Source organism: Modicisalibacter sp. MOD 31.J (assembly GCF_020147985.1).
In the GTDB taxonomy this organism is placed as follows: Bacteria; Pseudomonadota; Gammaproteobacteria; order Pseudomonadales; family Halomonadaceae; genus Modicisalibacter; species Modicisalibacter coralii.
On the sequence record NZ_JAGXFF010000002.1, the window covers coordinates 390,180 to 502,172 of the forward strand.

General features: G+C 59.4%; 117 protein-coding genes and 5 pseudogenes. 100 read left to right on the forward strand and 22 right to left on the reverse strand.

The genetic code is table 11. The features are described from left to right. Positions 1-321: 321 nt before the first annotated feature. From KGR00_RS07410 to KGR00_RS07490, 17 genes are all read left to right on the forward strand, one after another. A complete protein-coding gene (locus tag KGR00_RS07410; protein WP_224424275.1) occupies positions 322-1,182 on the forward strand; it encodes a ribonucleotide reductase N-terminal alpha domain-containing protein in 861 nt (286 codons plus the stop codon). Between the two features lie 252 nt (positions 1,183-1,434). Beyond that, entirely contained in the window at positions 1,435-3,396 is a 1,962-nt protein-coding gene (locus KGR00_RS07415; RefSeq protein ID WP_224424276.1) for a hypothetical protein, read from the forward strand. Between the two features lie 475 nt (positions 3,397-3,871). After that, positions 3,872-4,750: a PD-(D/E)XK nuclease family protein gene (locus KGR00_RS07420; RefSeq protein ID WP_224424277.1), complete on the forward strand. Its 879-nt coding sequence runs from the start codon at positions 3,872-3,874 to the stop codon at positions 4,748-4,750. Positions 4,751-4,985: 235 nt separating this feature from the next. Further along, on the forward strand, positions 4,986-5,498 hold the full coding sequence (locus tag KGR00_RS07425; protein ID WP_224424278.1) for a hypothetical protein: 513 nt from the start codon (positions 4,986-4,988) through the stop codon (positions 5,496-5,498). A 115-nt stretch (positions 5,499-5,613) separates the two neighbouring features. Continuing rightward, positions 5,614-6,564 carry an AAA family ATPase gene (locus KGR00_RS07430; RefSeq protein WP_224424279.1) on the forward strand — a complete coding sequence of 317 codons (951 nt, stop codon included), beginning with the start codon at positions 5,614-5,616 and terminating at the stop codon, positions 6,562-6,564. A gap of 10 nt (positions 6,565-6,574) precedes the next feature. Next, positions 6,575-7,306: a hypothetical protein gene (locus tag KGR00_RS07435; protein WP_224424280.1), complete on the forward strand. Its 732-nt coding sequence runs from the start codon at positions 6,575-6,577 to the stop codon at positions 7,304-7,306. Between the two features lie 244 nt (positions 7,307-7,550). After that, entirely contained in the window at positions 7,551-8,606 is a 1,056-nt protein-coding gene (locus KGR00_RS07440) for a DUF3150 domain-containing protein (protein ID WP_224424281.1), read from the forward strand. Positions 8,607-8,697: 91 nt separating this feature from the next. Beyond that, positions 8,698-10,374 (forward strand): VWA domain-containing protein, encoded by a 1,677-nt coding sequence (locus KGR00_RS07445; RefSeq protein WP_224424282.1) that lies wholly within the window; start codon positions 8,698-8,700, stop codon positions 10,372-10,374. Positions 10,375-10,619: 245 nt separating this feature from the next. Next, positions 10,620-10,916, forward strand: a complete 297-nt coding sequence (locus KGR00_RS07450; protein ID WP_224424283.1) for a hypothetical protein — start codon at positions 10,620-10,622, stop codon at positions 10,914-10,916. Between the two features lie 312 nt (positions 10,917-11,228). After that, positions 11,229-11,987 carry a hypothetical protein gene (locus tag KGR00_RS07455; protein WP_224424284.1) on the forward strand — a complete coding sequence of 253 codons (759 nt, stop codon included), beginning with the start codon at positions 11,229-11,231 and terminating at the stop codon, positions 11,985-11,987. A gap of 171 nt (positions 11,988-12,158) precedes the next feature. Beyond that, complete coding sequence (locus tag KGR00_RS07460; protein ID WP_224424285.1) at positions 12,159-13,268, forward strand: toprim domain-containing protein; 1,110 nt, start codon at positions 12,159-12,161, stop codon at positions 13,266-13,268. Beyond that, a complete protein-coding gene (locus KGR00_RS07465; RefSeq protein ID WP_224424286.1) occupies positions 13,268-13,579 on the forward strand; it encodes a hypothetical protein in 312 nt (103 codons plus the stop codon). Before KGR00_RS07460 ends, KGR00_RS07465 begins: the two co-directional genes overlap by 1 nt. Before the next feature lie 983 nt (positions 13,580-14,562). Beyond that, positions 14,563-15,123: a FlhC family transcriptional regulator gene (locus KGR00_RS07470; protein ID WP_224424287.1), complete on the forward strand. Its 561-nt coding sequence runs from the start codon at positions 14,563-14,565 to the stop codon at positions 15,121-15,123. 52 nt (positions 15,124-15,175) lie between these two features. Next, the gene (gene traF / locus KGR00_RS07475) at positions 15,176-16,198 is read left to right on the forward strand and encodes a conjugal transfer protein TraF (protein ID WP_224424288.1); all 1,023 of its coding nucleotides are present in this window, start codon (positions 15,176-15,178) and stop codon (positions 16,196-16,198) included. Beyond that, entirely contained in the window at positions 16,195-16,725 is a 531-nt protein-coding gene (gene traF, locus KGR00_RS07480; protein WP_224424289.1) for a conjugal transfer protein TraF, read from the forward strand. Before traF (KGR00_RS07475) ends, traF (KGR00_RS07480) begins: the two co-directional genes overlap by 4 nt. Then, entirely contained in the window at positions 16,719-18,170 is a 1,452-nt protein-coding gene (locus KGR00_RS07485; protein WP_224424290.1) for a conjugal transfer protein TraH, read from the forward strand. Before traF (KGR00_RS07480) ends, KGR00_RS07485 begins: the two co-directional genes overlap by 7 nt. Before the next feature lie 43 nt (positions 18,171-18,213). After that, positions 18,214-21,528, forward strand: a complete 3,315-nt coding sequence (locus tag KGR00_RS07490; RefSeq protein ID WP_224424291.1) for a conjugal transfer protein TraG N-terminal domain-containing protein — start codon at positions 18,214-18,216, stop codon at positions 21,526-21,528. Between the two features lie 106 nt (positions 21,529-21,634). Here the strand turns inward: KGR00_RS07490 and KGR00_RS07495 are convergent, their stop codons facing one another. Next, entirely contained in the window at positions 21,635-22,003 is a 369-nt protein-coding gene (locus KGR00_RS07495; protein ID WP_224424292.1) for a hypothetical protein, read from the reverse strand. 375 nt (positions 22,004-22,378) lie between these two features. Here KGR00_RS07495 and KGR00_RS07500 point away from each other — a divergent pair, with 375 nt between their 5' ends. The 4 genes from KGR00_RS07500 to KGR00_RS07515 all read left to right on the forward strand — a co-directional run bounded on the left by KGR00_RS07500 (position 22,379) and on the right by KGR00_RS07515 (position 24,975). Further along, a complete protein-coding gene (locus tag KGR00_RS07500) occupies positions 22,379-23,011 on the forward strand; it encodes a hypothetical protein (RefSeq protein ID WP_224424293.1) in 633 nt (210 codons plus the stop codon). Between the two features lie 112 nt (positions 23,012-23,123). After that, entirely contained in the window at positions 23,124-23,738 is a 615-nt protein-coding gene (locus KGR00_RS07505) for a hypothetical protein (RefSeq protein ID WP_224424294.1), read from the forward strand. 182 nt (positions 23,739-23,920) lie between these two features. Beyond that, a complete protein-coding gene (locus KGR00_RS07510; protein ID WP_224424295.1) occupies positions 23,921-24,121 on the forward strand; it encodes a hypothetical protein in 201 nt (66 codons plus the stop codon). 347 nt (positions 24,122-24,468) lie between these two features. After that, positions 24,469-24,975, forward strand: a complete 507-nt coding sequence (locus KGR00_RS07515) for a hypothetical protein (RefSeq protein ID WP_224424296.1) — start codon at positions 24,469-24,471, stop codon at positions 24,973-24,975. A 118-nt stretch (positions 24,976-25,093) separates the two neighbouring features. On the opposite strand, the gene KGR00_RS07520 is transcribed toward KGR00_RS07515, so the two are convergent. Together KGR00_RS07520 and KGR00_RS07525 are read right to left on the reverse strand one after the other, a co-directional pair. Next, positions 25,094-25,375, reverse strand: coding sequence for a hypothetical protein (locus tag KGR00_RS07520; protein ID WP_224424297.1), 282 nt, complete (start codon positions 25,373-25,375; stop codon positions 25,094-25,096). 2 nt (positions 25,376-25,377) lie between these two features. Further along, positions 25,378-26,367, reverse strand: a complete 990-nt coding sequence (locus KGR00_RS07525) for a ParM/StbA family protein (RefSeq protein ID WP_224424298.1) — start codon at positions 26,365-26,367, stop codon at positions 25,378-25,380. A 735-nt stretch (positions 26,368-27,102) separates the two neighbouring features. On the opposite strand from KGR00_RS07525, the gene mobI reads away from it, so the two are divergent. The 5 genes from mobI (at position 27,103) to KGR00_RS07555 (ending at position 31,029) form a co-directional block, all read left to right on the forward strand. Then, complete coding sequence (gene mobI, locus KGR00_RS07530) at positions 27,103-27,597, forward strand: conjugative transfer protein MobI(A/C) (RefSeq protein WP_224424299.1); 495 nt, start codon at positions 27,103-27,105, stop codon at positions 27,595-27,597. 324 nt (positions 27,598-27,921) lie between these two features. After that, positions 27,922-28,206 (forward strand): hypothetical protein, encoded by a 285-nt coding sequence (locus KGR00_RS07535; RefSeq protein ID WP_224424300.1) that lies wholly within the window; start codon positions 27,922-27,924, stop codon positions 28,204-28,206. Beyond that, positions 28,206-28,685 (forward strand): hypothetical protein, encoded by a 480-nt coding sequence (locus tag KGR00_RS07540; RefSeq protein ID WP_224424301.1) that lies wholly within the window; start codon positions 28,206-28,208, stop codon positions 28,683-28,685. The genes KGR00_RS07535 and KGR00_RS07540 overlap by 1 nt, the downstream gene beginning before the upstream one ends. Positions 28,686-29,695: 1,010 nt before the next feature. After that, positions 29,696-30,289 carry a DnaJ domain-containing protein gene (locus tag KGR00_RS07545; RefSeq protein WP_224424302.1) on the forward strand — a complete coding sequence of 198 codons (594 nt, stop codon included), beginning with the start codon at positions 29,696-29,698 and terminating at the stop codon, positions 30,287-30,289. A 428-nt stretch (positions 30,290-30,717) separates the two neighbouring features. Then, positions 30,718-31,029 (forward strand): hypothetical protein, encoded by a 312-nt coding sequence (locus tag KGR00_RS07555; RefSeq protein ID WP_224424304.1) that lies wholly within the window; start codon positions 30,718-30,720, stop codon positions 31,027-31,029. A 170-nt stretch (positions 31,030-31,199) separates the two neighbouring features. Here the strand turns inward: KGR00_RS07555 and KGR00_RS07560 are convergent, their stop codons facing one another. Beyond that, entirely contained in the window at positions 31,200-31,490 is a 291-nt protein-coding gene (locus KGR00_RS07560; protein ID WP_224424305.1) for a hypothetical protein, read from the reverse strand. A gap of 322 nt (positions 31,491-31,812) precedes the next feature. Between KGR00_RS07560 and KGR00_RS07565 the strand changes: the two genes are divergently transcribed. The 20 genes from KGR00_RS07565 (at position 31,813) to KGR00_RS07660 (ending at position 42,521) form a co-directional block, all read left to right on the forward strand. Continuing rightward, positions 31,813-32,073 (forward strand): hypothetical protein, encoded by a 261-nt coding sequence (locus KGR00_RS07565; RefSeq protein WP_224424306.1) that lies wholly within the window; start codon positions 31,813-31,815, stop codon positions 32,071-32,073. Positions 32,074-32,092: 19 nt separating this feature from the next. Then, positions 32,093-32,326 carry a hypothetical protein gene (locus tag KGR00_RS07570; RefSeq protein ID WP_224424307.1) on the forward strand — a complete coding sequence of 78 codons (234 nt, stop codon included), beginning with the start codon at positions 32,093-32,095 and terminating at the stop codon, positions 32,324-32,326. Positions 32,327-32,382: 56 nt separating this feature from the next. Beyond that, the gene (locus KGR00_RS07575; RefSeq protein WP_224424308.1) at positions 32,383-32,742 is read left to right on the forward strand and encodes a hypothetical protein; all 360 of its coding nucleotides are present in this window, start codon (positions 32,383-32,385) and stop codon (positions 32,740-32,742) included. A gap of 14 nt (positions 32,743-32,756) precedes the next feature. Next, the gene (locus KGR00_RS07580; protein WP_224424309.1) at positions 32,757-33,017 is read left to right on the forward strand and encodes a hypothetical protein; all 261 of its coding nucleotides are present in this window, start codon (positions 32,757-32,759) and stop codon (positions 33,015-33,017) included. A gap of 853 nt (positions 33,018-33,870) precedes the next feature. Next, positions 33,871-34,377 carry a hypothetical protein gene (locus KGR00_RS07585; protein ID WP_224424310.1) on the forward strand — a complete coding sequence of 169 codons (507 nt, stop codon included), beginning with the start codon at positions 33,871-33,873 and terminating at the stop codon, positions 34,375-34,377. A gap of 502 nt (positions 34,378-34,879) precedes the next feature. Next, positions 34,880-35,416, forward strand: coding sequence for a hypothetical protein (locus KGR00_RS07590; protein ID WP_224424311.1), 537 nt, complete (start codon positions 34,880-34,882; stop codon positions 35,414-35,416). A 51-nt stretch (positions 35,417-35,467) separates the two neighbouring features. Then, positions 35,468-35,857, forward strand: a complete 390-nt coding sequence (locus KGR00_RS07595; RefSeq protein ID WP_224424312.1) for a hypothetical protein — start codon at positions 35,468-35,470, stop codon at positions 35,855-35,857. A gap of 167 nt (positions 35,858-36,024) precedes the next feature. Then, a complete protein-coding gene (locus KGR00_RS07600; RefSeq protein ID WP_224424313.1) occupies positions 36,025-36,951 on the forward strand; it encodes a recombination-associated protein RdgC in 927 nt (308 codons plus the stop codon). A 190-nt stretch (positions 36,952-37,141) separates the two neighbouring features. Then, on the forward strand, positions 37,142-37,903 hold the full coding sequence (locus KGR00_RS07605; protein ID WP_224424314.1) for a hypothetical protein: 762 nt from the start codon (positions 37,142-37,144) through the stop codon (positions 37,901-37,903). Then, the gene (locus KGR00_RS07610) at positions 37,900-38,343 is read left to right on the forward strand and encodes a CFI-box-CTERM domain-containing protein (RefSeq protein ID WP_224424315.1); all 444 of its coding nucleotides are present in this window, start codon (positions 37,900-37,902) and stop codon (positions 38,341-38,343) included. The genes KGR00_RS07605 and KGR00_RS07610 overlap by 4 nt, the downstream gene beginning before the upstream one ends. Next, the gene (locus KGR00_RS07615) at positions 38,340-38,939 is read left to right on the forward strand and encodes a PD-(D/E)XK nuclease family protein (RefSeq protein WP_224424316.1); all 600 of its coding nucleotides are present in this window, start codon (positions 38,340-38,342) and stop codon (positions 38,937-38,939) included. The genes KGR00_RS07610 and KGR00_RS07615 overlap by 4 nt, the downstream gene beginning before the upstream one ends. A 76-nt stretch (positions 38,940-39,015) precedes the next feature. Beyond that, on the forward strand, positions 39,016-39,216 hold the full coding sequence (locus KGR00_RS07620; protein WP_224424317.1) for a hypothetical protein: 201 nt from the start codon (positions 39,016-39,018) through the stop codon (positions 39,214-39,216). Continuing rightward, positions 39,213-39,683 carry a hypothetical protein gene (locus tag KGR00_RS07625; RefSeq protein WP_224424318.1) on the forward strand — a complete coding sequence of 157 codons (471 nt, stop codon included), beginning with the start codon at positions 39,213-39,215 and terminating at the stop codon, positions 39,681-39,683. Before KGR00_RS07620 ends, KGR00_RS07625 begins: the two co-directional genes overlap by 4 nt. A 113-nt stretch (positions 39,684-39,796) precedes the next feature. Next, a complete protein-coding gene (locus KGR00_RS07630) occupies positions 39,797-40,204 on the forward strand; it encodes a DUF411 domain-containing protein (protein WP_224424319.1) in 408 nt (135 codons plus the stop codon). 101 nt (positions 40,205-40,305) lie between these two features. Next, positions 40,306-40,626, forward strand: a complete 321-nt coding sequence (locus KGR00_RS07635; protein ID WP_224424320.1) for a hypothetical protein — start codon at positions 40,306-40,308, stop codon at positions 40,624-40,626. A gap of 237 nt (positions 40,627-40,863) precedes the next feature. Further along, positions 40,864-41,088, forward strand: a complete 225-nt coding sequence (locus KGR00_RS07640; protein ID WP_224424321.1) for a hypothetical protein — start codon at positions 40,864-40,866, stop codon at positions 41,086-41,088. A gap of 53 nt (positions 41,089-41,141) precedes the next feature. Further along, positions 41,142-41,381, forward strand: coding sequence for a hypothetical protein (locus KGR00_RS07645; RefSeq protein WP_224424322.1), 240 nt, complete (start codon positions 41,142-41,144; stop codon positions 41,379-41,381). Positions 41,382-41,590: 209 nt separating this feature from the next. Further along, positions 41,591-41,803, forward strand: a complete 213-nt coding sequence (locus tag KGR00_RS07650; RefSeq protein WP_224424323.1) for a hypothetical protein — start codon at positions 41,591-41,593, stop codon at positions 41,801-41,803. Beyond that, on the forward strand, positions 41,796-42,158 hold the full coding sequence (locus KGR00_RS07655) for a hypothetical protein (protein ID WP_224424324.1): 363 nt from the start codon (positions 41,796-41,798) through the stop codon (positions 42,156-42,158). The genes KGR00_RS07650 and KGR00_RS07655 overlap by 8 nt, the downstream gene beginning before the upstream one ends. A 6-nt stretch (positions 42,159-42,164) precedes the next feature. Then, entirely contained in the window at positions 42,165-42,521 is a 357-nt protein-coding gene (locus KGR00_RS07660; RefSeq protein WP_224424325.1) for a hypothetical protein, read from the forward strand. Positions 42,522-42,647: 126 nt separating this feature from the next. Here the strand turns inward: KGR00_RS07660 and KGR00_RS07665 are convergent, their stop codons facing one another. Next, complete coding sequence (locus KGR00_RS07665; protein WP_224424326.1) at positions 42,648-43,337, reverse strand: SOS response-associated peptidase; 690 nt, start codon at positions 43,335-43,337, stop codon at positions 42,648-42,650. A gap of 247 nt (positions 43,338-43,584) precedes the next feature. Between KGR00_RS07665 and KGR00_RS07670 the strand changes: the two genes are divergently transcribed. The 35 genes and pseudogenes from KGR00_RS07670 (at position 43,585) to KGR00_RS07840 (ending at position 74,007) form a co-directional block, all read left to right on the forward strand. Then, the gene (locus KGR00_RS07670; RefSeq protein ID WP_224424327.1) at positions 43,585-44,361 is read left to right on the forward strand and encodes a hypothetical protein; all 777 of its coding nucleotides are present in this window, start codon (positions 43,585-43,587) and stop codon (positions 44,359-44,361) included. Beyond that, the gene (locus KGR00_RS07675) at positions 44,361-44,588 is read left to right on the forward strand and encodes a hypothetical protein (protein ID WP_224424328.1); all 228 of its coding nucleotides are present in this window, start codon (positions 44,361-44,363) and stop codon (positions 44,586-44,588) included. Before KGR00_RS07670 ends, KGR00_RS07675 begins: the two co-directional genes overlap by 1 nt. Before the next feature lie 2 nt (positions 44,589-44,590). Then, the gene (locus KGR00_RS07680) at positions 44,591-45,292 is read left to right on the forward strand and encodes a hypothetical protein (protein ID WP_224424329.1); all 702 of its coding nucleotides are present in this window, start codon (positions 44,591-44,593) and stop codon (positions 45,290-45,292) included. A gap of 16 nt (positions 45,293-45,308) precedes the next feature. Further along, complete coding sequence (locus KGR00_RS07685) at positions 45,309-46,100, forward strand: hypothetical protein (RefSeq protein WP_224424330.1); 792 nt, start codon at positions 45,309-45,311, stop codon at positions 46,098-46,100. A gap of 367 nt (positions 46,101-46,467) precedes the next feature. Then, positions 46,468-46,698 carry a hypothetical protein gene (locus tag KGR00_RS07690; RefSeq protein WP_224424331.1) on the forward strand — a complete coding sequence of 77 codons (231 nt, stop codon included), beginning with the start codon at positions 46,468-46,470 and terminating at the stop codon, positions 46,696-46,698. 180 nt (positions 46,699-46,878) lie between these two features. Then, positions 46,879-47,514: a hypothetical protein gene (locus KGR00_RS07695; RefSeq protein WP_224424332.1), complete on the forward strand. Its 636-nt coding sequence runs from the start codon at positions 46,879-46,881 to the stop codon at positions 47,512-47,514. Positions 47,515-47,739: 225 nt separating this feature from the next. Then, on the forward strand, positions 47,740-48,603 hold the full coding sequence (locus tag KGR00_RS07700) for a hypothetical protein (RefSeq protein WP_224424333.1): 864 nt from the start codon (positions 47,740-47,742) through the stop codon (positions 48,601-48,603). Further along, on the forward strand, positions 48,600-48,794 hold the full coding sequence (locus KGR00_RS07705) for a hypothetical protein (protein ID WP_224424334.1): 195 nt from the start codon (positions 48,600-48,602) through the stop codon (positions 48,792-48,794). The genes KGR00_RS07700 and KGR00_RS07705 overlap by 4 nt, the downstream gene beginning before the upstream one ends. A gap of 204 nt (positions 48,795-48,998) precedes the next feature. Further along, the gene (locus tag KGR00_RS07710) at positions 48,999-50,117 is read left to right on the forward strand and encodes a hypothetical protein (protein WP_224424335.1); all 1,119 of its coding nucleotides are present in this window, start codon (positions 48,999-49,001) and stop codon (positions 50,115-50,117) included. Beyond that, positions 50,110-50,802 carry a DUF2786 domain-containing protein gene (locus tag KGR00_RS07715; protein ID WP_224424336.1) on the forward strand — a complete coding sequence of 231 codons (693 nt, stop codon included), beginning with the start codon at positions 50,110-50,112 and terminating at the stop codon, positions 50,800-50,802. Before KGR00_RS07710 ends, KGR00_RS07715 begins: the two co-directional genes overlap by 8 nt. A 77-nt stretch (positions 50,803-50,879) precedes the next feature. Beyond that, a complete protein-coding gene (locus tag KGR00_RS07720) occupies positions 50,880-51,398 on the forward strand; it encodes a cytochrome b/b6 domain-containing protein (protein ID WP_224424337.1) in 519 nt (172 codons plus the stop codon). 136 nt (positions 51,399-51,534) lie between these two features. Beyond that, the gene (locus KGR00_RS07725; protein ID WP_224424338.1) at positions 51,535-52,098 is read left to right on the forward strand and encodes a hypothetical protein; all 564 of its coding nucleotides are present in this window, start codon (positions 51,535-51,537) and stop codon (positions 52,096-52,098) included. Further along, on the forward strand, positions 52,095-52,778 hold the full coding sequence (locus tag KGR00_RS07730; RefSeq protein WP_224424339.1) for a metallophosphoesterase: 684 nt from the start codon (positions 52,095-52,097) through the stop codon (positions 52,776-52,778). Before KGR00_RS07725 ends, KGR00_RS07730 begins: the two co-directional genes overlap by 4 nt. A gap of 56 nt (positions 52,779-52,834) precedes the next feature. After that, on the forward strand, positions 52,835-53,035 hold the full coding sequence (locus KGR00_RS07735) for a hypothetical protein (protein ID WP_224424340.1): 201 nt from the start codon (positions 52,835-52,837) through the stop codon (positions 53,033-53,035). 939 nt (positions 53,036-53,974) lie between these two features. Next, entirely contained in the window at positions 53,975-54,391 is a 417-nt protein-coding gene (locus KGR00_RS07740) for a hypothetical protein (RefSeq protein ID WP_224424341.1), read from the forward strand. Further along, on the forward strand, positions 54,388-55,014 hold the full coding sequence (locus KGR00_RS07745) for a hypothetical protein (protein ID WP_224424342.1): 627 nt from the start codon (positions 54,388-54,390) through the stop codon (positions 55,012-55,014). The genes KGR00_RS07740 and KGR00_RS07745 overlap by 4 nt, the downstream gene beginning before the upstream one ends. A 205-nt stretch (positions 55,015-55,219) precedes the next feature. Continuing rightward, the gene (locus tag KGR00_RS07750) at positions 55,220-56,458 is read left to right on the forward strand and encodes a phage Gp37/Gp68 family protein (RefSeq protein ID WP_224424343.1); all 1,239 of its coding nucleotides are present in this window, start codon (positions 55,220-55,222) and stop codon (positions 56,456-56,458) included. A 188-nt stretch (positions 56,459-56,646) separates the two neighbouring features. Beyond that, on the forward strand, positions 56,647-56,904 hold the full coding sequence (locus KGR00_RS07755) for a type II toxin-antitoxin system RelB/DinJ family antitoxin (protein WP_224424344.1): 258 nt from the start codon (positions 56,647-56,649) through the stop codon (positions 56,902-56,904). Further along, positions 56,904-57,176, forward strand: coding sequence for a type II toxin-antitoxin system YafQ family toxin (locus KGR00_RS07760; RefSeq protein WP_224424345.1), 273 nt, complete (start codon positions 56,904-56,906; stop codon positions 57,174-57,176). Before KGR00_RS07755 ends, KGR00_RS07760 begins: the two co-directional genes overlap by 1 nt. A gap of 377 nt (positions 57,177-57,553) precedes the next feature. Then, positions 57,554-57,814, forward strand: a complete 261-nt coding sequence (locus KGR00_RS07765; protein ID WP_224424346.1) for a hypothetical protein — start codon at positions 57,554-57,556, stop codon at positions 57,812-57,814. Then, positions 57,811-60,060, forward strand: a complete 2,250-nt coding sequence (gene dinG, locus KGR00_RS07770; protein ID WP_224424347.1) for an ATP-dependent DNA helicase DinG — start codon at positions 57,811-57,813, stop codon at positions 60,058-60,060. Before KGR00_RS07765 ends, dinG begins: the two co-directional genes overlap by 4 nt. Next, a complete protein-coding gene (locus tag KGR00_RS07775) occupies positions 60,053-60,463 on the forward strand; it encodes a hypothetical protein (protein WP_224424348.1) in 411 nt (136 codons plus the stop codon). The genes dinG and KGR00_RS07775 overlap by 8 nt, the downstream gene beginning before the upstream one ends. Continuing rightward, the gene (locus tag KGR00_RS07780) at positions 60,460-61,194 is read left to right on the forward strand and encodes a hypothetical protein (RefSeq protein ID WP_224424349.1); all 735 of its coding nucleotides are present in this window, start codon (positions 60,460-60,462) and stop codon (positions 61,192-61,194) included. The genes KGR00_RS07775 and KGR00_RS07780 overlap by 4 nt, the downstream gene beginning before the upstream one ends. Continuing rightward, positions 61,181-61,921 (forward strand): hypothetical protein, encoded by a 741-nt coding sequence (locus KGR00_RS07785; RefSeq protein WP_224424350.1) that lies wholly within the window; start codon positions 61,181-61,183, stop codon positions 61,919-61,921. The genes KGR00_RS07780 and KGR00_RS07785 overlap by 14 nt, the downstream gene beginning before the upstream one ends. A gap of 144 nt (positions 61,922-62,065) precedes the next feature. Further along, the gene (locus tag KGR00_RS07790; protein WP_224424351.1) at positions 62,066-62,662 is read left to right on the forward strand and encodes a hypothetical protein; all 597 of its coding nucleotides are present in this window, start codon (positions 62,066-62,068) and stop codon (positions 62,660-62,662) included. 15 nt (positions 62,663-62,677) lie between these two features. Next, positions 62,678-63,778 (forward strand): annotated as a pseudogene (locus KGR00_RS07795) (DUF6094 domain-containing protein); the annotation flags it as partial. A gap of 173 nt (positions 63,779-63,951) precedes the next feature. Beyond that, positions 63,952-66,177, forward strand: a complete 2,226-nt coding sequence (locus KGR00_RS07800) for a DEAD/DEAH box helicase (protein WP_343232825.1) — start codon at positions 63,952-63,954, stop codon at positions 66,175-66,177. 238 nt (positions 66,178-66,415) lie between these two features. Next, positions 66,416-67,330, forward strand: coding sequence for an MBL fold metallo-hydrolase (locus KGR00_RS07805; protein WP_073434293.1), 915 nt, complete (start codon positions 66,416-66,418; stop codon positions 67,328-67,330). Between the two features lie 58 nt (positions 67,331-67,388). Beyond that, positions 67,389-68,639 carry an FAD/NAD(P)-binding oxidoreductase gene (locus KGR00_RS07810; RefSeq protein WP_224424352.1) on the forward strand — a complete coding sequence of 417 codons (1,251 nt, stop codon included), beginning with the start codon at positions 67,389-67,391 and terminating at the stop codon, positions 68,637-68,639. 61 nt (positions 68,640-68,700) lie between these two features. Then, positions 68,701-70,494 carry a sulfate permease gene (gene sulP, locus KGR00_RS07815; RefSeq protein ID WP_224424353.1) on the forward strand — a complete coding sequence of 598 codons (1,794 nt, stop codon included), beginning with the start codon at positions 68,701-68,703 and terminating at the stop codon, positions 70,492-70,494. 41 nt (positions 70,495-70,535) lie between these two features. Beyond that, positions 70,536-70,976 carry a TIGR01244 family sulfur transferase gene (locus tag KGR00_RS07820; RefSeq protein WP_224424354.1) on the forward strand — a complete coding sequence of 147 codons (441 nt, stop codon included), beginning with the start codon at positions 70,536-70,538 and terminating at the stop codon, positions 70,974-70,976. A gap of 71 nt (positions 70,977-71,047) precedes the next feature. After that, entirely contained in the window at positions 71,048-71,506 is a 459-nt protein-coding gene (locus KGR00_RS07825) for a YeeE/YedE family protein (protein ID WP_224424412.1), read from the forward strand. After that, entirely contained in the window at positions 71,503-71,934 is a 432-nt protein-coding gene (locus KGR00_RS07830) for a DUF6691 family protein (protein ID WP_224424355.1), read from the forward strand. Before KGR00_RS07825 ends, KGR00_RS07830 begins: the two co-directional genes overlap by 4 nt. A gap of 58 nt (positions 71,935-71,992) precedes the next feature. Next, positions 71,993-72,670, forward strand: coding sequence for a response regulator (locus KGR00_RS07835; protein ID WP_224424356.1), 678 nt, complete (start codon positions 71,993-71,995; stop codon positions 72,668-72,670). Then, positions 72,667-74,007 carry an ATP-binding protein gene (locus tag KGR00_RS07840; protein ID WP_224424357.1) on the forward strand — a complete coding sequence of 447 codons (1,341 nt, stop codon included), beginning with the start codon at positions 72,667-72,669 and terminating at the stop codon, positions 74,005-74,007. The genes KGR00_RS07835 and KGR00_RS07840 overlap by 4 nt, the downstream gene beginning before the upstream one ends. 68 nt (positions 74,008-74,075) lie before the next feature. On the opposite strand, the gene KGR00_RS07845 is transcribed toward KGR00_RS07840, so the two are convergent. The 4 genes from KGR00_RS07845 to dsbD all read right to left on the reverse strand — a co-directional run bounded on the left by KGR00_RS07845 (position 74,076) and on the right by dsbD (position 78,306). Then, positions 74,076-74,702, reverse strand: a complete 627-nt coding sequence (locus KGR00_RS07845; RefSeq protein ID WP_224424358.1) for a class I SAM-dependent methyltransferase — start codon at positions 74,700-74,702, stop codon at positions 74,076-74,078. Positions 74,703-74,752: 50 nt separating this feature from the next. Next, positions 74,753-75,538 (reverse strand): thiol:disulfide interchange protein DsbG, encoded by a 786-nt coding sequence (gene dsbG / locus KGR00_RS07850; protein ID WP_224424359.1) that lies wholly within the window; start codon positions 75,536-75,538, stop codon positions 74,753-74,755. A 66-nt stretch (positions 75,539-75,604) separates the two neighbouring features. Continuing rightward, positions 75,605-76,429 (reverse strand): prolipoprotein diacylglyceryl transferase family protein, encoded by an 825-nt coding sequence (locus KGR00_RS07855; protein ID WP_224424360.1) that lies wholly within the window; start codon positions 76,427-76,429, stop codon positions 75,605-75,607. 2 nt (positions 76,430-76,431) lie between these two features. Further along, positions 76,432-78,306, reverse strand: a complete 1,875-nt coding sequence (dsbD, locus tag KGR00_RS07860; RefSeq protein WP_239032089.1) for a protein-disulfide reductase DsbD — start codon at positions 78,304-78,306, stop codon at positions 76,432-76,434. Positions 78,307-78,763: 457 nt separating this feature from the next. Here dsbD and KGR00_RS07865 point away from each other — a divergent pair, with 457 nt between their 5' ends. After that, positions 78,764-79,078 carry a DUF1153 domain-containing protein gene (locus KGR00_RS07865; protein ID WP_224424362.1) on the forward strand — a complete coding sequence of 105 codons (315 nt, stop codon included), beginning with the start codon at positions 78,764-78,766 and terminating at the stop codon, positions 79,076-79,078. 108 nt (positions 79,079-79,186) lie between these two features. On the opposite strand, the gene KGR00_RS07870 is transcribed toward KGR00_RS07865, so the two are convergent. The 4 genes from KGR00_RS07870 to KGR00_RS07885 are packed head-to-tail and all read right to left on the reverse strand — an operon-like array spanning position 79,187 to position 87,057. Then, positions 79,187-80,455 carry an ISL3 family transposase gene (locus KGR00_RS07870; RefSeq protein ID WP_224424363.1) on the reverse strand — a complete coding sequence of 423 codons (1,269 nt, stop codon included), beginning with the start codon at positions 80,453-80,455 and terminating at the stop codon, positions 79,187-79,189. A 4-nt stretch (positions 80,456-80,459) separates the two neighbouring features. Beyond that, the gene (locus tag KGR00_RS07875) at positions 80,460-83,717 is read right to left on the reverse strand and encodes a type I restriction endonuclease (RefSeq protein ID WP_224424364.1); all 3,258 of its coding nucleotides are present in this window, start codon (positions 83,715-83,717) and stop codon (positions 80,460-80,462) included. Beyond that, complete coding sequence (locus KGR00_RS07880) at positions 83,717-85,033, reverse strand: restriction endonuclease subunit S (protein ID WP_224424365.1); 1,317 nt, start codon at positions 85,031-85,033, stop codon at positions 83,717-83,719. The genes KGR00_RS07875 and KGR00_RS07880 overlap by 1 nt, the downstream gene beginning before the upstream one ends. Next, positions 85,030-87,057 carry a class I SAM-dependent DNA methyltransferase gene (locus KGR00_RS07885; RefSeq protein WP_224424366.1) on the reverse strand — a complete coding sequence of 676 codons (2,028 nt, stop codon included), beginning with the start codon at positions 87,055-87,057 and terminating at the stop codon, positions 85,030-85,032. The genes KGR00_RS07880 and KGR00_RS07885 overlap by 4 nt, the downstream gene beginning before the upstream one ends. Before the next feature lie 320 nt (positions 87,058-87,377). On the opposite strand from KGR00_RS07885, the gene KGR00_RS07890 reads away from it, so the two are divergent. Beyond that, a complete protein-coding gene (locus KGR00_RS07890; RefSeq protein WP_224424367.1) occupies positions 87,378-87,935 on the forward strand; it encodes a DDE-type integrase/transposase/recombinase in 558 nt (185 codons plus the stop codon). A gap of 53 nt (positions 87,936-87,988) precedes the next feature. On the opposite strand, the gene KGR00_RS07895 is transcribed toward KGR00_RS07890, so the two are convergent. After that, on the reverse strand, positions 87,989-88,372 hold the full coding sequence (locus KGR00_RS07895) for a DUF1232 domain-containing protein (RefSeq protein WP_023007037.1): 384 nt from the start codon (positions 88,370-88,372) through the stop codon (positions 87,989-87,991). A 69-nt stretch (positions 88,373-88,441) separates the two neighbouring features. Then, positions 88,442-89,497, reverse strand: a complete 1,056-nt coding sequence (locus KGR00_RS07900) for a DNA-binding protein (RefSeq protein ID WP_023007038.1) — start codon at positions 89,495-89,497, stop codon at positions 88,442-88,444. Between the two features lie 194 nt (positions 89,498-89,691). On the opposite strand from KGR00_RS07900, the gene KGR00_RS07905 reads away from it, so the two are divergent. Continuing rightward, complete coding sequence (locus KGR00_RS07905; RefSeq protein ID WP_063091982.1) at positions 89,692-90,681, forward strand: tyrosine-type recombinase/integrase; 990 nt, start codon at positions 89,692-89,694, stop codon at positions 90,679-90,681. A 161-nt stretch (positions 90,682-90,842) separates the two neighbouring features. Here the strand turns inward: KGR00_RS07905 and KGR00_RS07910 are convergent, their stop codons facing one another. Continuing rightward, complete coding sequence (locus KGR00_RS07910; protein ID WP_223305241.1) at positions 90,843-91,055, reverse strand: hypothetical protein; 213 nt, start codon at positions 91,053-91,055, stop codon at positions 90,843-90,845. 57 nt (positions 91,056-91,112) lie between these two features. Further along, positions 91,113-91,541, reverse strand: a pseudogene (locus KGR00_RS07915) (Tn3 family transposase); the annotation flags it as partial. Between the two features lie 460 nt (positions 91,542-92,001). On the opposite strand from KGR00_RS07915, the gene phnC reads away from it, so the two are divergent. Genes phnC through KGR00_RS07950 form a run of 7 tightly spaced genes read left to right on the forward strand, consistent with a single transcriptional unit; the run spans position 92,002 to position 97,499 of the window. Beyond that, positions 92,002-92,820 carry a phosphonate ABC transporter ATP-binding protein gene (gene phnC, locus KGR00_RS07920; protein WP_224424413.1) on the forward strand — a complete coding sequence of 273 codons (819 nt, stop codon included), beginning with the start codon at positions 92,002-92,004 and terminating at the stop codon, positions 92,818-92,820. Then, positions 92,817-93,680, forward strand: coding sequence for a phosphate/phosphite/phosphonate ABC transporter substrate-binding protein (gene phnD, locus KGR00_RS07925; RefSeq protein ID WP_224424368.1), 864 nt, complete (start codon positions 92,817-92,819; stop codon positions 93,678-93,680). The genes phnC and phnD overlap by 4 nt, the downstream gene beginning before the upstream one ends. A gap of 10 nt (positions 93,681-93,690) precedes the next feature. Next, entirely contained in the window at positions 93,691-94,521 is an 831-nt protein-coding gene (gene phnE / locus KGR00_RS07930; RefSeq protein WP_011784781.1) for a phosphonate ABC transporter, permease protein PhnE, read from the forward strand. A gap of 9 nt (positions 94,522-94,530) precedes the next feature. Continuing rightward, on the forward strand, positions 94,531-95,541 hold the full coding sequence (locus tag KGR00_RS07935; protein WP_062363463.1) for a phosphonate dehydrogenase: 1,011 nt from the start codon (positions 94,531-94,533) through the stop codon (positions 95,539-95,541). Beyond that, positions 95,535-95,975, forward strand: a complete 441-nt coding sequence (locus tag KGR00_RS07940; protein ID WP_224424369.1) for a LysR family transcriptional regulator — start codon at positions 95,535-95,537, stop codon at positions 95,973-95,975. Before KGR00_RS07935 ends, KGR00_RS07940 begins: the two co-directional genes overlap by 7 nt. Then, positions 95,909-96,925, forward strand: coding sequence for an IS30 family transposase (locus KGR00_RS07945; RefSeq protein WP_035410980.1), 1,017 nt, complete (start codon positions 95,909-95,911; stop codon positions 96,923-96,925). Before KGR00_RS07940 ends, KGR00_RS07945 begins: the two co-directional genes overlap by 67 nt. Beyond that, on the forward strand, positions 96,900-97,499 hold the full coding sequence (locus KGR00_RS07950; protein WP_224424370.1) for a LysR substrate-binding domain-containing protein: 600 nt from the start codon (positions 96,900-96,902) through the stop codon (positions 97,497-97,499). The genes KGR00_RS07945 and KGR00_RS07950 overlap by 26 nt, the downstream gene beginning before the upstream one ends. 384 nt (positions 97,500-97,883) lie before the next feature. Here the strand turns inward: KGR00_RS07950 and KGR00_RS07955 are convergent. Further along, positions 97,884-98,576, reverse strand: a pseudogene (locus KGR00_RS07955) (transposase); the annotation flags it as partial. 28 nt (positions 98,577-98,604) lie between these two features. After that, positions 98,605-98,747, reverse strand: a pseudogene (locus KGR00_RS07960) (mercuric transporter MerT family protein); the annotation flags it as partial. Between the two features lie 73 nt (positions 98,748-98,820). Between KGR00_RS07960 and merR the strand changes: the two are divergent. After that, positions 98,821-99,285 (forward strand): Hg(II)-responsive transcriptional regulator, encoded by a 465-nt coding sequence (gene merR, locus KGR00_RS07965; RefSeq protein WP_063091985.1) that lies wholly within the window; start codon positions 98,821-98,823, stop codon positions 99,283-99,285. Here merR and KGR00_RS07970 read toward each other — a convergent pair. Next, positions 99,269-99,547, reverse strand: a pseudogene (locus KGR00_RS07970) (MFS transporter); the annotation flags it as partial. The gene merR and the pseudogene KGR00_RS07970 overlap by 17 nt on opposite strands. Positions 99,548-99,800: 253 nt before the next feature. On the opposite strand from KGR00_RS07970, the gene KGR00_RS07975 reads away from it, so the two are divergent. Next, a complete protein-coding gene (locus KGR00_RS07975) occupies positions 99,801-102,773 on the forward strand; it encodes a Tn3 family transposase (protein WP_063091986.1) in 2,973 nt (990 codons plus the stop codon). Between the two features lie 244 nt (positions 102,774-103,017). Here the strand turns inward: KGR00_RS07975 and KGR00_RS07985 are convergent, their stop codons facing one another. Both KGR00_RS07985 and KGR00_RS07990 read right to left on the reverse strand, forming a co-directional pair. Then, positions 103,018-103,515 (reverse strand): hypothetical protein, encoded by a 498-nt coding sequence (locus KGR00_RS07985; protein ID WP_224424371.1) that lies wholly within the window; start codon positions 103,513-103,515, stop codon positions 103,018-103,020. After that, positions 103,493-104,989 carry a class I SAM-dependent methyltransferase gene (locus KGR00_RS07990; protein ID WP_224424372.1) on the reverse strand — a complete coding sequence of 499 codons (1,497 nt, stop codon included), beginning with the start codon at positions 104,987-104,989 and terminating at the stop codon, positions 103,493-103,495. Before KGR00_RS07990 ends, KGR00_RS07985 begins: the two co-directional genes overlap by 23 nt. A 466-nt stretch (positions 104,990-105,455) precedes the next feature. Here KGR00_RS07990 and KGR00_RS07995 point away from each other — a divergent pair, with 466 nt between their 5' ends. The 7 genes from KGR00_RS07995 (at position 105,456) to KGR00_RS08025 (ending at position 111,142) form a co-directional block, all read left to right on the forward strand. After that, the gene (locus KGR00_RS07995; protein ID WP_224424373.1) at positions 105,456-107,057 is read left to right on the forward strand and encodes a class I SAM-dependent methyltransferase; all 1,602 of its coding nucleotides are present in this window, start codon (positions 105,456-105,458) and stop codon (positions 107,055-107,057) included. 80 nt (positions 107,058-107,137) lie between these two features. Then, complete coding sequence (locus KGR00_RS08000; RefSeq protein ID WP_224424374.1) at positions 107,138-107,425, forward strand: hypothetical protein; 288 nt, start codon at positions 107,138-107,140, stop codon at positions 107,423-107,425. Further along, the gene (locus KGR00_RS08005) at positions 107,426-108,058 is read left to right on the forward strand and encodes a hypothetical protein (RefSeq protein WP_224424375.1); all 633 of its coding nucleotides are present in this window, start codon (positions 107,426-107,428) and stop codon (positions 108,056-108,058) included. An 82-nt stretch (positions 108,059-108,140) separates the two neighbouring features. After that, the gene (locus KGR00_RS08010) at positions 108,141-108,761 is read left to right on the forward strand and encodes a hypothetical protein (RefSeq protein WP_224424376.1); all 621 of its coding nucleotides are present in this window, start codon (positions 108,141-108,143) and stop codon (positions 108,759-108,761) included. Beyond that, positions 108,758-109,357: a hypothetical protein gene (locus KGR00_RS08015; protein WP_224424377.1), complete on the forward strand. Its 600-nt coding sequence runs from the start codon at positions 108,758-108,760 to the stop codon at positions 109,355-109,357. The genes KGR00_RS08010 and KGR00_RS08015 overlap by 4 nt, the downstream gene beginning before the upstream one ends. Before the next feature lie 430 nt (positions 109,358-109,787). Beyond that, the gene (locus KGR00_RS22495) at positions 109,788-110,630 is read left to right on the forward strand and encodes a Lar family restriction alleviation protein (RefSeq protein ID WP_224424378.1); all 843 of its coding nucleotides are present in this window, start codon (positions 109,788-109,790) and stop codon (positions 110,628-110,630) included. Then, positions 110,627-111,142 (forward strand): DUF1643 domain-containing protein, encoded by a 516-nt coding sequence (locus tag KGR00_RS08025; RefSeq protein ID WP_224424379.1) that lies wholly within the window; start codon positions 110,627-110,629, stop codon positions 111,140-111,142. Before KGR00_RS22495 ends, KGR00_RS08025 begins: the two co-directional genes overlap by 4 nt. The last annotated feature ends 851 nt before the right edge of the window (positions 111,143-111,993 follow it).

The window sequence follows — 111,993 nt, forward strand, 5'->3', positions numbered from 1 at the left end:
CTTAGCAGATTCAGGATAGCGCCTCGTTCCACCGGGACGCTGCGCTGAGTTTGCAAGACGAGCCCGACAGCATCTTGAAAGTCGAGCCGCCGGCACGCCGGTAGATGCGCTCAAACTCACCCATTCGACCCATCCGGGTCGCATTCTATCCCGTCGGGAGGCAGCGCCAATCCTCCCGTAGGGGAGTCGTTGGCGTTACCTCCGTGGCGGGTTTTCAACCCACCGATACCGTGACGGGCTCTCGCCAGAGCGCGCCGGTACCGGGCGTTCCGGGAGGGTCCGACGCGGACCATCCCTACGCTCTTACTGGAGGTAGCAACGATGACCATGAAATCACTCTCTCCGCAGTCCGTTAGTTTGGAAGTGCTGCTTGAGAAGTACGCCAAGGCCGGAGAAACCTCATTTGATGATGTCTACGATCGGGTTGCTCAAGGCCTGGCTGCCAATGAAGAGGTGCCCAGCGATTGGGTCTCCGTTTTCCGTAATGCGCTAACTTTGGGTTTCGTGCCGGCCGGGCGGATCATGTCCGCGGTGGGTACCGATATCCAGGCCACGCTGATCAACTGCTTCGTGCAGCCGATCGGCGACTGCATCGACGGCTTAGACGCCGATGGAAAACCCGGGATCTACACCGCCCTTGCAGAAGCTGCCGAGACAATGCGTCGCGGTGGTGGTGTTGGCTATGACTTCTCGGCCATTCGCCCCAAGGGCGCATTGGTCAAGGGTACGCATAGCAAAGCGTCTGGGCCGATCTCGTACATGCGAGTGTTCGACCGCTCGTGCGAAACCGTCGAGTCGGCAGGAGCCAGGCGTGGCGCCCAGATGGGCGTGTTGCGCGTGGATCATCCGGACATCGAGGCCTTCATCGACGCGAAGAATGACGCAGGGGAGCTGACCAATTTCAACATTTCGGTCGGCGTCACCGAAGCGTTCATGCAAGCCGTCCGTGACGATGAGGAGTGGGAGCTTGAGCACTCGGCGGAGCCGGCCGTCGATACGGATGAAACGTACAAGCGACGCGATGGAAAGTGGGTTTATCGCTGTGTCCGTGCCCGTGATCTATGGGATCGGATCATGGCCTCTACCTACGACCATGCCGAGCCAGGCGTGCTGTTCATCGATCGGATGAACAGTGAGAACAACCTCTACTACTGTGAAAAGATCGAAGCCACCAATCCGTAGCCATGCGGCCTATCCGTGAAAGCGGGTATGGAAAAACCCAATCTGATCGACTTGGAGGCCCCGGCGGGGGTGACAGGGCGGAACCCGAAAGGGACCGTGAACGACTGAGTGATTGGGCGCCCCACGGGGCGGTGCGACAGTCTGAACTCCCGTATAACGCAAGAGCACGAGTAAGCGGGAGAGGAAACCTGAAGCGGTTTCCCGCCAGCCCAGGGCTGGTCACCAAAGTAACAGAGTGGTGGAGAACAGCCGTTGCCGGCCTATGCCTGCTGCGACTTGGGTTCGATCAACCTCACACGGTTCGTTCTAAATCCGTTCCAGAAAAACGCCTCGTTCAACTTCGACGCCTTCCGTCTGCTGATTCCGGCGGCGGTGCGCATGCTCGACAACGTGCTGGACGTAACGGTCTGGCCGCTGGAAAAGCAGCGTGACGAAGCGATGGCCAAGCGCCGCATCGGCCTCGGGTTCCTGGGGCTGGGCGATGCGTTGGTCATGCTGGGGCTTCGCTACGACAGCGATGAAGGACGTGCGATGGCATCGAAGATCGCGGAGGTCATGCGTGATGCGGCCTATCGCGCGTCGATCGACCTGGCGGCGGAGCGTGGCTCTTTCCCGATGCTGGATACCGAAAAGTATCTGGAGTCGGGGTTCGCCAAGCGGCTTCCTGAGCGGATTCGCAAGGCGATCGCCAAGCATGGCATCCGCAACTCGCACCTGCTGAGCATCGCGCCCACGGGCACGATCTCACTGGCGTTCGCGGACAATGCCAGCAACGGCATCGAACCGGCGTTTTCCTGGAGCTACAACCGGCGCAAGCGCACCGAGGATGGCCATAAGGACTACACCGTCGAGGATCACGCCTTTCGCGTGTTCAGGGAACAAGGTGGTGATACGGACAATCTCCCACCGGCGTTCGTCAGTGCCCTTAGCATTCGTGCCGAGGACCACGCGAAGATGATCGCCGCCGTGATGCCCTACATCGACACCTCGATCTCCAAGACGGTGAACGTTCCGGCCGACTACCCCTTCGAGGACTTCAAGGACCTCTACATGCAGGGGTGGAAGAGCGGGGCCAAGGGCCTGGCGACGTTTCGACCCAACGCGGTAACTGGGTCGGTACTGAGCGAGACCCCGAGCCCGACGCCGGAGGTAACCTCCGACATCGACGAGAGTGACCCGGATCGCCGGGTGCAGCTCAAGGAGGTGCCGGAGCCGCCGATGGCGTCGCTTCGCTGGCGCAAGCGTCCCAGCCTGCCGTGTGGGAATCCTTCCTGGACGTACATGTTGGAGCATCCGCATGGCTATCGCTTCGGCGTGTTCGTTGGGCATGTGCAGAACGGATCGGCACAGCCCTTCGAGGTCTGGGTCAATGGGGCCGAACAACCCCGAGGACTCGGCGCGCTGGCGATGTCGCTGTCCATGGACATGCGCTCGGAGGATCGGGGCTGGCTCAAGGCCAAGCTCGATTCTCTGGCCATGGCTCGTGGCGATGATGCGTTCCACCTGGCGTTGCCGCCGGAGGGTGAGATGACCCCGGTGCCCAGCCTGGTTGCAGGGTTCGCGCGCGTGTTGCGTGCTCGCTGCGAGCAGTTGGGTGCATTCGAGGTCGTAGGCCCGACGCCGGTTCTCGATGCGCTGATGAGCCCGAAGGAGCCGAAGACCGGCCCCGACGGCACCATGGCCTGGAGCGTCGATGTCATGAACTCCATGACGGAGGATGACTTCGTGCTCATGGTCAAGGAGCTGACGATGCCCGATGGCACGCGCCGGCCGTACTCGTGCTGGCTTGCTGGCGAGTATCCGCGCGCGCTCGATGGACTCTGCAAGAGCCTGTCGTTCGACATGCGGGTGCTCGATGTGGGCTGGATCGGCGGGAAGCTCTCGCAGCTTCTCGACTACGCCGAGCCCCGCGGGGACTTCATGGCAAAAAGCCCGGGGGAGGACCGTCAAGCGACGTATCCCTCCACCGTGGCCTACGTCGCCCGTCTGCTACTGCATCGCTACGCGATGCTCGGCCTGCTCGATGAGCAGGGGGCGCCGGTCAGTGCCATGGGATTGATCGTCAGCGAGGAAGCCAGCGAGACCGATGTGCCTGAGCCGCAACAAGCAAAGGTCACCGGTCGGTTGTGCAAGGAATGCAATCACCGTGCGGTGATTCGGCAAGGGGGCTGTAGTCACTGCACCGCCTGCGGCGCCGTCGGTGATTGCGGTTAAATCCACCTAACCCTCCACGGGCCGGTCGCGCGAGAGCGCGGCCTGTTCGTGGGGGCCTTTGATTGAGCGTTCTTCTGCGACGCCATGGTCAGTCGTGGCGTGGCGCAAGGACGATTCACTCGGTGCCTGGTTTGATGGGTGCCCATAAACGCAAGCTGCGCGTTTCCAAACAACCAGCCTTAAACCAATCCGACCAAGGGACACGTCCCAGGAGAAGGATATGCAAGTGAAACTCTGTTCAGACTGGAGGAGACGCTCGAACAACCGCTCGATTCCTTGTCGGCGGTGAAATACCCGAATCACTCGCGGTGGCAGAGGCCTGAAAGGGAAATATGCCCTTGGTGAGTGGGGGTTGCGAGCTATCCATCTCCACCTGAAACGCTAACCTCAACCCTAAATCCCCGTCTGGGGCGTACGCGCCCCGTCGGGGGAGTGGTGCGCCTCCCGTCGGATAATTCCCATGAGGAGGTACCCAATGGATGTCAGTTTTTCACAGCTGCATAAGTACGAAACCTGCGGTGCGGCGTACCAGTTCCACTACGTCCGCCGCCTTCGAGCCGAGGAAGTCTCTGCCAACCTGATATTCGGCAAGGTGCTGGATAAGGGGATGAGTGAGTTCATCCGGGGACATGCCCTTGGCGAGTACGTCGACCCACTGCCGATCTTCGAGCAAGAGTGGGATCGGGCGTTGAGCGAGACGATCGTCGATTTCTCGGCGACACAGAGCCCCAAGGATCTCCGAGAGACGGGAGCCGAGTTGGCCAGACAGTTCCCGGAATTCTGGGACAATTCAGGGCTGACCGCGCTCATTGGGCCTGGTGGCGAACCGATGGTGCAGCAGAAGCTCACCGTCCAGGTTGCACCCGGGATCAACCTGAGATGCTTTCTTGATGTGGCTGTACTCACTGAAGAAGGTGAGTCTGCGATCATCGACCTCAAGACAGCGCTTTCGCCGGCTCCAGATGCGGTTCTCCTTCTAGGGGAGCAGTTGACGGACTACCAGATCGCCGCTGAGGCCAACAAGGCAAAGCTTGGCATCGAGTCGATCAGCCAGGTGGGGTTCATAGAGCTGCTCAAGCGAAAGATCCCGAAGGCTAGCCAAGGCAGAGGTCCAGAGATCATCGGGCCGAGCCTCACGCCAGCCCGCTCCGAGGCTGTCATGGCTGAACGGCGCGCGAAGATCGACCACTTGGTCACACTGATCCGCAAGGGCGTGTTCTTTCGCAATCCAGGTATGGCGTATAACTCGCCTTGCTCGATGTGCGACTTCCAAAACCTGTGCTTGCACGGTGATATGGAGGGGCTGATCGAAGCCCCGAAGGGAAAGGCTCAAGCCAAACTCGCCGTTGCTTAATGCACCTCAATCCGCCTCGCCCCTAATGGGCGGGGCTTTCCAGGCGCTCCAGATCTTTCTTGGGACGCGTGGAAAGCCCCGTTTCACCCGTGTTCTTTGCAGAGCACACCAACGGTAGCTGGCCGTACTCAACCAGCACTCAAGTCTCAGTAACTCAACCCACCCCAGCCGGGGCCAGTCCCGGCGTGGGCTGCCCTTGGCTTATCAAAAAACCACCGAGAGGAGGGTCGCCAAGATGGCAGCACTAGCGGAATCGGTGAGCGGGTCGAAGGGGCCGCCACCGGACCAGATGGAGCTGGATCTTCCGGTGCTCTTCCAGGGCTACCGGCCAGCGAAAAAGCGAGCGCGAATGAAGCGTTCACCGTACAGCAGTGCTGATATGGCTCCGGAGCAGTTGGACCTATCTGCGTTGCTGGATGAGCTGATCGAAGAGGAAATCCTCGCCGAGCAGTTGGAGCGTGAAATCAATGCCGCCCAAGGCGAGCCGGAACTCGAACCGTGGACCCTCGACGACATTCGTCGCCTCCACGCTTTTGTTCTGGACCGCTCGTTGGAGGTATTGGCTGATACCCGCACCGGTCACGCGACGGTTCTGGAGATTCTTCACTGGATTAGCCAGTCCACGCGTAGCGGTGAAAGCGGCATCGCGTTCGTCACTTGTTGCGAGCTTCATGGCTACGACGCCAATGAGCTTAGAGAGCAAGTGTTCGCCGAAGTCGAGCAGCTTCGCGGCATCACGATCACGTAGCGGCTCAAACTAAAACCACCGACCCCAACGGGGGGCACACTCCCCGTATAGGGCGGGGTGTGCCTCCCATTTCTCAGACGATTGGAGGCAATAGAAAATGACTCAGGCAAAACACGTGCAGTTCGATATCGGTGAAACCTTCGGCATCGAAGAGGCAAAGGGTGCTGTCATCAACGGCCACGAGGATACGGGCAGCCCGTTCGTTCCTAAGGCCATCAATGGATACATCCACCGGCGTGAGCTGCTATCCGACATCATTGCCTGGCTGAAGACCGGTGAGGGTGAAGGATTGCTGCTCGTCGGACCAACCGGCTGTGGCAAGACTTCGGGGCTCACGCAGGTTTTCGCCGGACTTAACTGGCCCACTCAGCGCCTGACGGCTCATCGTCGTTTGGAGATGGCGGATTTCACCGGGCACTACACCGTGATCGATGGCGACATGGTGTTCGTGGATGGGCCGCTGGTCAGTGCTATGCGCTACGGCCATGCCTTCCTGCTCGATGAGATGGATATGCTTGACCCCGGTGTCGGAGCGAGCCTGAACACCGTCGTCGAGGAGGGCATGGTCGTCATCCCCGAGAATGGCGGTGAAGTCGTCCGGGCAGCCCCGGGTTTCAAGTTCATCGCTACCGCCAACACGGCAGGCAACGGTGACCGAACTGGGCTCTACCAGGCGACGTTGCGTCAGAACGCGGCGTTTCTTGATCGCTTCTGGGTCGTCGAAGTCGATTACCCGACGGTCGAGCAGGAAGCCCCGATCCTCGCCAGTGCTGCTCCGTCCGTACCGGACTGGGTGCGCGGGAAGATGATCGAGGTTGCCGGCGAGCTGCGTGGGCTATTCATCGGCGAGCTGGATGGCCCGCAGATCGAACTGCCGATGTCCACGCGCTCATTGGCGCGCTGGGCACGATTGACTAGTACGTTCCAGGGCGTGCGGAAAAGCGGGAAGGACCCGGTTCTCCATGCGCTTGATCGGGCGTTCCTCAATCGGGCACAACCCGAAACCCGGGAAGCGGTGCATGGCATCGTGGCTCGAGTGATCGGTGATGACGTGAACTTCAAGTAAGGGGGTATCCATGCACGGGTACGAACTTGTCTATGAAGGCGCGGACTCACCGAACGGGAAGATCTGGCGGGTCATACCAATGGCAGACCGGTCGGGCCTTCGCATCGAGTACGGGGCGATGGGAGCGAAAAATCTTCGCTCCACGTTCGTTCCGGCGGCTCGGTGCGAGGACCGTAACTGTCTGACTGAAATGCGTCGTCGCGTCAGCAAGAAGCTTGGCGAAGGCTTTGTCGAGGTTCGCAATGACCTTGATCCGGCAGAACCATTATCGCAGACGAACGAAGCCGCCCCCGAGTCAGGCCCCGAGGTGCTTGCGCATGTCGCGTATCGCACCCTCGGCCAGTCCGACTTTCAAAGGCTGGCGGGTGAGTACCGCGATGAACTCGTCGAGATCGTAGAGGCGGCCGCTGTGGGCGCTACGCCCGCGACCGTCACTCAGCTCGAACCGGGGATGTGGACCGTTCGCGGTCCGCTCGCCGGGCAGCCAGGGACCATTGAGGAAACGGTGAAAATGAAGCTGGGGCAAGAGATCGAATCCAACCAGCGAGTGCTGGGCCTGATGATCTCTGCGCTGGCGACACGCTTCCCTGACCTGGTGAACCTGAGCGACGACGACGGTAATTCGATGCGCCCGCGTGAGCTGGCCGAACGCATCACCACGGACGCGGATGTGTTGGAACGCTACGGCATTACCCGGTCCATAAAACTGGGCCATTCTCCGCTAGGAGATTGGTTCTTCTGAAAAAGGAGTAAAAGGCTTGGTCCCGGGATATCCCGGGGCCTTTCCCAGCCGTCCTCGACGAGGGCGTCCCGGAAAGGCTCTACCACGTCTTCGTGGCACGGCACCGCCGACCGTGGCCCCCAGCAAGCGGCACTCAATCACCTGATGCGCGGCAGCGCGTATCTGGTCCCGATCGCGGGGAACGTTATTCCCCGGTGGGGAGGACCGTTCCTCGCATTCCATCAATGAATAGGAGGAACGGTCCATGACCGAGCAAAGTAACGTGACTACCCAGACACTCGACTCTCTGGTCTGCGTCGTTCTGGATATTCACCTTTGGACGGGGCGGCGCAAGCTCACCCCGAAAGATCTTCAGAAAGTCGCGCCGGAGAACCTGCCACCGCAGGATCTTGCGTCGCTCGGCTCAAAGAAAATCTGCGATCCGGACGAACTCAACGAGTTCGCAAAGCTCAAGCGTCGCGCCGAACGGCTGCTTCTGGAAGCCGGCTACCGTTTCCTTGGTGGCTACGGGATTCCTGAGGAGAAGCTCGCTGAGGTGCGACGAGAGCTGAAGGGCTTGCAGGACGAGTTCGGTACTTACAAGAAGGGCTTTCTGGCTCGCTACGACCAAACGGTCGAGCAGTGGATCGCTCGTCACAAAGAGTGGGAGAGCATTATCCGGAAAGCGGCAACGCCGGTGGATGAGGTGGATGCCCGCCTGCGATTTTCTTTCCGCGTCTTTCGTGTCGCTCCGGCGGCCGTTCCCCTTGACGGGGAGAATGAGGCCGAGGAATCGCTGCTGGAAGGCTCATACCGGGGCATTCTCCGAGAGGTCGCTCGCGCTGCGGGTGAAACCTGGGAGAGATCCTACAAGGGAAACTCGGTCGTGACTCAGCGGGCATTGAGTCCGATTCGCAAGATGCGGGATAAGTTGAACGGGTTGAGCTTCATCGACGCGCGCATCTATCCCGTTGTCGAGCAAATCGACGAGACGCTCTCCGAGTGTCCCAAGGCGGGCAAGATCGAGGGAGCGCCGCTTCGCGGACTCAGCGCACTGGTGCTATTGCTCTCGGATACCGAGCGCATGGTCGCCCATGGCGAGGCAGCGATCGGCAACGTCAACGCCAGCGCTCCAGCAGAGATGCTCGCCGGCGTTGATGAGCCCGCCGGTGAGCCGGAGGTGTCGGAGTCCGACGCGGCGCCCATGGAGGACGCTGCTGAAGTCACCGCCATCGATGAAGTTGAATCGCAAGAAGACGAACCGGAGCCGGTAGTCCGTCACGAGGAGCACGCGGTCTCTAACTCTGGGTTGTTCTTCTAACACGATAATGATCTATCCCCACCGACCTGGGGCTGTGCAATCCCAACGCACACCCCGGTCGGGGGGTGTGCCATTTCGTGAGGTGACGAGAATGGCGAAGAACAACCTGAAGACCTTCATCGGTGCGCTGCCCATCATTGCCAAGGCCATCGGTCGGCGCTACGGCGTCAACGTGACCATTGGCGGTAACGGCGCCTACACCGATGGGAAAACCATCAACCTGCCCGCTCTGGCGGCGGATGACCCGGAGGTCGAGGTTCTGGTCAATGGCTATCTCGATCACGAGGCAGCCCATTGTCGGTTCACCGACTTCGATGCCCAGCGATCCAAGGATGCCTTCACGAATTGGGTGGAAAACGCCCTGGAGGACATTCGTATCGAGGATCTGATGGGGCGGCTCTACCCGGGCTGTCGGAAACACCTGGCAGCATTGCAGGAGAAGCTGATCCACGACGGCGACGAGGCCCCACTGGGGTCTGATGCCCCGGAGAATGCGGTGCTGTCGGCGTACATGCTGCGCCGCCTGCGCTTCGAGGTGCTGGGCCAGGCGTCGACGGAAGCACTGGCGCTACAGGCGAGCGAACGTTTCGAGGAGATCTTCCCCAAGGGCCTCGCGACCAAACTCACCACCATGATGGCGAAGGTAACCGAGACCCGTTCAACCCAGGAGGTGATCGACCTGGCGGCGCGCATCGTCGCGTTGCTCAAGGACGAAAGCGAGGAGCCTGAAGAACCCGAAGATTCGCAGGAGTCCAAGGGTTCCGGCGGCCAGGATGACAACCAAGGTGGTGGTAGCCCACAGGCGGGTGATGGCAGCCAGGACGGTAGCGGCGGAAACGACTCGGGGCAAGGTTCCGAGGCGGATCGTCGCAAGGCACTGGCAAATGCTCTCCAAGGTGACGCGAAGGATCTGGCGAAGGATCAAGGCCAGAAAGTCGCTGACAAGCTGGGGCGTCATGCTGATCCCAAGGCCGCGACCATCGCTGAGGCTGACGATGCTTCTGGCGGCGGCGGTGCCGGCCACGGTTCGGGAAGCCTCGGCTTTGGCGCGACGATCGACGAGTCGATGGTTCGTCAGGCCAGCGCACGGTTGCGCTCACGGCTTGCCGGGCTGATCCAAACGGAGACCCTGGCACAAACCTCGCGTGGTCGCTCAGGACGGCGGATCGACCGTCGGATGCTGCCGCGTCTCAACCACGGGGACCCGCGGATGTTCCGCGTGGAACTCGAGGGAGAGGAGGTCGATACGGCGGTGACCGTGCTGCTCGATCGTTCAGGCTCAATGAACGGCCGGGAACTGAAGATCGCACGGGAAGCCTCGCTTGCGGTGACTTATGCGCTCGATGAGATCCAAGGGGTCAACCCGAGCGCCTTTGCTTTCCCCGGTGCCGGTGGAAGCAAGCACCAGGTGAAGACCTTGCATCGTCGAGGTCAGCGCGTCCAGGCCGATCAGTTCGGTATCACCGCCGCCGGCGGAACGCCGCTGACGGAGGCAGCCTGGTTCGCCGGTTGGGATCTGCTGTGTGCCAATGAGCCACGAAAGATCCTGATCGTCGTCACCGATGGCGGGCCGGACGACCCGAGGGGCGCACAGGATGTGATGTCGAGACTGCGGAGCGATGGTATCGAGACCCTGGGTATCGGTATCGCGAATAAGATTGCCCCGGCACTCATCCCCGAGAGCCGAACCATCCGCGGTGTGGAGGAGCTGTCCTCTGCGCTGTTCGAGATGCTGGAGCGAAAGCTGGTCAGTCACCTGGCCGCTTGAGCATTCAACCCATCCCCCTGTCGGCCGCCTCTGGGCGGTTGGCAGGGGCCTTTCCAGGCCGTCTTCGTCCAGCGGGCGAGGGCAGCACGGAAAGGCGCTTCATCCGAGTGTTCTACCTGAACGCTCCCCACGGTAGCTGGCCGAATCCAGCCCTCAACTGGCCTCAGGCCAACCCAAACCCTTGCATCAGGGAGATACCAACGTCGCCCCGATGCTATGGGGGTGCGTACGCCTGGAGGATACAAATGTTCGATTTCATCGAATCTGTCGGGCTAACGCTCGATACGGAGCTGGTATCGGGAGGCGCGTTCTACACGACGCTACTCGATGGCGATTCCTTCGAGCTGGCTGCTCGCCTGCCGAAAGGGTTCGTCGAGAGAGCGGATTGGGCGGACGGCAATGCTCGCCGTGTGTGGGTGGACGCTGATTGTTACGCGATTTGCACCTACTGCGAGCACGATCTCTTCCTGGAGATCCACGGCTCGTACTCGGCATTCATGTCTTCAATGAGTAAAGCTGACGACTTCTACCTCACTCATTGACCTCAATAACCAGAACCCATCGCATTGGGTTCGACCGCAAGAGCGCTGCCCGAAGAGGTAATAGCACCCCTTGGAGGGAATATTACGTGGCTTGCCAGCGGCTGTGCGGGCTCACACTCAAGTCCTAATAACCTTCGCGCTCAAAGCCGGTGTCCGTATAGCGGGCGCACTGCGCGACCAGCCTCCGGGCTGGCGGCTTTACCGCAATCGCCGCGTCCTACCCGGACAACGGCCCATCAAACCAGCCCATGGGGTGCTCGTTCGCCCCAAGGGCGGCGTGCGCCTCGGCGGCTACCACCGGAGGTGCAAATCATGGAACTACTGAACTGGTACTTCGAGCGCTGCCTGGAGTCCTGGGGCTATGGCGAGTGCCGTCTCGGCTACCGCCTGAGCTACTGCCAGGGTGACGGCGTGGCCTGGTACGGGAAGTTGGCTGAGGCTGATTTGCTCCGGATGCTGCCGCGTCTGGGGCTCAGCGCCTCGGAGACTGCCGCCATCCAGCGTGTGGTCGACGACATCAACGTCACGATCTCAGACATCAACCATCACTACCACCACTGGAACTCTATGGAGGTGGACGTGGAGGTGCTCAATGAGGATGAGATGTCGGGCGCGGAGACCGAGGCGGTCGATGCGCTGCTCAAGGCACTGAAGGAGGATGTGGTCGCAAGATCCAGAGAGCTGGAGTCGGAAGGCTACAGCCTCATCGAAGCCTCTCCGTATGAGCCCGAGATCCTTCGTCTCTACGAGCGAGAGAATCTCGTTGTCGAGATCCGCAAGCAACCGGTCGAGGATGCTGGTGATCCGATCCTGGGTTACATGGAGCCGTCAGATGTCTTTCTGCTGGCTCGGCGGATGATTCGGGGCGAAATCGAGCGCTATGAGCTTGAGGTGCGCGCCACCTGGTGGGGCAAGGAAGAGTCGATCTCGATCGGCCCGACTGACGACGCTCCAAATGGTCGCCACTGGGTACAACTCGCACGGGAAGCTCTAAGCGATATCGCGTCAGAACTGCGACCGCAAGTACCGCACGCGGCGAGACCTGCCGCTTTGCAAGCGAGTGCAGCATAAGCCTGACCGAAACCCTCGCTCACCATGCCGGTATTCCGCGCCTGCCGCCGGGGCCACCCGACTACGGTAGATGCATGGTTTGCCGGATATACACCAACCCTGGCTGGGGCGTGCACTCGCCCCTCTGGGGGCAGGTTGCGCCCGGCCTCCACGTATCTCTGGAGGAACTGAATGGACGAACAACCCTCGGACAAGATCCTGCGGCTAGCCGCTGGACGCTGGGAGGCAATCTATAGCCATCTGGCATCGGTGGAGCTGGGCGCAGCGATGGAAAAGGCACCACGTCATGTGGCCTGTCCGATCCATGGCAGCAGCGGGTCCAACGATGGTTTCCGGATGTTCAGGGACTGGCGCGAAAACGGCGGAGGTGTGTGTAACACCTGCGGTGCGTTTCACGATGGTATCGGCCTTATGGCCTGGCTGAAGGGAATGACCTACAAGGACACTCTCAAACTTCTCCTCGAGGAGCTTGAGGGAGAGGGTGGAGGCGCTATCCCACCGCCCGCGCCACGGCGCGAGGCCGACATCGAGCGTGAAAGAAAGGCAAGGGCAGAGGAGGATCGACAATCGGCCAACCGGATTCGCTCCGTCTGGCAGAGTTCGCTCCCCCTCGACCATCCACGTGCCGAGCCGGCGAGGCTGTATTTCGCCCGGCGCGGTCTCAAACCCTATCTAGACCCTCGTGTGCTTCGTTTTCATCCTGGGCTTCATTACCTTGACGGCGACAAGATGCTGGGGACCTTCCCAGCCCTCGTTTTCAGGGTAAGCGATGGCCAGGGCCGGTCGGTCACGCTGCATCGCATCTATCTCGATTGCGAAGGCAACAAGGCGCCGGTGCCAAAGGTGAAGAAGCTGATGGGCTACCCACGAGGAGCGCGCACCCTTACAGGTGGTGCCATCCGGCTTGCGCCGGCTGGTCGCCTGCTGGGGATCGCTGAAGGACCCGAAACGGCTTTGGCCATCATGGAAGCGACCGGCATGCCTGTCTGGTCGGCGATATCTACTTCACTGATGCGTCAGGTTCAGTTGCCTGATCACGTGGAGAAGGTCGTCGTTTGGCTGGATAAAGATGCTAACGAAGCCGGACGAATTGCGGGCCAGACGCTGTGTGAGCGTATGTGGGCCGAAGGACGGTACACGGGCGCGGTGCTGCCAGGCTTGCCCCTTGCACATGGGCAGTCCTCGGTGGATTGGCTGGATGTGTGGAATCGACTCGGTTACGCGGGCTATCCGCAGTGCTACGTCGATCCCGCCTCGGATTATCGAAGGAGGGCAATGTGATGAACGACATTGCATATAAGTGCTATGGCGTGATTGATCTCTCCAAGCTCGATACGACGCCAGGGGGGTACGGCCCCTTGGCGCCGCCGGCCGGTTGGACGGGAGATAAGCAAGCGTACCTGCACCTTATGCGGTGTCGGTATAAAGACATGGGTGCGCGACAGCACTTACTGTTTGCAGCTCGCCTTTACGCAGGATCACCAGATATCGTTTCTGTGACCGGTCCATTTAGTGATGCGGCACTGACCGTGCTGAACGGTTTACGCCCGCTACGATTCGAGGGGATGTCGAGCAAACCCGCCAAGGGTTAGCCCGATAATCGCTCAACGCATGACACCCCGTTAGCTTCAGGCTGGCGGGGTTTTTTTGTGCGTGAAGCATACTGCTTCACGCCGTGGTGCACGAAACCATCGCTACGCAGGTGGGTATTTCGAGATTTATTAAGGCTTTCGCACTTTAGCATGATCGCTACTGGCCGAATAAGGCGGTTCGCGTAAGGCGCGTGTCGCTTTTACTTAGGTCTTGTTGCTTAGTCAATCAGAAGGTTGGTTTGGGCTTGCTGCTTTTCACTTTCGCGATAACGTCAAGCGGCGCGCTACGAGCACATGAGGGGTCACATGCTAGAGACACCAAATCTAACACCAAATTCAGCTTCGGCAGGCAGTACGGCCGTTATATTCGAGATTCGCGAGATCGCCGAAACCGCCGCTGCTATAGCAGTGCTGGACATTGCTCGACTCGACCCGGATCGGATACCTCACGGCGTCATGCCGCAGAATGCGGCAATACAAAGCACCCATCTTGATCACGTCGAGCGCGGTAGGTTGGCGGCAGCGTCGAAGGGTGTAATGCGAAAGGGCAACGCCCGTTCTGCTGCCTGGTGGCGCAGGGCTATCAACCGGGTGCGCCGTAGACCGCTGCCCAAGGAGGGGGAGCATGGCGAAGATGTTGCCGACAAAAACATAGAGGTCGCATCTATAGCCCTCACGTCTCTGTTCGTGGAAATATCAGTCCGAGCCATGGCCGTTAGGCGTGCACCTGACCGTCCCCCTGCCGTTCCTATCCATTGGGAGGTGGATCAGTTGCTGGCGGGGCTAACCCGCCTTGAGCGTATCATGCTCGCTCACATATTAAGTCGAGAGTGTGTCGTACTGCCGACTGACCGTGACCATGCGTGGTGGTTGTCGCGTATTGAGGAAGCAAAGCAAGTTGCCATCGGGCCTAAGGATTCTGGAGAAACAGAGCGTTTAGTGAGGACACTAAGTGTACGGTGCATGGAATGAGGAACATGGTTATGTCGAAAGACGCGAATGGCGGGAGCCATAAATCACTTCTGAGCATACGCGAGCATGAGCTTGCTCGAGACCTGATACGGCAGGGGCTGCGAATCGCCGCTATTCAAAGCTTATTGCAGCACGTTTATCGAACAGAACTATCCAGAATATGGCGTGAAGTGTTTCCGGGGGAGAGCCCGCCGGCAGGGCGTTTACCGAGCGGCAGTGCCAGTGTAATCAAGACGCCGCTAGACAGCGCCCTGGCTGCCTTCATGTTAAACGAATACTTGGCGATCGCCGTTGAGCCTGATCTGCGAGTGGATATTGAAGCACTGAGTGCAGCATGGGAATCATGTCAGGACTTTCTTGGTGGGCGTAACGACTATGCCAATCGAGAGATACGTCTGGAATTCTACAACATTAATTCACTCTGGTTGTTGGCTCGAGATTATCTTGCACAGAAGGTTCAATCTGAGCGGTGTCAGAACTGCGGGAGCAGGCGTGTTCGCTGCATCGATTGGGATATCCGTAGCAAGCTACAACGATGCCCTCACTGCACTCTGCGTGAAATGGGTGGCTAAAGGGGAGTGATTTCGGCGCTTGTCGCATGTTGGCTCTATATAGCATGCAGGCATGACCACACGAACACTCAAAAGCGTCCTGGTCGCGGGCGGATTGGCCGCATTGCTTTCGCTCTCAAGCGACCCGACGCTCGCCGCCACCTCGTCATTTTTCGGCTCTGAGCCGCCTGATGGCTGGTTCTGGTACAGCGTCACACCAGATCCAGAACCACAGTCCGAGCCTAAACCCGAAGCAAAGCCTAAGTCTAAGCCTATGCCGGCCCGACCCCCGGCGTTGAAGAAGGCCGTAGCACCTGACCCCAAGGAGCCGACAGCCTACTCAGCAGTATGGATTCGCGAAAACCTCCCAAAGTATCTCAATCGTGCCATCGATAATCCGACTCGTAAAAATGTGTTGGCGTATATGTACCTGCAGCGCCTCACGATTGATAAGTCGCAGCGCTTCGCTGACGCCGTGGAAGTTGCGGTGAAGACCACGCCCGCACTGGATGAGAATAACCGTCGGCCAATTAGTTCGATGGGCGCTCGGCTGGCCAATAGAGGCGCCGATCGGGCTACGAAGCGAGCGATGACTGAACTCAGCCAACAGCTCGGCGTCTGGTTCTTCTATTCGAGTGGATGCGACTACTGCGCCTCGCAGTCGTCCGTTCTGAAGGGGGTTGAGGAAATCTACGGGATTCCGGTAACAGCGATCTCCATGGACGGTGGGGCGCCTCCTCCCGGATTTGCCAGTGCGCGATCCGATGAGGGGCAGGCCAATCGTCTGGATATCGACGGCCCGATGGGGTTGGTGTTGGTCAACCCTAAAAGCCGAAAAGTAGTTCCGCTCTCCCACGGACTTTTGGCCAGGGACCAATTGGTCTCGAGAATATTGCTCGCCGCAAACAAAGCAGGATGGATCGATGAGGATGCGTACAACCGTACGCGACCGATGCGTGCCGACCAGCTCCTTTCCGCCGGGTTCGCGGGCTCTGCTGAGAAGGGCGCACCCACCACAGATAATCTGCCGGTTAGTCCTGACGATGTATTGGAACGTCTGGTCGGACAATTGGAAGGAGGGGGTACGCAGCGATGAATCGCATCCTTTCTCGAGTGGCGGCCGGGGTGGCACTGACTCTTGGGCTAACGTCCTTCACATCCGTCGCAAACGCCCAGCCGACTCTGGACAGCCAGCTCCGAAGCCTCTCCGGCCAGGTGGGTATCTGGTATTTCTACATGTCCACTTGTCCCTACTGCCAGAAGCAAGAGCCGGCGCTAGCCATGTTCGACGAGCGTTACGGTATCGAAGTGACGCCTGTCTCGCTCGATGGCGGACCCCCGCCGGGGCGGGAATTCGAGGAATACGTTCCGAATAGGGGGCAGGCGGCTCGGCTGGGGGTAGAAGTTACCCCGACTCTCTATCTTGTGCATCCGGCGACTCAACAGACGACCCTGCTCGCCATTGGCCTGAGTCAGCCTCGGGAGCTGGCAGTACGCATTATAAAGGCCGCCAAGGCTGCTGGCTGGCTTGAACGCCCGAAGCCGGAGTCCACCAACACCGATCGCGCAATCCCCGGAGCCATCGCCGGGCGGGATCGTGGCCAAGGAGATTCATCATGGTAAACAAGCTTCGTTCGGCATTGCTGCCGTGCGCATTGGCCGCCGGGCTATCCTTGGGGTTGGCGCCAACACAGTCACATGCGGGACTTCAGGATCAGATGGACGAGATGTTCAATTCGATGTCGAACGTCACTGATCCGACCGCAGTCATGGGGCAGCGCCGGGGTGTCCTTGCCGGTGGACGCTACTCTATGCGTACGAGCGCGATGGATGTACAGGTGCTGAGCATCCTTCCTCCAAGCGTCAACTCCGGGTGTAACGGCATCGATATGTTTGGCGGTTCTTTCTCGTTCATCAGTGCAGACCAGTTCATCCAACTATTACGAACAATCGCCTCCAATGCGAGTGGCTACGCATTCAAGATGGCGCTCCAAGCGATGTGCCCATCTTGCGACGCAGTGATGAGCAAGCTCCAGGGGCTGATTCAGAAGATGAACAGTCTCTCGGTGAACTCATGTCAGGCCGCAAAGGAGCTGGTGGCTGGCGCCGCGGCGATGACACCGGATGGGATACGTACCGCAGCGAATAACGCCGCCGCTCCCATCGCGACGAGCATCGGTGCGGCCGTCGACTCCGTGTCCTCAATGTTTCCTTCCGTCGGTGGCGGTGGCACCTCGCTGTACAAGGTATCGCAGACTAATGCCGGTCGCGAGCAACTGGAAAACGAAGAAGTGCTAGGCAACGTGGTGTGGTCCTCGCTTCGTGACTCGAATGCCGCGGCCTGGTGGTCATCAGGGGATGAATCCCTCATGGAAGCGGTCATGTCAGTGACAGGTTCGGTGATCGTGCGCCCGCCCGAGGAGCAAGGAGGGGACCCTGCTATCACTGTGCTACCGCCGATCCTCGATATCAGAGATTTCATGAACGGCAGGGATAGCGACGCAGACGTTCGTCTCTATGAGTGCGGGAGCGATCAGTGCTACAACCCTGATGATGCTCCGGGGACGCATACCGATCCCGGTATCCAGACGGTCTCTATCGAGAGCTTCACGGCCCAAGTCTCTGAGATGGTTCTGAGCTTGGTGTCCAAGTTCGCCTCTCCCTCGGCAACGCTGACCAGCCAAGAGAAAGCCTTTATGTCATCCGCGCCGGGCGCTGTAGGCGGGATGATCCGGAACCTTTCACGTATGTCACCCGGGTTGGCACAGCTCTATGCCAACCAGGCCGGTCCAACTATCGCTCAGATCATGGCCTCGGATCTCGTTCTCGACATGGTGGACACGGCGCGCACGGCCATGGCCTCGTCAACCTCGCCATCCGCATCACAGATGCGCGATCAGCTCAATGACGTAGCCAGCGCCATGCGAGATCAGGCGCGGAATATCCAGGGGAACCTAGCCTCGCTGCAAGGGATGGTTGAGACATACAACGGCCTTCGCCAAGCGACGATCAAGCGGCGCCTGGGAATCAATGAACTCTCTCGAGGGGTCGGCCTGAAGGTGCGGTGATGCGCGCGCCTTGGGCTCCTCCTGACAATGGCGGAGAGCTGCTGTGACTTATGACATCTACTCTACCGGCGATGGTGCATTCCTAGCCGAGATACTCAACGCCGTGTCCATGCTGATGGGCAGTGACAGCACCACGCTGATAGCGATGATTGGTGTGTTGCTGGGTTTCCTGTTCGTGGTCCTGAATTCTGTCGCTGAGGGCGGCCGGCGGCTATCAATGGGGGGCACGGTCATGGCTATCGCCATGTACCTGGTACTGTTCACCCCTCGGGTGGACGTTCTCGTCCATGACCCATATTCGTGGACTGCTAGGCCGGTAGACAATGTGCCGCTGGGTGTTGCCGCGGCGGGCATGACGCTGAGTAGCATGGGGCTCGTCATCACCGAAGAATTCGAGACGGCCTATTCGCTCCCCGGAATGCTCGATACTGGCTATGGTACACCTCTGGAAATGCTTCTCTCGGTGCGAGGTTCAGGGCTGGGGACAGCCAACAGTGTGGCTGGGCATGATAACTTTCTACAGACGTTGACAAATTACATCAATGACTGCACCGAGACAGGAATCATGCTCGGTTGGAATGACCCCGCGGCTATCGTCACAGCGCCGGATCTATGGCAGGCGGTGAAGATGACGGATACCGATTACACCACCAAGACATATCTGCCAAGCGATCCTTCAGGTGGCGCTCAGCGTACATGCGCGAATGCCTATTCGGCGATTACCGCGCAATGGGGGCAGCGGCTCAACGCCTGGAACAACTACCTCTCCGATAGCTATGACGTGGCTGATGCCCGCACAGTGATCCAAGGCGGGCTCGATAACTTGGTAGGTATGGGTAACCATGCGAACCAGTACATGAAGAACGCACTGGTGGCCAACGTCATTCGTCGAGTGGCCAGCGGTAATTACTCGGAGAGCAGCTTCGCGTCCACAGTCATCACCACACAAGCTACCGAGCAGTCACGGGTACAGTTTGCCGCTGAGGCATCGTTGTTCGCGCGTTTCGCCCGACCGCTGATGACGTTTGTGGAGGGGTTTGTTTATTCCATCGTGCCGTTCATGGTGTTTGCGATCGGATTCGGTATGGCCGGGTTCAAGCTGGTCGGGCGGTATGTGCTCATTCTTATGTGGGTTCAGCTTTGGATGCCGATCATGTCGGTCACAAACCTGTTCATCAGCATGGCCTTCGTCCGTGAGATGGATTCCCTGAACAACATGGTTACCTCCACGGGCGATCCGTTGAGCCCGCTGTCATTGCTTGGAATGCAGACGATGCAGGCCGAGGCTGCTGACTGGATCGCGGTTGGGGGCAATCTTATAGCCGCAGCGCCGGCGCTTGCCCTGACGGTGCTCTACGGCGGTGCGTACACGATGGTGAATCTCTCCAGCCGTATGTCCCCGGGGGATGCGGTCGACGAGAAGCAGTCATCACCGGATCTTTTCTCTAATCCGGGTGTGTTGTCCATGAGTGCGCAGAATACCCACGATCCGACGATGGGGACACGCACGTCTGGTACCGAGGGTTGGACACCCAGCTTGTCCATGGGGGAAGTGGCCAATAGGCAGCTCACATCAACGGAGCAGGAGATGCAGGCGGCCCAAGCTGCCTATGCGACGAGTGTCCAACAAGGCATCAGTTCCATGGAGAAGGGCGGCGTCAGTTCAACCGATCTTCAACAGTTGGGTCGCAACGTCACCGGGAGCGATGCAAATTCCTATACCCGGTTGGTTGAGAACGCTCAAGAGTACGCCCAGGCGAATGGGTTCAGTAACGAGCAAACTGAAAGGCTCACCGGCGCGATCACTATGGGAGCTAGCGGTTCAGTCGGTGCCTCATTCTTTGGCAACGGGGCCACAGCGAGTATTAGCGGAGAGTCCTCAGCGGCAGACACCCTTGGAGAATCCGTAGAGATGTCCGATCAGCTTAGGGAAATGCTCAAAGAGTCCACATCCGAACAGGTGCAAAGCTCTTTCACAGAGACCGTCTCGCGCTCCGCAATGAATACTGAACAAGAAGGATGGGAGAGGGTTGCTCAGGAGCAAAACCAAGCGAATTTCGATGAAAGCCGTCAGCGCATGGAGAGTGCAAGCCAAGCCTACTCTGAAGCCCAGCAATTCCAGGCAAGTGTTGGTGCAAATCAGGAGGTCGATTTCCTCACCATGTCCAAGGACATTGCCGCCAACGAGGAAGCTTTCCAGAATCTCACGGCCCGTATGTCTACCCATGATGAAATGGGAGCGGACTGGCAGAACCAGACTGAGAAATTATCCCAAAGTGGAAGCCTTGGAGATCCAAATATCGAGGCCAATGAGCGTCAATACATGGCCATGGGTGCATTAATGACTCTCGGCGCGAACCTCGATAATGCCGATGCACGCGGCATGCTCATGGACATGGCCTACGCCACAGGTAAAGTATCAGAAGGAGCGGGGCCGGCGCACGTAGACTACGACGCATATCAAGGTGCCTCCGGCAATGTATGGAACGACACCGCCAATGTGAAGTCCGAGGTCAGCGCTGCGACAGGGGAAGCGGAAAGCAATTTGGAAGATGTACCGGAACGTATCGATCAGGTTAGCCAAAGCACCCAAGGAGGAGTTGGTGAGTTCGACATGGACGCAAAAGACATTCGGGAAGAGCACAGCAACCGAGTACAAGGAATTGATCATTTAACGGGCCAAGCGGGCGAAGCCGCGGTTGATGATGCGTACGCACGTCTTAAAGACGCACCCGATGTGTCGTCTTCGGCATACTGGGACGCGTATAAGTCCGCTTGGGGGCGCGCTTTAGGAGCGGACGCAGATCTCGAGGATCCATCACAGAGCGCGTCAGGACCATCCGCGCTGCAAGCCAAGATAATAGAGGCATCTGATTCAAGCGATGATAATCAGGATCAGATCAAAGAGGAGCGCGAGAAGGTTGCAAGCGAAATTCGGGCAGATGCACGCCAAAATGCTCTCGCTGGTGGATTGACACCGGCTCAAGCTGGCATGTTCGCCGAGGCTGCTGCCACAGCACATCTGTCGCCTAATAGCGAAGGAATGATTGGTAGCGACCTTTCAATGACAGGGATGATGGATAGGTTCCTCGCCGGTGAGGACGAAGCCGCAACGAAGGATGAGATGCTCCAGAGTAGCGGCTACCGTGAGGAACTACGCAACCATCACTATAATGCGATCAAGGCGGAATACATGGAGAAGTTCAACGGCAATGAAGAGAAAGCTACGGAGTACGCCAACTTAACTTTCGACCGCATTGCCGAAGCCGGCACTGCGGGTGTAGAAAACGGTATGAACTACCTGGGTCGTCTAAGCACCCTAAATGCGGCGATAGGTGAGACACCTGATAGAAATTGATTCACCTTGCAAGCCACTTTGCCGCAACTGAAAATGGCGACCCGATGGTCGCCGTTTTTCTATGTGGTACGCCAGGAATTGAAGGGCCCTATCGTCACACCCCTTGCTAGAATTGATTGCCTTTGCTGGTAAGTCCACTGTCATTGATGTAGATATCACCATCAGGTGCTACTGATCCAACTGGCTTTATTATTCCTTCTGGGCTCCCTCGCCTTTTTGCCTCATCAACATCAATGTCGCCATCGTTCCGGCGGGCAAGCCATGCCCCGAAGCCATACGGCGCGCGCTTCTTGAACCGACCGACGACGAACATCAGGACCAGCGGAATAAGCACCAATCCACCTAGCGGCACGACCGTGAACAGGAAAACGAAGAAATACTGCCGGAAGATCGGCCGGTACGGCATGATCAGCGATATGAGGGCGATCAGGCCACCTATCAGGCCGAAGGCTACGATGCCGAAGTGCATATCCATGGCTTTATCCCCTTGGCTTGTTCAACTGGTTCCTATGCTAGCAGAATCGTCGAAAGCAGCACGGCGGCTGGCGGGCGCGAAAAACCTGCCTCACTCACCAGCCATTAACCCCTCGTGCCCCTGGCCGGGAGTGGTAAACTCATAGTCTCAATCGAGCATTCCGTGCTCGCGTGGCTTGGTCTCCCACGTCACCAAAGGGATTTGCCGTTGGCTCGACTTTGCTCGCGTCTTCGGCCTGTCGGCTTCGTCCGATAGACACCTATCCTGGTTGCGCGCCTCCCTGGTGCCTTCCAGTTACCTTCCAACCCTGCCATGGGGAACGCTCCCCATGCCTGGGGTGCGTCTCCTCGTTTCCAAGCAAGCAAGGAGAACGTTATGGACCTCGCATACTGGGTATTACCCCTTGGTATTGTCTTCGCGGCATGCAAGATCCTGTTCGATTGCGGTCGCATGTTCCAAAAAGTGACAGTGAACCTGCGCAAGATGAGCAACGCGAAGGTGGAGAAACCCGAGTCTGCCAAGCCAGCGGCTCAGGCGCCTCAAACCCAAACCAAGACAGAAGTGCCGAGCGATGCGGCGACGCAGGCGCTCAATGACGATCCGCATGTGGTGATCCCGTTTCGTGGCCCTGTCCCGAAAGGTGACATCATGGCTACGGCCCAAATGGCCGCCAACGACACTGCCTCAGTGCCTGAGGAGGCGTCCGATGCCGATGTGGCTTCCGCGCCCGTGTCTTCGCAGGCGGAGATCGACCGCAAGTGGGCATTCTACGATACGCCACCGGTACTGCGTCGTAACCCTGACTGGAAGCCGCACTTTGTGGAGCCAGTTGAGCCTGCGGAGCCGGTACAGCCGGAGCCGGTGGATGTAGCTGAAGCGCTTGATCCTGCCGTTTCCAGCGGTCTCTGGGATGACTACGCCTCGATGATGCGCACTGACGACGGTGGACTAGTGCCCATCATCGATCCTGCCATGCAGAAAGAAAACCTGTCGCTCATGCGGCACTGAGCGTAACCGGGCACTCCCTACAGGGCAGTGCTCGGTCGCTTCCCACGTTAAACCCCAAGGGGGATGCCATCCTCCTTGGGCGGTATCCCTCGCATGACCTGGAGGGAGACCTATGCACCAGATAACCGACTACCTCACCGCTGACGATCGCCACTTCCTGCGCATGCTTAGACAACAGGCGCAAGACAGCTTGGCGACGTTTTTTGATGAGATGTTTGGCACGTGCACCCGGGAAACCGTTGGCCTGTCGATCGTCATTGAAGGACATGAATATGCCGACATGTACGACCATGCCCCAGGTTTCGCGTACTACACGCGTGACGCCCGCACAGGAGCGCCGGCACCGGCCTATTCAAACCTTGATGCCGTGAAGGAACAGGCTGAAGGCTGGTTCGATGAGCTGTCCAGGGATGCGTTTGTTGCCCAGGACAAAGCTCAGTCACTCGACGGTCTATTCCACCCTTCACGGGCCAAGCTCGTGAACCAGGAGGGGCGGGCTATCGCCCTGTATAACGGCCGCTGCTGGTTCGATCAGCGCCTGGAGCCTGGCGACTGGGACGCGACTAGAAGCGAAATTGCGAATCTGCTTCGTGAGGCCTCTTTCGAGGCTGGATGGGACAACTTCAGCACAGCGCGAAGGCTGCGCGAAAAAGCCCATCTACTCGCTGTACAACTGGAAGTTTCAGAAGACTTCTATGCACGCGAGAAAGATTGCGTTCCGTTCTGATCAGTCGCCCCCCGGGGTATCCCTGACAGCGGCACGTAACTACTGAGCACACACACCCGATCAGGGCAGACACAAGCTGCCCTTCGGGGTGGTTTCGTCTGCCTTGTCCGGGGCCGTTCCCGGACCGCCAATCCAGGAGCGTTCATTCAACCCTGGCGTGGCGGCCAGAAGGAGCGATAACGATGATGCGATTCAACAAGCGCGTACGTGAGTCCATCGCGATCGAGCTAAAGCGTGTGGCCTGGTCTGGTAGTGCCGTATTCGGCGTGCTGGGCTGGACCGCCAGCAGTGGCTGGGTCGCAGCAGGAATGGTGATGTGGTGGGTGCTTGTCCAAAGCGCTGCACACCTGGTCCTTGCAGTTGAGGATACCGACACAGGCTGATGTACGGACCAATTTGTCCGAGCAGTGAGCAACCTTTATACTTGACAGGAAAGATGACCGCATGGAGGTCTCTACTATGTCTCTTGAAGCTGGAACTCTGATCGGGATGGCCATCGGTATGGTGGGCGTAATCGGTCTCGCCGGGTTTTCAATTTGGTCAAAGCACCAGGAAGACAAAGAGAAGCATCAGCGCGGCGGTTAACGCCAAGCGCTAAACAAAGATCGAGGGGCCGGCATATTGCCGGCCCTTCTCGTTTACGTCAGGTGCCTGCCTGGCATCGTATCCAACCCAGACGGGGCCATGTTCCCGTCCGGGGCATGGTCTCTTCCACTGAAGGGAGTGCATCATGCAGACACAACATGCCAGCAAGGTGTACCCGGATCTGGCGCATTACAGTGCCCTGTGCGAGCTGGGGCGAGAGCTGGAGCCGGAGTATGTCGAGTTGCTGGAGGAGAGTCTCGCGTCCGCGAGGGCTCAGAACCGGGCCTGGCATCTGCTGCTTGATACCTGTCAGGGCGATCCGGTCGGCCTGGAGCTGAAATCCCGCCACGAGCAATATGCCTTGATCCTGCCGGACGCCAGTGAGTCTGGCCGGTTCCGGGCGCAGATGTTCGATGCCAAAGGGTTTTTCGCTCACTCAACCCGCGACACGGCGCTCGAGGTTCTTGAGCTGCTGGTCACTGAGGGGTACACCGAGTTGGCCACTGGCGCCCTGGAGCAGCTCAGTCAGAGCACAGACTGGAAGCTGGGAATGTTCCAGACCAACCTGATCGCGGAAGTGAATCGAGGCAGGCTTTCGTACCCGGCCATGCTGAAGCGCCTGGCGGGAGGCGAGTCGGAAATTTCGGTATAGAAGAGCGCTTGAAGCGCTTGGTGGTTGGGCCAGTGATGACTGGCTCGATCACCACCACAAAGCAAAAGGGCTGGCGTTTGCCAGCCCTTTTTTATGTCAGCAATCTGCTCGTCTTCTACTAGTCGTCGTCCCACCCCCCGCCATCCATACTCCCAATCAATCCTGAGCTGACCTTGGAGCGCTCAACGCCATTTGCCTGGCCTGCTACCGCACTGGTTGCGCCTTCCGAGCCTGCGGGGACCAATCCGCCTCGCATGGCGAGTACACCTAGCGTAGCCAGCGTGCGGATGCGCTCGCTTCTGTCCTCTCTGGGCATCGCACTGAGATCTTCGTACAGCTCTGGGCTGGCGCCTTCCTTCACTGTGGTCACGATCCGGTACTTGCCGAGATCCTCCTCCATGCTCAGCCCTCCGCGAGAACCAGGAAGCCATCCGCGTTGGCCATGGGTGCATTCTCCACAACAATCACGTGTGTCTCGGGGAAGGCCTGCCGGACAGCCGGCGCGTAGAGTGACGCCCCCCCGCCAGCGACGAGCACGATATCGAGGTCGAAGTCCAGGCCGCGCACGCTGGAGGTGATTTTCGCTAGCGCCCGCTGCCCAGTATGGTCCGCCGCGCGTTCAAGGAAGGGCAAGGCATCGATGTCACGCACGCCACAAGGGATGTCAGTGCGGCCATCACGCAAACGCTCCTCAAGGGTGGCTTTGAAAAGTCCCGGCGTGGCAGTGGCGGATTTGTGGCGCTTAGTGATCATCTCGTCGGCCCGCTCGAGCAGGCGCGACATCGCCTCTGTGGACGTAGTTGCCGCGCTCGGGTAGGGGCGGTTGTGTCGCATGACCACGCTATCAACGCTGAAGAACCCGGGGTCGATCACTAGTGCCGCGCGGGTACTCATGAAGCCCTCCCGGTCGGAAGCGCCAGACAAGTACGAGATATACGTCCCCGCTGGTTGCGGGTAGACCTTGGCCTCACGAACCTCGACGACTCGATCCGGCGTTACCTGGTGTCGCCCCTGGAGCTGCTCCACCAGCTCAGCGCGCAGCTCAGCGTTGAAGAACAGGTTTACCGGCAGGCCCGTGGCCACTCGTTCGATGACCCGCGCACCGCTACTGGCCAAAGCAGCGTGGTAGAGGGCTCGGTACTGCGGTGTCCGGGTGTAGTTGCGATCGAGGGTGCGGGTGTGATCGGCCGCCATGTGCGGTTGCACGCCGGCGACGTAATCTTCGCCGTCGACGTTGACCAGAACCCCTGAGCCTGCATCGCCAAAGTAGTTGCCGTCGCCATGGTCCGCGCGGCTGACACCCACGGGCATGGTCAGATGGTGCGGCTTCTCCCCGGCATGGGTAAAAGCGACTTTCAGGCTGGAATATCCGATGTCGAGTCCAAGGTGCATGTACTAATTCTCCAGAGTGATGTAGATCGTCTCCGCTTCTGTGGTCGCAGAAACCCTGGCGGTCGCTTCCAGGTGCATGTCAGCGGAACTTCGGGGCAATGCTGGAAGCGGGGTGTAACGAAAGGCGTCTGCCCGTTACACCTTGCCGCACTACGTAGAATCGCACCCTCGAGGTCCCGGGTAAGGCCGAAATACCTATCCGCAGCAGTGTGATTAACCCGCCCCCCCTCGGTTGATGCAGGCTGGCTGAATAGGCGGCATACGGCCACAGGCGGGAGGCCTGGTTTGCCCAATGATCTATTTGTCAAAGTGATGGGTCAGGGCAAATATATTTGTTGCTGCCGCCTTGTCGGCAAAAAACCCGTCGAGCGCCGGGTTTGCCCAATGAATTATTTGGCAAATGCCCAGCCGCCGCTCAATTAATTTGGCAAACAACTGGCCAGGGTTAAGAGGCGACGGAAATATAGCCCCTTCCATGGCATGTTTCGGCCATTCCTCTGCGGTCGTGACGCCTAGACTGCGAATCACGTTGACCAATGCATTAATTGGGAAAACGGAGAGACGCAGACAAATATATTTGGCGTATTGGTGATGTTTCGGTGGGTTTGACGAAAATGCCGTTTAAATCAGCAGGTTACCTGTCAGGTAGCTATGAAGTTCACTCTCGCCCCCCTATTTGTCAAACGGGGTGCCTTTGCCAAATAGATAGTAAATTTGTAAAGACCTGGAGCATTTATGAAGCATGAAGAGTACATCTCTGGCATCGATGCGCAGCTCGAGTGGATAGCCCAGGCGAAGGAAATGTTGAGAGACGAGGCGAAGGAAGGGGTAGATAGCTACTGGGCACATCACTTCAAGGCGAACGAGGGGCTCGATCTCTGGAAACGGAGCACTCTCGGGGCGCGCGTGAAGAAGGGGGCTGGGAGGGACTTCTACATTCAGTGGTATTGGAACCAGTGGTACAAAGACAAGCGAGGAAACAAACACCCTTTGTCACAGCACATCCGAAAGGGCAAAGGGTTCTCCTACCCCGAAGCGACACTGAAGCGCTACGCCAAGGAATGGGAGATGGATCTGGTAATGAGCCTTGAGGGTGACTTCGCGGAGATCCGCAAGCAGGCACGAGAGCTTAAACTTGCCGAGCAAGCACTGCGCCGGTTGCGGGCCGTTGTCCAAGATACTGCATCTCCCGACAACGCAAACGATACCGAAGCCGAGGCAGAGGAATAGTCTCTCGCGCCTGAGTCGACTTAGGCGGCTCAGGCGCTCTGGTGATGCTCGCTGCGCCGAATGGCGCTCTGGTGGCGATTTTGGCCGGCTCCGTCCGGCCCAGGTTGAGTCTCCAGCTCTTGTTCCTGTTTCGATTTTCGTCGGCCCGCCACGGCTCGCCGTGGTGGGCTCTGGCCACCTCCCGCCTATCAGGCCCTGGGGGCCGGGACACCGCTACGGACGCTCTCCCTAGTCTGCTGGTGAGGCCGCTTGCTGCTTTTCGATACTGGGGCAGCCTGTAGGTGAACCCGGGGGACCGCTCCGGCCCATGACAGGAGAAAGACCATGAGCAACGCCGCGATCATTGCAGCACCCGCCACCCTTGATGCCGAGTCCGCGTGCAACGACGAAACAGGCACCCAGACCGATCCCCGTTGGGAGGAGGTCTACAAGCTCTGCCGCTTCGCGGAGGAGGGGATCTCACTCGAGGCCTTCCTTGCCGCCCCGTGGCGGGTTCTGAGCGAGCAGGGGCAGGAGGGTGCAGTCGAATCTATTCGCAGCGGCCATCAGCCGCTACTCCCTAAGCAAGCCCGAGTAGCCCGTCGTCTGCGGGCGGAGGGATTTCACTGATGAACAAAGCCTTCGCCAAGCAAGACTCGACTCGTCTCACCGAGACGATGACGCAACCCACCCGCGAGGGGGTGCTGGCAAGTGCCCACCGGCTAGGCGGTCTGATAGCACAGGCGAGCAAGTCCGACGCTGAGCGCACCGAGCTGCTCCTCCATGCGGGACGCCTGATTGCCTCCGGCAGCGACTCGTTCGGACACGACGCTGGCGCACCGACGTCCGACTTGAACAGTGAGCGCGCCGATGTAAAGCAAGGCCCGCTTGAGGAGGTTTACCGCCTGATCCTGGAGACGGTCCGCGGCCGGGACGCTCATACCCTCGAGCAACAACTCGATGCGCTGGCGGTTCACCTGGGGGCCCTGGTGGCTAGCGGATGCACCAATGATGCTGAGCGGGGCGGAGCGCTGCACCGGATCGAATCCCGAATGTCCCACGCCTGCCTCAAGACGTCCCGGATACTGGCGGCAGATCGAGGTGAATAATGGTGGGGCAGGAAGGCAATATCACCGTTGGGGGCATCGTGCGAGACATGCTGGCGTTGCTGATGGCTTGCATGATCACACTAGGTGTGGGGGCGTTAGGCATTTACGCAGCGAAGAGTGGGGAGGCGGCCGCCAGGGTCTCGCAGGTTACTGTTAAGGCGCCTCCTCAGGCTCAGCTAGTGCTCTCGTCCATGCCTGTTGTCCTTCCCGTCTCACGCGGTGAGGAAGGGTTCGACCCGCCCCGTATTTGGCACCTGTGATGAGACTTGTCGAGAACGAACCCGCGTCTCACCAGGACGACGGAAATTAACGGCAGGAGCACGATGATGACGACGACCGCAACCCCGCCCAATCTGACACAGGCTGACATGGAGGCCATGGCTGAGATGCCGAAGAAGGGGTGGTTCGATCCCGGCGGATTGCTGACTCGGCGGCCCTGGTACCGCTGCAAACGGCTGGAGAAGGCGGGTGTTCTGGAATGGAGGGTTGTAGGCCGATACCCCCACTTGAAATCGGAGTACCGTCGAATCCCCGAGTCTCATCAGGACGCGAATGATTGATTGATAGAGCTGGAGGAGGGAGAAGATGACAGCCCCCACCCCAACACGCAGGCGGACGCGGAGGCTCTTGAGCAGACCCCGGCTGATCACTGGGTCGAACCTGCGTTTTTGATGATCCGGCGTTCTTGGTACCGCTGCGCACTCCTCGAGCGGGCTGGCGTGCTTGAGAGGCACGTATTGACCGTCACTAGCGGGAGTATCGACGCATTCCAGCGTCCCGCTCGCACAAAGGGGGTTGAGTAGGGGAAGGTCCGACCCAGGTCGTACTGATCGCCCATCCTGCCCATGTCGGCGTCTGAAGCTCACGACTCCCGCTGACCGCCCCTGCCAGCGTTCCAGTTCGACCCACCCAATCCACGCCCCTCGCCATTGCTCTCCCTGGTCACGATCTCTTGCTGCTTTGGCGTTTTCGGGCAGGGTCTGCGTCAGCGTCAGATAAACACGAGGTAGATGATGACCCAGGCATATCCCTTGCAGTGGCCCACCGGCTGGCCACGTACCCGTAAGCCGCAGCGCAGCCGCTTCGACACCACCCTGGCCGTGGCCCGTGATTGCCTGCTCGACGAACTGCGTCGGCTGGGTGCTGGGGACGTGGTGATCTCCACCGACATCCGCACCCGGAACGATGGGTTGCCCTATGCCAATGCCCGAGAGCCGGTGGATCGCGGTGTCGCGGTGTACTTCACCCGTCATGGGCGCCAGCAGTGCATCCCCTGTGATCGCTGGGATCGTGTTCAGGACAATCTCCAGGCGGTACGAAAGACCATCGAGGCGTTGCGCGGGCTCGATCGGTGGGGTGCCCGCCAGATCGTCGATGCCGCCTTCACCGGCTTCGTGGCCCTGCCGGAGAGTCTCCCTGATGACTGGCGCTCGGTGCTGGGTGTGCCGCCCGAGTGCAAGTCGCTGTCCGAGGTCCGGGATCGTTACCGTCGGCGCCGGCGGGAGTATCACCCTGACCATGGTGGGGACCCCGAGATGTTCCATGCGGTGCAAAAGGCATGGGAGCAGGCGCAGCAGGAGCTGAGCGAGACCGGCTCGGCATGAGTGTCCGGGTCGGACGCCACGATGACCCCGGTGCAGTCTACATCGGCCGTGGCAGCCCGCTGGGCAATCCCTTCGTGATCGGCCGGGATGGTGACCGGGACGCAGTGTGCGATCGCTACGAGGCCTGGTTCGCCGAGCGGGTGGCGACACGAGATCCCGCTGTCCTCGGAGAGCTTCGACGGCTCTACCGGCTGGCGAGCCAGGGTGAGCTGGTGCTGGGCTGCTTTTGCTCGCCGCGGCGGTGTCACGGTGAGACCATTAAGCGCTTCCTGGAGTCACACTTATCCGGCGGCCGGTGCCGTCTGGGCGAGACGAGGGCGAGCGATTCCATCAACCGAAGATAGCGTTGGAGCAAAGGAGGAGCGGGCTTGGGCTGGCCTCGGCCGGCGTGCTATCCCCCTGGTGATGCCGGGTGCCTGCGAACGACCATGAAGACCACACAGAAGACCGTCACGATCCATCACGAGTGGAACAGGGAGCGCAACACGCACATACTGAATGTCTGGGCTGACGGCCAAGTGGTCGACCACCAGATGAGCATCGTTCACCTGGATGACGACATGGCTGCCGCCGTCAACGACGACGGTCAGGATGTCACCCCAGGCTGGTGGATCGAGGGGGACGGCCAATACTTCGAACGGCTTCACGACGGCGAGGACAGCGGGCCGCTGGATGCACTAATCCGGCGGGAGCACGACGGCAAGCTGGCGGAGCTGAGGGGAAGGCTGGCTGGGCAATGATACTTGCTGGGACGCATGTCCTCGCTGGCTTCGGGCTTACCAATGCCAGGTTGAGGGCTTCCGTACATCAAGCTGCCCTCGGTTGCAGCGAGCACCTGAGCCGAGCGTTATGACTGGGCGTTCTACTCGAACGCCCAGGTAACAGACGCCCTCACTGGGGCCTGTCGGTACTACTGGTCAGAACCGCAAAAGCAGCAGGTTGTATCGAGGGCGATCTGAACCATGATGAGTCCGTCTTCGGGCGGGCTCTTTTTCTCACTGGGGCTTAGGTTCTCCTGGTTGATCTCGACCTGTTCGGGAGTGAGGCCGATCCAGGCATCTCCCTCCCCGTCTAGGACGGCTGCAATCTGCTCATCGGTCAGTCCGACCAGGGGCAGTCCATGCGTCATTTCGCCCACGCACTCAGGATCTGTCCCGTCGGCACACGGGAGTGTTACTTGGATGGGTTCTTGCAGTTCCATGGTTCGCTCTCCTCGTTTGATCCGGGCGCCCCCGAGGCCCCGGGCGCTCAGTGTAGCGGGGCGTTCGTTTACGACACCAGTCAGGACGCATGCCGCGCTGATATTTCCTCGTCGGACCCGAACACCGCTCGCGTGAAGGTTTCCCACTTCCGGCGTCCGAGTCAGCCTTGGCGATCAGGCTTGCCGCCCCGGCGTGCCGTCGTGATGAATCATCCCCTTGGCCGCGAAGCCCCTTCCGCCACCCGGCTGGGACCGGCTTGCTGCTTTGACGATCTGCGGCACGCTAATTACTCAACGACGCACATTAGCCGAGGGAAGCCAAATGCCCACTAAGAACGCACCTTACTATTCTTGTAAAGCTGGTCGCCCCGAGACGCTCAAAAGTCACCGCCAGCGCCATGCTGCGATGAAAGCTGCTGGCGAAATGGGGCAAATCTGGATTACAGCGGATAACCGCCAGCGCCAGGTCCATGAGTCATCATCCGGGGGGTGGATGACTGCCGAGCCGGAGAAGTTTCTGGCGGTCGATCTGAAGCCCCTCCTTCTAGAAGAAGGCATGATTGAAGACGGCAAACCCAGCTAATTGAGGAAAGGGGCAGCACGTGAGCGAGCAAGTCGATGAGAGCTGCTACGAAGATGAGCAGGACCACCATCTAACCTGTCCAGGTTGTGGAAAGCCTTATACCGTTACCATCGAGGTTCCCGTCGCATATTCAATTCTCTCCCCCCAGAGAAAAGGGAGGGCAAGCATGATCTCCATAAACGACATCGATCCACAGAAGCTGTGGGTCAGCGCGTCGGGCAGGCGTATCGACACCGTGCAGCCGGACACCTGATTCGCAGGGGGTCCAACTGAAAAGCTAGCGTTTGACTATGTAGAGGACGAATCAAGATGACGAAATTGACGGGTTGGCAGCTCATAGCCAATGAGCGTAAGCGGCAGATTAAGGAGGAAGGCTGGTCACTTTCCCATGACGATCAGCATGGTGCAGGTGTTTTGGCATCCGCCGCTCTCTGCTATCGGGACGCAAGCGGTCCTGATAGCGTGATGCCGCACAACTGGCCATGGGATGCCACCTGGTGGAAACCCAAGAGCCGAGAGCGCAACCTCGAGCGTGCAGGCGCCCTTTACCAAGCGGCGGCTGAAGTGGCGGAGCGAGCACAAGAATATCGTGTTCGCGATGATCTGCGAGAGCATGTGGCAAGCTGCGCGAACCTGCTCGATAGCATTCTCGAAATCGAAGCTAACTGATCGAGGAAATGCCCATGGTAGGTGAGCTAGAAAAACGCGAGTTCGATTACTCGGCACACACGATGGTTTGTTCTGCCCAGGCAGGCGACCTGCTATTGGAGGTGTACGTGGTCGATGCGGGCTATCATTGGGAACTGGTCGACCAATACGGACGAACTCATGATTGTGAAGATGCCGACACCATTGAAGCGGCCTTGAGCGCTGGAGCTTCTGCGGCAGGGGAGCCACTGCTGATCGATGATGACCTGGAAGACGAGGAAGGAGAAGTCAGCTAGAGAAAAGAGCAGTGGCTCGAGACACCTTCTTCAATAATTGACAATCAGGCTTATGAGCTTTGATTGGTTACAACCACGGATGCATGCCAGCCGCCATTGCAACAGGTGATGTAGTTAGCCTAAAGAGCAACATGTTCGAGAAAGGATCAGCACATGAGGGGGAAGTTGGTACAGCCTCAACTTTGGGAGAGCACCAAGTATATATCTTGGCCACATACGCATGACCAGCCGATCGTCCGAATTCCTAGGCCATCCGGTACACCGGAATCAAAAACAGTAAGACGGAAACCTGGCGAGCAGGAGCGGGAATTATTCGATCGGTGTGTCTCATACCGGGATCAACGTGGACCTGAAGTTTGGGGCGAGAAGCGCTGGCACGAACTGCTTAATGTTCCTAGGCGCTCGGTTGCCAAGCATAGGCGTCAGCAGGTAGGTCCTATGACAGGGGTCTTCCACTATGAGCGACCTAGCGGCACGACGGAGTGGATAGCCACCTGGTATGAACAGCGTGCGGATGGAACTCGGCGCAAACGTAGCAAGCAGTACAGCTACGGAACGCCTTCATCTCGATATTCTACCTCTCAGCAGGCCAAGGCTGCGGCGGTACAAAAGCGGCAAAAGGAAGAAGCTCGTTGGTATACGACGAGCGGTCATGGTGAGCGCCGTCAAGCCAACCGCCTGGAAAAGCTCGATGGCTGACTAAGTGCTCAGACGGCGCGGCTTACTGGCGACGGAGGCTCCATCTCAGCGACCCTGGGGCGCGCTTGCTGCATTGCCGGCTCTGGATACGATGCTGCATGTCAAGCGATGCAAATCTCAGACGTGTTACACACCAGAGCCCCAGGAGGCCGCTATGCACCTCACCAAGACCCTGATCCTATACGCTGCTCTTGTCACGATGGTAGTGATGTCAAGCACGGCTGCGGCTCGCAGCTACGCCCGCAGCTACAGTTCCAGCAGCAGCTCGGCGGTAACCGCGGCGGTCGTCGCGGGGGCGTTGGTCGCGTCCAGCGGTGACAGCAAGGCCAACGTCGCAGCTACCTGCAAAATGCCGGAGGAGTCGCACCCCGACACTCTCTACAAATGCCTCTCCTTGAGCAAATCGCGCATGCGCCTGGTCGATGGAAAGCTTCGATATTGCCCTGGTAAAAATGGGTTCCGGAACTATTATCCCCCCGGAGAACAATGCCGAGCATCCAGCGGAGGTATCCTCGGCTTCATCGGCTTTACCCGCAAAGCCGACACGCTGTCACTGGATCATGCGCTCGATAAGCTTGTGGGCGAGGATGCCCAACTTTATAGCGTGGTAGACCGCGGCGGCCGGTATCACTTGGCTGTATCCCTGCCGCTGTCCGAGTAGTAGCCACCTCGCTGAACACCAAGGCGATACTCCTCCAGCACAACACTCCGATTCGCAGCGTCGAAACTCGACGCTGCGCACCACTAAACCCCGCCTAGGGGTCCCCCATTCACCGCTTGCTGCATCACCGTTCTCGGGCAGGATGTACCTGCAATGCGCCAACTGCGGGCAGACCTATCCCAACTCAGAAGACAAAGGAGTCCTTGTGGACACCACCTTCATCGTCACGGTCGTTCTTGCCGTGCTGGTAGGCGCCACCCTGGCCAAGGCCGAGGCGAAGTAGAAAGAGGAGATCCTGCTGGCGAAGGACCGCATTGAGGCCTGGATTGGGATCGCCGCGTCCGACTCGAGCAACAAGATCATCGTGCCCTACGAGGCGAGCGAGCTGCTGGGCAGCTAGTCCGTGGTCCAGAACCTCCTGGGCCAGCAGATCGGCGGCAAGTAACCGCCAGAATTCACCGGCCTGGGCGTCTGCCTGGGTCTCACCTTTGGGAGGACAGCCATGTCTTTGGAATGGTGGTTACTCGTCGCGATCAGTGTGCTGCTGATCACCGGGGAAATCTTCATCGGCGCCTTCGTCGTTCTGTGGTTCTGGATCGGCGCCGTGCTGGCGGTACTGCTGACATTGCTGGCGCCGGAGCTGAATGCCGGCGTGCAGATCCTCCTCACCGCCCTGACCGGAGGCCTGCTGCTGTACTTCTTCCGGCATTGCTGCGTCGCCCAAGACAATGAGGTCGGAGAAGGGCTTTACACGTTCAGTGCGGGACGTGGCGTGTTGAGCATCAGCGACGACGGTCAGGCCGCGGTCTCTGCGCGCGGTGTCTGCTGGGGCGTCGTCAGCCTCGACGTATTGCCCGAAGCGGATCGTATCGACGGGAAGACCGTCGAGATCGAGCGGTTCGAGGGCAACCGAGCGGTGCTGGCCATGCCGCGGTTCACTGGTCGAGGCAAGACGAAGTGCCATGAGGCCGTGATTACTCCCGCTGCCGCCGTTCTCAAAGCCGACTCGTCGCAAGATGGTGGAGGAGGTGGGGCATGAAGCCGAGGACACCCCTGTGTCATACCTAGACATTCACAACGGAGAGACTTTATGAGTGGTCAATATGACCGTACCAACTTCATTGTCGCGATGAAGCCCGCCATGCTGGTGTCCTTGGTCATTGCGTGGGTATCCATGCTCTACCTTCGGAGCCAATCATTCAGTGAACCGAACCTTGCAGAGAGCGTTGCGCGGCTGACGAGCCCAATGCCACTTGCGGTGACGTCAGTCGTGTTCTTACTCTTTGCGATCTTCTCGCCCTGGCCAGACAAACGGGAATCGGCCGCCGGCCTCGCCGCAATGACAACGGCTGTATTGGGAATGTTCCTGGCCTTTTGGCTCGCCTCGAGCAGTCTCGTTGGCATCGTTCTGATTCTAATGGCTGCCTGCCTGCTGTCGTGGGCCAGTTACTGCGGGGTGCTCCGTCACTGGTCGCAATGAGTCCATTCGGGCGTCCGACCGAGACGCCCGACTTGCCATCCTACCCAACCCCTTACCCCTACAGGGTGATTCAGCGCTCGCTGGATAGTCGTTCCCGCACAGAATGACGTCACCGATGCGTTCCATCGGCGCGTGTCCGTGTGCGTTTCTTTATAGGAATATCGTTTATGTGGTTCAAGCACCTACACCTCTATCGTCTCCATGACGCTTCAGTAATCGCGCTTGAGGCCCTGACCAGGGCCATGGCCGAACATGCCCACCGCCCCCTCGGGAATGTCGAGGCCCGACGCCTCGGCTGGGCGGCGCCTGCCGGACGGGGCAGTGAGCAATGTGTCCACGAGATCAATGGTCAGAGGCTTCTCTCGGCTTTGAGCCAGGAACGCCTCCTGCCGGCCTCGGTGGTCAAGGAGGAAGTCGAAACCCGAGCCGCCGATCGTGAAGTCGCTGAGGGTCGGCCACTGCCCCGTGTAGAAAAGCAGGCCCTTAGGGAGCAGGTCTACGAAGAGTTCCTTCCTCAAGCTTTCGTGCGCACGCAGCGGATCGATCTGTGGTGGGACACACGGCGCCATCTGATCGGCGTCAACGCGTCGAGTCGTAAGCGCGCGGAGGAGGTGTTGGACTTGCTGCGCCAGACCCTGGGCAGCCTCAAAGTCACACCGTTGTCAGCCAAAACCACACCGACTCAAACGATGACGGAATGGCTCGTCAACCCGGGCCAGCGCCCCGACTGGCTGGCAATTGGCGATCAGGTAGAGCTGAAGACCGCCGGAGACGAAAGCGTGCTGCGCGCACGCCAGGTGGATCTCGACAGTGAAGAGATCCAGGTCGCGCTCGACGCCGGCCGCCAGGCCACCCGCATGGCTATCACCATCGACGAACAAGTCTCACTCCTGCTGAACGATGACCTGACCCTCAAGTCGCTGCGTTTCAGCGATGACGTGCTCGATGAGGCCAGACAGGCCGACGACGATGATGATCCTGTACTCCGCCTGGAAACCGACTTCGTGTTGATGGCCGGTGTGCTGGCGGGTGCCATCGAAAAGCTGATCGACGGGCTCGGCGGTGAAGCCGATCTGGCGGCGCCCGAGCCATAACCCATCCCATCCCGAGAGTGTTCGGGCGTCCATCCGCGACGCCCAGCTTTCCCGGTGAGCGCCGATCCCTGCGTCGAACCCAGACACTGAAATCCGCTGAATCCCTACCCAGCCGCGACCCGTTACCCCGCTTGCTGCTTTGCCTTTCTCCGGCACGATGGGTGTAAACCCACGATCGGACACCGGAACGATGAACATCCGCGCAAGCTGGCCGCTCAAGGATTGGGAGGTACCTCGCATCCTCGACGGCACAAAAACCCAGGCGAGACTACTGGTGAAGCCTCAGCCGGAAGGGGCGCGCGTTATAGCGCTGCCCGATGGATGGGGCTTTGATGTCGTTACCGATCGGCCCGGCCAACCTACCCGGACCCACGGCACGATCCGCTGCCCGCATGGCAAGCCCGGCGATCGGTTGTGGGGGCGTGAGAATTACCTCCAGCTCATGCATGGCCCGGTAACTGCTGGCGACGTGAAATATTGCGCCAGCCTCCCCCCATCCGAATCAGGTCAGCCCAAAAACCCCGGCTGGTGGTGGAGAAAGCGCCCCTCCATCCACATGCCCCACTGGCACTCGCGGATCACGCTTGAGATCAACAGCGTTCGCGTCGAACGGCTACAGGACATCACCGAGGCCGATGCCGTGGCCGAAGGAATCCAGCCCGCTGATTACGCCAGGGGCCCGATCGGAATCAACCTCGAGGCCTCGTGCTGCAACAACTGCGGCCAGCCCCGCCGGAATCATATCGGCAACGCGCAGGTATGTTTCGGCGGCTGGGGGACAGCTTGGGATGGCGAAACAGCCAAGGGTGGTTACGCCTACCAGTGGGAACAAACCCACGGGCTCGGGGCCTGGAGTGCCAACCCCTGGGTATGGGTCCTCGAGTTTTGGTTGATCGGTCACTGCGCGGCCGTCGCCCCGCGTTCCTCCTTGATGCCTGGGGCGTTACCGTGAACCGCCGCCAGCGCCGCGTCAGCGCCACCGACCTCGCCGCCCTGGGCCGCTGCGAGCGCCAGGCCATGTTTCGCTTCCACAAGCGCCCGGAGCGAGTGGATGCCGTGGTCAAGGCGGCGCGTAAGCGAGGTGAGGCCGAGCACAATCGCCGGTACCGGGATGTCGTGTCCGGTCGCTCCGCGCCGGCGGGGCATCACAGCGGGCCGTGCTTCATCGCCACGGCGGTCTATGGGGGTGACGCATGGCAGACCGAGCGCCTGCGCGACTGGCGCGATCGCTCGCTTCTGGAGTGCCGGTGGGGGCGAGCGTTCGTTGCCGTGTACTACCGGGTTTCCCCTCCGATCGCCGCCTGGCTGGCGCACCGTCCCGGTGCGACGCGGCTCGTGCGGCGATTGCTTGACGGGCTAGTACGCCGGCTGGGCCAAGGGGGTGGGGCATGAACGGCGAATGGCTGCTGAGTCTGCTTCTGGGGCTTATAGTGAAGGCGTTGTCGAACCCGGTGTTCCTGGTCTGCTTCGCCGTAGGCATTGCCGTCTGGGAGATTTTGCGACGCCGGCCGCGCCGCCAGCAGGGTGATTACCCGGCTGAGCTAGCCAGGGCAAAGCTCGTCATGAGTGAACAGGACATCCTGGCCGACGTTCCTATACCACTGGCCGGGCGCCCTGACGAGGTGTATCGCCAGAGCAGTGGACATCTGGTGCCGGTGGAAACCAAGACGCGCAATCGGGCGAAAGTCCATCGCGAGGACCTGATTCAGCTCTCCGTTTACCGCGTTCTGCTGCAACGCGCCAAACACAATGGGCTGCCCGGACGGCCAGGCCGCCCGGTAGCCGGTTACGGCTTCGTGCGGATCGTCACCCCCTCGGGGGTGCGCTGGCGGCGGGTCGTCCTGATGTCCGAGGCGGAAGTCGTTCAGCTCTACGAGCGCCGGATCGCGCTGGAATCGGGGCGTGTCTGTCCGACGGTCGCAAAGCATCCCGCGCTGTGCCAGCGGTGTGCCTATCGGGATACTTGCGGGCCAGGGCGCCCCGGATGACGCATTGCCGGTGCGTTTGCTGCTTCGGCGGTCTGGGGCACTCTGTCGGCGTGATCCATCTTGAGGAACCCGCCTGATGAGTACCTGGCACCAGAATCGCAACCGTTCCGCGCTCGCCGCTCTGTGGCAGCCGCTGCCCGACCAGTACAAATGCGTCAGCGACAAACCTGGGCAGGCCGCAAGCTGCATGATCTTCGCTGATCGCGCCGCCGCCGAACGCTATGCCGAGCGCACGGGCGGCGTGCTGATTCCGTCCAGCGCCGAGGCTGCCTCATGAGCCAATCCGATAAGCCCCGATTCGTCACCATGATCACTGACGCAAGCCATTGCCCGCACACCAGAGCGACCGGCTGGGCCGTCTGGATCAAACACGGCGCCCCGGCTGAGACGATCCGCGAGTCCGGTGGCCTGACGGGGCCGAAGGACTCGCATCAGGCCGAGCGTCACGCGCTGGATCGGGGCGTCGAGATCCTCAAGGAGCGCGTGAGCCTGGACGATGTGATCCTGGTGGTCCAGTCCGACTGCCAGGGCGCACTCAACAAGGTTGGCGTGGCGCAGCTCAAGGCGCTGGGTGCGCGTTACGTGAAGCTCAAGTGGGTCAAGGGGCATCAGGGCGTGAAAGATCCGCGATCGGCAGTAAACACCTGGTGTGACAAGGAGGCCAAGGCCCAGATGCGCCGCCTGCGGGACCAGATGTACCTTGATCGCGGAGTTGAACCAAGCATCTATGCGCCGAGCGCCTGAGCCTCCGGCTGGCGTTTTACGACACCACAACCGCGTCGAACATCGACGCCCACCGACCAACATAAGGAATCTCGATGCAAAGCCCTCTCAAGTCGCTGCTTCGGAGCAGCATCATGATCGTCTCGCTGGCACTGCCGATGTCCGCTTTTGCCGCCGGCAACATGAAGGTCTACAAGAGCCCCAACTGCGGCTGCTGTGATAGCTGGGTCGACCACATGCGCTTCAACGGATTCGAGGTAGAGGTCGAGCATCACCGTGATCTTCACCAGGTCAAGGAAGCCCAGGGCGTCCCTCGTGACCTGGCCTCCTGCCACACCGCGGTAATCGACGGTTACGTTATCGAGGGGCATGTCCCGGCTGCGGACGTGAAACGCTTGCTGGAAGGCGAGATGCTCGTTGCCGGCGTGGCCGTACCGGGCATGCCGATGGGCTCGCCGGGCATGAATGGAGCGACTGCGCAGCCCTATGCCACCTTGAGCTTCACCGATGACGGCGGCTTCACCGTTTTTGCCCGCCACTGACTTCGCTGCGTCCGTCGACGACGCCCGACCCCTCGTCGCGCCCCGGGTTGCTGCGCCGAGCCGGGACGGTTCTTTACCCAGTCCGACGCCAAGGAGAGATGATGCGAGCGCTACTGATTGATCAGGGCGAGGTCTGTGCAATCGAGTTGCCAGGAACCGACGGCCCCGAGATGCTGGAGGCGATGTACCGGGCCATTGGCTGTAATGGAATTGCCGTTGTTGGGTATCCCGATCCCGGCCACGTTGCTTGGGGTGATGAGGTCGGCGTGCACGCCCGGCCCACACAGGTTCATGCTGTGCGATGGTACGCCGAACCTCTGGTGGGCCGGATCGTTGTCACTGGTTTCGATGCCGAGGGCTCCACGCAGGCAGCGACGATGGATGTTGCCGCATTGCGTAGCATGGTGCGCCATATCGGGTAACCACACACGGTGAGCCTGGCGCGACTCACGCGCTGCGCAGGCGTCTACACTGCCAGGCCCCCCGCGTCGAACCCGGACCCTGCAACCCACTGAATCTCTGCCCGGCGCCTGCTGATTCCCTGCTTGCTGCTTTGCCAATGTCCAGCACGATAGCGGGAAAGCGCAACTGCCATGGGTGAGGTCGAGGTGATGCGCTCGCTTGATTACGAGATCCGCATTGCAGGGAAGGAGTAGAAGATGTTCACGATCCGCAGTTTTGGTCAACGCCGCCATTGCGAAACAGCGGCAACCTTGCACGGGGCCCTGGCCAGCGAGTACCGGGGCCGGTCGGTTGCCGTCCAGTTCAGGACCCCGCGAGGCCTTAAGCGCAGTGTTTTCGTAGACGTGACCGAGGATGGCCTGATCGTCGAAAGCTACGGCGAGCGGCGCGCTGTCGATTTCGAGCAGTGCGTCGCGTACTAGCGGCGCGCGGCTCAACGGCCCCGCCGGCAACGTTCTCAACTAAGGAGCCCAAGATGCCTGAACCGAATGAGCGACACCCGTACACCAATCGCCCCAATAGCGACTACGTGACCGTCGTACTCGAACGCCTGCCGCTGCGCACGCCGGACGAGGCCAAGAGAGGTGCGCTGTACGACTCACTGCGCGACGGTACCGAATGCGCGGCGCTGCCTGGCTACCGGGTCACGGCCATCGCCGTGGGTGATGAGCTATCCGAGGCCGAGATTGAGCAAGAGGAGGGGGATGACGACTGATACTGCTTGTTCCTGCCACGCAGCGCCCCGGCCTGCCTGTCGAACCGGGACGCTCACCCAGCCTCACGGAGCCCCATTGGCCGCGTCCGGAGCGGACACCTGAAGCACCCTTGTACCGCACTAATCACCTGCGTTTTCAGTCGCTTGCTGCGTTGACGATATGCGGCACGATGGGCTTTCACGATCAACGCACCCGGAGGGATCAAGTCATGAAGGTGAGCATCGAGTTCGGCGTGCTGACCCGTGTGCAATACACGCACGAGATCGAGATGCCCGATGACGCCACCGAGGATGACATCCTCGACAGGGCCGATGAAATCTATGGCGACTTAGACGGCGGCGAGTTCATTGACGATCCCGATTATTGGGAACGTGGCGCGACGCTCATTCACTACCACGAGAAGGGCGACCAAGATGGCTAACGAGAACTGTCTGGCGGGCATCCGGTGCCCCCACTGCGACAATGAGAAGGAATTCGAGATTACCGTCGAAGCCTATGCACGCGTGGTCGACGAGGGGGTGCATGACCTGACAAGCGAGAATGACTGGGACGACGACAGCCGTATCATGTGCATGGCCTGTCGTGCTCGCGGCACCGTAGGGGAGTTTAGCACCATGCCGAGTGCTGATGTTCTCCGCTCCCGGCACGGAGTCTGGGGAGAACACCCTGATTACCCTGCCGACGATTGGCGTTATGAGGTGGGCAATGATGATACCCGTCAGGGGTACTGGGAGTGGGTTGCGTCAAGCATTGAGCGTGATATGGCACAGGAGTGAGCGAAGATGACGGAACTGGTTATGAACCCGGACAACTGGAAGGGATTTGCCCCGGACCCACGTGAAACCGGCGAACCTGAGGCTGTCCGCTGGGCGCAACGCGACGTGATGTATAGCCCGGACTGGTCGAAGTGGCATGCAACCGACGGCAAAGCCAGTCACACAGCATGCGGACGAGTTGTCGTACCGTTCGGGGTAGATGACTCTCCCCAGTTCGCGGCGCTCGAGCAGGTCGACTGCAAGCGCTGCTTGGCGGCCATCGCCGCTGGTCGTCGTTACGCTCACCGCCACCCACTTGGAAGCTACCTGCGGCGGGATAGCTACCCGGAGGCCCCCAAGAAGGACACTAACCTTGGTGGTTAATTCTCTGAGCTGGCGGACTCAGCCGAGATAGGTGGCAGTACGAGGTTGGGATCTACCGACTTCGCCGGTATGAACGGGGCACTGAGCGGAGAACGAGTTCAACCTACCTAGCTGATCGACGAGACCCTACTCCAGCGGCACAACGCATTGCGGATCGTCATTTGCTGGCCGATTGACATGCCGCGAGACAGGGTAGGCCGCCATCGCCTCAGAAGGGTATGGCTGTAGTAGTGATTTCAGGTCTTTGGCTCGGGTCACCTGTGGGTCGATCCAGCGGTCGTAATGCTCACGCGGCAGGATCACCGCCAGCCGATCATGGATCGGGCGGATCAGCTCATTCGGTGGGCCGACGATGATCGAGCAGCTCTCGATTACCTCGCCGGTAACCCGATCGGCCCACCGGTCCCATAAGCCCGCGAAAGCGAACACTGCATGGTCCGTAAGATGGATGTAGTAGGGCGTCTTGGCTGGACGCTGCCATTCGTATAGTCCGTCGGCGAGTATCAGTGCGCGCCGATCACGAAATGACGCTCGGTAAGCAGGTGCTGTATCTACCCGCTCGACCTTGGCGTTGATGGTGTTGTACTTGAGCGTTCGTTCCTTCGACCAGCGGGGCAGGAGTCCCCACCGCAGGCTGACCAACTCCAGTTGTCCGTGGTCTTCGGAAGCCCGCACAGCAAGCACCTGCTGGCTGGGCGCGATGTTGTAGCGCGGGCGCCAGCGATCAAGTAGGTCCAGGCTGGTCTCGGTCACGCGCAGTTCTTTGAGGTATTCGCGCGCCCTGTCGATGTCGCGCAGCGTGTAGCGCCCGCACATGAACCATTCTCCGTGTTCCGATCCGACATTCAGCTTAGCAGGAAACCGCTTAAATCCCCGCTAGCGCAGCGGACATTAAGTCATTGCTGGTTTACTGGTATGTGAGATATTGACCATTCAGTTCCCTGCGTACCTTCCTTTCACCCGCCATTGGCGGGTCTTTTTTTGCCTGAATGCCAGCGCTTGCTGCTTTGCTGATCTAGGGCACGATGCCCCCTGAAACCCGTCATTAACCGAGGGAAGTTCCATGACCAGTCAGCAGACCATTGACCAGCTCACCAGTGCGAATCAGAACCTCGTTGAGGCATTTAAAGCGGAGAGGATGCGGGCTTTTCGTGCCGAACGCCGAGCGAAGGGCCTGGAGAAAGAGCTGGCAAAGACCTGTGCACGCCGCGACCACTGGTTCAAAGAGCGCGAGAGGGAACTCGATAACAACGAGGTGCTGCAAAAGCGGATTCGCGAGCTTGCAACCGCCAATGAGCAACTCCGCGCCAAAATGGCGACGGCAAATCCCAACGGCGCCGGCCTGCATAAGGTTTATGAAATCGACCTGCCCGGTTATGAGGATGCGGCCGGTGAAGGCATGGATGGTGTGTTGTGGATGGTGCTGGATGAACAGGAAGCCGAGGAGATCGAGAGCCGCGCCATTGACCTGGGTAACGCCCGCTTCGTCGAAGTTGAAGGCCACGATCCTGACGGTGAAGGCGGTATCGACTACGACAGCCGGGAGCCGGGCCAGATGGATGCCCTGATCAAGCGCATGGAGACGGAAATTGAGCGAGGTCGCTATCCCGTCGGCACCCGGCTAATCTCCCTTACCGCCGAGAGGGATGACGATGAAAACGGTGAGGAGCGGATCACACCCGCAGGCAGCGAGTGGATCGTCACTCGCCTGGAGCAGAGCAATGGTGCACAAGCCCGGCACTTGGGAGGCAACGCGACCGGCGCCTGGGTCATTCCCTCAGTCAGGGACATCGAAAAGCAATTCACCGTGAAGCCCAACATCGGCGGGGAGAACGCCTGATGCAGATTCCCACGCGGCTGAAAATTGTATTGCTACGGCGCCGGCTGCGGCGCCAATACCTCGCCTATCAGAACCTCCGCTCAGGGGATGGCGGTCGCCACATCACCAATATCATTACCGGCGGTCGGGTCGATCGCTGTGCCCGTCGCGTGAACGAAACGCTGGATCGACTAAGCCAGCTCGATCCCGCCGCGCCCGCGGAGCGCCTGGAAGTGGAAGGGGGTTGATCATGTGGCAACAGATTGACGGATATATCGCCTTCTACGTGGTATTCGGCGTGCTGGTCTACACCATCTCCTCTGTGGAAACCATCGCGCGGATGAAGCCGATGAAGGGAACGCTGGCGCACGCCTTGTTGTTTGTCGCCGTTGGCCCCTTGGTGACGCTCGGGGTGGTTGCCAAGGCCCTCGTTGTGGAGGTGGTCGACGCGACGAAATGCTGGCGCCGCCTATTCCGGCGCAATTGCGGTACCGAGGAGGTGTTACTGGGCACCCTCTGGCTGTGGTGCACCGTTGATCTGATCTTGGTGTTGGGGCTATACGGCTTTGCACTCATCACCGGCCTGACATGGCTCTGCTTGTGGCAGTCGGCCCGGGCCATGCAGAAGCTGCACGAGATGCCAGCAGAGAAGCACCTGAAGGCCAGAGGCGCGCACGATGCCTTCCTGGAGCTGGCCAGGGGCATGGCCAAGCGCGGCCAGGGCAGTTACGTCACCGAGGCCGGTATCCGCCAGCTCGCCCACGAGTACCTCCAGGAAGCACACCCGACTCCCTCTCCGGATGTCCTGGACAAGTACCAAACGCTGCGTGGCGAAGTGGTGCCGGCCCTTGCCCGCGATGCGCGTGAGCAGCGCGGCCTCTTTCACCGGCGGACGCTCCGCGAGGTCCGCGCGCTTGGCGGCATCATCCGTGCCAGCCTGGAAACCAACTAAGACGAGAGAGCTGACCATGCCGAAGTTCAAGACGATCACCATCACCCGGTCGAACAAGGCCGGCGAGGAGTACAGCGAGAAGTTCGAGACCCACGTCGATCCGGATGGGTACTTCTACACCGCGCCCTCGGAGGAGGTGCTGGAGGCGGCGCACTCGCTCACCATGCGTCATGCGGCTTACCTCAAGACACCTCGGCGCAATGCCCGTTGCCGGCTCGTCTGCCCTACCTATGAGGGGCTGGAAGAAACCCTCAAGGAAGCGATCGACGAGATGCTGGCGGTCGAGGTCATCACCGAGCGGGTCATCGTTTATGCGCGGCAGGCCGATGTGTCCGTCTGGCAGGATAAGGATGGCTCGCTGCACGCCAACGGCTACGTCGGTAACGACCGGCGCGAAGAAGGCGGCGGCTGGTACGACGCGGGCGCCGGCATCCATGCGAGCAATAAGCCCAAGTTTTTCAGCATCGGCCTGACCGCCTGCGTACTCGACAAGATCACGTACCGCCGGCCCAACTCTCAGCGGGTGGAGTTCGAGCAGCCGGAGTGGGGACACCACCACCTCGACTATCCCACGTGGGGCGCCAAGCTCAACGGCTTCGTGGTGGGTCTGCCCGACAAGCCCGAGAAGCTGGAGAGCATGCCCTACACGGAGGAGGCCGCGAAGTTCTTTTATGACGCCCTGATCGGCATCGCCAGCATGGGGATTCGCCTGCACGAGTTCTTTGCCGACGAGGCCAGGGTTCAGCGCGCGATCGAGCATGGTGGGATGCCGCTGATGGCTCAAGCTGGGGGAAGCCAAGATGGATAGCTTGGGTCTAGGTATTGCTGTCGGATGTGGTCTCGCGATCGGCGTGGCGCTGTTCGTTGTTCATTGGGGAAGAATTCGTCGCTGTGATCTTCGACTGCGAAGCCGCTGGGGGGGCGGCCTGGGTGAACTCGCGATATTGCTTTTGGGGTGGGCGCTTCTCGCAGGGTTTGTCTGGTGGGGCCGAAGCATAGATCAGGCTGGCGTTCCGTACGAGTATCACTCGCATTCGGTCTTCTTGCTGAGCTGCATCCTAGCTTTTGTCACGTTGCTTCTGCCTTTTCTCGGCAGGCGCTCCCGTAGGCGCCTTCATGGCCGTGGAATGTCACGGTAAGCCACGGCCCTCCTGTAACTGACAAGGAACATCGCCATGAGTAATCTGGCGCAGGAGGTCGAGCAATTCCTCGCTGGCAGCTCCCATAGCGTCGCGGAGGCCGCCACAGTGTTCGACACCGACGAAGAGCGCGTCATCGAGATCATGATTGAGGCCGAGCAAGATCTCTGCGCCACGTGCGGGTGGTGGTGCGAGAGCCACGAGCTGGAAATTGTCGATGACGAGCAGGTCTGCGAGGACTGCCGGGAGAGCGATTCCGACGACTGATCCATCCCACGGCCCTGTCGGAGTTCAACGCTCGCGCAGGGCCGCAGGGGATCGCGCGAGATCGGGCTGTTCTCGAGCCAACAGTCCCTGTGCTGGCTCCCTCGGTCGGCCGCTTGCTGCTTTGCCGTTCTACGGCACGATGGCCCTATGTTCAATAAAGCCATCAGCCGGAGAGCCCCAATGAAGTCCCACACCTATACCGTCGAGTGCCGCTACGACAGCGAGTGCATGCAGGTCGCCGAGTTCGTCCGCTTCGAGGTCACCGAGCAGGATTACCGCCGATGGAAGGAACTCAGCGAGATCGCCCGGGACAAGGGCCTGTTCAGTGTGGAGATCTCGGACTACCGCTGCGAGTTCCTGGACGAAGGCGAGAAAGAGGGGGCCTATATCCCCGTCGATTTCAGCCAGGCCACCAGCCGGGTGGTGATCGACAGCACCGATGTCTGGTTCGCCGGCTTCGAGACGAAAGGCGGCCCCACCAGCGAGTGGGAGAGCGCGCCGATCAGCCTGAGGGATATAGCGAGTGACTTGGGCCTTGAGGAAGCCGAAGCCGAGGACGAGGACGAGATCGAGAACAAGCCATTCACCTTCCAGAACATCGATTTTCTGTTCGGCGAAGCCACCTACCTGCGCGCCCAGGGCATGATCCACACTGCCGCCGGGCTGTTCGGTGATGGGGCGGGTGTCGACCTTGGCGAGAACCCCGAGTACGAGCGCGGCATGGCTGAGCTGATCTGCGACGGCTGCGGTATACCAATGTATCTCAAGGAAGAGGTCATCGCTGAGATCCACGCGACCGCGCGGGCGGCCGCCTAAAGCCGGGCGGCCATGTCGCCAGCGAATCGCCCACGGCCCTGTCGGAGTGCAACGCTCCCGGCGGGGTCGCTGCGAGGTGGCCCGAACGTGCCCCTGTCACAATCCGACCGCGACACCGCCGACCCCTGAAATCCCTCCTGAACACCCACCGATTGCCCGCTTGCTGCTTTGCCGTTCTCCGGCACGATGCCCTCGCCCAAACAGATCGATTCCAAGGATTATGAGATGACTCTCCAGCCTACCCCGATTCCCGTGCGCCTCCAGCGCCTGAATAACGTTTCCACCAGCGACGCTGCGCCCTCGTTCGATGGCCCTGTGATCATGGTCGAGGTCGATGCCCGCGTTGGTGCGAAGGAACTTCACTCCAGGATGATCAAGGCCAGCGGCTGGCCCGAGAGTCTTGATGCCGTTGACATCGAGCATGCCGCGATCCAGTGGGTTGGCCTGCAAGCGTGGGTGATGGACGCTCCGCTGCTTGCTGGCCCAGGCACCGAGATCGATGCGCCACTCTCGGTGCTGCGCACCCGAACGCTAACCCTGGTTGACGAACCGCCCTCCACGGCGAGCGATGAAGCCTCCAGCCCCGAGCCCTTCCGCGCCTGCTTTGGCATTGAGGTGCCGGTGCCTTCCGGGTATCGCGTCAAGCCTACCGGCCAGGATGGTTGGGCTTGGAGCGCCGATGGCGGCGCGGCAGGGGAAGGAAGTCGCTTCGAGAGCCATGCCGACGCCTGCATCGCCGCTTGGCTTCACACGTTGAATCGGGCCGGAGCCCAGTCAGTGAGCGCTGAGTTCTCGTCTGGCCTCACGGGAACCGATCCAGGGGACGATTTCCCCAATGCCCGGATCACTCACCATCGACAGGAGGAAGACTGGGAGGGACGCATTGCTGTGTATGGCGATGACGAGGCCGATGCGGAGGCCCTGCGCGAGCGAGTGCTCGAGGCCCTGAATTCCCATGCCGAGATCGAGCGCAAGGTCGCGGCCTACGAGCATGAGATCGAGCGGCTCAACGGCTTGGTGATGAAGCTGGCCGGCGAGCACGGTGCCGTCCTGGAGGAATCTGTCCGGGCCGGTGGAGAAGGGCGATGACCTGCGCGGTTGATGCGAAAGCCCTGGATCGCGCGGAGTCGCCCGAAAGCAGTGCCGATTGGCTCGCCCAGGAAATGGCCGAGGCCGGTTTCGTCCAGTGCCACGCCTGCGGCTGGTGGTATCCCCCGCCCAAGGTGGCGAAGGTCCAGGGCGAGCCGCGCTGCGCGGAGTGCCGCGAGGCTGGCGCATAGGTCGCCCTCGAGCCACCTTAGGGCCGGATCGGGGTCCGACGCTCCGGCCCGGCCGCGTCGGCACTTCCCTGACCGCCACGATTCCCGCGTCGAACCGGAACACTCCTTGTTATGCCGCCTCGCGCCCAGCCCTTTGCCGCCTTGCTGCTTCGACGCTTTGGGGCACGATGGCGGCGAACTGACCACTGATTCCAAGGATCACCGATGACCCACCAGCATATTCCTGTGCGCCTGAAGTTTCTCGGCACCGCCGAGGCTGGCGCCATAGCACCGGAGCACTACGCCATAAAGACACGCGTCGATGCGCGCACCGATGTCTCCGATCTCAAGGCCAAGCTCACCTGCGAGGAGAAGTGGCCGAAGGGGCTGGATAGAGGTGAGATCCAATACGCTATCGCCACCCTGATCGAGCAAGAGGGGTGGCAAAACACAGCCCACCCATTCCCCGATATCGGTCTCAGCGAGCCCTCCGAGGGCTATGTCGTCAGGCGCCAGCCCGGCCGAGAAGGATGGCTGTTGATCGAGGTGGAAAGCCCCCAGGGGTTCTGTGATCCCGTATCGGCTTGGTCCACGGAGAAACAGGCCATCTGCGCCTCCTGGGACGGTATCGAAGGGATCAAGCCTGCCTACGCCTACTTCGTCATTGAGGTGCCGGAGCCGGAGGGATACACCCTATTCATGCACGAGGGAAGCTGGTGCATGGAGGAGACCTGGGGTGCAGGCTCTTATGGCCCTTATCCCACCGAGATCGACGCCCGCATCGCCGCGTGGCGCCACAAGCTGAGCCAAGCCGAAGCTGAGCCGGTCGAGGAGGCGCCGGAAACTCGCTTTGCTAAGGGCGATGTGTTCAGAAGCGATAGCGTGCTGTTCACAGCGGGCATTCATGTCTACGACACCCCTGCGCGGACAGGTAACCCCATCACCAACGGCATCGAATGCCACAGCGAGAGCAAGGCCGGCGCCAAGGCCCTTCGCGACCAGGTGCTTGGCGCCCTGAATGCGTCTGGCGCGAACGCCGCGGCCGAGGAAGTCCGCTATCCCATGCAGCCGATCGGGCTCGACCCTCACGGCCGGCCACGCTTCGAGCCGAACCCCATCGTCGATTACCTGGCTTGCACGGTGAGCGATCTCAACCACCTGGCTGTGTGGTGCGCTGAGAACGCCGTCGATCCCAAGTACCAGGAGCAACTTGCCCAGCTCATTGGGTATTCGGTGGATGGCTACGGAACGCTTAGCTACGTCAGCGACGAAAGCCACGAGCGCGCGGCGGCTCAAGCCGAGCGTCTGGTCGCTTCCCGCGAGGAGACCATCACCGATGGATAACCGCACGCTCGAGAAGATCAAGAAATGCCTGGCCCTGGCTGAGAGCGACAATCCCGGCGAAGCCGCCGCCGCGCTGCGTCAGGCCCAGAAGCTCATGGCCAAACACAACGTCACGTCCAGCGACCTGCGCTTCTCCGAGGTCGGGGAGAGCCAGGCCAAGAGCCATGGCGCTCAGAATCCGCCCCGCTGGGTGTGGTTCTTGATGCACACGATCAGCGACGTGTTCTCCGTCGAGAACCTGAACTCCTACGTCAGTCGGTATGGGCGCACCGAGAGCCACGCGGTGTTCATCGGTCTGGGCGACGCCCCGAACGTCGCGGCGTATGCCTACGAAGTCCTGTATCGCCAGCTTGCGACCGATCGCCGCAGGTATCTCGAATCCCTACCGAAGCGGCTGTTGCGCAAGACGAAGACACGCCGGGCGGATCTCTTCGCCGAGGCGTGGGTGCGCGCGGTGCGCTGCAAGGTCGAGGCGGTGGCCATGTCGGACGAGGACAAGGCGCTGGTCAAGCGCTGGAAGGAAGCGGAGTACAGTGAGATGGAAAAAGCCAAGCATCGTTGCCATGAGGGGCTCCGGGATGGCGATCTTCCCGCCCTTCGTGCCGGCGCGGAGGCGGGGAGCAAGGCCAGCATCTTCCGTGGCGTGTCGGCGCGCGAGGCGGACGCACAGCTCGAAACTCAGTGATTCGCTGGGTCGAACCCGGACGTTGAGCGTCTGCTCATTCACGCAATGACTCATCCACTCATAAGGAATGTTTACTCATGATCGGCAACGCGAAGTATCGCTACGGCTTCACCAGCCGCTGCCTGCACTGGCTCGTCGCCTTCCTCATCGGCTGGCAGATGCTCAAGCTCACCGACTACATCGCCGACGGCGAGCACTGGATCGGGCAGACGCTGGTGCCGTGGCACGTGTCGATCGGCACGCTGCTGCTACTGGTGATCGGCCTGCGTGCGGTCTGGGCCTCGCGCTATCGTAGGAGGACCAGGTACCTGCGTACGGGAAGGGACGTGCTGATATCGGCGGGCCATCTGGCGCTCTACGCCACGATGCTGCTGATGCCGCTCACCGGCATTTTCAAGATGATCGGCGGTGGCCATGGGTTGGCGGCCTTCGGGGTGGTGCTGATCCCGGAGGCGCCGGAGATCGCATTGGCGGCCAGCCTCGGTGAATGGCATGCGCCGCTGTCCTGGCTGCTGCTGGCGCTTATCGTAGGGCACATCGGGTTCGCGCTCCGACAAACCAGGGCTCACCAAGGTGCGGGGCACAGTCGCACCTGAACGATGGCCTTTTATCTATGCCCGATACCCGGCTATTTCGCCTTGCTGCTTTTCCGATCTGCGGCACGATGAGCCGGACACCGGCGAACCGCCGTACACACACCAATGCCGGGGCCGCCCGGATAGGGATTAATCGATGAGCAGCATCCCGATCTTTCTGCTGGAAGTGGGGGCCGTCAAAACCCTGGAGTTTGGCAACGCCTGGCGCGGGGCGATGTACGTCTGGAATTACGTCGCCACCGAATACTGCGGCCTCCCGGTATTCCCGCCTGGATTCTCCGAGGAGGGAAAGGCCGATCAGATGAAGGTCTGGAACTACGGCAACAACAATCCGGATATGCCGGAGCACGAAGCGATCGTCCTGCTCAGCACGATGGACCACGCTCTGCTTGATCCGAGCCAATGGGAGCGTCTGGTCGAGGCATACGAGAAGTTCGGCGAGGAGCATCCCAATAGCAGCTTCGGCGAGCAGGCCAAAGCACTGCGCGATGTCATGGAATCCGGCGAGGACATGGAGCTGCTCGGCATCGGCTGGAATCAGAACACAATCTGCCCATCGAAGTGGGTGTCCTACGACGACGATGGCGTCATGCGGGTCTACGACCCTGCGCGGGAGAACAGTCACTTCTGGATGATGGAACAGCTCGACGAAGCCCGCCGGTCTGCTGCTGAGGTTGAGGCGGCTGGAGGTGGCGCGTGATCGTCAGACACGAGGCCAACACCGATGGTCGGGATTTCTTCGTCGGCGACATTCATGGCCAGTACCGATTGCTCCAGGAAGCCATGCACCGGGTCGGCTTCGACAAGGCCAGGGATCGCATGTTCTCGGTCGGGGATCTGGTCGACCGCGGGGCCGATTCCCTCGAGTGCCTGTCGCTGCCTTTCGAGCACTGGTTCAATGGCGTCCGCGGGAATCACGAGATGCTCGCCCACGAGGCTCTCTCCGGCGCCGGCAGCTTCGAGCTGTGGATGGTCAACGGCGGCACCTGGGCGCTGAGCGAGAACCTCGCCGAGGTGAAGCAGATCGTCGGCGAGGCGCTGCGACACCTGCCCTACGCCCGAGAGATCGAGGTAGCCGGCCGACGAATCGGCATGGTTCACGCGGAGCCGCCGGGCGACTGGTCGCTGATCGAGCTAGCCGGCAATGCCTACAAGCAGGAGTTGGTCTGGGGGCGCAGCCGAATCAAGAGCGCGGATGAAACGCCGGTCGATGGCATCGATGCCGTCGTGGTCGGACACACACCCATCGAACAGCCCGCCTGGCTGGGCAACGTGCTCTACATCGACACCGGGGCGTTTCGCACGGGAAACCTGACGCTGCTCGATGCCAGGGAAGTGGTTTCATCACTCGAGGCTGGTTCGAGCCCTCGATATATCTAGCTCAAGTCGTTGGACCTGGACGCGTATCAGCACAAATTATTCGCAGGAGAAGATATATGAACGATAAACCTGATACATCAATGCCACGCACGCCGCTATGGCGTGTCATCTTTGGTTGTGCCAAGAGCATACTCTTCTTGATCGTCGGAGTCGCCATCCTTTTTGCGGCTTTTGCGGCCATTAACTGGAGTGCTCCATATGGCTGGGCATTGTGGCAGGCGCTGGCGAAGGGTATGAGTTCCTGGCTGGGGATATAATGGACTTGGCAGTTAGGATAAAACGGGCCAAACGGAGGTAAGTATGGATATGGGCGGCGTTTATCTCGCTATGGCTTATGTGCCCGCTATTGCTTCAACTGTTGGCTCCTGCGTATGTTTTTGCTCTGGTACTCAGGAAGGCGCTGATGCACAGAAGCAGCAAATCGAGGAAAGGGCGATGACCGCTCAGCGCAAGAGGAAACCCCGATAGATTCGGCAAGCACTGCCCGGCCTGTGGCACCGACCTGGACGAACTGGAAGCAGAGATGCAGCCAGCTTCTCAGCACACCGACGAGCAATAGGAAAAGGCTTGTCATATGCCCCCTTCGATTCAAAATGCGCGCGTTGCTGCCAGCCAGTGGCGATCTGAACATCCGGATCACCAGGGTGGGGTAGTGCTCGTATGGGATGGCCAAGCCTATGGATGGAAGGATCGGCTGAGGGATGCTGGCCATGAGCGGCCTAGAGCATATGCAGTGGATGCCGATGGTCATGTGTTCGTTGCCGAGGGTGGCGATGATTACAACGGTGCCAAATGCTGGGTAGCCGAACCCCGCAAAAACTGATCGAGGAGAAGCATGGAAAAGCGAAAGGCCGAACCGCTAGCAGGATGGCGCCTACACCCAAAGGCAGCCTATGTGTGTGTATTCCTGATTTTTTTGACCAGTATGATTGGTCTTTTCGGAGAAACGCTAGGTTTGACAGGTTCAGCACGGACATTGGCGATGATGCCCGGAATCGCGTCAGCGATTCTTATGACGTTCCAGCACGCCGCTATCTGGCAGCGGGTCGATAACAAATAGATCAAGGAAACTCCCGCCTGCTCCCCACCAATACCTCGCTTGCTGCTTTGCCGATCTCGGGCACTCTGAGCGTGTTTTCCGGCGATCCGCCGCACACTGATCGACATCCGGGCGCTGCCCGGCTGGGGAGGAGTAAGTGACAAAGAGAGAGCTGGAGCAACAGCGCCTGGCCAACGCCAACAAGTTCATCCGCAAGATAGGCGATTGCGGCCGGCGGTTCTTTCATCACGAAGGCCGCTATGCCGAGCTGTCGCTGGATGGGCGTGGGCGGGTCTGGTTCACCGACGAATATAGTGGTCGGAGGATCTACACCCACCGCGATGGACGCTGGCAGGGGTTCACCCACGGCGGCACGCTGAAAATTCTCGTGGAAGTCTTCCGCGACCATATCAAGAAAGGCCGACAGCTCCACCACCTCTATTTCGACCCCGACAGATTCAGGGGCTTTGGCACGCATCCGTGGGGGTACCCTGACGGCGAGCTGATCCTGCTAAAGCATGCGGGCCTGACGCTCGGAATCGTCGCGCCTGCACCCGGGGAGGACGCATCATGACAGATCGATTCTATCTCCAGGATAACCGCTCCAACCTTGGTGATCGCCTGATGTTCTGGCGCGAGGGCGGCGGCTATACCAGCAACGTTCGCGAGGCCGAGGTGTTCACCCGCGAGCGGGCTGTGAACCTGCACGAGAACCGGGAGAGCGACATTCCCTGGCCAGCCGACTACGTGGACGCGCGAACTCACAGCGCGGTCGACATGCAATACGTCGATCGTTCGGCGTTTGGCGCGATGCCGTTGGGGGATGCCCAGTGTCTGATCCAGGTGGCGCGCCGTTACAACGGCAATGACATCGTTTGGCTGCTTGCCGATGGCGGCCGCGGCGCCAACCTGGACGATGCCCGGGTCGTGAGCTGTGAGGAGGCGCGCGAGCTGTGCATGGCCAACGAAAGCTATGTCGCCTGGAACAACGCCTATATCGACCAGCACGTGCGGCAGGTGGTCTCCTGCGCCGATGTCAATCGGGAGGAAGCGCTCCGCGGTACCGGGATCAAGCTGGTGAAGCCGCGCCGGCCGCGAAAGGAAGTGGTCAACTGCCACGGCTGCGGCCAGTTCCTTTCCCGGTTTCAGGTCTATGGGACCGACTGCCCGAACTGCGGGGCGGACAACCGCCCGTGACGAGCCCTGGGCGTCGTCGGCACCCGCGCCGGCGCCTGTTTCTCGAGTCCAACCCCGACGCTGCACTCTCCCCCCGGAAATCCCCGCCCGATACCCGCCGATACCTCGCTTGCTGCTTTCCCGATCTCGGGCACTCTGACCGCATCGCCGGCGAAAAGCCGACATGCACAGCGACCGCCGGCGCCTGCCGGCTGAGGAGAAGACAATGGGCGACAAGACGGGGATTGAATGGACGAGCGCTACCTGGAATCCACTACGGGGCTGCTCTCGCGTTTCCGACGGCTGCCGGCACTGCTACGCCGAGACCCAGGCCGCGCGGATCATCGCCATGGATCGCGGGCGGGGCGTGCCCGAGGGCGAGGGCGCCTACGACGGGCTGCTGGCCAAGGGCGGGCAGTGGAACGGCAAGATCAAACTGGTGCCCGAGCTGCTGATCCAGCCTGTTCGCTGGACGAAGCCGCGCAAGATATTCGTCAACAGCATGTCGGATCTCTTCCATGAGAACGTGCCGTTCGAGTACGTCGCCGCTGTCTTCGCGGTCATGGCGAGCACACCGCGCCACACCTACCAGATCCTGACCAAGCGCCCGAAGCGGATGCGTGACTTCTTCGCCTGGCTGGCGGAGAAAGCCGACGGCGCCAATGAGCGCTACATCAACAGCGAACAGCATCAGGCTGGCGTGAAGGCACGGCAGGCCCTTCGCGATCAGGGCAAGGCATCGCTAGACGAGCCGGCACCGCCAACCGAGATGCTGCGGGGTCTGTACGACATCGCCGCGCCGATCGTCGACGAGCACATGGATCAACAGGCTCGCCGGCATCATCTGAAAAGCCTCGGTCAGTGCCACTGGCGCAACTGGCCGCTGGACAACGTGTGGTTGGGCGTGAGCGTCGAGGATCAGGCCACGGCCGATGAGCGCATTCCGCTGCTGATCGAAACGCCGGCCGCGGTGCGCTGGCTGAGCATGGAGCCACTGTTGGGTCCGGTATCGCTGCGCTGGATGGCCGCGTGGCCGGAGAACCCGCCGTATACTGCTCAGAACCCGTACAACGAAGGTGTTACCGACCACTTGGACGGGCTGCGGCGCCTGGATTGGGTCGTTGTCGGCGGCGAGTCGGGCAAGGATGCCAGGCCGATGCACCCTCAGTGGGCCTTTGATCTGCGGGATCAGTGCGCGGAGGCCGGCGTACCGTTCATGTTCAAGCAATGGGGTGAATGGGTACCCAGGAGTGCCTGCTACCACATCCTTGAGGACGGGACCGCCTGTTCCAATCGAGACCCCGGCGCGGTGCAATGGCCCAGCGTCCGGCTGACGGAAGCCGGGAACGACGGGCATCGTCTGGAGCATGCGGGAGATGGGGGCGACGTCTACATGCAGCGCGTGGGAAAACGGGCTGCCGGTCGCCGGTTGCAAGGCATTCTGCACGACGGGTATCCAGCATAATCGCGCATAGACGCTTACTGGCACCCTCGGGGCGCTAGGCGGTGCCAGTGTCACGGTACCAACCCTCATGTGGGATGAAAACAAAGTGTCATCCTTGAAAATAGAGAGTCATCCTCCGGTGATGACAAGGTGGCGTAGCCCGGTTATAATGTAGCTACATCGTAGCCACGAAAGAGAAGGAGAAAATCATGAGTGCTGATACCGTGGTCCGAGCCCGCATCGACAGCGAAACCAAAGAGCGCGCCACCGCCGCCCTGGAGGCCATGGGCCTGTCCGTGTCCGACGCCATCCGCCTGCTGATGCTGCGGATCGCCGACGAAAAGCGCCTGCCGTTTGCCGTGCAGGTGCCGAACGCCACCACGGCCAAGGCTCTGGAAGAGCTGGAAGCCGGCAAGGGCAAGCGCTTTGATAGCGCGGATGCGCTGTTCGAGGACCTGGGCATCTGATGCTGACCCCAGTCCGTTCCAGCCAGTTCAAGCGAGATGTGAAGCGGGTCCATAAGCGCGGCAAGGACATGGAAAAGCTGCGGCGCTTGCTGGGCCTGCTGCTTGAGCAAACGCCCTTGCCGGATGCATACCAGGATCACTCATTACGGGGAAACTGGAAGGGCTACCGAGATGCCCACATCGAGCCCGATTGGTTGCTGCTATATCGCATAGTGGATGACGAGCTGCACTTGGCTCGTACTGGTAGCCACGCTGATCTCTTCCGAGAATAGGCAAGGCAAGAAAGGATGATACTTTACCTTGCCGGTATGGCTGCTCCTGACCATAAATCAAAGGGTTATACCCCACCATAGGATGATATTCTTTTTTCATCCCACACCTCACGCATTCGACGCGGCCATGCCGCGGGAGCTTTACCGATGGGGCCGATTCAACTGATCGGCCCCGACAGACTTTGAAACTGAGTCGGGGCGTTTCGTTGATGCTCAGGCGCTGATTTAAGGCTGCATATCCTTGCCTGCCGTCTCACGTCGACGCCCTTGATCAATCCCTAATCCCTTCTGTGCCCCCCCTGATTACGCGCTTGCTGCTTTTTCGTTCTGAGGCATGGTGGCTGCAAATTACGCCACCCCGAAGCCAGGAGGGAAGCATGCGTCATAACGATCACTGGTTCGCTCGGCACTTCGCCACCGACGATTTCACGACGCGTGAACACGTGCAAAAGACGCTTATACCGCGGTGGCAGGCCGCAATAGCTGAAAACGAACAGGCCGCCGCATATTTGCGAAAAGTCGGGCGCGACGAGACAGACCCTCTGCTGGCCACTGTGGTGGCTGAGACCGCTACGTTGCAAGGCAACATCGAGGCGGCAACGAAGCGATTGACCGAGACAGAGAGGGCGGCGCAATGAGCATCCCCGCCGAGGAAGTCGGTGCCTCAGAGCCTGTCAAGGAACCACCGGCAGGTTTGCTTGAGGATACCAAGCAAACCATTCGAGAGGCGCTCTCGAGGATGTCGGCCACGCCGGGGTTTCGTTCCCGGGCTGCGCAGCGACTGATGATTGCTGAGGTCTCCAAGACCCTGGCGGGCGAGTATCCCGGCGAGCGTGTGGTTAGCATTGAGGGGCCAACCGGTACCGGCAAGAGTCTGGGCTACCTGCTCTCTGCTATCCCCGTCGCGCAGGCCCGCGGGAAGACGCTGGTGATCGCCACCGCAACGGTAGCGCTACAGGAACAGCTCGTCACGAAGGATCTGCCCGATTTGCATGCACGTGCGGGGCTGGAGTTCAGCTTTACGCTGGCGAAGGGGCGTCGCCGTTATGTCTGCGATCGTAACCTTGAGCCACTCGCAGGAGCCAACGAGGATCAAGGTCTTCTCGACTTTGGCGACGGTGAACAGGGTCAGGGGACCTGGGCGATCAAACCTGCCGAAGGCGAAACCGATGAAGTGGAGGCTATGTGGGCGAGTCGCTCCAACGGGAACTGGAGCGGCGATCTTGACGAATGGCCCAACTCGCTGCGTCAGGAGCTGCGTGACGAAATCACCACAGACAAAGCGAGCTGCACAGGCGCCAGTTGTCGGTACCGGTGGCGTTGCGCATTCTTCAAGGCACGGGCTGAAAACGAGAAGAAGGATGTCGTCGTCGCAAACCACGCGCTGGTGATGTCGGACCTGATGCTCGGGGGCGGCGTGGTGCTGCCAGCGCCGAAGAACACCATCTACGTCTTTGACGAGGGCCACCATCTGCCGAGCGTCGCGGTCGAACAGGGCGCGGCGAAGGCACGGCTTGCCGCGGCAAAACAAACACTCAGCGAGTTGGCAAAGCTGCCAGGCAAGGCTGCGCCGGCACTCGCCGGCCAGACGGAGCTGGTCAGCGGCGTCAAGGAACTGGGTACCGAGCTAGCGGGGGAAGCTCGCGCGCTCGTGCGCAGCCTGGACGACACCTATCGTGCCCTGGAGAACGTGCATCCTGCAATGTCTGAGCCCCAGGCAAAGAGAGGCCGTGGTGGCCGGTATGCACGGGGCAGTCGTGAGCCTGACATGACCTGGCGCTTTCCCATGGGCGAGGTGCCTGCCGACTTGTGCGACCTGTTTGAGCAGGCGCGCGTGGCGACGGGGGCGGTCCACTCGCTGGCGCGGCGTCTCGGCGACCGCTTGAAAAAGGGCGCGGAAAACGACCCCAACAATCGTGGCATAACCACACTTCAGGCATCTGCCCAACGGCTCGTATCACGAATCGACACCATGGAAACCGCTTTCGCTCAGCTCGCCGCGGCGCCCTCTGACAATCCCGCCGATCCGCCGGTAGCACGTTGGATCGAGGTGGTCGCCGACGGGGGCGACTTTGAGTGCTGTGCTAGCCCCACCTCGGCCGCTGGACTGCTGCGCTCGCTGTTGTGGAGCCAGTGCGATGGTGCTGTGGTCACGTCGGCGACACTTGCTGCGCTCGGTCGGTTCGACCGGTTTTACGAGCAAGCCGGGCTGCATGAGCGGCATGGCAATCGGGCTATAAAGCTCGATTCTCCGTTCGATTATGCAAACCGGGCCGAGCTTGTTGTCCCGAACGTTATCGCAGATCCCAAAGATCATGATCGGCATTCAGACGAGATAGCGACGCGCTGTAACGCTGGGTTGATTGCGCCGGGAACCGGGACACTGGTGCTGTTCGCCTCCTACCGTCAGATGCGCGCGGTACTCAAGGCCCTCAATCCGGAGCTGGCCGCCAAGGTGCTGATGCAGGGGGAGGCGCCGCGACACGAGCTTCTGGAAAAGCACCGTCAACGGATTGAGGCCGGTCAGGGCAGCATCTTGTTCGGGGTGGCGTCGTTCTCCGAAGGGGTGGATCTGCCCGGCGAGCAATGCACTCACGTGATCGTCGCCAAACTGCCGTTCGCGGTACCGGACTCCCCCGTCGAGGCAACGCTTTCGGAATGGCTAGAGTCACGCGGGCGCAACCCGTTCATGGAGCTGTCCGTGCCGGATGCGAGCTTCAAGCTTATCCAGTCCGCCGGACGGCTGCTGCGCACTGAGACGGACTATGGGCGTGTCACTGTACTTGATCGGCGCTTCGCCGACCGCCCGTACGGGCGCGCCATGATGAATGCATTGCCACCGTTTCGGCGGTTCATCGAGGGTAGAGGTGGATTTCATGGGTGACCTTATGTGGATCGGAATATTTGTGGGCATCCTACTGCTGTTGCTGACTGCATGGTATGTGAGCTGCTACTTGGGGTTTAAGCCTGGACTCTCAGCAACCTGTGTCATAGCGACGTTGGTTGTGGTGTCAGCCCTTAGCGCACTTCTGGGGCGGCATATCATGGGGGCGGAAGTGGGGGAGCATTTTTCTTACCGCCAGATCCACCGCTGGGTAGAACAAAACCCTGCTCTTGCCTCCCGCGTCGAGTCTTACTTGGAAGACGGCAAAATCAGTGTTGGTGAGGCGAGCCGGATCCAGAGAAAACGGGAGGAGTTGCTCGAAGAGGGCTCTGCCGCTCGTGAAGCCCTTAAAGCGGCGCTGAAAGACACCCCCGCTGATTCCAATAAGGAGAGCGATTCATGATTCCCCTCTATCTCTATGCCCTGTGTAGGCGCTTTCTCGCGCGAACGCTGAATTTGTCGGCTACCGTGCTGGCTCTCGCCGGAAGCGTGCTCCTGGTAAGTGATTTCGTTGTCATTTATCAGCTCAAGTGGCCGCCGATTGATGCCGGCGCCTGGCGAGTCGCCAGTGCCTCGATCGCGCTCACCGCCGCATGCGGCTGGTTGGCGCTGGTGTTAGCGCTAAAGCGCGCACCACGGCCCACAACATCGCCTGACGCACCCGATTCAACTCCCTTTCCCTCGTCCTACCGCGACATGCTCATCGAATCGGCATGGATCGTATTGCGCCGTCTGGCGTGGGCCGTGTTCGCTGGAACTGGGTTGCTGATCGTGCCGGCGGCGGTCTTCGATCTGGTCGCTCCGCTGATCTCGGGTGTCCTTCCAGACCTGCCCTGGTACTCCTTTACCTCGCACAACTTTTACGCCATGGCGCTGCTGGCCACTGAACCAACGGTACTCGTCTTCCTGGGGGTGCTGGTGCTGCCTATGTCGCTGATCGATCGCAGCCGGCGCTTCTGGCCGGCCAGTGATCAGGACCAGAAATACCTGGCCCTGGCGTCCATCGCAAACCCCACCGTTCGCCGCTACCGCGCCGAACTCCAGCGCCTCGGTCGCCGGATGCTAGTCGAGGATGTGGAGCGGCTGGGGGCCGAGATCTGGCTCGACAGGATGACGGAAAATGCACACCGATAATATCCAATATCTCGCCGAGGGCGAGGCCATGAGTCGTGATGCCTGGCATCAGTTGTCCGAGCATCTCCGCGAACGCGGCAAGCCGCTCGATCATCTGATGCCGATCTATCATGTCGGCGGAGTATGCGACGTGCCTTCCATGTGCTGCGTCCACTGCGAACAGGATCTTAGCTATGCCGACTTCACCGCAGTGATCAATCGTGTGCGCGACAGGCCCTGGTACCTCAACCTCAATGCTGTGTGTAGCTGCCCGGACTGCAATGGCAGCACTCTATTCGCCCAGACTTATGCGCCGCCGAAGGACCGTCGGCTGGCATACATGTCCTTGCGCCCTCCGATGCGCGAGGTGATCGAGGCGCCCTGGGCCGAGGCCCCGGTCTCGCAGCCAGTGCATGCTGATGGGATTCCGGTACCGGTGTTCGACCTGGTGGCCCGCGCGCGCGGGATCGTAACCCAGCGCCGCGAACCTTTTCCCCATCGCACCAGGCCGATTTCGGAGCGGCTGGTGCGTAGGGTCATGGCGGGCGGCGGTCAGCGCTCGCTGTTCGTGTCCACGCTCATCGCCTTGGTACTGCATCGGCCCGAGGGGTGGGCGGACCCGTCACAGTGGGGCTGGAGCCTGCTGTGGTCGACCTATATTGAGAGCGCTCCGCTGGCACTGGTCCTGTGGGCCGTCTACGAGATCGGCGTGCTGTGGGCGTCGGCGACAAAGGAGAAACGATCATGAGCATGGCAACCTGCATTTACTGCGGGCACAACGTGAAGTATGGCCCGGGTACAAACTTCACCCAGGGGCAAGCCTACCCTCAACCCCCGGGGGCGATCACTGCCCCTGGGGTAGCTCGCCCCCATTTTGTTTGATGGAGGCAGCATGTCGACTTCTACCCCGCTCTGGCGTCTCGAAGAGACGCCAGAGCTTTTTCTGGACGGCTACGTCGCCGATGACGACCGCGCTGTCTTTCTTTCTCTGTGGGGGCGGGATACCGCCATTCACGAGCTGATGGCAAAGCTGACCCTGCCGATCGCCGAAGGCGGCTGGAACGGGATCACGCTTCAGCGGGACGATCAGACGGTCGCCCTGCAACTGGATCGTGATCGCCTGGCGAAACGCACGACGCGGACCTATCGGCAGACGCGGTTCGGCAGCCTGCTGAATCTCTGGCTATTTGATCAGCGCTGTCAGGATCCCGATCGGGCCAACCGTCAGTGCTATGCCATCTTCAACGAGCGCGATTCACGTCAGGACAAGAGCGCGATGCTCTGGTCGCGACTGCGTGATCTCGCCGCGTTTCCGCTGCTCGACCACTGGCGACCCATGGTCGTTCAGCTGCTCCTCGAGCACGGTGCGATTCGCATGCTCGATCGAACGTCTGAGCGCCTTTCCGGCGTCTGGATCGATCTCTCGCTGGCCAGCGTTCAGGACGCCATCGGTCAGCTCATCCACTCCGGCGATCTCGCCACGCAATGAACCCGGGAGGCCATCATGGCTCTGATGTTTCCACGCCTGGCGCGCAACTTTGCCAAGAACGGCTACTACCCGACCGACGAGGACACGATTGATCGTGTCCTCCAAGCACTGGGTACCTCGCATGACCAGCGGGTTCGAATCCTGGATCCGTGTGCCGGCGAAGGCCATGCGATTCTGGAGAGCGCCCACCGGCTGGGCCGCGAACGAACCGACGCCTACGGCATCGAGTACGATCTCGAGCGAGCACGGCACATGCAGAGCCTGGTCGATGTCGGCATCCAGTCGGATCTGATGGATACCGTCATCTCACCGCGCTCGTTCGGCATGATGTTCTTTAACCCGCCCTATGGCGATCTCGTCAGCGAGACCGGCGGCAGCAAGGGGTATGCCGGCAAGGGCCGGCAGCGGCTGGAAAAGCTGTTCTACCAGCGCTGTGTTCACCTGCTGCAGTACGGCGGGATCGTGGTGATGATTGTCCCTCACTACGTCTTCGACGGTGAGCTGTCGAGCTGGGTCAGCCAACACTTCGATCGCGTCACCGCGTTCAAGGCTGCGGTCGATATATTCAAGCAGGTCGTCGTCTTCGGCGTTCGCACGAAGCGCAATGCACTACTGGCCAACGACAGGGCCAAAACGATCAGGGGGATGTTGCAGCAAATCGGACTGGGAGAGTTCAAGCCCGAGCCGCTGCCTTCGATCTGGTGTGATGGACCCTATGACGTGCCGCCGGCGACGAGCAGCACGCCACACTGCTACCGCGTGTCGCTGGAGCCCGAGCAGCTGAGGCAGGAGATCGATCAGTTGGGCGGGCTATGGACCGACTTCAATCTGGCGTTCTGGACCGATGGGGTCACGCAGCGACGTCCGCTACGCCGGCTCTCGAGCTGGCACCTTGCGCTGTCGCTGGCAGCGGGTGGCATATCGGGCGTCGTGACCTCGCGATCGGGGCGTCAGCTGGTCGTGAAGGGCGACACCTTCAAGGAGAAGTCCTCGAAAGTCGAGTTCGACGAAGACGCCGATGGCAACATCAGCGAGCGTCGGATTCTGACCGACCGTTTCGTGCCGGCCATCATGGCCTGGGACGTGACACCAGACTCTCCCGATAAGGGAAGGCTGTTCAAGATCACGTCGACGCCTGCGCAGGATGCGCCGGCACAACCTGAACCTACCGACTCGGACGCCGAGACGGCATAACCCAACCACGATCGCTCTCCGGGGCGATCCACCCCCCTACGGGCAGACACGCCGCCCGCAGGGGCGAGTTCTGCCCATTTTCATTGGAGATGGACATGAACATGCCATGTACCACGCCGGCTAACGTCATCGCGCTCAACGATTTCATCGATGAGTTCGGCGATGGGCTTCTAGATACGCTCAACCACACCCATCCCCCGGTCTACGACGGTCGAGGCAGCCCGGCTCGCAAAGTGGTGATGGATGCCCTGGCACGCAAGCCGTTTCCGGCACAGGCGGATGTCGTTCACGCGATCTGCGCGTTGCTGCTGGATCAGAACGAACGCGCCGGCGTCATCAACGCCGAGATGGGGACCGGCAAGACGATGATGGCGATCGCCGTCGCCGCCGTGATGGCGACCGAAGGCTATCGCCGATCGTTGATCGTTTCTCCGCCGCACCTGGTCTACAAGTGGCGGCGCGAGATCCTCGAGACGGTACCCGAGGCACGGGTATGGGTACTCAACGGACCGGACACGCTGGCGAAACTGCTCAAGCTGCGTGAGCAACTGAGGCAGCCAGATGATGGCCAGCCGGAGTTCTTCATCCTAGGGCGCGTACGAATGCGGATGGGGTTTCACTGGATCCCGGTGGCCACCCCGAAGCGCACGCTTTCCGGTCGCTTCGCGGCGTGCCCGGACTGCGGCCGCATGATCCTCGACAACGACAATGAACCGATCTGGTTCGAGTTGTTTCAGCAGACCGAGCGTCAACAGCGATGCGCGGGATGCGGTGGCCAGCTCTGGACTCTCATACGACAGCGGCGACCCGAAGGGGATGCCCGCCGTCGTTCGGTGCTCAAGGCGCTGCAACGCATTCCGACCATCGGCAAGGTGACATCGGAGAAGCTGATCGACCAGTTCGGGGAGGCATTTCTCTCGTCGATGCTGGCCGACAATGTGCACGAGTTCATCAATTTGATGGACGAGAACGGCGACCTGGTGTTCAACGATCGACAGGCGACGAGGATGGAGCGGGCGATGGCGAATATCGAGTTCGGTTTCGGCGAGGTCGGTTTTCAGCCGAGCGAGTTCGTGAAGCGCTACCTGCCCGATCAGTTCTTCGACCTGCTGATCGTCGACGAGGGGCATGAGTACAAGAACGCGGGGTCGGCCCAGGGCCAGGCCATGGGCGTACTGGCAGCGAAGGCTCGCAAGACGCTTTTGCTGACCGGCACGCTGATGGGTGGTTATGCCGATGACCTGTTCTATCTGCTCTTCCGGATCCTGACGCCGGTGATGATCGAAGACGGCTACCGTCCCCAGCGCAATTCTCTGGGAGCGGCGTCCATGGCCTTCATGCGTGAGCATGGTGTCCTTAAGGATATCTACTCTGAGCGCGAGGGTGCTGGACACAAAACGGCGAAGGGCCGAAAAACCTCGGTGCGGACAGTCAAGGCACCAGGCTTCGGGCCGAAGGGCATACTGCGTTACGTGCTGCCCTTCACGGTGTTCCTCAAGCTCCAGGACATCGGCGGAGATGTGTTGCCGTCGTATGAAGAGGAGTTCGTGGAAGTACCGATGTCGTCAGAACAGGCCAGTGCCTATGACAGGCTCTCCCGGGAGCTGACACAGGCGCTCAAGGAAGCGCTGGCACGCAAGGACACCACCTTGCTGGGCGTGGTGCTCAACGTGCTGCTGGCGTGGCCTGATTGCTGTTTTCGGCCTGAGACGGTCAAGCATCCGCGCTCGCGGGAGCTGATCAGCTTCGCGAAGTCGATCTTCGACGAGACGTCGACGATGCCGAAGGAGGACGAGCTGGTCGAGCTGTGCCGGACAGAGAAGGCCGAAGGCCGCAAGGTGCTGGTCTACTCCACCTATACCGGCAAGCGCGACACGACGAGTCGCCTGAAGCGCGTCCTCGAGCAGGCGGGGCTGAAGGTAGCCGTGCTGCGCTCGAGTGTCGACACCAGCCGTCGTGAGGACTGGATCGCGGACCAAGTAGAGAAGGGCATCGATGTCCTGATCACCAATCCCGAGTTGGTGAAGACGGGCCTGGATCTTCTCGACTTCCCGACGATCGCGTTCATGCAGACCGGCTGGAACGTCTACACGCTGCAGCAGGCGGCGCGACGGTCCTGGCGCATCGGTCAGCACCGGGCGGTGCGTGTGGTGTTTTTTGGCTACGCCGAGACCTCACAGATCGCCTGTCTGCGACTGATGGCCAGTAAGATCGCCGTGGCGCAGAGTACATCAGGGGACATCCCTAAGTCAGGGCTTGACGCGCTCAACAGCGATGGCGAGTCAGTCGAAATGGAGCTGGCCCGTCAGCTGGTCGCTTGAGGCTTCATTCACTTCAACCTAACCCCTCTTCGGAGGGGTTTTCTATTTGAACGGCGTATAGGAATAAGGCAGATATCCAGTTCTCGTCTGGTTGTTGAATTTGCTTGTCCCTAGCAAATGAAACTTATGCGCTAAGGACATAGAAAAACCTTCGTAGTTATTAGGTATATTCAAAAAAGATCTAACGTTAGAATAATTTCTAAGCTACTCTGAAGGCATGTTCTTTCAAGGAGCCCTCATGAACACCCACGCTCTTGCACGAGGCAATCAGGATGGTGACCGGCCCGACGTCGCCGGTTTTTTCGATCCTCGCACCTTCAGTATCCAGTACGTCGTCAGCGACCCCGCCACGCGGCATTGCGCGATCATCGACCCGGTGCTCGATTACGATGAGAAGTCCGGCGCCACGGCAACCTTCCAGGCCGATGAGCTGCTGGCCTACATCGAGCGCGAAGGGCTCGAGGTCGAGTGGATTCTGGATACCCACCCGCACGCGGATCACTTTTCCGCCGCGCGCTATCTGCACGAGAAAACCGGTGCACCTACCGCCATCGGCCGGCCGGTCACCCAGGTGCAGGCGCTGTGGAAGGCGATCTACAACTGGCCGGACCTGAAGGACGACGGCAGCCAGTGGGATCGTCTGTTCGACGAAGGGGATACCTTCAAGCTGGGCGAGATCGATTGCCACGTGATGCACTCGCCGGGCCATACGCTGGCCTCGATCACCTACGTGATCGGCGATGCCGCCTTCGTTCACGACACCCTGTTCCAGCCCGATTTCGGCACCGCCCGCGCCGACTTCCCCGGCGGTGACGCCCATCAGCTATGGCACTCGATCCAGGCGATCCTTGCACTGCCCGACGAGACGCGCCTGTTTACCGGTCACGACTACATGCCCGATGGGCGCGAGCCGCAGTGGGAGAGCACCGTGCGCGAGCAGCGTGAGCACAACAAGCACCGGCTCGGCGAGAGCAGCGAGGCCGAGTACGTCGAGCTGCGCAATCGTCGCGACAGCGAATTGCCGATGCCGAAGCTGATCCTGCATGCGCTGCAGGTCAACATTCTCGGCGGCCGTCTCCCCGAGCCGGAGAACAACGGCAAGCGCTACCTGAAACTGCCGCTCAACGCCCTGGAAGGTGCCGCGTGGGAGTGAGAAGGCGTCGTTGCCAGTCTGTATCGCACCGCGCCGAATCGACCAAGGGGAGCCAGCCATGAACGAACCGAAGACCGCGAACGACAAGCACCATGATATCGTCATCATCGGCGGTGGGGCGGGGGGCATCGCGGTCGCCGCGAGTCTTCACAAACGCCGTGCCGATCTCGATATCGCCATCGTCGAGCCCGCCCAGGATCACTTCTACCAGCCCGGCTGGACGCTGGTGGGCGGTGGCGTGTTCACTCCGGAGCAGACCCGGCGTTCGATGCGCTCGGTGATGCCGAGCTTCGTGACCTGGTACCAGACCGCCGCAGAACGGCTGCTACCGGAGTCCCGCCAGGTTGTGCTGGATAACGGTTCGACGCTTGGCTATCGGGCGCTGGTGGTCGCGCCGGGTCTCGAGGTCGACTGGCAGGCGATCGACGGCCTCGAGGAGACGCTGGGCAAGAATGGCGTGACCTCGAACTACCGTTTCGATCTGGCGCCCTACACCTGGTCGCTGGTTCAGGCAATGCGAGGCGGCAAGGCGCTCTTTACCCAGCCGCCGATGCCGATCAAGTGCGCCGGGGCGCCACAGAAGGCGATGTATCTCTCCTGTCACGAGTGGGAGAAGCAGGGCGTCTTGAACGGCATCGACGTCCTTTTCCACAATGCCGGCGGTGTGATGTTCGGTGTCTCGGACTTCGTGCCGGCGCTGGATGAGTACGTGCAGCGCTACGGCATCCACAAGCAGTTCCAACAGAACCTCGTCGCCGTGGACGGACCGGCCCAGAAAGCGCGTTTTCGCGTCCCGAGCGAGGGCGGTAGCGAAGAGATCGAGACCGATTTCGACATGCTTCACGTCGTGCCGCCGCAGCGCGCTCCACGGCTGGTGAGAGAATCGCCGCTGGCCAACGAGGGTGGCTGGCTCGACCTCGATGCTGAAACCCTCCAGCACAACCGCTTCAGCGATGTCTTCGGTCTCGGCGATGCCAGTGGTACCGGCAACGCCAAAACGGCCGCCGCCGTTCGCAAGCAGGCACCCGTGGTGGCGGATAATCTGCTGGCCGCGGTCGATGGCAAGCCGATGCCCTCCGGATATGCGGGATATGGCGCCTGCCCGCTGACGGTCGAACAGGGGCGCGTGGTGCTGGCGGAGTTCGGTTACGGCGGCCAGTTGCAGCCGACCTTCCCGTCCTGGATCAACCAGGCGACAAGGCCGACCCGGCTCGGCTGGAATATCAAGGCGCAGCAGCTCCCCTTCATCTACTGGAATCTGATGCTCAAGGGGCACGAATGGCTGGCCAAGCCGCAGGCGCGCACTTGATCGAGGCCGTCGGCATGAATCCCCGGCGACGACACGGCTTGGATAGCGAGGCCGGCAGATCATGATTCAGCCGCACAAAACCGGATTGGCACGCTGGCTTCCGATCCTGGACTGGGGGCGGCGTTATAACGGCGAGTTGCTGGGAGAGGATCTGCTGGCGGCCATCATCGTGGCGCTGATGCTGATCCCGCAGGCGCTGGCCTACGCCATGCTGGCGGGACTTCCGCCGGTGGTGGGGCTGTACGCGAGCCTGGTGCCGCTGGTCGTCTACACCCTGCTGGGGAGTAGCGCGACGCTCTCCGTCGGTCCGATGGCGGTGGTGTCGCTGATGACGGCATCGGCCCTGTCGCAGGTTGCCGAATCGGGATCGCAGGACTATGTCGCCGCGGCTTTAGTGCTGGCGCTACTCTCCGGTGCCATTCTCCTGATCATGGGGCTCTGCCGGCTGGGATTTCTGGTCAACTTCCTGAGTCACCCGGTAATGACCGGTTTCGTCAGCGCCTCGGGTGTGCTGATCGCGGCGAGTCAGCTCAAACAACTGCTCGGTGTCGACCTCTCCGGTTCGACGCTGCCGGCGCTGTTGTCCCAGTTACCATCGGCGTTGGGCGGTATCAGCCTGCCGACCGTGATCATCGGGCTGGGGTCGCTCCTGTTGTTGTGGTTGATACGGCGATGGGGCAAGCCCGCGCTGGAACGTTGCCACATACCGGCCCGTGCGGCGGGCGTGCTGGTCAAGCTGGCGCCCATCGCCACCATTGTATTGGCGGCATTGGTTGCCGGTGCGGCGGGATGGTTGGGCCGCAAGGTTGCTGTTATCGGCGAGATCCCCGCCGGGCTGCCACCGCTGACCCTGCCCGATTGGGAGCCGGAGCTGTGGCGTTCGCTGATCGGTTCGGCGGTGCTGATCAGCATCGTCGGCTACGTGGAGTCGGTCTCGGTGGCGCAGGCGTTGGCGGTGCGCCGCGGTGAGCGCGTCGATCCTGACCAGGAACTGATCGGGCTCGGCGGAGCCAATCTGGCGGCGGCGTTCACCGGCGGCATGCCGATCACCGGCGGCTTCTCCCGCTCCGTGGTCAATTTCGATGCCGGGGCGCGCACCCCGGCCTCCAGCGCGTTAACCGCCGTTGGCATTGCACTGGCCATGCTGTTTCTGTCGCCCTGGCTGCGGGAACTGCCGATGGCGACGCTGGCGGCGACCATCGTCATCGCTACCGTCTCGCTGATCGATCTGGCGGCGTTCAGGCGCGTCTGGCGCTATGCCCGCGGAGAGGGCATCGCCATGTCGGCGACCGCGTTGGCGACGCTGATGCTGGGCGTTGACGTGGGCATTCTGGTCGGCGTCGCCATGTCGCTGGCACTGCATCTCTATGGCACCAGCCGGCCTCACAGTGCGGAAGTCGGCCGCATTCCCGGCACCGAGCATTTTCGCAACGTCCGCCGTCACGCCGTGGAGACCGATGCCGGGGTCGCCATTCTGCGCGTCGACGAGAGTCTTTATTTCGCCAACGTTCGCCACCTGGAAGACCTGGTCACGGCGGTGGTCACTCGCGATCCGCCGCCGCGGGATCTGGTACTGGCCTGTCAGGCGATCAACGTCATCGACGCCACGGCGCTGGAGAGTCTCGAGGCGCTCAATCGACGTCTTCGGGACCGGCAGATCAGGCTGCATCTCGCCGAAGTGAAAGGACCGGTGATGGATCGATTGAGTCGTACCGAACTGCTCGAAACGCTCAATGGCCGGGTCTTTCTGAGCACCTTCGATGCCTGGTGCGAACTGCATGGCCGCGGGGCGGCGCCATTGAGCCATCCGTGTATCGAATCGCCGGCATCCGGTTATTCGGTGACCGCCGGCTGAAGACATGAGCGTTACCACCAACCGAGCAAGACGAGGAAATCATGGATATCAAATCACTTGATAGTCGATTGAGCGTCACTGCGCAGCCCCGGCTCGATGAGCTCGAGCAACTCGCTGCCCAGGGATTTTGCACGATCCTCTCCAACCGTCCACGGGGCGAAAGTGAGGATCAGCCGGATCCTGATGCTCTGAAAGACAAGGCAGAATCCTTGGGTATGGTCTGGCATCAGGTCCCGGTCAAGCCGGGTGAATATTCTCAGGCTGATATCGAGGAGTTCGAGTACATCCTGAGTAACTCTCATGGACCCATTCTTGGTTTCTGTCGTTCGGGTAAGCGCGTGGCGCATCTTTGGGCTCTGTCACAGGCAGCGCATCGCCCCGTCTCTGAACTCATCGAGGCTGCTCAATCCGCCGGTTATGATCTTGAGCCCCTGCGTGAGCGTCTCGAGCAGCAGGCAAGCCAGGCGGTCCGAAGGAGCTGATCAGTATGTGACGTCGGCGCGGCCGAGCATTCGGCAACAGCCGGTTGACGACACTGGCAATGGGACACGAGATGGAAACGATGAGTGCGTTGCAGGGGTTGCTGGGTGGGGTCCTGATCGGACTTTCTGCCACCCTGTTGATGGGGTTATTAGGACGAATTGCCGGGATCAGCGGGATTCTCTCCGGGCTGCTTTTCAAACGCGGTGGGGATAGGCCCTGGCGCTTAGCGTTTCTGCTGGGCATCGTCTCGGGGCCGGGGTTGTTGATTCTGTCCGGCCTGGACTGGGGCAATGTGGCAGGCGACAGCGGCGCGGTGGTCGGTGTTCCGGCAAGTGGGCTGGCGACGATGTTGATCGCCGGCCTGTTGGTCGGCCTGGGTACCGGCCTGGGTAGCGGCTGCACTAGCGGGCACGGGGTTTGCGGGCTGGCACGACTTTCTCCGCGATCCATGGTCGCGACGCTCGTCTTCGTGCTGGTCGCCATGCTGACCGTATTCGTTTCGCGTCACTGGCTGGGAGATGCAGCATGAAAGTGCTGGCAGGTTATTTGGCGGGGTTGCTGTTCGGTCTGGGCCTAGCTATCAGCGGCATGACCGATCCGGCACGGGTCATCGGCTTTCTCGACGTGGCCGGCGCCTGGGATCCGACCCTGATCTTCGTTCTGGGCGGTGCAGTGGTCACAACCTTCCTGGGGTACCGGGTGGTCTGGCGATCCCGCTCACCGCTTCTCGAGCCCCGCTTTCAGCTACCCACACGCCACGACCTTGACGCCCGGCTGCTGGGTGGCGCCGCGCTTTTCGGCATCGGCTGGGGGCTCTCCGGCTATTGTCCGGGTCCGGCGGTTGCCTCGCTGCCGGGGCTGAGCTGGCCGCTGGCGCTGTTTCTGATCGCCATGGTGGCTGGGTGGAGGCTGGCGCGTCGGCTCTCTCCCGCTCATGAGTCAGCGAGCTCATCCTGACATCATCGCCGTTCGCCAAACTGTGACGGGAATGGACCGGGTAGAAAACGGAAGAGACATGCGCGTACTACTCGTCGAGGACGATGCACCCGTGGCGGCGGGTATCGAAGCGGGACTGGCGCTGAGCGACTTCGTGGTCGATACCGTGACCACACTGGACGGTGCGCGAGGCGCGCTGAGCATGATCGACTACAGTGCCGTGGTGCTCGATCGCCGTCTGCCCGATGGCGATGGCCTGACGCTTTTGCAACAGTGGCGTCGTGCGGGCATTGCCACACCGGTGCTGATGCTGACGGCAAAAGATGCCGTGGCCAGCCGCGTCGAAGGCCTTCAGGGTGGAGCAGACGATTATCTGATCAAGCCTTTCGATTTGGATGAGTTGACCGCGAGAATTCAGGCGCTTTTGCGCCGTGCGGCTGGGCAGGTCGATCATTCCCTGCGCCATGGCAGTCTTGCACTGGATCCGGTCGCGCGTAGTGTCACTATCGATGGAGAGCCGGTAGCTCTGGTGCGTCGCGAGCTGATGCTGTTGGAAGCGCTGATGAGAGCGCGAGGGCGCATCCTGAGTGCCGACCAACTGAAAGATCGTCTCTATGGTATCGATGATGAAGTCGAGAGCAATGCGCTCAATGTGCATATCTATCAGCTGCGCCGCAAGCTGGGACGTCACGTGATTGAGACAGTCCGGGGCGTCGGTTATCGTCTCGGCGGGTCCCAAGGGGACACACCGTCGTGAGCTTGCGGTTGCGTCTCGTCGCCACGCTCGGGATCACGTTGCTGCTATTATGGGGGCTCACGGCGGCGTGGTCGATGCGCGATCTTTCGAGTCAGGTTGATCGCTCGCTGGATCAGCGTTTGGCGCAATCGGCACGTATGGTAGCGGGATTGTTAGATCGAGTCCCGGCGTCCGTCTGGAACGGCGAGGAAGGCGGTGCGTCGACCATTCCCGCACTCGAAGGAGTCGCCTGTCGTGTGTCGTCACTACGCGGCCAAGTAGTAGCAGGCACGCACCCGGAAATGAACGATGTTCTCGCGGTCGATGCTGAAGGTTATAGCTATCGCGATCACAACGGCCAGCGCTGGCGTGTCTATACTCTGGTCGACGACGACAAACGCATCACCGTAGCGGATCGCCTGCGGGAACGGGAGTCGCTGCTGGCCCAGGTGCGCCGTGCGGCGTTCTATCCGTTCCTGCTCGCTTCGATCGGCAGCCTGATCGCACTGTGGTGGGGCGTGACGCGTGGACTTTCGCCACTGTCGCGGCTACAACGGCGCTTGATGTCACGCGATCACGACGATCTCTCGGCACTGCCGATCCGCGGTTTGCCGGGGGAAATTCGCCCGCTGATCGACGGTTTCAATACCCTACTTGCACGCACCCGGCGCATGCTGGAGCTGGAGCAGCGCTTTACCGACGATGCCGCACATGAGCTGCGCACGCCGCTGACCGCGATTCGTACCCATCTGCAGATCGCAAGACGCGTAGAAGGCGACTCACACCGGGAGGCGATGCAACAGGCCGAAGCGGGGGTGGAGCGACTGACAAAGACGCTCGACCAACTACTGTTGCTGGCACGCATGGAGAGCGAGGAAATCACGCGGGGGAGTGCTGACCCTACGCTGCTGGGCGAGGCACTGGAGGCCGCAATGGTGGAAACCGGGAGTCATGATCGCTGCCATTGGAACGAGTCGGTAAACCATATTCAAATCGGCTTATCCGGAGCGCTGCTAGTGATTGCTCTGCGCAATCTGCTCGAGAACGCAATACGTCATGGTTCGTACGACACCTCAGTCGAGATCGAGGCGCAACAAATGAATGGCATGGCCATGATCGATATCGCCAACCAAGGAGAGATCATTCCATCAGATCAGCTTGTTCACTTGACGGAGCGTTTTCATCGTGGCGCCCATCCTCAGGGCAGCGGTCTGGGACTCTCTATCGTGAAGACATTGGTCGAGAGCGCGGGAGGTTCGATCACTCTGGTTTCCAATGAGCACACGCCCTTCCTCGTACGACTATGTCTACCCACGCGCACCTCGTCCAATGATCTCTACCGGCATTCCATCAGATAGTCTGTGTGCTGGCGTGGATAGCGTTCGCCGCCGAGGTCGACAGTTTGATATCGGGGAAGTCAGGGTGGCTATACCCTCAAGGCGAGAAACTGTACCACGTCGCCAGGTCCTGTGTGATAGATCCCTTCCGTGACGTCTCGGGTCAACTCCCGGCCAACAATGATATTGAAGTCCGCGAAATGGGCGCGCAGTTCGTCCAGCGTGAACATGAATTTCGGATCCGAGGGGCCTCCGGTGTTCCTTGTCGATTGCGACGGTAGATACCCTTCCAGGATGAAGTATCCGCCTCGTTTCAAGCCTTTCTTCACGATTTCGTAGCTTTTCAGCCGAACTGATTCGGGCGTGTGAGCCCAAATCATGGTAACGAGATCGAAGGCATTCGGCTCGGGCTCATAGTCGTTCAGATCGGCTTGCTGCGTCACGATGTCGACCTGTCTGTCGGCTGCCAGGCGGTTCGCCTTTTCCATTCCGACGTAAGACTGATCCATAGCCACCACCTCATAGCCGAGACTCGCCAGGAACACGGCATTCCTGCCTTCTCCTTCGGCAAGGCAGAGTGCCTTGCCTTGGTGTGGTAGCGAAATTTTTTCGATAGCCTGGATCAAGAATAGGTTTGGCCGATCGCCATAGGCATAATCGGCTACGCCGTATCTCTCGTCCCACTTGATTGAACTTCGATCATCCGTTGAGTTCACGACGGGCTCCTCTGTCCAGAATCCTGCTTGGCAAAAAAGTTTACGGTGGCTTAGCTATCGGCTGGCCCACCCATAATGGCTTGTAGCTTGTCCGGGGAGGGAGCGCCCATGACCTTGTGTACCTCGCCGCCATCGCCCTGATAGAAGATCACGGGGGTCGCGTAAAGTTGGCCGTCGCGCATCAGCTGTGTATTGTCGCTGACCCACTGCTCGCTCTGGTCGGTTCCCTCGCTGTCCGGCATGGCGCCGGTGCGATAGTGCTCGGCGATCGCAGCGCTAGGGTCGTCGGCGGCCAGGATCGCGGCAGCTTTCTCGGGGCTGTCCGCTTTCAAAATGCCCACCATCAGGTGGCGAACCTGCACTTGACCGCTTTCGATCCAGGGCTGGGCATCCTGCCAGAACTTGCGACAGTAGGGGCAGTTGGGATCGCTGAAGGTGTAGATGACACGCGGTGCATCGGCATCGCCATCACGAACCCAGTGATGGTCGGCCATCTCTTGCCATAACTTGGCATTCTTGGGTCCGTCAACGAGCTGCTCCAGCGGTTCGGCGGAGAGGTCCCGGCCCTGGGAGTCGATCAATGTACCAACGACGGCGTGCTCGCCATCCGGCGTCAGATAGGCGGCCACATTCTGTCCTTGAATACTGGCGGCGTAGCCCTTGAGCCCACCGGGCGCATCGAACTCGCCGTGAATGGTGAGGCCCTGCTGCTCGAGTATCTGGATCGGCGCGGGCCAGTCGTCGGCGGAGGCGGGCAAGCTCGCCGCCAGGGCCATACTGGCGACCAAGGGCAACGCGAGACTCAGTGATATCATTCGGGGGGCGCGGTTGTGCATCGTTATCGTCTCCATCTTTGAAGGTTGAGTGAAGCGCTCGGGATTGAAAGTCGAAGAATTGAAAAGTCAGGGTTCGAAACGCTCGAGACTGCGATCGAGCGTGGCACGGGAAAGCTCACCGAAGTGGGTATCGACGAGCTGGCCGTCGGCGTTGTAGTAGAGCGTGGTCGGCATCGCCATGGCGCCCACCTCCCGGCCGAAAGCCATGTTCGGGTCGCGATAGAGATGATCGAGCGCGAGGGACTCCCGTTGCAGAAACGTCTCTACGGTGTCGACGCTCTCGCCCTGATTGACGAACACGAACGACACGTCGTCCCGCTCCTGTTGAGCCTGTTCCAGCATCGGCATCTCGCGACGGCAGGGCGGACACCAGCTCGCCCAGAGGTTGACCACCATGGGTCGATCGGCCTCCTGCAGCACGGCGGGAAGGGTCACCTGCGACCCATCGAGATCCGCCAACGGTATCGAGGGCAGGCTCGCGCCGCGGGGCGCCATTAGCGCCAGCGCGCCGGCCGTCATCGACCACGCCAATGCACCCGATAGAACCGCCGCGCCCAATGGGCGACGCACGGTCGGATGCCGCCAGAAACGCCAGGCCAGATAGACGAAGGCGATAACGAGCCCCGCCAGCGGCTCGAAACCGCGATCCCGGATGTCGAGCCAGGACCAGAAAGTGTCGTAGCTCTCCCAGTAGCGAGCCACGAAAACGATTCGTGCGCCGACCACGCCTATGAGCAACGCATTGAACAGAAGATCACCGACGCTGACCTGCCGACGGCGGCCCATCCAGGCGCCCACGATCAGTGCGACGACCATGGCCAGGGCCAGCAGAAGCTGCCCCAGGCTTACGCCCAGAGGCCCTAAGGCGATACTGCGATCAAGTGGGTTCATGATCAGCCCTCCACGGATTCGTTGGCGTTCTGTCTGGCCTGCGCATAGCGGTCGAGAAAGGCCTCGGCATCGAGTTCACCGATGATGCGGGCGCCACGCTGCTCCTGGCCGTCCGGACCGAACCACATCAAGGTCGGCGGCCCGACGATACCAAAGTGTTGCATGATGGCCTGGTCCTCGGCGTCGTAATCCGTGACGTCGATACTCAACCGCTGCACGTCCTGGAGCTCATCCTTGACGGTCGGGTCGCTGAACACTTCCTGTTCGATGACCTCGCAGGAAACACACCAGTCGGCGGTGAATTCGACCAGTGTCATCTGGTCACTGTTGGCGGTTGCCTGGACACGGCGTTCGAGCGTGGCCAGATCGTCTACGTCATCGAACGCGATAGGCCCGGATTCGCTGGCGTCTTCGGAGGCCGTTGCCATATCGCTCGGAGCATAGACCGACAGCGGCCGCCAGGGGTCGTCAGCGCCACCGGCGGCACCGATCATGATTAGCGCGCTCCAGAGTCCGATGATGGCAGCGCTGGCGGTTGCGACCTGGGGCAGGACGCCACCCGTGCCGTTGTCTCGCGCCATGGCCGCCAGAGAGATCGCGGCGCCCAGGCCCAGCGCGCCCCACAAGCCAAGAACGACGGCATCCGAGAGAATTCGGGCGACGAACCAGATCGCCATGCCCAGCAGCACGAAGCCGAACAGCGCCTTGACGCGAGTCATCCAGGTGCCGGGCTTGGGCAGCAACTGGCTGCCGAGCGTGCCGATCAGCACCAGTGGGGTGCCCATGCCGAGACCCAGCGCGAGGAGCGCCGCGCCGCCAAGCCATGGATTGCCGGTCTCGGCGATGAAGAGCAGGGCGCCGGCCAGGGGCGCGGTCATGCAGGGGCCTACCAACAGGGCGGATAGAATTCCCATGATGGCCACGCCCTTGAAGCGTCCGCCGCGCTGTTGTGACAGCCCGGCATCCAGGCGTTGACGTAACGCTCGCGGCAGTTCGAGCTCGAAGGCACCGAACATGGCGAGGGCCAACACCACGAACAGCACCGAGAAGATGCCAATGAACCAGACATTCTGAAACAGCATCTGCAAATTGGCGCCGGCCATGGCCGCGGCGACGCCCAGTATCGCGTAGGTAGCGGCCATGGGTAGGACGTAGGCGAGCGAGAGCACGAAGCCGGCGGCGCGCGGGTTCTCCCCGCTACGACGTTGGCCGACGATCAGGCTGGAGAGAATGGGAATCATCGGCAGCACGCAAGGCGTGAAGGTCAACAGCAGACCCATGCCGAAGAAGGCTGCCAGCGTCCAGACCCAGTTGCCACCGGCGAGCTGCGCCGCCAACTGCTGATCTTCCGCCATCGCTGCGTCTGCCTGGGTATCGGGGTTCGATGCGTCAGGTGATGACGTTGCAGATGACTCGCTCGGCGTATCGGTCGAGGTATTCGCATCCGACGCGTTCGCGTCTTCGGTGCCGCTCTGCGAGGCGCCGGCGACAGATTCTAAATCGAAGGTTCGCTGCTGAGGGGGATAGCAGAGGCCGGCATCGGCGCAACCCTGCCAATGAAGGGTGAGGGTATCGGCTTCCCCTGGCCGCGCGGTCATGCTCAACGCATGACGGTAAATCTCGGAACGACCGAAGTACTCGTCTTCGATCTTCTCCCCGTCGGGTATATCGAGTGAAAGCTCGCGCTCGCCCGTCTCCGCAGAGAAGCTGTGGCGATAGAGGTAGTAACCGGGCTCGATCTGCCAGTCGATCGCTATCTCGTCGCCTTTTTGCACCAGCGTCGGTTTGAAGGCCTGATCCGGTGGCAGAAAATCGCTCTGTTGTTCAAACGGATCCTGCGCCATGGCCAGCGTGGCAACGCCGAGCAATGCCAGCATTACGACCCATCGTCCCAGCCTCGATTGCATCAACCTCTCCTTCGCTCCTGCCCGCATCGTCTGAGCTCCTGATTCGAAGCTGGTAGGTTGGCTCATGGAGATGAGCTGAAAATGAAGAACGACATTCGGCTATCAGAAGAGGGCTGGCTGCCCGCAACCGCTTGCTTCCATGGAAAACGCTGGCTGGGAGAGCCGCCCGGGTCCAAACTGGCGTTATATGAGTTGAGCATCTACTGTTGATGAGGATAAAGATCGGGTTGTATAGGCGTGATGCTGTTACAAAGAGGTCATCCAATCGCATTCTTAAATTGCGCTATGGGTGAGTTTAATATTAATTATGCCAAGGGATTGGTTATGGAATATAAGCATGTACTCCGGGCCCCGACATTTTATTGCCGTGCTGAAGTGACCCCCTCCAGAGCTGCACAGGCTATAGTGCAGTCATCAGGAGGAGAAGATGAGCGACGACACCCCCATCAAGCGATGGACCGCGAAGCGCAAAGCGTCCGTAGTCATGGACATCTTCAAGGGCAAGACCACGGTCGCTGAGGTCGCCCGACAGCATGACCTCACCGTCTCCGAGGTCGAAAGCTGGATCGATGAAGCCCAGCGCAATATGGAGAACGGGTTCAAGGCCCGCCCCAAGGATATCCGCGAGCAATACGAGTCCGACTTGCGGGAAACCAAGGAGGCGCTGGGCGAGGCCCACTTGCAGATCTACGCACTAAAAAAGGGCTATTTGCATTCTAGGGTTGGAATCCAACCGTTCTGACCCTGGATTATTGGTCAGGTCAAATGCAGCCTCTGGTTGGATTTCTCTGTTTTCACTGCCTCACCAGAATCTAACATTGGTTGGATTCTCTGACGCAACTCTCTCGCGCTAATCCAGCTCACCACTCTCTGCCTGTTTCAACAACGTCGGAATGTGCGGCCCATATTCCACCTTGCCGTGACCTGCTCGAATACCACTGCCGACCTTGCGGGCTTCTTTGGAGTACAACGTCTTTGCCCGAATGATGGGGTAGCTGTAACCCCGACCTAACCGGTTTGACATCTTGATCAGTCCGTTGAGCCCTTCGGTGTAGCCATTGGTGATAGGGAATGGTGCATCCCAGTAGGCAAAGATGTCGTCGTAATGGTTGTGAACCGTTTTGGCCAGCTTCTTGAATGCCACTAGCCCTTGGTCTGGCAAGCTGTTCTCCCAGGCCTCAAAGGCGTTCTGAGCGTTCTGCTTGTCGGGTTCATCGTAGATGCAGAAGAAGGCTTCCTTGAAATCATAGGCTACGGCAAGCTCTGGGATCGCCTGCTTCACGACCTCCAGCGCCTTTTGTTCTGCGGGCGTCAGGTTACCGGGCCGCTTCAGGGTGAGCCAGCGAATGGACTTTTTGACGTAAATCCGGTCTTCTTTGCTTAGCTGAGCCTGATAGTTCTTGCGCTCAACTTCCAGCGCTTCGGAGGCCATTTTAACGACATGGAATTTGTCGATAACCAGCTTGGCGTTGGGCAGGTATTGAGCAAAAGAACGTTTGAAGGGCCGCCACATATCCGTACAGACCCATTCCACCTTGTCAGCGTCCGGTAAATCCTTGAAGAAGGGCTTCAGGTGCTCTTGAGTACGATGCTCCAACATATCAAAGACGTTGTTGGTTGCCAGGTTGGTAATTACACAGCGATACCCGCCTGCCAGGTTCACTTCGTCGATGCCCATGATGACCGGGGTTTCATAGCGAACGGTTTGGGAGAGTTCCTCAATGAGGTCATGAGCGATGTTCTTGACGGTGTTCACCGCCACGCCGGTTTGCTCGGCTAAAGCATGGAAGGTGGTTCCAAGGCACTGTTGCCGAATGACATCGACCAGCCGTTTGGTGGCTCGGCGTTTGTCATCCAGAAAACTCAACTCCGGCATGGACATTTTGCCGCACAACTCACATCGAAAGCGCGGGCGCTGAACTTCAAGACGGACGGGCTCCATGTACAACGGCGTGTCCATGAACTTGTTTTTGCGCGTGCCGTGTTTGTGCATAGGAGTGTTGCAGTCCCCACATAACGGCACCTCGACCGTTTCCGGCTTGGCAACTATCACAAGGCCTTTGCTCTCATGGCGCATATCCACCGGTTTTATGCCAGGCAGATTCAGCAGGTCAAGCATCGGCTTAATCCATATCCAAGTCGATGTCTTGGCCTTCGCGCAGCAGGTCATACACCACGTCAACCAGTGCGGCCATGCCCTGACGATCAGACTTGAGCACCTGGGTGGCCAGCTTCTGGTGACTGGACAAAGCACGTACCACCGCTTGCTGAACAGCGCCAGGCAAGTTGCCTTTCATGGCCTGTTCGCGGGTGTTGCTTTCCACCTGAGCCATCACCACATCGCTTTCACCGGCGATTGAAAAGATCTGATTCACGAAGGCCACCTGATCCTGAATCGGCGTTGCCTCACCAAACAGGCTGTTGAGCCGCTCAATAATCTCTTTGACGAATTTCGGCTTGTCGCCTGCCACACCACCACCGCCTGCACCTACCGGTTGCAGTACCGGGGTTTCGCCTTCGTCCTCCGCGTTCTCTGAACGAGCATTGATGTCAAAACCGGTGAGCACCAGGCCGGTCAAGTCCACGGTTTCAGGTGCTTCGTGCAATAGACGCTTTTGCAAGAGCTTGGCGAAGGCGGCGAAGTTCTCCAGCTCCGGGTCGCCAAAATCAATCAGTTGGGCGATATAGGAGTAGGTACGACAAAAACGCCCCAAATCCGACTTGAATCCAATCAGTGCCTTGATTTGCTCGGCGTACTCATCCTGATGGTGATCGGCAGACTTCATACCCGCCTCATCACCCTTGGCGCGGGCCTTCTCAAAAGCCGCCTCCCAGGTCGCCATGCCATCGCGCAGCATCTTCATCTTGTCGTTATACAAGGCCGTCGCTCCAGCAGTGGCGGCATACAGCGCCTTGTGCTGTGGCGATTTGGTATGGGTGATGTCGCGGATGGTCTTGAAACGTGCTTCCTTGAACGCAGCCAAGTCCTTCTCGTCGTACAGGCCGTGCTCGTCCAAGCGCTCCTTGATCTCGTAGACCACATTGAGGTCTTGCACTTCGTCGATGTGAGCACCCTTGTCATAGGTGGTAAAGGCCTGACGCACGTTCTCCGGGTCGTTCACAAAGTCGATGATAAAGACCTCATCCTTACCGGGCGCCGTCCGGTTGAGACGGGAGAAGGTCTGCACAATCTCCACATGGTTGGCGATTTTCTTGTCTACATACATGGCGACCAGTTTGGGCTGGTCAAAGCCGGTCTGGAACTTGTCGGCCACCAACATCACCCGGTATTCAGGGCGGTCAAAGGCAAAGCGCAAATCCTGCCCTTGGACATCCGGGTTCATGCTCTGCTCAGTGAACTCTTCGTTCTCATCGACGATAAACACATCGTCCTTAAACTCACCGTCATCCTGGTGCATCACCTGCTTACCGGTCATCTTGCCGGAGAAGGCCACCAGTGAATGAATAAAGCCGTACTCGCTGTGCTGCTCGATATAGCGGTCAAACGCCTTCTTGTAGCGAATGGCGGCGGCACGGGAGCTGGTGACCACCATGGCCTTGGCCTTGCCATCCAGCCGGTGGGCGACGTTCTTGGTGAAGTGCTCAACGATAAACTGCACCTTTTGGGTCACATTGGTGGGGTGCATGGACATCCACTGTGCCAAGGCGCGTTTGGCGGCCTTGCCGCTCACCCGCTTGCTGTCTTCAATCTGCTTCGAAAGGTTGAAGGCCGTTTTGTAGGGCACATAGCCTTTCAGCACATCGAGAATGAACTTCTCCTCGATGGCCTGGCGCATGGTGTACAGGTGGAAGGCTTGCGGCGGGTTATCGTCCGAGGCCGGTTGGCTTGGATCGGTCGGGCGACCGAACAGCATCAACGTGGAGTGCTTGGGCGTACCGGTAAAGGCGAAGTAGCTGATATTCTTTGGTCGGGCGCGGGACTTTTGCAGTTGTTCCAGCAACTCATCCACCGTCATGGTGGACATCTTGCCTTGCCCGCTCATTCCCAGTGCGGCTTGCAGCTTGGCGGCGGTAGCGCCGGTCTGCGAGTTATGCGCCTCATCAATGATCACCGCAAAGTTTTTCCCTTTCAGGGCTTTGTCGGTGATGATGGCTTCCATCGCATAGGGGAAGGTCTGAATCGTGACCACCACAATCGGTGTTCCAGACAACAGAGCTTCCGAAAGCTGCTTGCTCTTGGACTTGGACGATTTCTGCCGGTCGATGGCGGCGATCACGCCAAACTGGTGGTCAATCTGCTTCACCGCATCCTGGAGCTGGCCGTCCAGCACATTGCGGTCGGTGACAATAATCACGCTGTTGAATACCGCGTCGCCGTTGTCTTCGCGCAGCTTCACCAGATCATGGGCCGTCCAGGAAATGGTGCTGGTTTTGCCGGAACCGGCGCTGTGGTCGCATAGGTAGGTCATGCCCGCACCGTTCTGGCGAGCGTCGGCCAGCATCTGGTTCACTGCCGTCCACTGGTGGAATCGCGGGAAAATCAGGGTCTCTTTCTTTGACCAGTTGCCCTGAATATCCACTACGTCCTTTGTCTCGACGTAGACAAAGCTATGGAAAATCCGTAGCCAAGCGTCCGGCTGACAGACCGCCTCCCAGAAGTAGGCTACCGGGTATTCTTGGGTACCATCGGCCTTGATCTCACCGGGCGGGTTGCCCGCATGTACCGCGCCGCTTTCGTCCTTGCGACCCTTGTTGAACGGCAGGAAGAACGTATTTTCCCCTTCCAGCTTGGTTGCCATCATGATTTCGGAATCGGACATGGCAAAATGCACAACTGCGCCACGCTTGAAGGTCAGCAGTGGTTCCCTTCGTTTGGTCTTGGGATCATACGGCAAGCGGTCATTTCGGTATTGATCCATCGCCGCTTCAGCCGACTGGGTGAAGTCGGTTTTAAGCTCCACCGTCGCCACGGGTAGGCCGTTGATAAACAGCACCAGATCAATGGCAAATTCACGGGCTGGGTGATACTTCAGCTCCGGCACCACGCGCAGGATATTGGCCTGGTAGCGCTCAATGACTGCTGCATTGCGCTTGTCTTCCGGTGCGGCCTCGGTCATCTCGATCAGGCCACAACCGGCAATGGAAAAGCCCTGGCGCAACACCTGCATGGTGCCTTGTTTCTCCAGCGCCTTGTCCAGCCGCGCCATCAGCACCTCAAGGGTCTTGGCCCCGTTGAGCCGTTCCAGCTTGTCCCACTTTTCCTGCTGGCCGCTAGTTTTGATCCAGCCTTCCAGGTCTTCGGGATACATCGCTCGCTCGGTGTCGTAGTGCTGGGTATCGCCCAGCTTCCAGCCCTGTTCAACCAGCCGGTCAATAATGTATTGCTGGAAGTGTTTTTCCTGATGGGCGGATGCCTGCATTATTGTTCTCCTCGCAAATCAATCTGGCCGGTGACAGCGGCGGTAATAAAGGCCGAGCGGCGTTCTTTGAGTAGGGCGATGCTTTGTTCTGTTTTCTCGACTAGGGCATCAATACGAGCAGTTCCAGCATTGATTGTATTGGTAATTGCGCTCTGCTCATCGACCGGAGGGATAAGTACTGGAAGCCTTCTGACATCTTCAAATTTCAATGACTGCCTTAATCCTCCCCCCATTGCATAAAACACTTTACAAAGGTCATATGAACGCATCAACCATGCAAAATATGTAGAGTCAATACTTTGCGGTTTCACGGCCATATAGGCAGAGGTAATGATTCCTCTTTGCGTGACTTGGGCTGACCGCAAGCTACGTTTGTCGTTTTGCAGATCGGTGAACCTAAATACAATTTCGCCAGACTCTACAATTTGATAGGTTTCATAAGACTCTGGTGTTAACCCCATATTTCTAGTTTCAGGCTTCTGAATGATGTTTCCGTAGCTGAGGGACAGAATATTGGTTTCAACTAGGCCAACATTCTTTCGATTCAGTTCTGTAACCAAAGCGAAGAAGGGTTTAACCTCCCAATGCTCCGGCACCTGCCCAATCCACTCAACGCCAGAATCTTTCATCCGCACATTAGGGTTCAAACCTTTCGTAACTGCATGGGTGATCAGCGCCTGGCGCTTTTCCTTCAGCAGCTCGATAAAGCGGGTTTTCTTCTGGATTAGCGCATCAATGCGGGCGGTTTCGCGGTCGAGGGTGGCGGCGATGGTGGCTTGTTCGTCTGGTGGAGGCAGCGCTACTGGGGCATTACCAATAGTATTTTGATTCAGGCCATATCGGGTTATTCCCGGCGACTCAACAAAGAAGTGAGCTTTTGTATGATCCGACTGGAGCGAACGATGGATATAGCTTCCATAGTTATCATTTAAGGCACGAATCATGGTGAGATGATAGCCACAAATCACTCCGGGCATATCATGTGGAACAAAGGCTGGAATCCCTATGTCGGACGGGTCTTCCGAATCCTTCGTGATAATGACATCGCCTTTTTTCAGAGTGAACTGCTCAATCTCGTGGGTGCTGGCAGTAGCCTGCATGAAAGGCATATCATCACTGATGAACTCGTTGTAATAGACATCCGTGTAGTTACAAAGCTCAACCGTCTGCTGGTCTTCGTAGCTCTTCTTGTCAACGCCACTATTAGAGTAACGCCCGACATGACGTAGTCTTTTTACCTGCCAATGCTCCGGCACCTGCCCAATCCACTCAACGCCGGAATCCTTGTACGCGGGATACACTTTGTACTGGCTCATTCGCTGGCCACCTCTGCCAGTAGCGCGGCAATCTCGGCTTCCACCTGCTTCAGGTCTTCATCAATATCATGCAGCTTGCGCGGCGGCTGATACTGGTAGAAGAAGCGGTTGAAGTTGATCTCGTAGCCGACGCGGCCCAATTGACCGTCCTTGGCATCGGTAAAGCTCTCGTCCAGATAGGCATCCGGGACATGGGGCAGCACTTCGCGGGCGAAGTAGTCGTCAATGTCTTCCAGGTAGGGGACATTTTCGTAATCGGTCAGGTCAGTATCCGGCACCAGGTTGCCGTTGGCATCCGTGACCGGCTCGGCTTCCGGGTCTTTGTGACCAAAGGCGTTGATCAGCGCGGCGATAAAGGTCTTGTTTGCCTTGACCTTGAGCTGCTTGGCTTCGTCGGACTTGATTGCGTCCTTGGCAAAGGTTTCTGCCCAGCCATAGGTCTGCGTTTGCCCGATCAGCGGCTTGAGGGCGTCGCGCCAGAATGTCTGATGCGCGTCAGAGAGCTTTTCCCAAGCGGGGTCGGCTTCCAGCCGCTCCGTGCCTGCCTTATCCAGTTCCAGGGTCATGCGCAGCGGGCGCAGTACCTTGATACGGCGGTAGCCAAAGGTGCGGTAGTCGAGCATCCGGGAAAGCGCATCGGTTTCCCCAGCGGCGTAGATGTCCAAAATCTGGCGGCACTGATCATGGCTGACAATACGGCGCTTGTTGCCCTCGTTGCGGATTGAAGTCCACAGGTCGGTGGCGTTGATCAACTGCACCTTGCCTTTGCGCTCCTGCGGCTTCTTGTTAGACAGAATCCACAGGTAGGTGGCGATATTGGTGCGGAAGAACAGATCCGTTGGCAGGGCCACAATGGCTTCAATCAGGTCGTGTTCCAGCAACCAGCGGCGGATTTCCGATTCGCCAGACGCGGCACCACCGTTGAATAGTGGCGAGCCGGACAGCACGATAGCGGCGCGGCCACCGCCATTGCTCGGCAGCTCCAGCTTGCTGGCCAGGTGCATCAAAAACAGCATGGAGCCATCGCTGATTTTTGGAAGGCCCGGCCCAAAGCGGCCCAATTCGCCTTTCTTGTGTTCCGCTTCGACGGCGTTTTTGTCCTTCTCCCATTTCTTCCCAAAAGGCGGATTAGACAGACAGTAGTGGAAACGCTCACCGGCAAACTGGTCGTTGGACAGCGTGCTGCCTTGACGAATGTTCTTCGACAGGTCGCGGCCAGGGTCGGACTCCAGACGGCGGATCAGCATCCCGGCCACACAAACCGCATGAGTTTCCGGTTCCAGCTCCTGCCCGTGCGGCACCAGAACCGGCGGCACCTTGTCGTGGCCACTGTAATCGCCCACATGGTTCATGGCATCAGTGAGGAACCCACCCGTGCCGCAGGTCGGGTCATACAGGGTACGAATCAAACCGGGGCTGGCCTCAAACAGGGCGTCATCCGGGTCAAGCAAAAGCGCGGTCGCCAAGTGAACGATGTCACGCGGCGTCATGAAGTCCTCGGCCCCTTCGTTGACCTCGGCACCAAAGCGGCGAATCAGGTGTTCGTAGATGTTGCTCATCACCCGATCCGGCACCACATCAGGGTGCAGGTCGATCTTGGCGAAATTCTGGCAAATCTTGTACAGCAAGCCAGCCTTCTCCAGCCGGATCACGGTATTGCCGAACTCGAACTCCTCGAAGATAGCGCGAGCGTTATCCGAAAACAGGGCGATGTAGTCTTCCAGATTGCGGCGCGTCTTGGTGCTACCCAGGGTGCCAAGGGAGTATTCGGAGGTGTTGTAGAAGGGGTATTCAGCGGTTGAGCGCAGAATGGTGTCCAGCTCAACATCGGCATCCTTGAAAGCGGCGTATGCCTCTCTCACCGCTTCGCGGGTTGGCTCCAACGCACACTCCAGGCGGCGCAGCAAGGTAAACGGCAAGATGATCTTGCCAAAGTCCGTATGTTTGAAGTCCCCCCAAAGGTCTTCCGCGTTCTTCCAAATAAAGTCAGCCTGTGAAGCTGCCGATCCCGTAAATTCGTTCATCCTGGCCTCCAACCATCTTTTGCACGAAACGCTACCATGATCAGCTGGTGATTATCAACCATATTTTGCACAAAAGAGGATGGATTCCAATTCTTGGCTGAATCTGCAATCCTACCTCAGAATGCAAATAGCCTAAAAAAGTGGCGTCGCCTGCTCGACGAGGACGAGAACTCGTAAGGTCGCTGCAGGCGGAAATGGCCCAGGAAGGCCGGGTGGTATCATTGGCCAAACTTTGTCGCTGGCTGGATTTCCCTCGGCGCAGTCTGTATTACCGGCCAAAGGCTCGGCCTCGTGTCGTGAATACGGACCTGACGGCCCGTGTGAAGCTGACGCTGGAACGCTTCCCCCGCTACGGCTATCGCCGGCTGGCGTGCGTACTGGGCGAGAACCGCAAGCCGATCCAGCGCATCCTGCAGCTCAAAGGCTGGCAGGTGCGCAAGCGACCGCAGGGCTTCCGACCTCGCGCTAGACGCTTGCCGTCGGTCACCTCACGGCCAGATGAGCGCTGGGCCACGGATCTCACTCACGTGTGGTGCGGTAAGGATCGGCGGGCCAGCTTGGCGGTCATCATCGACTGTTGCACGCGTGAGATCCTCGGTTGGCGATTATCGGACAATGGCAGCAGCAAGACAGCAGAGGCCGCCTTGGAGGAAGCACTGGTTTATCGGCTGGGGGCGCTGGGACGCGTTCAGCAACCGCTGGCCCTTCGCTCCGATAACGGGCTCGTTTTCAGCAGCCGCCACTACACGGGCACGGTAAAGGCCTATGGCCTCACGCAGGAGTTCACGACGCCATATACACCGGAACAGAACGGGCTCGTGGAGCGCTTCTTGAGGGTCGGCAACGATTCTGACGAAATCCTCCAAAAAGCGCATTAACCATCTGTTTTACAAGCCTTAAATTAACTATTTCATCACGTGCAGACGATGCGTTACCTGCTGTATTCCCACACCCAGTAGCCAAAAGCCGTGGCACATAAAAGCCATGTGCCAATAACGACTGCGGCCGCAACGTGGCTGATCGGCTTGATTGCCACTTTAGCTGCTTTCGAGCGACTTGCTTCTATCACATTCGATGGCGTCAGCTTGATGACAAGGACGATGCCCAGCGGGACCAAGATAATGTCGTCAAGATAGCCCAGGATCGGCATGAAGTCCGGAATGAGATCAATTGGACTCATGGCGTACGCTGCGATTGCGAGCAGCCGAACGACTATGGGGGGTATTCGGGTCTCGCGCCACAAAATAACCGTCAGCGCATCATGCTGAATGCGTTTTGCCGCAGCTCGCAGCCTGCCAAAGATCACGGTAGACATCTAACTACTCCTTGCGCGATTGGCATCACTCGCAACTCTCAGGGATGATCAGGCCGAGACAATAGCGGGCTATTTAGCCAGGCTTGTTTGTAGTTGTTTCAACTGACCCTGGAGGACAGCTTTTTCCTGCAGTAATTCGCGATTCTGATCGTTGAGGAACTGGTTTCGGTCGTCAGCCGCTGCCACGCGCTCTCTGAGGTCGGAGATCCGCTGCTGGCAGGCCGCGAGATGTTTTTCAGAATCCGTTAGGGCCGCACCAAGCTTCTCCCTGTGTTCGGCGTCGCTATCTCGCTCCAGCTGGAGGCGGTCGACTGTCGCTTCCAGCGTTTCTGTTCGCGTTGCCCATTGTGTTATGACGGCCTGGCTCGCGTGCAATTTTTCTTTCAAGTTTTCAGCGTGATCCTGACTGGCCTCATAGCGCTGGTTTATTTGGTCGCGATGTTGTCTCAGCGTGTCGCGGTCCTGTTCGCTGGAACGGAGCTGCTGCGTCAGCTGATCCACCTGACCCTCCAGCCCTGACTGGGTCCTGTGGAACTGGTCCCGTTCATGACGGCGATCCTCGGCAATCTCCTGCTGGTAGTGCTCGAAATGGCTGCGGATATCGCGGTTTTCCTGCTTCATCTCTTGGACGGTTGCAGTGGTCTCACTGAGTTTCTCCTGACTTGCCTCCAGTTTGGACGTGAGTGAGGCCGCCCGGAGCTGTTCCTGTTGAAGAGCGTGGGCCTGGGCATCGCTTTCGTTGCGAAGCGCTTCATTGGCCTTCTCCAGCCCGCAGCGTTGCTCTTCCAGTGACTCGCACCGCTGCCGCACCTCTTCCAGCTCGGTGCGCCATTGCTGTTCCAGCGTCTGGTGCGCTTCGCGCTCCTGCGTAATACGTTCATCGGCCGCGTATTGAGCTCGCTCATGCAGGGCTTTCACGGCGGCCACCAAGTCAGCCGGGAGTCCGTTCAGATCCGCTGCGGCTTCGCTGCCTGATTTCCAACGTTTCAGCATTGGCCCGAGAGTGCTGCGACTGCCGGTACCGAGTTCCGATCGCACCCGGTCGACAGTGGGCTCGTCACCGCGTTGGCGGACGCGTTGCGCAGCGTTGGCGACATCCTGGTAAGTAATTCCGGCGCGGGCCATGACATGCCTCATTTTATCATATAACGTGATATGTAATATTACATTATTTATTCGATAATTAACAAAATTTATTTAAGATGCCTAACGCACGTTAAAGCGCGTTAACGTGCGTTAGTGTGTGGTCTGTTCTATCCTGCTCCTGTAACGCCGGTACATCAGCGGCTCTTGAAAGCACGCCTCGAATTGGAGCGGTCATGGATCCAAAACCCACCGTCAAGTCCACATTACGTAACGCGGAAAAGACCGTATTAGCCGATACGGCTAATCGGTACATCCACATGGCCACCACCGACAACACGCGGCGGACCTACCGTGCGGCCATTCGCAGCTTTGAGCGCTGGGGTGGACGTCTCCCGACACAGCCGGCGACCCTTGCGGCCTATCTGTCCGATCAGGCAGACGCGCTTAATCCTCGCACGCTGGATGTTTACCTGACGGCCCTGGGGCGCTGGCACCAGACTCAGGGATTGCGTGATCCCGCTCGAGACCCCGGCGTGCGCAAAACGTTGGAAGGGATTCGTCGCGCCCATGGTCGGCCGAAACGGCAAGCCCGGGCGCTGCGCCTCGAACACATTGCGGCCTTCCTGGAAACACTCCAGCAACAGCCTGACTCGCTCAAGAAGCATCGTGACTGGGCCCTGCTGCAGGTCGGTTTTTTTGGGGCGTTTCGCCGCAGTGAATTGGTAGCGATTGAGGTGAAGCACTTGTCGTGGGAGCCGGAAGGGCTGGTGGTGACCCTGCCGCGCTCTAAAACAGACCCTCACGGTGAAGGCCTGAAGCGGGCCCTGCCTCGGGGCAACGAGCTGGTCTGCCCGGTCAGCGCCCTCGAAACCTGGCTAGAGCATGCCGGCATTCACGAAGGCCCCGTCTTCCGCGCCGTCAACCGCTGGGATCGGTTGCAATCCCAGGCCCTTTCAGGCGGGTCGGTGAACCGAATCCTGAAAGCGCTTGGGGAAACCTGCGGCCTGGACTTCGTGCCGACCCTGAGCAGTCACAGCTTCCGGCGCGGTCTATCCACCGCCGCCGCGCGGGAAAAGGTCGACTTTGCGCAGATCAAGCGCCAGGGTGGCTGGAAGCATGACGGGACGGTGCGGGGCTACATCGAGGAAGGACAGCAATTTACGGACAACGCCGCAAACACCTTACTGACCAAAGTCGCCAGGTTGATCCGGGACACCGACTAATGGTGAGTGTGGTCGCGGCTGGCTACGCTGCCCGGAAGCACTCAGAATACGATGAACAGGTATCTGTAGTGGCTCACAAAGCTAATCTGTTGGGCCCGCAATTATCCTGAGCAGTGGGACCACATTGGGTGAGAAAGGGCGCCCGGTTGGGCCCAGATTAGCTACGAACCGACCAACCCCTGACCGTCATACTCGACGGTTCCGCAAGGCAGCTGTTCCCGCACCTGCACCACCTGGTCCGTCGTCCAGTTGAGCGACGCTGCAAGCCGCTTAAGAGTGACAGGACGACCCTGGACCAGCTCACGCAATAGCGCCACATGAAGCGTGGCCTCCGCTTCTCCGGTCAGGCCCAGCCGATTCACGATTTCTCGCATATCATTCACGGGGCCTTGCCTTATCCCGCGCAGCAGGATAGTTGTTTGACATCCTTTATAGTCGCCGGTCAGGTTGATGTGCTCCCAGCCCAAGGGAGAAAGATGCCGCAGAAGCGTCTCGTCGATATCCCGGCCGTCTTCGCGCAGTGCTTGAACCGCCCGCTCCATATAAACCGTATTCCAAAGGATAATAGCGCTGACGACGAGATTGAGTCCGCTTGCACGGTAGCGTTGATTCTCGTAACTGCGATCGCGGAGTTCACCGAGCCGGTTCAGGAAGACGGCACGAGCCAGCGCGTTCTTAGCCTCGCCCTTATTCAAACCAACCTGCACGCGGCGACGCAGTTCGACGTTTTGCATCCAGTCGAGTGCGAATAATGTTCGCTCAATGCGGCCCAGCTCGCGCAATGCGATCGCGAGGCCATTCTGACGCGGATAGCTCCCGAGCTTGCGCAGCATCAGTGATGCGGTGACAGTGCCCTGCTTACTTTATTTCGAATTAGTAAGTGCAAGGCTGTCCTTGCCCACCCTTAAGGCCACACCTTGAATTGCTGCCCGTTTCCAGATCCACCCCACCATAGTCAGCACCTGGAAGCGCGACCTATTGGAGAGCGCGTCCGACCTCCTCGAAGGCAAGAGTATAGTCGGTAAGCAATTCGATGAACTCAGCACGGACGAACTGTACCGTGAGATTCGCCGACTGACGGTGGAACGCAATTTTTGTTGCTTAAGCTCCTGGGTGGCTCGTTCCACTTTGGCTGAGCTCCATGTATTTCACAGAGCCCTTCGGAAAATCCTTGCGAACCAAAAGCACTTCATCAACCTGTCACGTCAGTGACACGACAGTGTCATCTCTCAGCTTTACCGTTCAATTGTAACTCGCAATACGGCGAGCTTATTTATTGCAAAAGGTGATCCTGTGGCGCCAACTCAATCAACCAATGTGATGCTTCGAGTCGAGAGTATGGGCGTAACCTACCCGGGAAACGTCCTCGCGCTCAAACCCACCAACGTTCACTTTCACAAGGGCGAATTCACCGTGCTACTGGGACTTTCAGGCGCGGGTAAATCCACTCTGCTTCGTTCACTGAATCACCTGGTTAAGCCCACAACCGGGAAGGTTGTGTCTGGCGAGTTTGGTGAACTGACCAACCGTAGAATCCTGCGACAGCACCGCAGCCGCACGGCCATGGTTTTCCAGCACCATCAACTGATCGAGCGCCACACTGCGCTGCAGAATGTTCTCACCGGCCGGCTTGCATATCACAGCACCTGTCGCAGCCTGCTGCCCCTTCCCAGGGCCGATCTGGAGCTTGCCTACCATTGCCTGGAACGGGTCGGGTTGGCCGACAAGGCTATAGCCCGGGTGGACCAGCTTTCCGGCGGACAGCAACAGCGCGTTGGCATTGCTCGCGCCCTGGCCCAGCAGCCATCCATGATTCTGGCTGATGAACCGGTCGCCAGCCTGGACCCGGCAACCTCGGCACGGGTACTGGGCCTGCTCCGGGACATCTGCCGCGAGGACGGCATCACCGCTGTTATTTCCCTGCACCAGCTGGAATATGCCCGGCGCTTTGCTGACCGAATTGTAGGCCTGGCCAACGCCCGAATTGTGTTTGACGACACACCAGCCCATCTGCGGCAGGAACACCTGAATGAGATTTACCAACAGGAGGCGAACCCGGCGTCCGGCCCGGCCCGAACACCTGCGCTCGCCCCTGTAGCCATCACCCCCCAACCCAAGCAAATGGAGATAGCCCGATGAAACCGATACTGAATGCTCTTATCTTACTGTGCCTGATCACCGGCCTTGCCCCCTATGCCCAGGCGGCCGATCCAGACCCGGATGTGCTGAAGGTCGCCCTGCTACCAGATGAAAACGCCTCGGCACTGATCAAACGCAACCAGCCCCTGAAAGACTACCTGGAAAGCACCCTCGGCAAGAAAATCGAGCTGATCGTGACCACCGATTACTCCTCGATGATTGAAGCCATGCGGTTCGGCCGCATTGATCTGGGCTACTTTGGTCCGCTCTCCTATGTGATGGCCAAGAGCAAAAGCGACATCGAGCCTTTCGCGGCCATGATTGTGGACGGCAAACCCACCTACCGTTCCGTCATCATTGCCAATGCCGATTCCGCCGTGGAGTCCTACGCCGATATCAAGGGCAAGAATATGGCTTACGGCGACCCGGCCTCGACGTCCAGCCACCTGATTCCCAAGACCGTACTCCTTGAGAAGGCAGGGCTCGAAGCCGGAAAGGACTATGAGGCTCATTTCGTCGGTAGCCATGACGCTGTTGCGGTTAACGTCGCCAATGGCAATGCCGACGCCGGAGGGTTGTCCGAAGTTATCTTCGAGCATGTAATGGATCGCGGCCTGATCGATCGGAGCAAGGTTCGGGTACTCGGTTACAGCGGTGAGTTTCCCCAGTACCCTTGGGCAATGCGCTCCAACCTGAATCCAGAGCTCAAGGCAAAGGTGCGTGATGCGTTCCTGAGTATTGACGACAAAGAGATCCTCAGCAGCCTGAAGGCCGAGGGCTTCGCTGCCATCAGTGACTCGGACTACGACGTCATCCGCCGTATGGGCGGCCTGCTGAATCTTGATTTCGCGAAGATGTGAGGAGTGCCCCATGAACTATACAACGACGGAACCGGCGACTCTGTCGCCGGCCCCGTCGGCCTCCGTGCTGGATGAGCACGCGAAAGGCTGGCGGAAAAAACTCGGACAGTCGCTGTTAGTGCTGCTCATCATTTTTGTCGCAAGTTGGTACGTAGGGCTGCTCAATTTCAATACACTTGCCAATGGCGTGCCAGCCATAGGCACACTCATTGGCGAATCTCTTCCACCTGACTTCACCAATGTGGCCAGCTGGGTGTCGCCGTTAATCGACACGCTTGCGATGAGCATTGCCGGTACTGCCATTGCAGTAACCTTGTCTGTGCCACTGGCATTCCTGGCTGCGCGCAACACCTCTCCACATCCGGTGGTGTTCCAAGTAACTCGAACCCTTTTAAACGGTTTGCGTTCAGTCCCGGAACTGATCATGGGCATCATCTTCGTGGCTGCTGTTGGTTTTGGGGCGTTGCCTGGCGTACTGGCGCTCGGTCTTCACTCCATTGGCATGGTTGGAAAGTTTTTTGCCGAAGCGATTGAGCATGTAGATGAGGCGCCAGTGGAAGCGGCCGATGCTGCCGGCGCTACTCGCTTGCAGGTGCTCTATCACGCCGTGCTGCCACAAGCACTTCCTCAATTCGCGGACGTGTCCATTTATCGCTGGGAATACAATTTCCGTGCCTCGACCGTAATGGGCATGGTGGGTGCCGGTGGTATTGGCTTCGAATTGATGGGCTCGCTGAGAATCATGCAGTATCAGGAAGTCAGCGCCATTCTCATTGTCATCTTGTTGATGGTCACCGTCGTGGACAGTCTCAGTGGCCGCCTTCGTAAGAAATTCAAATAAGGAACGTCGATGAAACCCAAGGTTGTGATAACCCATAAGATCCATGACAGTGTTCTGGATGAACTTGCCCAAGATTGCGAGCTGGTCACCAACCAATCCGGCGCCACGTTGCCCCAGGAGGAAGTGGCTGCGCGCGTTGCAGACGCTGATGCGATGATGGCGTTCATGCCAGACCGAGTTGGAGTGGAGTTCCTACAGGGGTGTCCGCGCTTGAAGGTGATTGGTGCAGCCCTGAAAGGCTATGACAACTTTGATGTGGATGCCTGCACGCGTCATGGGGTTTGGCTGACATTTGTACCGGATTTGCTAACCGTGCCTACTGCAGAGCTAACGGTCGGGCTGACGATCAGTCTCACCCGACAAGTCAAGGCGGCGGACCACTTCGTTCGATCCGGTGAATTTACTGGCTGGACACCACGCTTCTATGGGCAGGGGATCGAAGGCTCACGGATTGGTATTGTGGGTATGGGGGCCATCGGCCAAGCGGTGGCGCAGCGCCTGAACGGATGGGGAGCGGATTTAATCTATTCCCAGCCGGAACGTTTACCCGTGCAGCATGAGCAGGCACTGGGTTTGTCCCATACTCCCCTCAAGATGCTGCTGGCCCAGTCAGATATTGTGATCCTGGCACTGGCGCTCAATGAGCAAACCCTCCACACCATTAATCGCGAAACGCTAACAGGAATGAAACCGGGCGCATTCCTTATCAATCCCTGCCGTGGATCTGTGGTGGATGAGGGTAGTGTTCTGCAAGCGCTTCAATCCGGTCAGTTGGGGGGGTACGCCGCTGATGTGTTTGAGATGGAAGATTGGGCGAGAGAAGATCGTCCGAGGGAGATCGCCCAGGGGCTCAGGGCCCACCCCAACACGCTGTTTACTGCTCACATCGGATCGGCAGTCAGTCAGGTGCGTCTGGCTATCGAGCAACGCGCTGCTCGGAACATTCTGCAAGTGCTTCGGGGTGAGCGGCCGGATGATGCGATCAATGATCCCAGTGGCCGCGAGAGCGGCCCATGCTGAATCTTGTCTGGCTGAAGAGTTTCGTGGCGGTGCTGGACCACAACGGGTTTCAGGCCGCAGCCCGCCAGTTGGACATCGCACAACCCACACTGTCCCAGCACCTTCAAAAACTCGAAAACCAACTTGGCGTTTTATTGGTCCACAGGGGGCGCTCTGGCTGTGAGCCAACCCGGGCTGCCTTAACCTTGTTGCCTTTTGCCCGAAGTCTGCTCCGGCTGGAGGAGCAGGCGAGATCTTCCATTATGGAGGCTCGACTTCGCGTTGGGGCGAGCTCCAATATTGGGATTTATATGCTCCAGCCCTACATCCGTCCTTGGCCGCCAATTCTGAGTGCAACACCTGACCAAACCGGTAAGGTGTTGACCCCATGTCATATTCTGAACTCTGCACCGAAGAACGTGCCACGATCCAGGTCAGCCTCTCGCAGGGCTTGAGCATCAGGAAGGTAGCAGCCCTGCTTGAGCGGTCCCCGGCGACGATCAGTCGAGAGATACGGCGCAATGGGTCGTCCGATGGCCGGTATCGCGCGTCACACGCGCAACAGCGCCGTCATGACCGTCGAGACAGTTGTCGACCAAGGCGCAAACTGCTTCCTGGAAGCCCTCGGTTCGCCCTGATTCAGCACATGCTGCGTCGGCGCTTGTCTCCCGAACAGATCAGCGGCAAGCTCAAGCATATGAATATTCCTGACCTTCGAGACGCCTACGTCTGCCGAGAAACGATCTACAGTGCCATCTACGCGTTGCCCGTCGGTGAGCTGAGAAAGGAACTGATCCATTGTTTGCGGCAAGGTAAGCCGACCCGCAAGCCGCGCCGTGGCCAGGTTGACCGGCGCAACCAGATCCCGGACATGGTCAGCATCCATCTCCGTCCTCCAGAGGTGGAAAAACGTGAATTTCCTGGCCACTGGGAAGGCGACCTGATCAAGGGCAAGAACAATGCATCGGCTGTCGGCACCCTTGTCGAACTCAAAAGCGGTTACCTGATCCTGGCGAAGATGAACGATGCGACTGCCACCTCTGCTGTAGAAGGCTTCAGCGCGGCGCTGAATCGCATGCCGTTGGCCGCACGGAAGAGCATGACGTATGACCAGGGACGTGAGATGACGCAGCACGCCAAGGTCACCCAGAATACCGGTGTCGCCATCTACTTCTGTGACCCACACAGCCCATGGCAGAGGGGCGCCAACGAAAATATCAATGGGCTCATACGACAGTACCTGCCCAAGGGAACGGATCTATCGATCTATAGCCAGCAAGAGCTGGATGAGATCGCGCTTGAGCTGAACATGCGCCCGCGAAAGCGTTTCGACTTCAAGTGTCCCATTGAGATGATGAGCGAGCAGATGGCGAAGTACCATGAGGCTCCATCATCGACACATTGACGGTGTTGCACTCAGAACCTGCATCCGCCGTCGTTACAAGGAGCTGGGCGTAGGGCCCGAGGTGGATGTGGTAATAGATTCCAATCCGACTATTGCACGGCATTTATCGGACGGTGAGCTGGACGTGGCGATTATGGAGTGGTGGCATGATCTACCCGGATTCCATGCTCAGGCGTGGCGTAACGAGCCCGTTGTTCTAATCGTTCCGCCTGGTCACCCGTTAGCCCGTCGAACCGATATCGACCGCGATACGCTGTCTAACATGGCTCTGATCGGCGGCGAACCCGGCACCGGCACTGGCCGGCTTTTGGCGACCTACTTCGGTGAGCATGGGCCATTTCCGACGGTATCTATGCAGCTGGGTAGCACCGAAGCCGTCAAGCAAGCGGTTAAGGTCGGACTTGGCGCATCGTTGGTGCTTGAAAGTTCTGTACGGGAGGAGGTCCAAAATGGAAGTCTGGTGGCTATTCCCGTGAGTGAGCCTGGCCTTAGCAAGGAGCTGATGGTGATTTATCCGAGCAGCCTGGACAAACACAGGCCAGTATACTCGTTTGTTGGGCATCTCTGTGAATAGCTATTGGGTCCACCTCACGCATATCTAGCTGGGAATGCAGATACTGAGCCTCACGCTCACTTCGACAACGCAGTATTCCGTCATCTGCATATCGGCAGAATGGGATATCCGGATGACGAACGGTCAGCCAACGATCCAATGCATAATGCAGAAACAGGTTTGCCAGAACTGGCGATAACTGATATTCATTCGCGTACCCGCTATTGGAATTAACGGCGGATTTCTCGCTCTGTTCGCCCAATGAGTGTAGTTGCAGAATTGAATTTTTAAAGCACAACTCATGCTGAAATGAAAATTATTTAGCAAGGGCCAGTCGTCGACTAATTACTGCGCAACTTTATGAATTGTGGAAAAAATGGTGTCGATATCATTGATGCCAAAGGCTTAGCGTACAATTTTTTCCGTTTCGTGAACTGACCCCTGCTTGGTGGTGTAGAGCATCCGGGCCCGCATCACCTCGAATGAGTAGCCCCGGCCATCGCGGTTCTTGTCCTTGGCCAGCCGGTTGATCGACTCCGTGAAGGCATTGGTGACTGGGATGTCGTCAATCCAGGCAGCCAGCGCCTGCTCAGCATCTCGCCGGCTGGCACAGTCCCAGATGTGGTAGAACCGCTCCTTGTGCTCGTAGGCTGCCAGGAGCTGGGGGAAGGCCCCCATTCAGGTTTCCATGATGAGACGTTCGCGGTCGGAGACGTCGTGAGCCCGCTTCAGCAAGGTCTTCCGGTCACCCTTGAGGGTTCGGCGTTGGTTGGCCTTCAGCTCCTTCCTGAGCCCCTTGCGGACCTTCTCCAGGGCTTCGTTGGCCATACGCACAACATGGAACTTATCGACCACGATGCGGGCCTGTGGCAGCGCCGCCTGGACGGCACGGCGATATGGCTTCCACATGTCCATGCTGACGATCTCGATCTTGTCGCGCTCGGTCATGCTCATGAGCCGCTTCGTCACTGCCTCCTGCTGACGACCGGGCAGCAGGTCTAACAAGGTACGCTCCTCCAGGTTGGTCAGGATGCAGAGGTAGCGGCGGTTCAGGTACAGCTCGTCGATACCTAGGTAGCGGGGTGTCTCGAAGCGGTGCGCACTTGCGGTACCTCGCAGACTTCGCCAGGTTGCCGATCCAGGCACCGGAACCCCCCAGGGCGATCAGGGCCAAGGTGCCCAGACAGCAGGCCGACGCGAGCAGGCTGCAACCCCGCCTGCGATTAACGACTCGCGACCGGATTGTGACTCGGAATTCAACTCTGATATTGCAATTACACCTTCTACGGCCTTGTTCGATAGGTTAAGCTTGAGGCCGTAGTCAACTACGGAGTCAAGGCAAATGCCGGATGAAATGAACTCATTGACCATCGGGGGGCTGGCTAAGGCGGCGAACGTCTCAGTTGAGACCATCCGCTACTACCAGCGACGTGGGTTAATACCTGAGCCCCAGCGTCCTCTCGGGGGTATTCGACGCTACGGTCCCAGCGATATCGGCAGGTTGAGCTTTGTGAAAACATCGCAGCAGTTAGGCTTCAGTCTCGATGAGGTCAGCGACCTGCTCCGACTCGAAGACGGCACCCACTGCCAGGAAGCCAGCACTCTCGCGGAGCGCAAGTTGCACGACGTACGTGGGAAGATCGAAAAGCTACAGCAAATTGAGGTTTTACTGAGCGCCATGGTTGATCGGTGCTGCGCCCAAGAGGGCAATATCTCGTGCCCCTTAATTGCGTCATTACATGAAGGGGTTGGGCGAAAATTTTGTACCTACCCTAGCCAGAGTGGGCCCCCTGCCAAACCTCAGTGACAAAGGGCAACCCCGCAGGCCCTCAGAATGTCCAGTGTGACCAGCAGAGTACGGCGGGGAAGTTTTTGGGCAACAGCCCCAAACAGAGGTGCTATTAGGGCGTAGGCAATCATCTTCAGGGCCAGCGCAATGCCGAGCACCTGGCCCGCACTGCCGCCCGTCAGTCATGGGCCAGCGGCGCCAGCGCCACCGTCGTTAGCCCGGTCCCTGCCAGAGCGATTAGCTGGGCACTAGAAAGGCGTTGGTAGGTGTGAATGATCAGTGGGGGGGGAAAGATGCTCAATGGCCATAGCTCGAATCAGTCTGCGGTGTGGTGTAACGATTCAATAAATCGGGGAACCGGCGATCGATGACCGAATAATCCCGTAACGTAAAGCGAGCGTGGCGTTCACAAAATAACGGGCGGTTCCTTTGGTCTTGACGAATTGCTGCCTACTATAAGCAATGCCCCCCTCAAGAGCGAAAGTACTGTGGGCTAATGCCTTTCACTGGAACCCCATAGCGAAGAACTGCGTATGAGTAGCCTCCATGAAACCGCCTATCCGCGATTGAAGGCGGTGGTCTCGGATCAAGAACTGGCAGAAATTTATACACCCTCTACCCAGGAACGATCCTTTGCCCGAAAGCACGGTCGAACTCCGGCTGCTCGTGGCGCCCTACTCATTCTCCTGAAAACAGTGCAGCGTCTGGGCTACTTTGTCCATCTCAAAGCCGTTCCCCAATCCATTACAACGCACATTCTGGCGTGCGACGACCTTTCACATCTCGCATTGAGCCAGCTCAGGGTCTACGACCGCAATGGCGGCGCCCGTCAGCGGATGCTGGAGACGGTTCGTCAACAGGTGGGCATCAAGGCGTTCACCGTTGAAGGCAAGGCAATTGTACGGGAACTAGCGCGTGAAGCGGCCACCACCAAGCAGGACCTGGCGGACATCATCAATGTGGTGATTGAAGAGCTGGTGCGCCAGCGTTTTGAGTTACCGGGTTTTTCAACGTTGCAACGGACCGCGCGTCAGGCTCGCAGCACGGTCAATACCGGTTACTTTCGGACGCTCAATGTGGGTTTGACAGCGCATCAAAAAAACGAATTTGACCAGTTGCTGCAAGTGCCGGATGATTCCCCTCATACCAGTTGGCATAAGTTGAAACAGGAACCCAAAAAGCCGACCAATACGGAAGTGAAGAAGTATCTTCAGCACCTGGAATGGCTTCAGGGTTGGTGTCAACAATTGCCCGCTGTTGATCACATTCCCGCCGCCAAATATCACCACTTCATACTGGAAGCACGAGCGCTGGGCGCGGCCAACATCAAGGCCATGCAAAGCACCAAACGCTACGCTTTGATGGTTCTGCTGGTCCATGCCCAATTGCGTCGCGCGATGGACGATGCGGTCGACATCTTTGTTCGCAAGATGCGCAACATCAAAACCAAGGCAGAAGCCAACCTGAACCAGTATCACCTGGATCACATGAAACGCATGGACAGGCTGGTGGCTCAACTGCGTGACGTACTGACCGCCGTCCAGGAAGCGCCAACGGACTCCGAGCGAGGTGCCCGAGTGGCGGCTGCCATCCAGAGCGATCCTGATGAATTACTGGCAGAGTGTGAGGAACACATGGCCTATGCTGGCAATAACTTCATCCCGTTCATGCTGCAACCCTACCGCCCGTTACGCCCCCTGTTATTCAATTGCCTTGAACTACTGGATCTGGCGGCAACCAGCCACGATCAATCTTTGATTGAGGCGATTGCGACTCTGAAAAAGCACCGGCACAGCCGTAAGGAATGCCTTGTCCTCAGTAGTCAACCCGTCGACGTGTCCTGGCTACCGGAGCGTTGGCGCCGTTTGGTATTGGGGACCGGGCCAAGCCAGCTGCCCCCCGGGATGGTCTACCGGAAGTATTTCGAGCTGGGCGTACTGACACAGGTGAAGCGTGAACTGATTTCCGGCGATCTCGCGGTCGCGAATAGCGACCAGTACAGTGACTACCGCGATCAGCTGGTGGATTGGAGTGTCTATGATGCCCAGATAGCGGACTACAGTGCGATGATTGATATCGAATCCGACCCAGCCGCTTTTGTGGTACAAGCCCACTCCCGGTTGAGCGAAACGGCCGACCGCATTGACCGTGGCTTCCCGGAGAATGAATACGCCGTCTTCCATGGTGAAGATCTGGTGATCCGGAAGCACCGCCGTAGAGCGCCTCCGGATGGGTTAGCTGAGATTGATAAGCAGTTATCCCAAAATATGCCCGAAAAGAACATTCTCGACATCCTGGTGGAAGCCGAAAAATGGCTGGGCCTCCACAAACGCTTTGGGCCACTTTCCGGATTTGAGGGCAAGCTGGACGACCCCCGTACCCGCTTTGTTTCGACCTTATTTTGCTATGGCTGCAATCTCGGGCCAACTCAGACCGCGCGATCCATCACGACGCTTAATCGCCGGCAGGTGTCCTGGCTCAACCTGCGGCACGTCACCGAAGAGCGCCTGGAGCAGGCGATTGTACAGGTTATCAATGCCTACAACCGCTACCGGCTGCCGCGACACTGGGGAACTGGCCAGCGGGCCGCCGCCGATGGCACAAAATGGAACCTGTACGAACAGAATCTGCTATCGGAATACCACATACGGTACGGTGGCTATGGCGGGGTGGGCTACTACCACGTCTCGGACAAATACATCGCGCTGTTCAGCCACTTCATTCCTTGCGGCGTTTATGAGGCCATTTACATCCTTGATGGACTGATCAAAAACGACTCCGATATCCAGCCTGACACCTTGCATGGCGATACTCAGGCGCAAAGTGCGCCCGTCTTCGGGTTGGCTTACCTGCTGGGTATCAACCTGATGCCCCGCATCCGGAATCTGAAGCAGCTGGTGTTCTACAAGTCTGACAAACGCCAACGGTATGAGCACATCAATGCTTTGTTCAGCGAGACTATCAACTGGAAACTGATTGAAACCCATGTGCCGGACATGCTCCGGGTGGCGCTATCGATTAAGGCTGGAAAAATCGCACCGTCTACGGTACTGCGACGTTTAGGTACCGCAAGCCTCAAGAACAAACTCTACTTTGCTTTCCGGGAACTGGGGAGGGTCGTTCGGACAACCTTTCTTCTGGACTACATTGGCAGCGTGGAGTTGCGGCGAACCATTCATGCGGAGACGAACAAAACGGAAGAGTTCAACCAGTTCGTGAAATGGCTGTTCTTCGGCGGCGAGGGGGTGATCGCCGAGAATATCCGTCATGAGCAACGGAAGGTGATCAAATATAACCACTTGGTGGCCAACCTGGTCATTCTTCACAATGTGGAGTCGATGACGTTAACCCTTAAAGATCTCAAAGAGCGCGGTCATCATATTGATCACGATATTCTCAAAGGGCTGGCCCCATACCGCACGGACCATATCAACCGATTTGGCGATTATACGCTTGATTTTGATCGGCAGGTTTCACCCATGAGCTACAACGCCAAAATAATTTAAATACAATAGGTTAAGGCAAATTTTGGAGGATTGCGTCAGAATCGTTGCCGACCCTCTTCTTCCGCTCCTTGAAGGAGGAGTGCATCTGGCTTCACCGTTTCGAATCGCTGGGCCAAGCCAGGGTCGTGATCAATCGCTGGATCCGGTACTACAACGAAGAGCGGCCACATCAGTCTCTGGACTACGTGGCACCCCGAGCACACCCCGCATTAACGGCGTAGGGTGTGCAGAAACCAGGGGGTCATTACATGAGCTTTTTGCCATTAGTTAACTTTACTGGTACTCGTACTTGGTCTCGCGCCTTGCTATAACGAGCAGCAAGAGAGCCCACATTTGCAATGTAATGTTCGAGATTGTCCTTCCACTCAGGTCGACCAAAGCTTTGCAATAGCTTCAGCGCTTCCGGTGACACCTGATACACAGCCTTGGGGCTGTTTGTCGGGCGACCAGGCCAGTCGGGGTTTTTTAGTGCAAGTCCAGCATCAACAAATTGATGTATGGACTGGCGCCTAACAGTTTCACGCGTGTTGGGTTTCCAGCTTTTATCATGGTGTTCTTTAGCCCACTCCATAATAGGTGTGATTCCTATGAGCGGGTTCCTGGCTGCCGGCCAAGTCATACCTGGGCGAAGGTCCAGCAATGCTAGTAGAGCAAGGGCAGATCGTTCGTTTTGTTGGGCTTTTGGCATCCCTAACGCTTCAAGTATTTGCTGCGCTTCTTCAACGTGCTGATGTGTGCTCATGAATCAACTGTTCCAGCTTGTTATCGATTACGTGCTGTTCTAAGATTTTCTGCTGTGATGCCCACTCGCCAAGTTTCATGAGTGCAGCCCGGCTGGGATAGCGCATCTGTTTTAGGTCAGTAGCGTTAACCTGGGTGTGGCCATTAAATTGACGAAAACCCTCATCGACGGCAGTAGTGTTTAGATAAACACAAAGTCCAAACGCTAGTTTTTCTGGGATTCCATTTTTATCATTATGAAAGACGTTAAGGTGATTTTCAAAGCCCAGTTTGACAGCCCCATTGAATGTGTCTGGTTCAATTACGCAAGCTACGATCCGCCGTTTCTCTTCCTTCGAAGTGAAACGGCGAACTACGCAGTAATGCCCAACGGGATAGAGCGAACGCTCTGTTTCTTCGTTACGCATTATGGCGTTTGGCTTTCGGCCGCCTTCAATAGGCCACTTAACTGTAATGCCATTGAAATGCATGGGGTATAGCAATGGGGCTGAGCCCGTTTCAGGTTGCTCACGTAAATATTCTTTTGCCCTAAAGCCCACAACGGGCCCCGTCGAGAGCTTAATACCAAGATCGTCCAGCGTGCTCTGAATCGCAGGTGACTCAAGAATACTTTCTTCTGGGCATGTGGGGACCTGGATGAAATTTCCGTCACGTGTGGGTAAAACGATACGCTCAAAGGGGTGCGTGTGTGTTTCGATATCAGAGAAAGTGGCATCATTAGAAGTAGAGACGCACACATCGCCTTGGGTGCCCCCCTTTTCCAAATGAATAATCACGTTCTCTTGGAGCACAGCATCATCGCTGAAGGTCTTGTTGCGAGACTCGAAAAGGTGAATACGGTGGATGGCTGCATGTTCCAGCAGGTAGTCCCGGAACGGCCGATAATAGGGCCCGTTGCAGAAGCTACGTGGGATAATGGCGACCATATGGCCTTGCGGCTCCAGTAGTGAAAGCACAAGAGCTACGAAAGCCGAGTAAAGGTTGACTGTCTCAATGCCTACGCGCCGAAGCTGTTGACGGTGATGTGATTGGCTTCTGATCTTTTTGTACGGAGGGTTGAGGATTGCATGGGTAAAGCCTTGATCTGACGAAGTTGCACCCTCAGTTACCAAGTCTATGAAATCCCCCGCCAGAACCTGAAATTCAAGTGGGTGCCATTGTGCATAATCTTTCAGCGACTGCTCCAGATGAGCACGCAAGGTGTCGTCAATTTCGCACACCGTAGCTTCTACTCGCTTGAAATTGAGCCCTTTCCCCGTCCAGCGATCAAGAAAGGCAAAAGTCAATGCGCCAAGGCCTGCTCCGGCATCTAGCAGTCGGCATTGACTGTGCTTGCCTTGCGGAAACATCTCAGCCATGAACTCGGCGACCGGAGCTGGCGTCATGAATTGGCCCAAAGCGGACTTCCTGGTCGGGTCCATCGACGCAGCGATGGAGCGCCTCACCTCATCTGTGTGTTCCAACAGTTGCAGCATCTTGTGCTCGATCCTCTCGGGTAGCCTATCGTGTACATGCTACCAATACTGGCGAGCCTTGATCAGGTCTATTTGTGTATGCCGCGGCATCGAACCCCCCGTCCGATCTATCGTGACCGGCCACTACGCCTGATCGTTACCGATTTCGGCTCCCTTCCCCGAAACCACGGCACGATGCCAATACCATCAGTCAAGTCACCAGGCTCACCTAACTCGCTGGAATGATTCGCACTTTCAAGCCATACCTTTCATGTTGCCTTTGCTTTGGAGAGGGCGTGCCAGCAACGAGGCTTCCCAAGCGAATTTTCACCAAGGTGGCGCACCTCAAGTTTGACGCCGAACTCTGCCACGACAAGACTGCCTGGGCAGCGCCCTCTGCGAATTCCCTCGCCACCCAGCGGCTTGCTGCTTTGCTGATCTAGGGCACGCTCCCCCCCAGTTTTAAAGAATCCAACCGGGGGGAGCCATGCAGCATCAGACCATCGATACCGCCAACAGCATCGAATGCGACGCCGGCGTGGGCGAGTTCTTCGCCCCGATGTCCTCGGATCTCGTCGACAGCCTGATGGGCCAGTACCGGCGCATGCGCGCGAAGATCGATGGATTGGCCGCCACGGTGCTGGGCAACGAGCACGAGAGCGCGATGCAGTATTTCCTGGATGGCAACGAGGCCGACGCTAACCGCCATGGCCGCTTTCGGGTGGATCGCTTGTTCGAGACAAAGGGGGCGATCGCCGCCCTCGACGCTGACTTCTGGCAGAGAGCGCTGGCGCTGACGGACGTGCTCGACTTCATGCCAGCCAGGCGCCGAAATGAATGGCACGAGCAGATCCAAAACCACGATACCCCGGCGTTCGAGGAAGACTGGGTGCGTACCACATTGGAGAGCCTGCTGTCTCAGCGTGCTGAGTTCTTTGCCGAGCGGGTCGACGGGATATTCCGGGTGCTCTCTGGGGAGCACGTCACCAATCGACCAGAAGGGTTCTCTAAGCGCATGATTATCGCCGGTGTGCTTGATGACTTCGGGACTGTCGAATGGCGTAAAGGGGAGTACATCAATGACCTTCGTGCCGTGATCGCCCGCTTCATGGGGCGTGATCAACCTCGAAGCCAAGCAACGAGGAAGGCATTGTCGGCAATTCGTAAGGATCCTGGCGTATGGCATGACATGGACGGGGGAGCGCTGCGCATGCGGGTCTATAAGCGCGGAACCTGCCACATCGAAGTTCACGAAGACATGGCCTGGCGACTCAATGCAGTGCTGGCGAGCCTCTATCCCGCAGCGATTCCGCCCCAATTCCGTACCCAGCCGAAGACGCGAAAGAAACGCAAGCCCGTAATTCTGATGGACCGGCCGCTGCCGTTTGCCATCATCCAAGTTCTCGCCGAAGGATCCCTGAGAGGGAGCAGTCTGCATCTAACCTCGTATTACCTCGAGGATAAGCATGTGACCCAGGCGGTCGAGCAAGCGCTGATGGCCATCGGTGGCGTGAAGCAGAACGCGATGACATTCGTGTTCGACTATCACCCGGGCGCGGCGCTCAACCACATCATCCTGACCGGCTGCATCCCCGATCAGCGCTCGCACCAGTATTACCCGACGCCGGAGCACATTGCCGACGAGGCGGTCTCGCTGGCAGAGATCGGGGCAGGTGATCGCGTGCTCGAGCCCAGCGCTGGACAGGGGCACATTGCCCAGCGCCTCCCACGCGAACGGACCACCTGCGTCGAGGTCGCGGAGTTGCACTGCAAGGTGCTGACGTCCCAGGGGTTTGACCCGATATGCGCCGATTTCATCGAGTGGGCCAATACTGCGGCGCAGTTCGACAGGGTAGTGATGAATCCCCCATTCAGCGAGGGGCGGGCAATCCAGCACGTCTCTGCGGCCGCTGATCTGGTACGGCCAGGCGGGCGGCTGGTGGCCATCGTGCCCGCCAGCATGCGCGAGAAGCCGATGCTTCCAGATTGGACGGTTCGCTGGTCGGAGGTGTACAGCAACGAATTTGCTGGCACCGGCATTGCTGTGACGATCCTGGTTGCCGACAGGGAGGTGACAAAGGGCATTTAGCAGCGGGGTATTTGAGCGCTTGCTGCTTTGCCGGCTCGTGTGAAATTGCTACTGCAACCCGATAACGACCAGGGGCCAACATGCTGTCCTGCCTGCTCAGCCGAATCACCGGCCGTCAGCACCATTTTAAGATCGTGCTCAAATTCTACCCTGATCGCCGTCAGGCGGCGTATCACGTATTTCGGATGCAAACCGTCTGGATGCGCGATCGCCGAAACATTCTGGATGAGCGCTTGCTTCGCAAGATTATCGGTCCCTCTATGGTTCGGAGCGTCCCGCGCCATCGGCTCAAAAACGGCGGCATCGACATCGCCGAGGTGTACTACCTCGGGTGGCTGAGGCCGCGCAATAGCGAGGGGATTAGCTGAATGACCAACTACGAATTACTGGAGAAAGCAGCGCGAGCTGCCGGCTACGAGATTGCCGGCGAGAACGGTACGGGCGTTATGGCGCGCAGACGTGACCATCCCGGTACGTTCTACTGGAACCCGCTTGATGCCCGCGACGTTGCGCTGCGTCTGGCTGCCGACCTCAATATTTCCCATGGCCTCGATGATCGGCACGGAAGGCTCAGGGCATACGCGACCTACCCCAGCAATGGCGCGGAGGAGCGCCACACATTGTCGGTTGCTGTCAGCCAGGAGTTTGATTGCGCACAGGCCGAGTGCCTGGCCATCGTTGATGCGGCTGCGCATATGGCCGCGCCTGGTCCTACCAACACCGACGAGGTTTCTCGCACTGTGGGCGTCGACCACGAACGGTTGGAGGCGTTTCGGCTGGCCATCCTGGATGCCCAGCAAGCCTACGTCGATGCCATCACCGCCGAGCTGCCCATTGGCACGCAGGTTGACTACCAGCACGGCGATCGCTGGATTGGTCCTTATGAAGTCACCGCGATTCTGGGCACCTTGCGCCCAGGGTATCTGTCGGTGAAGAACCTCAGCACAGGCAAAGTCCGTGAGGTTTGGGTCGAGCGAGTCCGTCTCGCCGAGGATTCCTAACTATTTTCGCGTCGCCCACGGACACAGCGTTCGCGGGTTGTGACGCTAATAGGCGCAAAAACGGAACTACTCTAGGGAGTAAATGATGCGACTGATCGACGAACTGATTCAGCACCCGTTGTTAGAGGAACGCAACATACACCAGGTGTTGGAGCCCATGGGATTCGTAGTGCATATCCAATCTGAGGAGACACCCGACGAGTATGAGGAGCCAAAAAAGCACGAGGCGTTCACACGCGACCCGAGCGCCTACATGTACTCATTGCACTTCGAGGTGCCTGACGGATTTATCGAGATAGGCCGCTTTGACACCGAGGACTCGGATATCGTGTTTCTGGCGGTCAAACCCACCACGTCCCTGGCCCGGCTTCTTCTGGCACCGGCCTGTGGTGCTGGTTCCCTTGGGTCCTTGGTCGACGAACGCCAGCGGCAAATGACTGAAGAAGGCTGGTCGCTCGAGCACGATGATCGGCACGACGAAGGGGAACTGGCGTGCGCTGGAGCGGCGTATGCCCTCAATGCAGGCTGCCAGATGTACCCGCATAGCCAGCAGAGCCTTGAGCGCGCCCCTGACTTCTGGATGTTCGAGGACCGCTGGTGGAAGCCGGCCTCCAATCCCCGACGCAACCTGGTCAAAGCGGGTGCACTGGTGCTGGCCGAGATCGAACGCCTGGATCGCGCGGAACAGGAGGAGCACTCGTGAGCCTGTACTTTCGCTTCTTCCGCTGCACCTCTGGCCCGCTTCTTGAGGAGATTCAGCGGCTCACCAAGCAACGAGATGAGGCCGTGAAGGCATACCAGGCGTTCGCCGAGGAGATCGGCGCCGAGGGCGTCCGCGTCTGGAACCGCGGTGGCATCGCAGGGTTCGCATTCGACACGGAGCCAGATCAAGGTGCGTGGAAGAAGCGCAACAAGAATGGGCTTTATTGGCCGCGTAAGAACACCCCGCCTGGCAAGGATCTGTGGAAGCAGATCGAGGCGCTCCCCGCATACCCGAGTGTCCAGCAAGCGTTACAGGTTGTGGACCTCAGCGGGTTTGCCCCCGTCATGATTGAGGGTTCCAAGGGCTACGCCCCGGTGGTATTCGGTTTTCCGGCGAAGGGCGTGCTGTTCGTTCGGGTGCCCTGGCGGAAGGTGGAGCCCAGCGAGATTGAGAGGTACCGGAATGAGCGGAGAACGGGCTCTCGTTGGAGCGTCGAGTTGGAACACCTGCTTTGGGAACCGCCGGCGGATCTCGTCGAGGTGAAAGAGTGGCAGGTGCTCAAAGAAGAGGAGGAACTGGAGGAAGCTCATGGCTAGAAAGGCATCGAAGGCGACGAACAAGGTCATCTACGCCACGTCCGGCTTCGATGATCTGAAGGCGAGCGAAGGGGCAGGTGAAGCCATCATCGCTAACACCGGGCTCCGGCTACAGCTCAGCCGTGGCGACGGACCATGGATGGCCTGGATGAAGCGGCTGAGCCAGACGGACCGACCGCCCCGTGGACGGTGTAGTCATTACTTCCAGCGCCATGCGGAGCTTCGCGTGATCCTGTCCTCACCGTAGCCGGCAGCCAGCTACCGCGTCCGTCTGAGACCCTCACATATCCTGCGCCCCGGCCCTGCACTGGGGCGCTTTTATTCTCTCCAATCCCACCTGTACCGACGCATATTCAACCGATTGCTGCTCTACCGGTTTGGGGCAAGCTGGGCCTATCACCCACGAGAAGGCCCAGACACCGGAGGAGCCGTGAGCACTGACATTGCAGCGCTGAAAGACGAAGCGCAGAAACGCCAACTGGGCTGGCGAGGCCGCGAGCCTGGCCAGGACGGGCCACACATGCAGGTCTTGCCCAGCGATATCCTGACGCTTATTGAGCGGATAGAGGCGGCGGAGAATGGCCAACGGCGCCTTGCCGAAGCCATACGCAACGCCGCGGTCAGGGCGGGGATTCTCAGGGAGTCCGCGGCTCTGACAGGACCAATGCTCATGCTCCTGTGCGATGACTTGGCGTCAATGACCAAGCAGAATCGGTGTGCGGTGAATCACCACAACATGGATAACACCGCGTGCCGTTTACCGGATAGGCGCTCGGTACAAGCGGGCGCAGGTGGAGGCGTGATGGAGCCGTGCCCATTCTGCGGGGGCAACGATCTTAATATTACCAGCGTCCATTCAGATGACTGGCCCGTACATGAGATTGCCAAAGCAGTGCGCTGCTCGGACTGCTGTGCAAAAGGGCGGCATCACAACCCGATAGGGTGGGCCGAGTCTGAAAGGGAGGCTGTCGAAGCGTGGAATACCCGCGCAGTTCCCACCGTTGGCACGCAGTTTCATGACGCAAGACGCACAACGGTGGTGGTTCCGGGGCTAGACGAGGCGGAGCGATCGGCGCTTGCACGTTTCAACGAGACAATCAACGACGACGGCACCTATGACATCTCGAAAGCGATGATTCACCGGCTTGCGGATAAGGGGGCAGTTCGTCACCTATCGGCAGGCAAGTATCAGATTACTCAGGCGGGCTGCGCCATGCTCGGGGAGTTTCCCATCGAGGTGGGCCAGTCGCAGGCCGGAGGTAAATTAACATGAACGCATCAAGCGACTTGTTCATCGACACCGGCGCGAGGTTCTCTCCATGCAGGACATGGCGCTATGACTTATGGCGGCGCTGGGCGGCTGGCCCGAGCGTTCTCTGGTTGCTGCTGAATCCCAGTACAGCCGATGAGGTTGCCAATGACCCGACAGTCGAGCGCTGTGAGCGTCGCTCCAGGACAATGGGCTACGGCTCCCTTTATGTCTGCAATATCTTCGCGCTCCGATCTACGGATCCCAAGTGGCTATACACCGCGGATGACCCAATTGGCCCGGAGAATGATTCGGCGATCCTCGAGCGCGCCCAAGGGGTAGACCTGGTGGTCTGCGGCTGGGGAAATCACGGCCTGTTCGCCGGCCGCGGCCAGCGTGTGTTGGCGATGTTGGCCGATGCCGGCGTTGAGACCCATTGTTTGCGTGTGACCGGCGCGGGCGAACCCGGGCATCCGCTATACATCGGCTATGGTGTCGAACCTCGCCCCCTTGCTGCGGCAGGTGGTGGCGGATGACTGTCTACGTCGACGATATGCGGGCCAGGCTCGGCAGTATGAGGATGTGCCACATGCTGGCCGACACCGAGGAGGAGATGCACGCCCTAACCGAACACGGCCCCCTTAGGCTGCCAGAACCCCGCCTGCATCCCGATCTACCATTAAAAGCTCGAGGGTACGGTAGTGCTTCAGCGGCGAGGGTACTTAAGCCTCGAGTGGTAAAGCCGAAGCCATCTTTAGTAGGCTGGTGTTGCTGGAAGTGTCCTGCGGAATTCCTGGGTTGCCAAATGGCGACTCCGGCAGCTCCATAGCCGAGGAGGCGGCACCATGTGGTGCTGCTTGGCGGTAGCGTGCTCGACGTTAGGAATATCCATACAGGATCGGGGTTCCGGTCAGTAAGACAACCGTGGGTGGGAGCTTGCGAACGGCAGATATCGACCCAAAGCGGCCATACCGGAATTATCGCCCTTACTGGAGAATCGGGTCTATTTGATGATTTATAGACCTGAGAGAGTTCCAGAGGAACAAAGAGATGATCTGTTTACGAGACTGGTACAGAGTGATCAAAATGCGGACAAGCTAAAATATACTAGTCGAAAAAGTGGCCAACGAATAATTTCCAATACTATTCATCGAATTTATGAAAATTTCCAGGTTTACAAGGCAGGGCTCGGTATCAAGTGCAACACATAACCAACGGGTGGAGCCGGCCGGTAGTATGCTGCGATTCGTGCCGGTGACTTACCCAAGGCGTTGTGGAGTATACGTAATTTAGACTCTTTATCTTCTCTTCCAGACAAAGCCTGCTGACGAGTCGGTGAAATTCCGGCGATAAGAGAACGGGATGCATAGGAGTTATCTATGGCTGT

Coding starts and splice junctions, on each gene's coding strand:
- KGR00_RS07410 (WP_224424275.1), top strand. CDS start 322: ATGACCATGAAATCACTCTCTCCGCAGTCCGTTAGTTTGGAAGTGCTG.
- KGR00_RS07420 (WP_224424277.1), top strand. CDS start 3,872: ATGGATGTCAGTTTTTCACAGCTGCATAAGTACGAAACCTGCGGTGCG.
- KGR00_RS07425 (WP_224424278.1), top strand. CDS start 4,986: ATGGCAGCACTAGCGGAATCGGTGAGCGGGTCGAAGGGGCCGCCACCG.
- KGR00_RS07435 (WP_224424280.1), top strand. CDS start 6,575: ATGCACGGGTACGAACTTGTCTATGAAGGCGCGGACTCACCGAACGGG.
- KGR00_RS07440 (WP_224424281.1), top strand. CDS start 7,551: ATGACCGAGCAAAGTAACGTGACTACCCAGACACTCGACTCTCTGGTC.
- KGR00_RS07445 (WP_224424282.1), top strand. CDS start 8,698: ATGGCGAAGAACAACCTGAAGACCTTCATCGGTGCGCTGCCCATCATT.
- KGR00_RS07450 (WP_224424283.1), top strand. CDS start 10,620: ATGTTCGATTTCATCGAATCTGTCGGGCTAACGCTCGATACGGAGCTG.
- KGR00_RS07455 (WP_224424284.1), top strand. CDS start 11,229: ATGGAACTACTGAACTGGTACTTCGAGCGCTGCCTGGAGTCCTGGGGC.
- KGR00_RS07460 (WP_224424285.1), top strand. CDS start 12,159: ATGGACGAACAACCCTCGGACAAGATCCTGCGGCTAGCCGCTGGACGC.
- KGR00_RS07465 (WP_224424286.1), top strand. CDS start 13,268: ATGAACGACATTGCATATAAGTGCTATGGCGTGATTGATCTCTCCAAG.
- KGR00_RS07470 (WP_224424287.1), top strand. CDS start 14,563: ATGTCGAAAGACGCGAATGGCGGGAGCCATAAATCACTTCTGAGCATA.
- traF (WP_224424288.1), top strand. CDS start 15,176: ATGACCACACGAACACTCAAAAGCGTCCTGGTCGCGGGCGGATTGGCC.
- traF (WP_224424289.1), top strand. CDS start 16,195: ATGAATCGCATCCTTTCTCGAGTGGCGGCCGGGGTGGCACTGACTCTT.
- KGR00_RS07485 (WP_224424290.1), top strand. CDS start 16,719: ATGGTAAACAAGCTTCGTTCGGCATTGCTGCCGTGCGCATTGGCCGCC.
- KGR00_RS07495 (WP_224424292.1), bottom strand. CDS start 22,003: ATGGATATGCACTTCGGCATCGTAGCCTTCGGCCTGATAGGTGGCCTG.
- KGR00_RS07500 (WP_224424293.1), top strand. CDS start 22,379: ATGGACCTCGCATACTGGGTATTACCCCTTGGTATTGTCTTCGCGGCA.
- KGR00_RS07505 (WP_224424294.1), top strand. CDS start 23,124: ATGCACCAGATAACCGACTACCTCACCGCTGACGATCGCCACTTCCTG.
- KGR00_RS07510 (WP_224424295.1), top strand. CDS start 23,921: ATGATGCGATTCAACAAGCGCGTACGTGAGTCCATCGCGATCGAGCTA.
- KGR00_RS07515 (WP_224424296.1), top strand. CDS start 24,469: ATGCAGACACAACATGCCAGCAAGGTGTACCCGGATCTGGCGCATTAC.
- KGR00_RS07520 (WP_224424297.1), bottom strand. CDS start 25,375: ATGGAGGAGGATCTCGGCAAGTACCGGATCGTGACCACAGTGAAGGAA.
- KGR00_RS07525 (WP_224424298.1), bottom strand. CDS start 26,367: ATGCACCTTGGACTCGACATCGGATATTCCAGCCTGAAAGTCGCTTTT.
- mobI (WP_224424299.1), top strand. CDS start 27,103: ATGAAGCATGAAGAGTACATCTCTGGCATCGATGCGCAGCTCGAGTGG.
- KGR00_RS07535 (WP_224424300.1), top strand. CDS start 27,922: ATGAGCAACGCCGCGATCATTGCAGCACCCGCCACCCTTGATGCCGAG.
- KGR00_RS07540 (WP_224424301.1), top strand. CDS start 28,206: ATGAACAAAGCCTTCGCCAAGCAAGACTCGACTCGTCTCACCGAGACG.
- KGR00_RS07545 (WP_224424302.1), top strand. CDS start 29,696: ATGATGACCCAGGCATATCCCTTGCAGTGGCCCACCGGCTGGCCACGT.
- KGR00_RS07555 (WP_224424304.1), top strand. CDS start 30,718: ATGAAGACCACACAGAAGACCGTCACGATCCATCACGAGTGGAACAGG.
- KGR00_RS07560 (WP_224424305.1), bottom strand. CDS start 31,490: ATGGAACTGCAAGAACCCATCCAAGTAACACTCCCGTGTGCCGACGGG.
- KGR00_RS07565 (WP_224424306.1), top strand. CDS start 31,813: ATGCCCACTAAGAACGCACCTTACTATTCTTGTAAAGCTGGTCGCCCC.
- KGR00_RS07575 (WP_224424308.1), top strand. CDS start 32,383: ATGACGAAATTGACGGGTTGGCAGCTCATAGCCAATGAGCGTAAGCGG.
- KGR00_RS07580 (WP_224424309.1), top strand. CDS start 32,757: ATGGTAGGTGAGCTAGAAAAACGCGAGTTCGATTACTCGGCACACACG.
- KGR00_RS07585 (WP_224424310.1), top strand. CDS start 33,871: ATGCACCTCACCAAGACCCTGATCCTATACGCTGCTCTTGTCACGATG.
- KGR00_RS07590 (WP_224424311.1), top strand. CDS start 34,880: ATGTCTTTGGAATGGTGGTTACTCGTCGCGATCAGTGTGCTGCTGATC.
- KGR00_RS07595 (WP_224424312.1), top strand. CDS start 35,468: ATGAGTGGTCAATATGACCGTACCAACTTCATTGTCGCGATGAAGCCC.
- KGR00_RS07600 (WP_224424313.1), top strand. CDS start 36,025: ATGTGGTTCAAGCACCTACACCTCTATCGTCTCCATGACGCTTCAGTA.
- KGR00_RS07605 (WP_224424314.1), top strand. CDS start 37,142: ATGAACATCCGCGCAAGCTGGCCGCTCAAGGATTGGGAGGTACCTCGC.
- KGR00_RS07615 (WP_224424316.1), top strand. CDS start 38,340: ATGAACGGCGAATGGCTGCTGAGTCTGCTTCTGGGGCTTATAGTGAAG.
- KGR00_RS07620 (WP_224424317.1), top strand. CDS start 39,016: ATGAGTACCTGGCACCAGAATCGCAACCGTTCCGCGCTCGCCGCTCTG.
- KGR00_RS07625 (WP_224424318.1), top strand. CDS start 39,213: ATGAGCCAATCCGATAAGCCCCGATTCGTCACCATGATCACTGACGCA.
- KGR00_RS07630 (WP_224424319.1), top strand. CDS start 39,797: ATGATCGTCTCGCTGGCACTGCCGATGTCCGCTTTTGCCGCCGGCAAC.
- KGR00_RS07635 (WP_224424320.1), top strand. CDS start 40,306: ATGCGAGCGCTACTGATTGATCAGGGCGAGGTCTGTGCAATCGAGTTG.
- KGR00_RS07640 (WP_224424321.1), top strand. CDS start 40,864: ATGTTCACGATCCGCAGTTTTGGTCAACGCCGCCATTGCGAAACAGCG.
- KGR00_RS07645 (WP_224424322.1), top strand. CDS start 41,142: ATGCCTGAACCGAATGAGCGACACCCGTACACCAATCGCCCCAATAGC.
- KGR00_RS07650 (WP_224424323.1), top strand. CDS start 41,591: ATGAAGGTGAGCATCGAGTTCGGCGTGCTGACCCGTGTGCAATACACG.
- KGR00_RS07655 (WP_224424324.1), top strand. CDS start 41,796: ATGGCTAACGAGAACTGTCTGGCGGGCATCCGGTGCCCCCACTGCGAC.
- KGR00_RS07660 (WP_224424325.1), top strand. CDS start 42,165: ATGACGGAACTGGTTATGAACCCGGACAACTGGAAGGGATTTGCCCCG.
- KGR00_RS07665 (WP_224424326.1), bottom strand. CDS start 43,337: ATGTGCGGGCGCTACACGCTGCGCGACATCGACAGGGCGCGCGAATAC.
- KGR00_RS07670 (WP_224424327.1), top strand. CDS start 43,585: ATGACCAGTCAGCAGACCATTGACCAGCTCACCAGTGCGAATCAGAAC.
- KGR00_RS07675 (WP_224424328.1), top strand. CDS start 44,361: ATGCAGATTCCCACGCGGCTGAAAATTGTATTGCTACGGCGCCGGCTG.
- KGR00_RS07680 (WP_224424329.1), top strand. CDS start 44,591: ATGTGGCAACAGATTGACGGATATATCGCCTTCTACGTGGTATTCGGC.
- KGR00_RS07685 (WP_224424330.1), top strand. CDS start 45,309: ATGCCGAAGTTCAAGACGATCACCATCACCCGGTCGAACAAGGCCGGC.
- KGR00_RS07690 (WP_224424331.1), top strand. CDS start 46,468: ATGAGTAATCTGGCGCAGGAGGTCGAGCAATTCCTCGCTGGCAGCTCC.
- KGR00_RS07695 (WP_224424332.1), top strand. CDS start 46,879: ATGAAGTCCCACACCTATACCGTCGAGTGCCGCTACGACAGCGAGTGC.
- KGR00_RS07700 (WP_224424333.1), top strand. CDS start 47,740: ATGACTCTCCAGCCTACCCCGATTCCCGTGCGCCTCCAGCGCCTGAAT.
- KGR00_RS07705 (WP_224424334.1), top strand. CDS start 48,600: ATGACCTGCGCGGTTGATGCGAAAGCCCTGGATCGCGCGGAGTCGCCC.
- KGR00_RS07710 (WP_224424335.1), top strand. CDS start 48,999: ATGACCCACCAGCATATTCCTGTGCGCCTGAAGTTTCTCGGCACCGCC.
- KGR00_RS07715 (WP_224424336.1), top strand. CDS start 50,110: ATGGATAACCGCACGCTCGAGAAGATCAAGAAATGCCTGGCCCTGGCT.
- KGR00_RS07720 (WP_224424337.1), top strand. CDS start 50,880: ATGATCGGCAACGCGAAGTATCGCTACGGCTTCACCAGCCGCTGCCTG.
- KGR00_RS07725 (WP_224424338.1), top strand. CDS start 51,535: ATGAGCAGCATCCCGATCTTTCTGCTGGAAGTGGGGGCCGTCAAAACC.
- KGR00_RS07735 (WP_224424340.1), top strand. CDS start 52,835: ATGAACGATAAACCTGATACATCAATGCCACGCACGCCGCTATGGCGT.
- KGR00_RS07745 (WP_224424342.1), top strand. CDS start 54,388: ATGACAGATCGATTCTATCTCCAGGATAACCGCTCCAACCTTGGTGAT.
- KGR00_RS07750 (WP_224424343.1), top strand. CDS start 55,220: ATGGGCGACAAGACGGGGATTGAATGGACGAGCGCTACCTGGAATCCA.
- KGR00_RS07755 (WP_224424344.1), top strand. CDS start 56,647: ATGAGTGCTGATACCGTGGTCCGAGCCCGCATCGACAGCGAAACCAAA.
- KGR00_RS07760 (WP_224424345.1), top strand. CDS start 56,904: ATGCTGACCCCAGTCCGTTCCAGCCAGTTCAAGCGAGATGTGAAGCGG.
- KGR00_RS07765 (WP_224424346.1), top strand. CDS start 57,554: ATGCGTCATAACGATCACTGGTTCGCTCGGCACTTCGCCACCGACGAT.
- dinG (WP_224424347.1), top strand. CDS start 57,811: ATGAGCATCCCCGCCGAGGAAGTCGGTGCCTCAGAGCCTGTCAAGGAA.
- KGR00_RS07775 (WP_224424348.1), top strand. CDS start 60,053: ATGGGTGACCTTATGTGGATCGGAATATTTGTGGGCATCCTACTGCTG.
- KGR00_RS07780 (WP_224424349.1), top strand. CDS start 60,460: ATGATTCCCCTCTATCTCTATGCCCTGTGTAGGCGCTTTCTCGCGCGA.
- KGR00_RS07785 (WP_224424350.1), top strand. CDS start 61,181: ATGCACACCGATAATATCCAATATCTCGCCGAGGGCGAGGCCATGAGT.
- KGR00_RS07790 (WP_224424351.1), top strand. CDS start 62,066: ATGTCGACTTCTACCCCGCTCTGGCGTCTCGAAGAGACGCCAGAGCTT.
- KGR00_RS07800 (WP_343232825.1), top strand. CDS start 63,952: ATGAACATGCCATGTACCACGCCGGCTAACGTCATCGCGCTCAACGAT.
- KGR00_RS07805 (WP_073434293.1), top strand. CDS start 66,416: ATGAACACCCACGCTCTTGCACGAGGCAATCAGGATGGTGACCGGCCC.
- KGR00_RS07810 (WP_224424352.1), top strand. CDS start 67,389: ATGAACGAACCGAAGACCGCGAACGACAAGCACCATGATATCGTCATC.
- sulP (WP_224424353.1), top strand. CDS start 68,701: ATGATTCAGCCGCACAAAACCGGATTGGCACGCTGGCTTCCGATCCTG.
- KGR00_RS07820 (WP_224424354.1), top strand. CDS start 70,536: ATGGATATCAAATCACTTGATAGTCGATTGAGCGTCACTGCGCAGCCC.
- KGR00_RS07825 (WP_224424412.1), top strand. CDS start 71,048: ATGGAAACGATGAGTGCGTTGCAGGGGTTGCTGGGTGGGGTCCTGATC.
- KGR00_RS07830 (WP_224424355.1), top strand. CDS start 71,503: ATGAAAGTGCTGGCAGGTTATTTGGCGGGGTTGCTGTTCGGTCTGGGC.
- KGR00_RS07835 (WP_224424356.1), top strand. CDS start 71,993: ATGCGCGTACTACTCGTCGAGGACGATGCACCCGTGGCGGCGGGTATC.
- dsbG (WP_224424359.1), bottom strand. CDS start 75,538: ATGCACAACCGCGCCCCCCGAATGATATCACTGAGTCTCGCGTTGCCC.
- KGR00_RS07855 (WP_224424360.1), bottom strand. CDS start 76,429: ATGAACCCACTTGATCGCAGTATCGCCTTAGGGCCTCTGGGCGTAAGC.
- dsbD (WP_239032089.1), bottom strand. CDS start 78,306: ATGCTGGCATTGCTCGGCGTTGCCACGCTGGCCATGGCGCAGGATCCG.
- KGR00_RS07865 (WP_224424362.1), top strand. CDS start 78,764: ATGAGCGACGACACCCCCATCAAGCGATGGACCGCGAAGCGCAAAGCG.
- KGR00_RS07870 (WP_224424363.1), bottom strand. CDS start 80,455: ATGCTTGACCTGCTGAATCTGCCTGGCATAAAACCGGTGGATATGCGC.
- KGR00_RS07875 (WP_224424364.1), bottom strand. CDS start 83,717: ATGCAGGCATCCGCCCATCAGGAAAAACACTTCCAGCAATACATTATT.
- KGR00_RS07880 (WP_224424365.1), bottom strand. CDS start 85,033: ATGAGCCAGTACAAAGTGTATCCCGCGTACAAGGATTCCGGCGTTGAG.
- KGR00_RS07885 (WP_224424366.1), bottom strand. CDS start 87,057: ATGAACGAATTTACGGGATCGGCAGCTTCACAGGCTGACTTTATTTGG.
- KGR00_RS07895 (WP_023007037.1), bottom strand. CDS start 88,372: ATGTCTACCGTGATCTTTGGCAGGCTGCGAGCTGCGGCAAAACGCATT.
- KGR00_RS07900 (WP_023007038.1), bottom strand. CDS start 89,497: ATGGCCCGCGCCGGAATTACTTACCAGGATGTCGCCAACGCTGCGCAA.
- KGR00_RS07905 (WP_063091982.1), top strand. CDS start 89,692: ATGGATCCAAAACCCACCGTCAAGTCCACATTACGTAACGCGGAAAAG.
- KGR00_RS07910 (WP_223305241.1), bottom strand. CDS start 91,055: ATGCGAGAAATCGTGAATCGGCTGGGCCTGACCGGAGAAGCGGAGGCC.
- phnC (WP_224424413.1), top strand. CDS start 92,002: ATGCTTCGAGTCGAGAGTATGGGCGTAACCTACCCGGGAAACGTCCTC.
- phnD (WP_224424368.1), top strand. CDS start 92,817: ATGAAACCGATACTGAATGCTCTTATCTTACTGTGCCTGATCACCGGC.
- phnE (WP_011784781.1), top strand. CDS start 93,691: ATGAACTATACAACGACGGAACCGGCGACTCTGTCGCCGGCCCCGTCG.
- KGR00_RS07935 (WP_062363463.1), top strand. CDS start 94,531: ATGAAACCCAAGGTTGTGATAACCCATAAGATCCATGACAGTGTTCTG.
- KGR00_RS07940 (WP_224424369.1), top strand. CDS start 95,535: ATGCTGAATCTTGTCTGGCTGAAGAGTTTCGTGGCGGTGCTGGACCAC.
- KGR00_RS07945 (WP_035410980.1), top strand. CDS start 95,909: ATGTCATATTCTGAACTCTGCACCGAAGAACGTGCCACGATCCAGGTC.
- KGR00_RS07950 (WP_224424370.1), top strand. CDS start 96,900: ATGAGGCTCCATCATCGACACATTGACGGTGTTGCACTCAGAACCTGC.
- merR (WP_063091985.1), top strand. CDS start 98,821: ATGCCGGATGAAATGAACTCATTGACCATCGGGGGGCTGGCTAAGGCG.
- KGR00_RS07975 (WP_063091986.1), top strand. CDS start 99,801: ATGAGTAGCCTCCATGAAACCGCCTATCCGCGATTGAAGGCGGTGGTC.
- KGR00_RS07985 (WP_224424371.1), bottom strand. CDS start 103,515: ATGAGCACACATCAGCACGTTGAAGAAGCGCAGCAAATACTTGAAGCG.
- KGR00_RS07990 (WP_224424372.1), bottom strand. CDS start 104,989: ATGCTGCAACTGTTGGAACACACAGATGAGGTGAGGCGCTCCATCGCT.
- KGR00_RS07995 (WP_224424373.1), top strand. CDS start 105,456: ATGCAGCATCAGACCATCGATACCGCCAACAGCATCGAATGCGACGCC.
- KGR00_RS08000 (WP_224424374.1), top strand. CDS start 107,138: ATGCTGTCCTGCCTGCTCAGCCGAATCACCGGCCGTCAGCACCATTTT.
- KGR00_RS08005 (WP_224424375.1), top strand. CDS start 107,426: ATGACCAACTACGAATTACTGGAGAAAGCAGCGCGAGCTGCCGGCTAC.
- KGR00_RS08010 (WP_224424376.1), top strand. CDS start 108,141: ATGATGCGACTGATCGACGAACTGATTCAGCACCCGTTGTTAGAGGAA.
- KGR00_RS08025 (WP_224424379.1), top strand. CDS start 110,627: ATGAACGCATCAAGCGACTTGTTCATCGACACCGGCGCGAGGTTCTCT.